General features: G+C 56.0%; 91 protein-coding genes and 1 riboswitch. Of the genes, 48 read left to right on the plus strand and 43 right to left on the minus strand.

Annotated features, from left to right (window positions below; translation table 11 throughout):
* Window positions 1-82: 82 nt before the first annotated feature.
* Genes APU11_RS12585 through yihU form a run of 6 tightly spaced genes read right to left on the minus strand, consistent with a single transcriptional unit; the run spans window position 83 to window position 8,032 of the window.
* Entirely contained in the window at window positions 83-1,480 is a 1,398-nt protein-coding gene (locus APU11_RS12585; RefSeq protein WP_057072643.1) for an MFS transporter, read from the minus strand.
* 42 nt (window positions 1,481-1,522) lie between these two features.
* A complete protein-coding gene (locus APU11_RS12590) occupies window positions 1,523-2,905 on the minus strand; it encodes an MFS transporter (protein WP_040020357.1) in 1,383 nt (460 codons plus the stop codon).
* Between the two features lie 45 nt (window positions 2,906-2,950).
* Window positions 2,951-4,975 carry an alpha-glucosidase gene (locus APU11_RS12595; protein ID WP_058651824.1) on the minus strand — a complete coding sequence of 675 codons (2,025 nt, stop codon included), beginning with the start codon at window positions 4,973-4,975 and terminating at the stop codon, window positions 2,951-2,953.
* 17 nt (window positions 4,976-4,992) lie between these two features.
* A complete protein-coding gene (yihS, locus tag APU11_RS12600) occupies window positions 4,993-6,234 on the minus strand; it encodes a sulfoquinovose isomerase (RefSeq protein ID WP_058651826.1) in 1,242 nt (413 codons plus the stop codon).
* Between the two features lie 14 nt (window positions 6,235-6,248).
* Window positions 6,249-7,124, minus strand: coding sequence for a sulfofructosephosphate aldolase (gene yihT / locus APU11_RS12605; protein WP_058651828.1), 876 nt, complete (start codon window positions 7,122-7,124; stop codon window positions 6,249-6,251).
* A gap of 17 nt (window positions 7,125-7,141) precedes the next feature.
* A complete protein-coding gene (yihU, locus tag APU11_RS12610; protein ID WP_058651830.1) occupies window positions 7,142-8,032 on the minus strand; it encodes a sulfolactaldehyde 3-reductase in 891 nt (296 codons plus the stop codon).
* Between the two features lie 155 nt (window positions 8,033-8,187).
* Between yihU and APU11_RS12615 the strand changes: the two genes are divergently transcribed.
* The 6 genes from APU11_RS12615 (at window position 8,188) to fabY (ending at window position 12,933) form a co-directional block, all read left to right on the plus strand.
* Window positions 8,188-9,084 (plus strand): sugar kinase, encoded by an 897-nt coding sequence (locus tag APU11_RS12615; protein ID WP_058651831.1) that lies wholly within the window; start codon window positions 8,188-8,190, stop codon window positions 9,082-9,084.
* Window positions 9,085-9,118: 34 nt separating this feature from the next.
* Entirely contained in the window at window positions 9,119-9,919 is an 801-nt protein-coding gene (locus tag APU11_RS12620) for a DeoR/GlpR family DNA-binding transcription regulator (protein WP_020686879.1), read from the plus strand.
* A 119-nt stretch (window positions 9,920-10,038) separates the two neighbouring features.
* Window positions 10,039-10,638, plus strand: a complete 600-nt coding sequence (yihX, locus tag APU11_RS12625) for a glucose-1-phosphatase (RefSeq protein WP_013099365.1) — start codon at window positions 10,039-10,041, stop codon at window positions 10,636-10,638.
* A complete protein-coding gene (locus APU11_RS12630; RefSeq protein WP_013099364.1) occupies window positions 10,632-11,513 on the plus strand; it encodes a virulence factor BrkB family protein in 882 nt (293 codons plus the stop codon). Before yihX ends, APU11_RS12630 begins: the two co-directional genes overlap by 7 nt.
* Window positions 11,510-11,947 (plus strand): D-aminoacyl-tRNA deacylase, encoded by a 438-nt coding sequence (gene dtd / locus APU11_RS12635; protein WP_058651833.1) that lies wholly within the window; start codon window positions 11,510-11,512, stop codon window positions 11,945-11,947. Before APU11_RS12630 ends, dtd begins: the two co-directional genes overlap by 4 nt.
* A gap of 44 nt (window positions 11,948-11,991) precedes the next feature.
* Entirely contained in the window at window positions 11,992-12,933 is a 942-nt protein-coding gene (gene fabY, locus APU11_RS12640) for a fatty acid biosynthesis protein FabY (protein WP_013099362.1), read from the plus strand.
* A 12-nt stretch (window positions 12,934-12,945) separates the two neighbouring features.
* Here fabY and APU11_RS12645 read toward each other — a convergent pair whose 3' ends face one another.
* A complete protein-coding gene (locus APU11_RS12645; RefSeq protein ID WP_058651835.1) occupies window positions 12,946-13,863 on the minus strand; it encodes an alpha/beta hydrolase in 918 nt (305 codons plus the stop codon).
* A 229-nt stretch (window positions 13,864-14,092) separates the two neighbouring features.
* Here APU11_RS12645 and APU11_RS12650 point away from each other — a divergent pair, with 229 nt between their 5' ends.
* Together APU11_RS12650 and APU11_RS12655 are read left to right on the plus strand one after the other, a co-directional pair.
* Window positions 14,093-14,404: a hypothetical protein gene (locus APU11_RS12650; RefSeq protein WP_058651837.1), complete on the plus strand. Its 312-nt coding sequence runs from the start codon at window positions 14,093-14,095 to the stop codon at window positions 14,402-14,404.
* Window positions 14,405-14,695 carry a helix-turn-helix domain-containing protein gene (locus APU11_RS12655; protein ID WP_013099359.1) on the plus strand — a complete coding sequence of 97 codons (291 nt, stop codon included), beginning with the start codon at window positions 14,405-14,407 and terminating at the stop codon, window positions 14,693-14,695.
* A gap of 42 nt (window positions 14,696-14,737) precedes the next feature.
* On the opposite strand, the gene fdhE is transcribed toward APU11_RS12655, so the two are convergent.
* The 4 genes from fdhE to fdnG are packed head-to-tail and all read right to left on the minus strand — an operon-like array spanning window position 14,738 to window position 20,261.
* Window positions 14,738-15,667 carry a formate dehydrogenase accessory protein FdhE gene (gene fdhE, locus APU11_RS12660; protein ID WP_029882351.1) on the minus strand — a complete coding sequence of 310 codons (930 nt, stop codon included), beginning with the start codon at window positions 15,665-15,667 and terminating at the stop codon, window positions 14,738-14,740.
* On the minus strand, window positions 15,664-16,299 hold the full coding sequence (gene fdoI, locus APU11_RS12665; protein WP_023622447.1) for a formate dehydrogenase cytochrome b556 subunit: 636 nt from the start codon (window positions 16,297-16,299) through the stop codon (window positions 15,664-15,666). Before fdoI ends, fdhE begins: the two co-directional genes overlap by 4 nt.
* Complete coding sequence (gene fdxH / locus APU11_RS12670; protein ID WP_014833793.1) at window positions 16,296-17,198, minus strand: formate dehydrogenase subunit beta; 903 nt, start codon at window positions 17,196-17,198, stop codon at window positions 16,296-16,298. The genes fdoI and fdxH overlap by 4 nt, the downstream gene beginning before the upstream one ends.
* Window positions 17,199-17,210: 12 nt before the next feature.
* Window positions 17,211-20,261, minus strand: a complete 3,051-nt coding sequence (fdnG, locus tag APU11_RS12675; protein WP_096897100.1) for a formate dehydrogenase-N subunit alpha — start codon at window positions 20,259-20,261, stop codon at window positions 17,211-17,213.
* 383 nt (window positions 20,262-20,644) lie between these two features.
* Here fdnG and fdhD point away from each other — a divergent pair, with 383 nt between their 5' ends.
* From fdhD to APU11_RS12710, 6 genes are all read left to right on the plus strand, one after another.
* On the plus strand, window positions 20,645-21,481 hold the full coding sequence (gene fdhD, locus APU11_RS12685) for a formate dehydrogenase accessory sulfurtransferase FdhD (RefSeq protein ID WP_058651841.1): 837 nt from the start codon (window positions 20,645-20,647) through the stop codon (window positions 21,479-21,481).
* 114 nt (window positions 21,482-21,595) lie between these two features.
* Window positions 21,596-21,808 (plus strand): DUF1471 domain-containing protein, encoded by a 213-nt coding sequence (locus APU11_RS12690; protein WP_013099352.1) that lies wholly within the window; start codon window positions 21,596-21,598, stop codon window positions 21,806-21,808.
* 403 nt (window positions 21,809-22,211) lie between these two features.
* Window positions 22,212-22,910 (plus strand): DUF1120 domain-containing protein, encoded by a 699-nt coding sequence (locus APU11_RS12695; RefSeq protein WP_047351647.1) that lies wholly within the window; start codon window positions 22,212-22,214, stop codon window positions 22,908-22,910.
* A gap of 74 nt (window positions 22,911-22,984) precedes the next feature.
* The gene (locus APU11_RS12700) at window positions 22,985-23,668 is read left to right on the plus strand and encodes a fimbria/pilus chaperone family protein (RefSeq protein WP_058651843.1); all 684 of its coding nucleotides are present in this window, start codon (window positions 22,985-22,987) and stop codon (window positions 23,666-23,668) included.
* A 20-nt stretch (window positions 23,669-23,688) separates the two neighbouring features.
* Entirely contained in the window at window positions 23,689-26,118 is a 2,430-nt protein-coding gene (locus tag APU11_RS12705; protein ID WP_058651844.1) for a fimbrial biogenesis outer membrane usher protein, read from the plus strand.
* The gene (locus tag APU11_RS12710; RefSeq protein WP_045901596.1) at window positions 26,109-26,699 is read left to right on the plus strand and encodes a hypothetical protein; all 591 of its coding nucleotides are present in this window, start codon (window positions 26,109-26,111) and stop codon (window positions 26,697-26,699) included. The genes APU11_RS12705 and APU11_RS12710 overlap by 10 nt, the downstream gene beginning before the upstream one ends.
* Before the next feature lie 39 nt (window positions 26,700-26,738).
* On the opposite strand, the gene APU11_RS12715 is transcribed toward APU11_RS12710, so the two are convergent.
* Both APU11_RS12715 and APU11_RS12720 read right to left on the minus strand, forming a co-directional pair.
* Window positions 26,739-27,062, minus strand: coding sequence for an AzlD domain-containing protein (locus APU11_RS12715; RefSeq protein ID WP_020686891.1), 324 nt, complete (start codon window positions 27,060-27,062; stop codon window positions 26,739-26,741).
* Window positions 27,062-27,721, minus strand: a complete 660-nt coding sequence (locus APU11_RS12720; RefSeq protein ID WP_038985297.1) for an AzlC family ABC transporter permease — start codon at window positions 27,719-27,721, stop codon at window positions 27,062-27,064. Before APU11_RS12720 ends, APU11_RS12715 begins: the two co-directional genes overlap by 1 nt.
* Before the next feature lie 101 nt (window positions 27,722-27,822).
* Between APU11_RS12720 and APU11_RS12725 the strand changes: the two genes are divergently transcribed.
* The 4 genes from APU11_RS12725 (at window position 27,823) to APU11_RS12740 (ending at window position 32,934) form a co-directional block, all read left to right on the plus strand.
* Complete coding sequence (locus APU11_RS12725; protein WP_013099345.1) at window positions 27,823-28,371, plus strand: XRE family transcriptional regulator; 549 nt, start codon at window positions 27,823-27,825, stop codon at window positions 28,369-28,371.
* The gene (locus APU11_RS12730) at window positions 28,290-29,384 is read left to right on the plus strand and encodes a LacI family DNA-binding transcriptional regulator (protein ID WP_255250413.1); all 1,095 of its coding nucleotides are present in this window, start codon (window positions 28,290-28,292) and stop codon (window positions 29,382-29,384) included. The genes APU11_RS12725 and APU11_RS12730 overlap by 82 nt, the downstream gene beginning before the upstream one ends.
* Window positions 29,385-29,488: 104 nt before the next feature.
* Entirely contained in the window at window positions 29,489-31,612 is a 2,124-nt protein-coding gene (locus APU11_RS12735) for an alpha-galactosidase (RefSeq protein WP_058651846.1), read from the plus strand.
* A gap of 44 nt (window positions 31,613-31,656) precedes the next feature.
* Window positions 31,657-32,934 carry an MFS transporter gene (locus APU11_RS12740; protein WP_058651847.1) on the plus strand — a complete coding sequence of 426 codons (1,278 nt, stop codon included), beginning with the start codon at window positions 31,657-31,659 and terminating at the stop codon, window positions 32,932-32,934.
* Here APU11_RS12740 and rhaM read toward each other — a convergent pair.
* The 5 genes from rhaM to rhaB all read right to left on the minus strand — a co-directional run bounded on the left by rhaM (window position 32,922) and on the right by rhaB (window position 38,100).
* Window positions 32,922-33,236 carry an L-rhamnose mutarotase gene (gene rhaM / locus APU11_RS12745; RefSeq protein WP_013099341.1) on the minus strand — a complete coding sequence of 105 codons (315 nt, stop codon included), beginning with the start codon at window positions 33,234-33,236 and terminating at the stop codon, window positions 32,922-32,924. The two genes, APU11_RS12740 and rhaM, sit on opposite strands and share 13 nt — an antisense overlap.
* Window positions 33,233-34,381, minus strand: a complete 1,149-nt coding sequence (gene fucO, locus APU11_RS12750; RefSeq protein WP_058651850.1) for a lactaldehyde reductase — start codon at window positions 34,379-34,381, stop codon at window positions 33,233-33,235. Before fucO ends, rhaM begins: the two co-directional genes overlap by 4 nt.
* Before the next feature lie 46 nt (window positions 34,382-34,427).
* Window positions 34,428-35,258 carry a rhamnulose-1-phosphate aldolase gene (rhaD, locus tag APU11_RS12755; RefSeq protein WP_048972174.1) on the minus strand — a complete coding sequence of 277 codons (831 nt, stop codon included), beginning with the start codon at window positions 35,256-35,258 and terminating at the stop codon, window positions 34,428-34,430.
* A 116-nt stretch (window positions 35,259-35,374) separates the two neighbouring features.
* Window positions 35,375-36,634: an L-rhamnose isomerase gene (rhaA, locus tag APU11_RS12760; protein WP_058651852.1), complete on the minus strand. Its 1,260-nt coding sequence runs from the start codon at window positions 36,632-36,634 to the stop codon at window positions 35,375-35,377.
* Complete coding sequence (rhaB, locus tag APU11_RS12765; RefSeq protein ID WP_058651854.1) at window positions 36,631-38,100, minus strand: rhamnulokinase; 1,470 nt, start codon at window positions 38,098-38,100, stop codon at window positions 36,631-36,633. Before rhaB ends, rhaA begins: the two co-directional genes overlap by 4 nt.
* 301 nt (window positions 38,101-38,401) lie before the next feature.
* On the opposite strand from rhaB, the gene rhaS reads away from it, so the two are divergent.
* Together rhaS and rhaR are read left to right on the plus strand one after the other, a co-directional pair.
* Window positions 38,402-39,238: an HTH-type transcriptional activator RhaS gene (rhaS, locus tag APU11_RS12775; RefSeq protein WP_023621836.1), complete on the plus strand. Its 837-nt coding sequence runs from the start codon at window positions 38,402-38,404 to the stop codon at window positions 39,236-39,238.
* A gap of 73 nt (window positions 39,239-39,311) precedes the next feature.
* Window positions 39,312-40,160, plus strand: coding sequence for an HTH-type transcriptional activator RhaR (rhaR, locus tag APU11_RS12780; protein WP_013099334.1), 849 nt, complete (start codon window positions 39,312-39,314; stop codon window positions 40,158-40,160).
* Here the strand turns inward: rhaR and rhaT are convergent, their stop codons facing one another.
* Window positions 40,161-41,195, minus strand: a complete 1,035-nt coding sequence (rhaT, locus tag APU11_RS12785; RefSeq protein WP_013099333.1) for an L-rhamnose/proton symporter RhaT — start codon at window positions 41,193-41,195, stop codon at window positions 40,161-40,163.
* Between the two features lie 288 nt (window positions 41,196-41,483).
* On the opposite strand from rhaT, the gene sodA reads away from it, so the two are divergent.
* Window positions 41,484-42,104: a superoxide dismutase [Mn] gene (gene sodA / locus APU11_RS12790; RefSeq protein WP_003861999.1), complete on the plus strand. Its 621-nt coding sequence runs from the start codon at window positions 41,484-41,486 to the stop codon at window positions 42,102-42,104.
* Window positions 42,105-42,170: 66 nt separating this feature from the next.
* On the plus strand, window positions 42,171-42,845 hold the full coding sequence (gene yiiM, locus APU11_RS12795) for a 6-hydroxyaminopurine reductase (RefSeq protein ID WP_013099332.1): 675 nt from the start codon (window positions 42,171-42,173) through the stop codon (window positions 42,843-42,845).
* Between the two features lie 98 nt (window positions 42,846-42,943).
* Here the strand turns inward: yiiM and cpxA are convergent, their stop codons facing one another.
* A complete protein-coding gene (cpxA, locus tag APU11_RS12800; protein ID WP_013099331.1) occupies window positions 42,944-44,317 on the minus strand; it encodes an envelope stress sensor histidine kinase CpxA in 1,374 nt (457 codons plus the stop codon).
* On the minus strand, window positions 44,314-45,012 hold the full coding sequence (gene cpxR / locus APU11_RS12805; RefSeq protein ID WP_003862004.1) for an envelope stress response regulator transcription factor CpxR: 699 nt from the start codon (window positions 45,010-45,012) through the stop codon (window positions 44,314-44,316). The genes cpxA and cpxR overlap by 4 nt, the downstream gene beginning before the upstream one ends.
* Before the next feature lie 150 nt (window positions 45,013-45,162).
* Here cpxR and cpxP point away from each other — a divergent pair, with 150 nt between their 5' ends.
* The 6 genes from cpxP to APU11_RS12835 all read left to right on the plus strand — a co-directional run bounded on the left by cpxP (window position 45,163) and on the right by APU11_RS12835 (window position 51,310).
* Window positions 45,163-45,669: a cell-envelope stress modulator CpxP gene (gene cpxP, locus APU11_RS12810; RefSeq protein ID WP_013099329.1), complete on the plus strand. Its 507-nt coding sequence runs from the start codon at window positions 45,163-45,165 to the stop codon at window positions 45,667-45,669.
* A 153-nt stretch (window positions 45,670-45,822) separates the two neighbouring features.
* Complete coding sequence (fieF, locus tag APU11_RS12815) at window positions 45,823-46,716, plus strand: CDF family cation-efflux transporter FieF (RefSeq protein ID WP_013099328.1); 894 nt, start codon at window positions 45,823-45,825, stop codon at window positions 46,714-46,716.
* 174 nt (window positions 46,717-46,890) lie between these two features.
* Complete coding sequence (gene pfkA / locus APU11_RS12820; protein WP_013099327.1) at window positions 46,891-47,853, plus strand: 6-phosphofructokinase; 963 nt, start codon at window positions 46,891-46,893, stop codon at window positions 47,851-47,853.
* Between the two features lie 235 nt (window positions 47,854-48,088).
* The gene (locus tag APU11_RS12825) at window positions 48,089-49,078 is read left to right on the plus strand and encodes a sulfate ABC transporter substrate-binding protein (RefSeq protein ID WP_058651856.1); all 990 of its coding nucleotides are present in this window, start codon (window positions 48,089-48,091) and stop codon (window positions 49,076-49,078) included.
* Window positions 49,079-49,188: 110 nt separating this feature from the next.
* Entirely contained in the window at window positions 49,189-49,932 is a 744-nt protein-coding gene (locus APU11_RS12830) for a CDP-diacylglycerol diphosphatase (protein ID WP_020686902.1), read from the plus strand.
* A 73-nt stretch (window positions 49,933-50,005) separates the two neighbouring features.
* On the plus strand, window positions 50,006-51,310 hold the full coding sequence (locus tag APU11_RS12835) for an SLC13 family permease (protein ID WP_047023905.1): 1,305 nt from the start codon (window positions 50,006-50,008) through the stop codon (window positions 51,308-51,310).
* A gap of 47 nt (window positions 51,311-51,357) precedes the next feature.
* Here APU11_RS12835 and tpiA read toward each other — a convergent pair whose 3' ends face one another.
* Window positions 51,358-52,125: a triose-phosphate isomerase gene (gene tpiA, locus APU11_RS12840; RefSeq protein WP_003862019.1), complete on the minus strand. Its 768-nt coding sequence runs from the start codon at window positions 52,123-52,125 to the stop codon at window positions 51,358-51,360.
* 111 nt (window positions 52,126-52,236) lie between these two features.
* Window positions 52,237-52,833 carry a DUF1454 family protein gene (locus APU11_RS12845; RefSeq protein ID WP_060578509.1) on the minus strand — a complete coding sequence of 199 codons (597 nt, stop codon included), beginning with the start codon at window positions 52,831-52,833 and terminating at the stop codon, window positions 52,237-52,239.
* 112 nt (window positions 52,834-52,945) lie between these two features.
* Between APU11_RS12845 and APU11_RS12850 the strand changes: the two genes are divergently transcribed.
* Window positions 52,946-53,365, plus strand: a complete 420-nt coding sequence (locus APU11_RS12850; RefSeq protein WP_020686904.1) for a DUF805 domain-containing protein — start codon at window positions 52,946-52,948, stop codon at window positions 53,363-53,365.
* Here the strand turns inward: APU11_RS12850 and fpr are convergent, their stop codons facing one another.
* The 4 genes from fpr to APU11_RS12870 form a co-directional block, all read right to left on the minus strand.
* Window positions 53,366-54,112 carry a ferredoxin--NADP(+) reductase gene (gene fpr / locus APU11_RS12855; protein ID WP_013099320.1) on the minus strand — a complete coding sequence of 249 codons (747 nt, stop codon included), beginning with the start codon at window positions 54,110-54,112 and terminating at the stop codon, window positions 53,366-53,368.
* A 96-nt stretch (window positions 54,113-54,208) separates the two neighbouring features.
* Complete coding sequence (glpX, locus tag APU11_RS12860) at window positions 54,209-55,219, minus strand: class II fructose-bisphosphatase (RefSeq protein WP_013099319.1); 1,011 nt, start codon at window positions 55,217-55,219, stop codon at window positions 54,209-54,211.
* Window positions 55,220-55,342: 123 nt separating this feature from the next.
* The gene (gene glpK / locus APU11_RS12865) at window positions 55,343-56,851 is read right to left on the minus strand and encodes a glycerol kinase GlpK (protein WP_013099318.1); all 1,509 of its coding nucleotides are present in this window, start codon (window positions 56,849-56,851) and stop codon (window positions 55,343-55,345) included.
* A 21-nt stretch (window positions 56,852-56,872) separates the two neighbouring features.
* Window positions 56,873-57,718, minus strand: coding sequence for an MIP/aquaporin family protein (locus tag APU11_RS12870; RefSeq protein ID WP_013099317.1), 846 nt, complete (start codon window positions 57,716-57,718; stop codon window positions 56,873-56,875).
* Window positions 57,719-58,116: 398 nt separating this feature from the next.
* On the opposite strand from APU11_RS12870, the gene zapB reads away from it, so the two are divergent.
* On the plus strand, window positions 58,117-58,356 hold the full coding sequence (gene zapB / locus APU11_RS12875) for a septal ring assembly protein ZapB (RefSeq protein WP_013099316.1): 240 nt from the start codon (window positions 58,117-58,119) through the stop codon (window positions 58,354-58,356).
* Window positions 58,357-58,435: 79 nt separating this feature from the next.
* On the opposite strand, the gene rraA is transcribed toward zapB, so the two are convergent.
* From rraA to priA, 7 genes are all read right to left on the minus strand, one after another.
* Window positions 58,436-58,921: a ribonuclease E activity regulator RraA gene (gene rraA / locus APU11_RS12880; RefSeq protein ID WP_013099315.1), complete on the minus strand. Its 486-nt coding sequence runs from the start codon at window positions 58,919-58,921 to the stop codon at window positions 58,436-58,438.
* Window positions 58,922-59,013: 92 nt separating this feature from the next.
* Window positions 59,014-59,934, minus strand: a complete 921-nt coding sequence (gene menA / locus APU11_RS12885; RefSeq protein ID WP_045901632.1) for a 1,4-dihydroxy-2-naphthoate polyprenyltransferase — start codon at window positions 59,932-59,934, stop codon at window positions 59,014-59,016.
* A 67-nt stretch (window positions 59,935-60,001) separates the two neighbouring features.
* On the minus strand, window positions 60,002-61,333 hold the full coding sequence (gene hslU, locus APU11_RS12890; RefSeq protein ID WP_013099313.1) for an HslU--HslV peptidase ATPase subunit: 1,332 nt from the start codon (window positions 61,331-61,333) through the stop codon (window positions 60,002-60,004).
* A gap of 9 nt (window positions 61,334-61,342) precedes the next feature.
* Entirely contained in the window at window positions 61,343-61,873 is a 531-nt protein-coding gene (gene hslV / locus APU11_RS12895; protein WP_008501802.1) for an ATP-dependent protease subunit HslV, read from the minus strand.
* A 94-nt stretch (window positions 61,874-61,967) separates the two neighbouring features.
* Window positions 61,968-62,969 carry a cell division protein FtsN gene (gene ftsN / locus APU11_RS12900; RefSeq protein ID WP_028028089.1) on the minus strand — a complete coding sequence of 334 codons (1,002 nt, stop codon included), beginning with the start codon at window positions 62,967-62,969 and terminating at the stop codon, window positions 61,968-61,970.
* A 93-nt stretch (window positions 62,970-63,062) separates the two neighbouring features.
* Window positions 63,063-64,088 carry a DNA-binding transcriptional regulator CytR gene (gene cytR / locus APU11_RS12905; RefSeq protein ID WP_013099311.1) on the minus strand — a complete coding sequence of 342 codons (1,026 nt, stop codon included), beginning with the start codon at window positions 64,086-64,088 and terminating at the stop codon, window positions 63,063-63,065.
* Between the two features lie 119 nt (window positions 64,089-64,207).
* Window positions 64,208-66,403, minus strand: a complete 2,196-nt coding sequence (gene priA, locus APU11_RS12910; protein WP_058651857.1) for a primosomal protein N' — start codon at window positions 66,401-66,403, stop codon at window positions 64,208-64,210.
* A gap of 200 nt (window positions 66,404-66,603) precedes the next feature.
* Here priA and rpmE point away from each other — a divergent pair, with 200 nt between their 5' ends.
* Window positions 66,604-66,816, plus strand: coding sequence for a 50S ribosomal protein L31 (gene rpmE / locus APU11_RS12915; protein WP_003862040.1), 213 nt, complete (start codon window positions 66,604-66,606; stop codon window positions 66,814-66,816).
* Between the two features lie 48 nt (window positions 66,817-66,864).
* On the opposite strand, the gene metJ is transcribed toward rpmE, so the two are convergent.
* The gene (gene metJ / locus APU11_RS12920; protein WP_003862042.1) at window positions 66,865-67,182 is read right to left on the minus strand and encodes a met regulon transcriptional regulator MetJ; all 318 of its coding nucleotides are present in this window, start codon (window positions 67,180-67,182) and stop codon (window positions 66,865-66,867) included.
* 276 nt (window positions 67,183-67,458) lie between these two features.
* Between metJ and metB the strand changes: the two genes are divergently transcribed.
* The 4 genes from metB to katG all read left to right on the plus strand — a co-directional run bounded on the left by metB (window position 67,459) and on the right by katG (window position 74,495).
* On the plus strand, window positions 67,459-68,619 hold the full coding sequence (gene metB, locus APU11_RS12925; RefSeq protein ID WP_058651859.1) for a cystathionine gamma-synthase: 1,161 nt from the start codon (window positions 67,459-67,461) through the stop codon (window positions 68,617-68,619).
* Window positions 68,620-68,621: 2 nt separating this feature from the next.
* Window positions 68,622-71,054 carry a bifunctional aspartate kinase/homoserine dehydrogenase II gene (locus APU11_RS12930; RefSeq protein ID WP_029882892.1) on the plus strand — a complete coding sequence of 811 codons (2,433 nt, stop codon included), beginning with the start codon at window positions 68,622-68,624 and terminating at the stop codon, window positions 71,052-71,054.
* A 225-nt stretch (window positions 71,055-71,279) separates the two neighbouring features.
* Window positions 71,280-72,167 carry a methylenetetrahydrofolate reductase gene (metF, locus tag APU11_RS12935; protein WP_013099307.1) on the plus strand — a complete coding sequence of 296 codons (888 nt, stop codon included), beginning with the start codon at window positions 71,280-71,282 and terminating at the stop codon, window positions 72,165-72,167.
* 147 nt (window positions 72,168-72,314) lie between these two features.
* Window positions 72,315-74,495 (plus strand): catalase/peroxidase HPI, encoded by a 2,181-nt coding sequence (gene katG, locus APU11_RS12940; protein ID WP_058651861.1) that lies wholly within the window; start codon window positions 72,315-72,317, stop codon window positions 74,493-74,495.
* 39 nt (window positions 74,496-74,534) lie between these two features.
* Here the strand turns inward: katG and APU11_RS12945 are convergent, their stop codons facing one another.
* From APU11_RS12945 to ptsP, 3 genes are read right to left on the minus strand one after another with little or no spacing between them, the layout of a single operon-like run.
* Entirely contained in the window at window positions 74,535-75,638 is a 1,104-nt protein-coding gene (locus APU11_RS12945) for a glycerol dehydrogenase (protein ID WP_013099305.1), read from the minus strand.
* Between the two features lie 12 nt (window positions 75,639-75,650).
* Entirely contained in the window at window positions 75,651-76,313 is a 663-nt protein-coding gene (fsa, locus tag APU11_RS12950; RefSeq protein ID WP_058651863.1) for a fructose-6-phosphate aldolase, read from the minus strand.
* A gap of 14 nt (window positions 76,314-76,327) precedes the next feature.
* Window positions 76,328-78,829 carry a phosphoenolpyruvate--protein phosphotransferase gene (gene ptsP, locus APU11_RS12955; protein WP_058651865.1) on the minus strand — a complete coding sequence of 834 codons (2,502 nt, stop codon included), beginning with the start codon at window positions 78,827-78,829 and terminating at the stop codon, window positions 76,328-76,330.
* A 302-nt stretch (window positions 78,830-79,131) separates the two neighbouring features.
* Here ptsP and APU11_RS12960 point away from each other — a divergent pair, with 302 nt between their 5' ends.
* Genes APU11_RS12960 through APU11_RS12980 form a run of 5 tightly spaced genes read left to right on the plus strand, consistent with a single transcriptional unit; the run spans window position 79,132 to window position 84,094 of the window.
* Complete coding sequence (locus APU11_RS12960; protein WP_020686915.1) at window positions 79,132-80,211, plus strand: PTS fructose transporter subunit EIIC; 1,080 nt, start codon at window positions 79,132-79,134, stop codon at window positions 80,209-80,211.
* Between the two features lie 14 nt (window positions 80,212-80,225).
* Window positions 80,226-80,546 carry a PTS fructose-like transporter subunit IIB gene (locus tag APU11_RS12965; protein WP_029882888.1) on the plus strand — a complete coding sequence of 107 codons (321 nt, stop codon included), beginning with the start codon at window positions 80,226-80,228 and terminating at the stop codon, window positions 80,544-80,546.
* 53 nt (window positions 80,547-80,599) lie between these two features.
* Entirely contained in the window at window positions 80,600-82,894 is a 2,295-nt protein-coding gene (locus APU11_RS12970; protein ID WP_058651867.1) for a formate C-acetyltransferase, read from the plus strand.
* Entirely contained in the window at window positions 82,860-83,735 is an 876-nt protein-coding gene (locus APU11_RS12975) for a [formate-C-acetyltransferase]-activating enzyme (RefSeq protein WP_058651869.1), read from the plus strand. The genes APU11_RS12970 and APU11_RS12975 overlap by 35 nt, the downstream gene beginning before the upstream one ends.
* Window positions 83,736-83,737: 2 nt before the next feature.
* Window positions 83,738-84,094 (plus strand): PTS fructose-like transporter subunit IIB, encoded by a 357-nt coding sequence (locus APU11_RS12980; RefSeq protein ID WP_058651871.1) that lies wholly within the window; start codon window positions 83,738-83,740, stop codon window positions 84,092-84,094.
* On the opposite strand, the gene APU11_RS12985 is transcribed toward APU11_RS12980, so the two are convergent.
* From APU11_RS12985 to argE, 3 genes are all read right to left on the minus strand, one after another.
* Window positions 84,081-84,929, minus strand: coding sequence for an AraC family transcriptional regulator (locus APU11_RS12985; protein WP_029882884.1), 849 nt, complete (start codon window positions 84,927-84,929; stop codon window positions 84,081-84,083). The genes APU11_RS12980 and APU11_RS12985 overlap by 14 nt on opposite strands.
* Before the next feature lie 94 nt (window positions 84,930-85,023).
* Entirely contained in the window at window positions 85,024-87,675 is a 2,652-nt protein-coding gene (ppc, locus tag APU11_RS12990) for a phosphoenolpyruvate carboxylase (RefSeq protein ID WP_013099302.1), read from the minus strand.
* Between the two features lie 271 nt (window positions 87,676-87,946).
* Window positions 87,947-89,098 (minus strand): acetylornithine deacetylase, encoded by a 1,152-nt coding sequence (gene argE, locus APU11_RS12995; protein WP_013099301.1) that lies wholly within the window; start codon window positions 89,096-89,098, stop codon window positions 87,947-87,949.
* An 88-nt stretch (window positions 89,099-89,186) separates the two neighbouring features.
* Between argE and argC the strand changes: the two genes are divergently transcribed.
* From argC to oxyR, 4 genes are all read left to right on the plus strand, one after another.
* Window positions 89,187-90,191, plus strand: a complete 1,005-nt coding sequence (gene argC / locus APU11_RS13000) for an N-acetyl-gamma-glutamyl-phosphate reductase (RefSeq protein ID WP_020686922.1) — start codon at window positions 89,187-89,189, stop codon at window positions 90,189-90,191.
* Window positions 90,192-90,197: 6 nt separating this feature from the next.
* Complete coding sequence (gene argB / locus APU11_RS13005) at window positions 90,198-90,974, plus strand: acetylglutamate kinase (RefSeq protein ID WP_020686923.1); 777 nt, start codon at window positions 90,198-90,200, stop codon at window positions 90,972-90,974.
* Window positions 90,975-91,048: 74 nt separating this feature from the next.
* Window positions 91,049-92,422: an argininosuccinate lyase gene (gene argH, locus APU11_RS13010; protein ID WP_058651873.1), complete on the plus strand. Its 1,374-nt coding sequence runs from the start codon at window positions 91,049-91,051 to the stop codon at window positions 92,420-92,422.
* Window positions 92,423-92,748: 326 nt separating this feature from the next.
* Complete coding sequence (gene oxyR, locus APU11_RS13015) at window positions 92,749-93,666, plus strand: DNA-binding transcriptional regulator OxyR (protein WP_014833742.1); 918 nt, start codon at window positions 92,749-92,751, stop codon at window positions 93,664-93,666.
* Here oxyR and sthA read toward each other — a convergent pair.
* Window positions 93,649-95,049 carry a Si-specific NAD(P)(+) transhydrogenase gene (gene sthA, locus APU11_RS13020; protein ID WP_014833741.1) on the minus strand — a complete coding sequence of 467 codons (1,401 nt, stop codon included), beginning with the start codon at window positions 95,047-95,049 and terminating at the stop codon, window positions 93,649-93,651. The two genes, oxyR and sthA, sit on opposite strands and share 18 nt — an antisense overlap.
* A 196-nt stretch (window positions 95,050-95,245) precedes the next feature.
* On the opposite strand from sthA, the gene fabR reads away from it, so the two are divergent.
* Both fabR and APU11_RS13030 read left to right on the plus strand, forming a co-directional pair.
* Window positions 95,246-95,884 (plus strand): HTH-type transcriptional repressor FabR, encoded by a 639-nt coding sequence (gene fabR, locus APU11_RS13025; protein ID WP_008501784.1) that lies wholly within the window; start codon window positions 95,246-95,248, stop codon window positions 95,882-95,884.
* 9 nt (window positions 95,885-95,893) lie between these two features.
* Window positions 95,894-96,253, plus strand: coding sequence for a YijD family membrane protein (locus tag APU11_RS13030; RefSeq protein WP_008501783.1), 360 nt, complete (start codon window positions 95,894-95,896; stop codon window positions 96,251-96,253).
* A 79-nt stretch (window positions 96,254-96,332) separates the two neighbouring features.
* On the opposite strand, the gene trmA is transcribed toward APU11_RS13030, so the two are convergent.
* Complete coding sequence (gene trmA / locus APU11_RS13035; RefSeq protein WP_058651876.1) at window positions 96,333-97,433, minus strand: tRNA (uridine(54)-C5)-methyltransferase TrmA; 1,101 nt, start codon at window positions 97,431-97,433, stop codon at window positions 96,333-96,335.
* Window positions 97,434-97,537: 104 nt separating this feature from the next.
* Window positions 97,538-97,714: riboswitch (cobalamin riboswitch) on the plus strand.
* Between the two features lie 65 nt (window positions 97,715-97,779).
* On the opposite strand from trmA, the gene btuB reads away from it, so the two are divergent.
* Window positions 97,780-99,633 carry a TonB-dependent vitamin B12 receptor BtuB gene (gene btuB / locus APU11_RS13040; RefSeq protein ID WP_060578511.1) on the plus strand — a complete coding sequence of 618 codons (1,854 nt, stop codon included), beginning with the start codon at window positions 97,780-97,782 and terminating at the stop codon, window positions 99,631-99,633.
* The gene (murI, locus tag APU11_RS13045) at window positions 99,578-100,429 is read left to right on the plus strand and encodes a glutamate racemase (protein ID WP_032618543.1); all 852 of its coding nucleotides are present in this window, start codon (window positions 99,578-99,580) and stop codon (window positions 100,427-100,429) included. Before btuB ends, murI begins: the two co-directional genes overlap by 56 nt.
* Window positions 100,430-100,791: the final 362 nt, after the last annotated feature.

The following is a 100,791-nucleotide window of genomic DNA, read 5'->3' on the forward strand; positions in this document are numbered from 1 at the left end:
TTCATCAGGCGCGGAACTCATCAAGGCGCGGGAATAAAATCCCATTCAGACGCCGGATAGATTCAAGCAAGCCAACTTGTCGTCAAAATCGGTGTTGCAAAAACGGGAGTGACCATAGATTCCGTTTTCCAATCTCCTCGATAATAAAGGCGAAGCGCGCTTCGTTGAGTTTATAAAACAGCCCCATGGTCACGGCGGCAACGACGGCCAGGCCGCACGGCCAGAGGAAAATAAGCTGACGCAGACCAAGTAGTGTGCCTGCGCTCTGCACCGCATGGGGAACGTAGCCAATCTGGGTCAGCATGATGCCAGGCAGAAAACCGGCGAGGGCGGCAGAGATTTTGCGTGAGAAGGTATAGCCGGTATAAACCGACCCTTCAGCACGAATGCCCGTTTTCCACTCGCCGTAATCAACGGTATCCGGTACCAGCGCCCAGTTCAGGCTGTTCACAAACGCCGTGCCGAAAAACGCCATGCAGGAAAACAGCACGAACAGCAGGGAACTGGTCCCCCAGAAGAAGTTCAGCACGTCGCCCACCGCCCATAGCGCCAGCCCACCCAGATAGACCGGTTTTTTGCCAAAGCGCTTCACCGCGCCGGGCACCAGAAACACGCCAATCAGAATGCAGCCCATGCTGAAAAAGCCCATCCACGACAGCAAATGCAGATCGTTTAGCACGTACTGGGTGTAATAGACCTGAATCGCCAGCTTGATGTTAAACGCGGCAAGGGTACACAGGTTGGCGATACACAACACCAGCAGCGGCGGATTGCGGAAAATCGCGCAGAATGATTTCAGAATGCCGGGCTTATGGTGATCGGGCGTAAGCTCCACGTAGCGCTCTTTCACGCCGCTGTAGCACCACCACATGCAGAACAGGCCACCGGTGACGAACACCAGCGCCGCCACCAGATAGCCGAGGGAGGGCTGGCTGACGAACAGCGCCTGAATGGGCATAAAGCCGACGGTGCAGAGCAACAGCCCCACGGTTGCGCCGCCCTGACGCCACGCCGCAAGCTGCGCGCGCTCGTTCGGGTTTTTGGTAATGGCCGGTACCATCGCACCGTAGGCGCAGTTCATCAGGCTATAGCAGAGGCCAAACATCATGAAGAGCACGGTGGCGAGCGCCGTTTTCACCGTCAGGCTAAAGTCGTTGGCCATAAACTGCGCCGTCGCGACCAGCGCCACCGGGACGGAGGCATAAAGAATGAATGGCCGGAATTTTCCCTTCGCGCCGATGTTACGCCGGGAGTCCAGCAGCACGCCGGTCAGCATGTCGGTGAACGCGGTAAAAAACTTCGCTACCAGGAAAATAATGCCGCCATAGAAGGCGGGCATGCCCAGTTCGTCGGTGTAAAACTTCAGCAGATACAGCGTGCCAATACACAGCATCAGATTCGAGCCAAAATCGCCCATCCCGTAGGCGCACTTCTCTCGCAGGCTCAATTTCAGGGTTAACGGATCAGTGTTATGTGTCATGGTCGATCCTCAGAGCGCCCGCAGGGCGCTCTATCTCGTCATTTATGCCGTACGTTTACGCAGTTCGATCTCTTCCACGATGCGCACATACATCTTCTCGTTGAGATTGTAGAAACAGCCCATCGCCACAATGGTGATGACCGCCAGCAGGCTCGGATAGATAAAAATCAGCTGCCGCAGTCCTTCAACCGTTCCGGCGGATTGCACCACGTTGGGCACATAGCCAATTTGCGTGAGCATGATCCCCGGGAAGAAACCCGCCAGTGCCTGGGATACCTTCCTGAAGAAGGTAAAGCCGGTGTAAACCGTTCCTTCAGATCGCACGCCGGTGCGCCACTCGCCGTATTCCACGGTATCGGATACCAGCGCCCAGTTCAGGCTGTTCACGAACGCGGAGCCGAAGAAGGCCAGGCAGGAGAACGCCACAAAGCTCACCGAGCCGCCGCCTAAGAAGTAGTTGAGCAGATCGCCCGCCACCCAAACCATCAGCCCGCCGATATAGACTTTTTTCTTGCCGAAGCGCCGCACCGCGCCGGGCATCATAAAGACGCCGATAAAAATACAGCCCATGCTGAAGAAACCCATGTAAGACAGCAGGATCGGGTCGTTCAGCACGTACTGCGTGTAGTAAACCTGGATGGCGAGTTTGACGTTAAAGGCACCCAGCGTGCAGAGGTTGGCGATGCACAGGATAAACAGCGGACGGTTTCCGGCAATGGCGCGAAACGACTGCAACAGCCCCGGTTTTTGCGCCGGATGAGCAGGCTGCGTCTCGACGTAACGCTCGGTCACGCCCTTGTAGCACCACCACATAAAGAACAGCCCGAACAGCGAGAAAAGCGTGGCGGCAAAGATATAGCCAAGCTGATCGTTGCCCTCAATCAGGTTCATTACCGGGACAAAACCGACGGTACAGAGCAGCAGGCCAAGCGTGGCGCCGCCCTGACGCCAGGCGGCCAGCGAGGCGCGCTCGTCCGGGTTTTTGGTGATGGCGGGCACCATCGCGCCGTAAGAGCAGTTCATCATGCTGAAGAACAGGCCGTACAGCATGAACAGCACCGTTGCCATCACCGTTTTACCGGTGATTTCAAACGGCGTACCGACGAAGTTGGCAATCGCCAGCAAGGTCACCGGGAAGGCGGCATACAGCACGAACGGGCGGAATTTCCCTTTCGGGCCGATGTTGCGCCGGGAGTCGAGCATGATCCCGGTGCCCATATCGGTGAAAGCGGTAAAGAATTTGGCAATCAGGAAGATAATCCCGCCGTAGGTACCCGGCAGGCCCAGCACGTCGGTATAAAACTTCAGCAGATACAGCGTGCCGATATCCAGCAGGATGTTAGAGCCGAGATCGCCCATCCCGTAGGCGAGTTTTTCTTTAAACGGCAGGCGTAGGGTTGCCGGATCAGAAGTATGTTGACTCATTATTGTTCTCCGTCTGCCCGCAGGTTTCCCCGCGGGCGAGCCTTATCAGATATGACGTAAGGTATTAAACAGATCTGCCCATTCGCTTTGCTGGCGATAGAAAACCGGCGGTTTGCCGAGCGGGGCAGCAACGGTCACCTCACCGCCCTGGCAGGTTTCACCCGTCCACACATTCACCCAGTTGTCCTGCGGCAGATAGAGCGTCCAGTCGTGGCGGCCCTCTTCATGAACCGGTGCCACCAGCAGATCGCGGCCAAACAGGTACTGGTATTTCAGCGTGTAGGCGCGCGCGTCGTCTTCATAATGCAGGAACAACGGGCGCATCACCGGCAGGCCACTTTTCGCGTTCTGCGCAACCGCAGCTTTGATGTACGGCTTCAGGGTGGTGAACACGGTGGTCATACGTGCAAAGTGCGCGATGGTTTCGACGTCGCCGTCGAACTGCCAGTTGTCACCCGGGCGGTTACCTTCGTGGGTACGCATCATCGGCGTAAAGGCGCTGAAGTCGCACCAGCGCAGCAACAGCTCTTTGGTGCGTTTCATCTCGAACAGGGTGGTATAGCCGCCGATGTCGCTGTGGTGCAGCCCGTGACCGGTCATCGCCAGAGACAGCGCAGCAGGTACGACGGACGCCAGACCGTCGTCCAGGCTCCAGTCGACGTTCTGATCTCCCGCCCACATCATCACCGAGTGCTTCTGGCTGCCGGTATAACCTGCGCGCATGAAGAACAGGATCTCGCCGAGCTTGCCGGTCTCTTCCAGCGCCTCGTAGTTACATTTGGCCCACAGGGCAGGCCAGGCGTTATGCATGATCTCCGCGCTGACGCCGTTGTGCAGGAAGGTATCGGTTGGCAGATATTCGCCAAAATCGGCCATCCAGCCGCCGCAACCCAGTTCGATCAGGTTCTTTTTGATCACCTCTTTGTACCAGCCGTAGGCTTCCGGGTTGGTCAGGTCGATAACGCCCGCGTAGAACTCGCCAAACTCGACGTGGTAGTCCTTGCCATCGGCATTTTTGGTCAGATAGCCGCGTTTTGCCGCCTCTTCACAGAGATCTTTGTCGCTGGCGACGTACGGGTTGATATAGGAGAGGAACTGCACGCCTTCCTGTTTCCACTGTGCAATATGCTCATTAAGCTGCGGATACAGCTCGCTGTTCCACTTCCAGTTCCACATCACGCGTTTGCCAAAGGAGGTCATGCGGATGCCGGACCAGTCCTGCGCCCAGATGCCGTTCACCTTCACCCCGCCCTGACGCATGACGTCGAGCTTGTGCTGACACACCCCGGTGCCGCCCTGAATGCCCAGCGTCACGCCGTCGTAAACCCAGTCCGGCAGCTCCGGCTGACGCCCCAGCAGGCCGGTGAGTTTTTCCAGCAGATCGACGTAGGTTTCTGCACATTCGAAGCGCAGCGTGGCGTTATCTTCCCAGAACGCCAGTTCGTGGAAATCCGGCGCGCTGAAGTCGAAGTTCATGTAGCAGCTGTTATCCACGTGACAGTAGTACTTCTGGGTGCTCACGAAGGTAGGCTGGGGGAAGAAGGTCCAGTAATAATCGCCGCCCGCGTTCTCTTTGCAGTCGGCCTGCCAGGTCACGTAGGTCTGCTTATTGCGGCCCACCCCCTGTTCGCTGGTCCACAGCGGGAACGGCTTTCCGCGCAGATCAAAGTACGAGAACTGTTCGCCGCAGCCGTAGATATGATCTTCAGGCTGGGCCGCCAGCCGCAGCCAGATGCGGTTGTGACAGGTGGCATCATTTTTAAGCTTCAGTTCCAGACGGCCTTCCGCATCCACACCCACCAGCAGCGTCGCGCTCACCGCATCGCCACGGGTAAAGCGGATCGCCCAGCCTGCGCTTTGCTGTGTAACGGTCGCGTCCGTCAGGGCGATTTTTTCGTTGAGCTTGTCTTTGATGCTGAAGTTGCCGCGAAACATTTCGATATCAGCAACGCCCGCGCCGATCCACAGGCAAGGTTCATCGGTGGAGTGGGATAAAATCAGACGGTCCTGCCAGCGCAGGGTGAAGCCATGTTCGTTATTTTTCAGATCAATATTGTGTAGGGTACGCATAGAAAACTCCGTCTTTATTATTTGGCCTGGCAATCCAGTAATCCGGCGGCTACGGCAGGGGCTAAGCCCGGAGCCAGCGGCAGGCGGGGGATCACCAGGCAGTGCAGCAGGTGGTAAATATCCTGCTTGCCGTCCCAGACTTTGGTGGTCACTTCGTTGTTGGTGTCCAGCTCCTGCCACCAGGATCCGTTCTCGTAATCCATCAGGTATTTGATGCAGTAATCCCACCATTTCTGATACCAGGCTTCGTACTGCGCCTCGCCGGTTACGGTGTAGAGCGCATACGCTGTGCCCATCGCCTCGACGATCGGCCAGCGCACGCGTTCGCGCACGATAGGCTTGCCGTCCCAGCCAACGGAGTAGACGAACCCATCGGCTCCGTCTGGCGCCCAGGCATCGCGGATGGTGGCGTGGAACAGTCCTTTTGCGTCTTCCAGCAGCCACGCCGGTGGGGTTTCGAAGCGGGCTTCCAGCGCGGCACGCAGGTGCAGCATCAGGCGGCCCCACTCAATCCAGTGCCCTGGTGTGCCGCCGTAGGCGCGAAAACGGTGGGCGGGATTATCGATGTTGTAGTCGCGGATCGGGTTCCAGTTGGTATCGAAATGCTCGTTAACGCGATACTCACCTTTGCGCGCCACGTCGTGAATAATCACCGAGGCGATGCGCAGGGCGCGGTCGAGCCATTTACGATCGTGGGTTACGTCATACACGATGAGGAAGGCTTCCACGGCGTGCATGTTGGCGTTACCGCCGCGGTAATCTTCCGTTTTGCTGAACGCTTCATCCCAGGACTCCAGGCACATCTGCTCCTGTTCGCTCCAGAAGTAGCGCTCAATCACCTCAATGGCGTCGTCCAGCAGCCTGCGCGCCTGAGGATGTCCGGTGGTGACGGCGCTCGCCGCACCCAGCAGCACGAAGAAGTGCTGATAGCCCTGCTTGGAGGTATCCACCACGCCTTCATCGTTAACACAGGCGTACCAGCCGCCGTACTGTTTGTCGCGCAGCGGGCCGTTCAGGGCATTGATGCCGTGCTCAACCAGGGCATACGCACCGGGACGACCCATGTTCGCCGCCACCGCGTAAACGTGCAGCATACGGGCGGTGATCCACAGATGCGTGCCCATATCGCTGCGAACCTGCCCGTTATTGCCCAGCCAGCCGAAGCCGGTCGGTACGGCTGCGTTTTTACCGAAATCAAGAATGCGGTCGGTCTCTTGTTCGAGCCAGCGGTTATGGCTCAGGGTGTTAAACCATTTCATGTTCGGGTCCTTTCTCAACGGCGAGCCATCATTTCGTCGACGATCTCACCCAGACGCTGCAGTTTAGGTACGGAAATATCGCGAAGCATCAGCCCGGTGTCCGGCAGGCCAATCACCGATGACCAGACGGCGCGACCGGCTAAAAAGCCTGATGCCCCCGCCTGCATGGCAACGCTCACGGCGCGCGGGAATAATTTTTCGTCCACGCCGGAGGAGAGGATCACCCACGGCATGGCGATGTGCTCGTTCAGCTTCTGCGAGGCCGCCAGCAGTTCCTGCTGCGTGCCTTTACCCAACAGCGGCATCTCCACTTTGTAGAGGTCCGCACCGCTGTCACCCAGCTCTTTGGCCGCATCGATAATCGCCTGTTCGCGGTTAAACCCGGCGCCGCGACGCGGTGGACGCACCACCGGCTCGATAATGCTCAGCAGGCCGTTGTCGTGGCACAGGGAGTTAAATGCCTTCACCATCTCAAGACGCTGCTGCGCGTCTTCATCGCTACGCCATAGCACCAGTAATTTCAGCGCCTTGCCGCCATCGCGTTTGACCGCCTGCGCATCGACGTTCTTGTCGATCGTCACGCTGTCGACGGGAATACCGTTCCCTGGAATAAACTCGTCGGCCGCCACAATCAGCGCGCAGCTTTTAGCTACGGCCTGCTGCTCCACAATCTGGCGATAACAGAACTGCTGGTCGACGAGAATGGCAGAGGCGTACGGCGACAGAATTTTCGCTGCGTTGACCTTAAAATCCGTCAGATGCTGGTCCGTGACCGGCACCGGCGCACCTGCTGCGGCAAACATCAGGCGCATCGCTTCGCGCTGATCGACGGCCAGCATCGCAAAACCGCCGGAAGGTCGGGTGATATCTTTCAGGGTGTACATCGTCATTCCTCAGTCCTTTCGTATCAGTGTGATTTTTTCAGCCCGGCAGATGCGCGAACCTGTTCAAGAATGGCTGTCCAGTCTTCGCGCCCGCGCCCGGCGGCGCGTGCCTGGTTGTAAACTTCGCGGGAAGCCGCGCCCAGCGGCATCGGAACGTGGAGCTGGTTGGCCACGTCCAGGGCGATCCCCAGATCTTTATGTGCAAGGTCGATCATGAAGGCGGGTGAAAGATCCCCTTTCAGCACCTTGTTCGGCCAGGAGGTGGTGAAATGGCCTTTACCTGCAGGCGTGCCGCTCATGACCTTGAGCGCCACCTCAAAGGAGAGACCGAGCGCTTCACACAGCACGGCCGCCTCGGCGGACAGGGCGTTTAGCGCAATGCTCATGTAGTTATTGATAAGCTTCACGCGGATGCCCATGCCCGGCCCGCCGGCGTTAATCAGCTCATTGCCCATCGCCATTAAAACGGGGGTGGCGCGCTCAACCTGCTCCGCCGTGCCGCCTGCCAGCAGGAGCAGCGTGCCGGCGATGGCATGGTCTGAGGTGCGCCCGACAGGTACGTCCATCAGGCTGAAGCCACGCCCGGCCATGTCGTGGATCAACGCGTCGGTTTGCAGGGGATGAATGGTCGACATATCGATCACCAGCGCGTTGCGAGATAAGCCTTCGCAAACGCCGTGTTCGCCAAACAACACGCTGCGCACCAGGTCGCCGTTGGGCAGCATGGTAATGACGAACTCGGCATCCGTTGCGGCCTGCGCGGGCGTTGCCGCCGCCTTCGCGCCGCTCTCCACCAGGATCTGAACCGCCTGCGGGTTCACATCAAAGACCTGAAGCTGGTGACCTTGCTTCAACAGATTCTTCGCCATTGGCGCGCCCATCTGCCCTAAACCGATAAATGCGATTGCTGACATGCCTCTCTCCTGTCATATCGTGTCAATTTTTGCGCGTTTATGTTGTCTGTTTTTGATCGTATTTGTAATTTATAGTCAAAAAATTGACAGGGGTCACTTTTTAAACATTTGATGAAATTAAAATGAAGGCATCAGAAATTGCAGAAGGAAGCACCATGACTCGCATCGTTTGTGTCGGCATAACCGTGCTGGATCGCATCTGGTATCTCGATGATTTACCAAAAGAAGGTGGGAAATATGTCGCAAAAGACTATACGGAAGTGGGCGGCGGCCCGGCGGCAACTGCGGCGGTGGCGGCGGCAAAACTGGGGGCATCCGTGGATTTTATTGGCCGGGTGGGTGACGACGATACCGGCAGAAGGCTGCTTGCGGAGCTGGAATCCCTGGGGGTGAACACCCGCTACACGCGTATAGTGAAAGATGCCCGCTCGTCACAATCGGCAGTGCTGGTGGACGGCAGCGGGGAACGCATTATCGCGAACTATCCCAGCCCCGATCTTCCCGCTGCGGCAGACTGGCTGCAGGGCATCGACTTCTCGCAATGGGACATTGTTTTAGCCGATGTGCGCTGGCATGAAGGGGCGAAGCAGGCGTTTACCCTTGCCCGCCAGCAAGGCGTCCCCACGTTGCTCGATGCGGACACAACCCCTCAGGACATCGCGGAACTTATCGCCCTCAGCGATCATGCTGCCTTTTCCGCGCCGGGGCTGCGTCGGGTAAGCCATCTTGAGGAAACGGAAGGTGCGCTTAAAAAAGCACAAACGCTCACAAATGGACATGTCTATGTCACGCAGGGCCGGGACGGCTGCTTTTGGCTGGAGAACGATGCCCTGTGCCATCAGCCGGGTTTTGAGGTCGAGGTGGTTGATACCACCGGGGCGGGGGATGTTTTCCACGGTGCCCTGGCGGTCAGCCTGGCGCAACGGTTATCTCCAGCGCAAGCCGTGCGTTTCGCCAGCGCCGTCGCCGCGCTGAAATGTACTCAGCCCGGCGGTCGCGCAGGTATACCCGACTGTGATCAAACCCGCTCTTTTTTGTCACTTTTTGTATAAAATGCGGGGCGTGATGGTTTTCAGAGGACAGCCCATGAGCCTTACCGAACTGACCGGCAACCCGCGTCACGATCAGCTGCTGACGCTGATAGCCGATCGCGGATATATGAACATTGATGAACTGGCGCAGTTGCTGGACGTCTCGACGCAAACCGTGCGCCGGGATATCCGCAAGCTGAGCGAACAGGGACTGATTACGCGACATCATGGCGGTGCGGGCAGGGCATCCAGCGTGGTGAACACGGCCTTTGAGCAGCGCGAAGTGTCGCTGACTGAAGAGAAGCGGGCAATTGCCGAAGCAATTGCCGACTATATTCCTGATGGTTCGACTATTTTCATCACCATTGGCACGACCGTGGAGCACGTGGCCCGTGCGCTGCTCAACCATAACCATCTGCGTATCATTACTAACAGTCTGCGGGTGGCACACATCCTCTATAAAAATCCGCGTTTTGAGGTGATGGTGCCCGGCGGTACGCTGCGTCCACATAACGGCGGCATTATCGGTCCGGCGGCGACGGCGTTCGTGTCTGGCTTTCGGGCGGATTATCTGGTGACCAGCGTGGGGGCGATTGAACACGACGGCGCGATGATGGAGTTTGACGTTAATGAAGCCAGCGTGGTGAAAACGATGATGGCTCATGCCAGACATATTTTACTGGCGGCCGATCATACGAAATACACCGCCTCTGCCGCCGTGGAAATTGGCAACGTGGCGCAGGCAACGGCGCTCTTTACCGATGAACTGCCCGGCTCAGCGCTACATAATCATCTCAAATTCAGCAAGGTAGAAGTTGTCGAAGTCAGCACAGGCGACGAGCAGCAGGCTGGATAACCTCTCTGACGGCCCGAAAATCCCTTCGGGCCGTTCCTTTCTTTAAGCTGAATCTGGCGCATAGCCAAACCTTATCTTTCCCGCTACAGTTACTTTTCCACGGCGAGCAGGAGATAAACATGCTTTATATCTTTGACTTAGGAAATGTAATCGTCGATATCGATTTCAATCGGGTGCTGGGCGCATGGAGCGATTTTAGCCGTGTCCCGCTGGCGACGTTAAAACAGAGTTTCGCCATGGGCGAGACATTCCATCAGCATGAACGGGGTGAGATCAGCGACGAAGTGTTTGCTGAACGTCTGTGCCATGAAATGGATCTGCCGTTAAGCTACGAACAGTTCTCCCACGGCTGGCAGGCTGTATTTGTCGCTATCCGCCCTGAGGTTATCGACATCATGCATAAACTTCGCGAGCAGGGTCACCGGGTCGTCGTGCTGTCGAACACCAACCGCCTGCACACCACGTTCTGGCCAGAGGAATACCCAGAAGTTAAGGCTGCAGCAGATAAAATCTACCTCTCGCAGGAGATGGGGATGCGTAAACCCGAAGCGCGGATTTATCAGGCGGTACTGCAAGCGGAAGGATTCTCCGCGTCCGATGCGGTCTTTTTCGATGACAATGCCGATAATATAGAGGGAGCTAACCAGTTGGGTATTACGTCAATTCTGGTGACCGGAAAAGAGACGATACCGAACTACTTTGCGAAGCAGTTATGCTAAAAACCGTTCATCAAAAAGCCACGCACCATACTCGCCCGCTCAGGGCCTGGCTAAAACTCCTCTGGCACCGTATTGATGAGGACAACATGACCACGCTGGCGGGTAACCTCGCCTACGTGTCGTTGCTCTCCCTGGTACCGCTGGTGGCGGTTATTTTTGCCCTTTTTTCCGCTTTTCCCATGTTTGCAGAGGTCAGCCTGCAGCTGCGCCACTTCGTCTTTGCGAATTTTATTCCTGCCACTGGTGATGTGATCCAGAACTACATTGAACAGTTTGTCGCAAACTCCAGCAAGATGACGGCAGTGGGGGCGTGCGGGCTTATCGTCACCGCGCTGCTGCTGATGTACTCCATCGACAGTGCGCTTAATACGATCTGGCGGAGTAAAAAAGTCCGCCCGAAGGTCTATTCCTTTGCTGTTTACTGGATGATTTTAACTCTCGGCCCGCTGCTGGCGGGGGCGAGCCTGGCGATTAGCTCCTATCTGCTCTCCCTGCGCTGGGCCAGCGATCTCAACGGTGCCATTGATAACGTGTTGCGTATCTTCCCGCTGATTTTATCGTGGCTCTCTTTCTGGCTGCTCTACAGTGTGGTGCCGACCACGCGCGTGCCGAACCGTGATGCGGTTGTTGGCGCACTGGTGGCAGCGGTACTCTTCGAACTGGGCAAAAAGGGGTTTGCCCTTTACATCACCATGTTCCCCTCCTATCAGCTCATTTACGGCGTACTGGCGGTGATCCCCATTTTGTTTGTCTGGGTTTACTGGACCTGGTGTATCGTCTTGCTTGGTGCGGAAATAACTGTCACTCTCGGCGTATACCGCGAACTTAAAAAAGCAGCAGAAGCTGAAAAACAACAAGAAGCAGACCAACCATGATTGCATTGATACAGCGCGTAACCCGTGCCAGCGTCACCGTGGAGGGAGAGGTGACGGGTGAAATTGGCCCAGGACTTTTAGTGTTGTTAGGTGTCGAAAAGGATGACGACGAACAAAAAGCCAACCGCTTATGTGAACGCGTGCTGGGCTACCGTATCTTCAGTGATGCGGAAGGCAAGATGAACCTTAACGTCCAGCAATCGGGCGGAAGCGTGCTGGTGGTTTCCCAGTTTACGCTGGTCGCCGATACCGAACGCGGCATGCGCCCGAGTTTCTCAAAAGGTGCGGCCCCGGATCGTGCAGAAGCGCTTTACGAGTACTTTGTTGAGCGTTGTCGCCAACAGGAAATGAATACGCAAACCGGACGATTTGCTGCAGATATGCAGGTATCGCTGGTGAACGATGGCCCCGTCACATTCTGGCTCCAGGTATGAGCCAACTGGCGGCGTGGCCGCGGGTAACAAGAGAGAGTACAGCTATGTATCACCTTCGAGTACCGCAAACGGAAGAAGAGTTAGAAGCCTATTACCAGTTCCGCTGGGAAATGCTGCGCAAGCCATTACATCAGCCTAAAGGGTCTGAACGCGACGCCTGGGACGCCATGGCACATCATCAGATGGTGATGGACGAAGAGGGTAACCTCGTTGCCGTCGGGCGTCTGTATATTAATGCCGATAACGAAGCCTCTATTCGTTTTATGGCGGTTCATCCCTCCGTGCAGGACAAAGGGTTAGGTACGCTGATGGCCATGACCCTGGAGTCAGTGGCCCGTCAGGAAGGCGTTAAACGCGTGACCTGTAGCGCCCGCGAAGATGCCGTTGAGTTCTTCGCCAAACTCGGTTTTGTTAATCAGGGGGAAATTACGACCCCGCAAACCACGCCGATTCGCCACTTTTTGATGATTAAACCCATCGCCACGCTGGATGATATTCTCCACCGCGCGGACTGGTGCGGACAGCTTCAGCAGGCCTGGTATCAGCACATCCCTCTGAGTGAAAAGATGGGGGTGCGTATTCAGCAGTACACCGGGCAAAAATTCATTACCACCATGCCGGAAACCGGCAATCAGAACCCACACCACACGCTATTTGCCGGCAGCCTGTTTTCGCTCGCCACGCTCACCGGCTGGGGGCTTATCTGGCTGATGCTGCGTGAACGCCACCTTGGCGGCACGATCATTCTGGCTGATGCCCATATTCGCTACAGCGCCCCCATAAGCGGCAAACCGAGCGCCGTGGCCGATCTCGGCTCTTTGGGGGGGGATCTCGACCGCCTGGCGCGCGGCCGCAAAGCCCGTGTTCAGATGCAGGTTGAACTCTTTGGCGATGAAACCCCAGGCGCGGTGTTTGAAGGTACCTATATCGTTCTGCCTGCGAAGCCGTTTGGCGCGTATGAAGAGGGCGGGAACGAGGAGGAGTAAGGTTCCCCGTTGTTATCGCCGGGCGGAGTTGATCCGCCAGGCGATGTCCCGAAGAACATCTCGCGCTGATGGACTGACGCCGGCAAGCTGGAAGAAGCCGTGGATGACACCCAGCCAATGCTGCGCTGTGCAAATAACCCCTTGTTCTGTCATATGTTGATAAAGTGCCTGACCCTCGTCGCATAGCGGATCGTACTCGGCGGTAATAATGTGTACCGGCGGCAGGCCGTTGAAATCATCCCGCCAGAGTGGGCTGGCTTCAGGGTCCCGGCGGTCTGTCTCTGCCAGGTACATGTCATAACCACTCAGCAGCGTATCGCGCGTGATAACGTAGTCCTGCCCATTATGGGTGTAGCTTGCAAAGCTGGCTGTGGCGTCGAGCATAGGGTAGATAAGGATAAGCTGGGCCGGATTCCACTGTGTTTTAGCCTTGAGCCGCAGCGCGGTGACCAGCGCCAGATGGCCGCCTGCACTGTCACCACAAAGCGTAATCCGGTTTTTATCCACACCGACTTTTTCTGCATGTTGCCAGACAAGCTCCGCCGCTCTCTCTGCATCATCATGCGCAGCGGGGAAGGTATGCTCCGGTGCCAGCCTGTACTGAACCGCAACCACCCGACACTGACCGTAATACGCCAGCTGGCGGAGCTGATTGTCATGGGTTGCAAACCCACCGCTGACAAAACAACCGCCATGGTAGTAGAGGGCACAAGGTAACGTTTCAGAGACATTGAGAGGTGAAAATACCCGAAAGGTAAGGCCATCAATGACAAGCGTTTCAACCTGCACGCGGGTTTCGGTTTCGCCGGCAAGTACAGTGCTGGCTACATATCCGGCTCTCCGGTCATCAATACTCTGCTTACGCGCGCCAGGTCGGCCTGCAGCGATAAAATCCTGCACAAGCCTATCAATACCCTTTTCCAGTGCCATGGTGATGTCCTTTTGCTGTATGTATGCACAGTCTTATAACCTGTATGAAGGCAGATGAAAACAATCAAATTAAGTAGAACCAGAGATTTGGAAAAAGGCTCGCAGAAACCAACTTCACTCAATGAAATAAATGGATATGTTACTGAAAACTCAATAACGTACCTCACATAGGGGTACGTCATTGACGTACATTGGAGATGTGTTACTCTAAGCCAATGGCGTATAATTTATGCTATTCATTGAAACGGATATCTTCACAGAAGATGTCAAAACGTTACTGGATGACGACGAATACCATAAGCTTCAGGTGTTCCTGGCAACACAACCTGATTATGGCGATCTGATCCAGAATACCGGGGGGCTGCGAAAGATTCGTTGGCTTTCAGGAGGCAGGGGAAAGCGCGGTGGAGTAAGGGTTATTTATTTTCATCATACCCACGAGTTTGAAATCAGATTGCTGCTCATCTATCGCAAAGGGATCAAAGATGACCTGTCCGCGAGAGAAAAAGCCATTCTGAAAAAGATGATTGAGAGGTGGTAAATGGATAAGGCACTGTTTGAGCGATTAACACAAAGCATAGCTCAGATGGATGACATTGTCGGGGGGAAACGCGAGCCGTCGCGCACCTTTCAAATCGATGCGATGAAAATCAAAGAAATTCGTCAGGCGTCTGGGTTGTCCCAAAGTAAATTCGCGAACTTAATCTCAGTCAGCGTTGATACGTTGCGTAACTGGGAACAAGGACGACGTTCGCCTACCGGTCCCGCAAAGGCATTGTTGCGTGCAATTGCGAATGATCCACAGCACGTTATTTCGGCTTTATCAGATTAATTAGCCCGACAGCAAAGTAGCTTGTCGGGCTAATGAGGGAGATTACTCCCCTTCACCCGGGAACAGGAACGGGTTGATAGAGCTACGGGCAAAGCCCTCCTGCTCCATTTTGGCGTCCAGAATCAGCGAGGCGAGATCGTCGGCCACCGCTTCAACTTTCGGGTCTTTTTCCTGATACAGAATCTTCAGATACGTTCCGCAATCGCCGCAACTTTCGGCTTTTACCGCCGCGTCTTCATTTTCCAGTGACCAGTAGTTCAGATCGCGGGTCTGCTCGCAGTTGCTGCACTTCACGCGCACCACATGCCACTCGGTTTCACACAGGTTGCAATGCAGGTAGCGCAGCCCCTGGGTGGTGCCGATCTGTACCATGCTGGAGACTGGCATTGAGCCACACACCGGACAGAACTGGCGCGCTTCGCCGTATTCGGCGCGCGCTTTACCGGGGATCAGACTGGCCATTTGGGCCCAGTAGAGCGACAGCGCAGCCCAGATAAACGGAGCTTTATCGCTGCTGACCAGCGAGAAGTCAGAGGCAAACAGCGCGCTCGCCATCTCTTCCAGCTCCTGATCGGAGGCTTTTTCCAGGTTCTCAATGACCGCCAGCGCGGTGCCGCTCATCTCGGGCTTCAGCTCGGCAATCAGAGAATGCAGCAGCTTATGCCAGTGCTTGTCACGCGGCAGGACGTGAATATCCAGCGGCGGCTTGCCCTGCTCACTGGCTTCTTTGATGCGCGCAGTCAGATCCATTTGCAGCGGGTGGTCGTACAGCACCACTTCCTGCGCATGGGCAACCAGCGCGGCAAAACGCAGAAAATCGCCCAGCGGGTTGTTCTCTGCCAGCTCGCGCAGGCGCTCTGCACGGCGGTTGTAGAGGTTCTTGAGTCTGGGGAATAACAACGGCGGAATATATTCCGCCGTGCGTTTCTCGCTCGACCCCAGCTCATCTTGCGGGATTATGCGAATACTCATTCAGTTTTCTTTTCCGTTGTCTTTCGGACTTCACGGTACCAGCGCGGGTGATGTTTCTTTGCCCACGTTTTGGTTACCCATCCTTCCACCATCGCGGTAATGGTGCCTTTCACCCAGAGGGCGGCGTAAATATGCACCATGATAACCACAATTAACGCCACTGCGGCAAATGAATGCAGCATCAGCGCGAATCGGATCACCGGGATTGAGAAAGCAGGCGCAAAGTACGGACGCCAGATGATCACGCCGCTCACCAGCAACAGGACCAGGAAGATAATCGCCGCCCAGAATACGCACTTCTGGCCGAAGTTATAACGCCCGGTGTCACCCACTTCCTCGTTGACGACGATCTTACGAATATTCTTCGCCCAAAAGATATCATCCCGATTGATTAGGTTATGATGCCAGTAACGGAAAAACATGATGATAAACGAGGCAAACATCACCACACCCACGAACGGGTGAAGGATGCGCGCCAGCTGTGGCGTACCCAGTATCTGCATCAGCCAGTTGAAGGACGGGAAGAAGAACCCCAGCCCGCTTATCGCCGCCAGCATGAAGCAGAAGGCGGTGACCCAGTGGTTGATGCGTTCCGGCGCGGTGTAGCGCACGATGGTGTCACGTTTTTTCATTTGCGCACCTCGTCTTTCTCTTCATGCAGGTTATCGTCTTCCTCTTCCGCGCGGTTCGGACCAACACCGACGTAGTGGAAGATGCTCGCTGCGAAGGTGGCAGCAAAACCGACCGCTGCCAGCGGTTTCCAGATGCCTTTCCAGAACTTCACGGTGGCGCTGATTTCCGGGTTCTCCGGCAGGCCGTGATACAGATTCGGCTTGTCGGCATGGTGCAACACGTACATGACGTGCGTACCGCCCACACCGGCCGGATCGTACAGGCCAGCGTTATCGTAACCACGGGTTTTCAGTTCACCCACGCGTTCGGCCGCCAGCGTTTTCATATCCTCTTTGGAGCCAAAGTGGATGGCGCCGGTTGGACAGGTTTTCACGCAGGCTGGCTCCTGGCCAACGTTCACGCGGTCAACGCACAGCGTACATTTGTAGACGCGGTTGTCTTCCGGGTTCAGTCGCGGCACGTCAAACGGGCAGCCCGCGATGCAGTAGCCGCAGCCGATGCACTGCTCGGACTGGAAGTCGACAATGCCGTTGGCATACTGAATGATAGCCCCTTCTGACGGACACGCCTTCAGGCAGCCCGGATCCGCACAGTGCATACAGCCATCTTTGCGGATAAGCCATTCCAGTTTGTCGTTCTGCTCCACTTCAGAGAAACGCATTACCGTCCAGGACTTGGCGGTCAGGTCGGCCGGGTTGTCGTACACCCCGACGTTGTGACCCACTTCGTCACGGAGGTCGTTCCACTCTGAACAGGCCACCTGACAGGCTTTACAGCCGATACAGGTGGTAACGTCGATAAGCTTCGCCACTTCCTGCTGGTGGTCCCGCGCCTGAGGCGCGGGCGTGAAACCGTTAGTCGCGGAACGACGAATAATGTCCTGAGATTGATAAGCCATAAGTCGTCTCCGTTACACCTTTTCCACGTTCACGAGGAAGGCCTTAAACTCCGGCGTCTGCGTGTTCGCATCACCGACGAATGGCGTCAGGGTGTTCGCAATGAACCCTTTCTTCGCCACGCCCTCATAACCCCAGTGAATCGGAATACCGATGGTATCCACCTGCTGACCGTGAACCTTCAGCGTGCGAATACGCTTGGTCACTACCGCCTTGGCCTTGATATAGCCACGGTTGGAGGAGACCTTCACGGTATCGCCATGGGCAATGCCGAGCTTGTTCGCCAGCTTCTCGCCGATCTCCACAAACTGTTCCGGCTGCGCGATGGCGTTAAGCAGCGCGTGCTTGGTCCAGTAGTGGAAGTGCTCGGTCAGACGGTAAGTGGTGCCCACATACGGGAACTTGTCTTTTTTACCCAGCGCTTCAAAGTCGCCCTTAAAGATACGGGCAGCCGGGTTAGAGACCACGTTCGGGTGCAGCGGGTTAGTACCCAGCGGCGTTTCAAACGGCTCGTAGTGTTCCGGGAACGGCCCTTCCGCCATTTTATCGATGGCAAACAGGCGTCCCATCCCTTCAGGCTGCATGATAAACGGCCCGACATCGCTGCCTGGTGCGGCAGTGCTGTAGTCCGGAATATCCACGCCGCCCCATTTCGCGCCGTCCCATTTCAGAAGCTGACGCTTCGGATCCCACGGGTTGCCCTGCGGGTCAGCGGAGGCACGGTTATAGAGAATGCGGCGGTTCAGCGGCCATGCCCAAGCCCAGCCCAGCGTATTGCCAAGGCCCGATGGGTCAGCGTTATCGCGGTTGGCCATCTGGTTGCCTTTCGGCGTCCAGCTACCGGTAAAGATCCAGCAACCGCTTGAGGTGGTGCCGTCATCACGCAGGTGCGCGAAGGTGCTGAGCTGATCGCCTTTTTTCGCCAGCACGGTACCGGTGGCCGGGTCGATAACGTCCGCCAGCGCCTTACCGTTGCTCTCCATCGCCACTTCTTCCGGGGATGGATTCTCCGGCGTCGAGTAGTTCCAGGTCATGTTCAGAACCGGTTCCGGGTTCGCGCCGCCTTCTGCCGCGTACATCTTACGCAGGCGTAAGAAGATACCGGCCAGGATCTCGCCGTCGTTCATGGCGATGCCCGGGGCGTCCGCACCTTTCCAGTGCCACTGCAACCAGCGGCCAGAGTTGACGATAGAACCGTTCTCTTCCGCGAAGCAGGTTGATGGCAGACGGAATACTTCGGTCTGAATTTTTGACGGATCGACGTCGTTCGATTCACCGTGGTTCTGCCAGAAGGTCGAGGTCTCGGTGTTGAGCGGGTCGATGGTAATCAGGAACTTCAGTTTCGACAGCGACTCGACAACCTTGTTCTTGTTCGGGAACGAGGCGACCGGGTTAAAGCCCTGGCAAATGTAGCCGTTGACCTGACCCTGGTGCATCATCTCGAAGTACTGCAGCACGTCGTAACCTTTGTCCCACTTCGGCAGCCAGTCAAAGCCCCAGCTATTTTCCGCCGTCGCTTTGTCGCCGTAGAAGGCTTTCATCAGCGAGACGAAGAACTTCGGATAGTTGCCCCAGTAGTTCACCTGGCCTTCAAGCAGCGGTTTTGGCGTGCTGGCTGTCAGGTAGGTTTGTAGGTCCGGTTGTTTCTCGCTTGGCAGGTTCATATAACCTGTCAGGCTTTGTGACAGCAGGCCGAGGTCGGTCAGACCCTGAATGTTGGAGTGACCGCGCAGGGCGTTCACGCCGCCGCCTGCCATCCCCATGTTGCCGAGCAGCAGCTGAACCATCGCCATGGTACGGATGTTCTGCGCACCAATGGAGTGTTGCGTCCAGCCGAGGGCATACAGGAACGACGCGGTTTTGTCTTTCGCACTGGTTTCGGCGATAAGCTCGCAGACCTTCAGGAAGTCAGCCTTTGGCGTACCACATATGTTCTCAACAACATCCGGCGTATAGCGGGAAACGTGCTCTTTCAGCAGGTTCCACACGCAGCGCGGGTGTTGCAGGGTGGTGTCGCGCTTCGCAAAGCCGTTCTCGTCCAGCTCGTAGTTCCAGCTGGTTTTGTCGTACTTGCGTTTTTCGGCATCGTAACCGCTGAACAGGCCATCTTCGAAGTGGTAATCCTCACGCACGATCAGGCTGGCGTTGGTATAGGCTTCGGTGTATTCGCGGTTGTATTTTTCGTTAGTCATCAGGTACAGCAATACGCCTGACAGGAAAGTGATGTCAGTACCTGAACGAATAGGGGTGTAGAAATCCGCCACTGACGCTGTACGCGTAAAGCGGGGATCGATCACAATCAGTTTCGCACCGTTGTGGATTTTGGCTTCCATCGCCCAGCGGAACCCGACAGGGTGCGCTTCAGCGGCGTTACCGCCCATCACCACAATGAGGTTGGCGTTCTTGATGTCGACCCAGTGGTTGGTCATCGCACCGCGACCAAATGTTGGAGCAAGACTTGCTACCGTTGGTCCGTGTCAGACACGCGCCTGGTTGTCGACCGCGAGCATACCGAGTGCGCGCGTGAATTTCTGGGTTAAATAACCGGTTTCGTTACTGGAAGCCGATGCACACAGCATCCCGGTGGAGAGCCAGCGGTTGACCGTCACGCCGTCGGCGTTCTTCGCAATAAAGTTGGCATCGCGGTCTTCTTTAATCAGTTTAGCGATGCGGTCAAATGCTTCTTCCCAGCTGATTTGCTGCCATTTATCAGAGCCAGGCGCGCGATATTCCGGGAATTTCAGACGGCTTTCGGAGTGGATAAAGTCCACCAGACCGGCCCCTTTCGGGCACAACGCGCCGCGGTTGACCGGGTGGTCCGGGTCGCCTTCGATGTGGAAGATAGACGCTTTGGCGTTTTTAGCACCGTCGCCGAGGCTATACATTAACAGCCCGCAACCGACAGAGCAGTACGTACAGGTATTACGGGTTTCACGGGTGCGCAGCAGTTTATACTGCCGCGTTTCCGCCAGCGCTACGCCAGGCGCAAAGCCCAGTGCCGCTGCCGTGGTGCCTGCCATACCGCCAGCGCAGATCTTAAAGAACTGCCTTCTGCTGACCTGCATGGGTCACTCCTTGTTTCGACATTGCTTACATATGTAGTTTTGACTTCGCGGTTGAATAATGACCGCAAAGGAGAAAAATTTGCGTTAATCCCTCATTTCTCCGGGGGATATCACCAGAATACCACAATGTCGGTACGCCTGTTCCAATGGCGTTAATACAAAGTGAACGTATTATCACCGTGTTGATTATAAAGTGTGATATCAATCACATTATTAACCCCGCATGTTACAGGGGTGTAGCATGGCGCCGGTTGCACCTCTCCAGAATGAGTAGGTAAACTTGAGGCGGTTGGGTGCTGAAAAGTTGATCCATACTATGCGTAAGGCCTGTGGTTTATGCTGCAATAGCAGGCTCACCTCCGTGGTTGTTCAGGAAAACCGTTGTGTCTAAACAAAACCGTGCTACCCACTCGTCACCGCTGCCAGCAGGCATTGTGGAGCTGTCGGTACATCGACCCCCTCACATTACCCACGCCACGCCCGATTTTCTGGCGGAAGAAGTTCCCGTCGCCCTGGTGTACAACGGCATCTCGCACGTTGTGATGATGGCGTCGCCAAAAGATCTTGAACTGTTCGCCATCGGGTTTTCGCTCTCGGAAGGCATCATTGCGCATCCGCAGGACATTTACGGCATGGATGTGGTTCAGGCCTGCAACGGTCTGGAAGTGCAGATCGAACTCTCCAGCCGTCGCTTTATGGGGCTGAAGGAGCGTCGTCGTGCGTTGGCCGGGCGAACAGGGTGCGGCGTCTGTGGCGTTGAGCAACTGAACGATATCGGCAAACCGGTCGCGCCGTTGCCCTTTACGCAGACCTTCAATCTGGCCAACCTCGACCACGCGCTTGCCCACCTCAACGACGTGCAGCCCATCGGCCAGTTGAGCGGCTGTACGCATGCGGCGGCATGGGTTCTGCCATCAGGCGACATCGCCGGGGGGCATGAAGACGTGGGACGTCATGTGGCACTGGATAAACTGATGGGGCGTCGGGCGCGGGAGAGCGATCTCTGGCAGCACGGCGCAGCGCTGGTTTCCAGCCGCGCCAGCTACGAGATGGTGCAAAAGTCTGCGATGTGCGGCGTCGAAATCCTGTTTGCGGTCTCGGCGGCGACGACGCTGGCGGTAGAGGTGGCAGAGCGTTGTAACCTGACGCTGGTCGGCTTCTGCAAACAGGGAAGGGCTACCGTTTACACGCATCCTCAGCGTTTAATTGTTGATCAGTAATTTTGAATGATATTAGCAAATCCTTCCGCTTTTAGTTGTCGGTCATGAGGTCTAGTATTTATCTCATCAAGGCACGGTGCCTTACCAAAACAACTTAACGAAAGGGTTTATATCATGAAAAGCATCAAAACTTTTGTCGCTGTAATCGCTCTGGCTGCTTCATTCGGTTCTTTCGCTGCACAGACTGTCACCGCTTCCGCCTCCACGCTGGATGGCGCAGAAGCGAAAATCGCCGCTCAGGCTCAGGAAGCGGGCGCGTCCTCTTACAAAATTACTCAGGCATTCTCTGGTAACCGCGTACATATGACCGCTGAACTGAATAAATAAGTTGTGTTGCCACTGTCCCTTGCTCTTCGGAGCGGGGACAGGTGTAAAAAAACTCATCCTGCTTCTCGCTTGCAAAGGCGATATTTCCTCTCCCTTCTCAATCGTTATTCCTGTTTAGCGCTTATCGTTAAATAACCCTCTTAAATAATTTGTCTGATAAGACTGTCGATAACATCATTCTCTTCAATGCTTTTAAGCCGCTGGCGCTATTTACATTCATATTCCAAATAATTGATCTTAATAGTTAAGGAATTCCTCAGGTCTAAATCCTAAAGATGGGTCAGACAATTGATAGCGGTTATTGATGCTGGTATTTTCCGGCAATTAATATTGCTTATCGATACCCTCGGCCAAATGTTGGCATTTGGCTTTCTTTTGTATTTCACCTTAATAAGGAAATTGAATGAACGCATTGATCAAAAAAGGAATGCTGGTTACAGCGTTAGCCATGTCGGTTAATACAGCTATGGCTGCACAAAGCATTGATATTAAAGTAACAGGTAAAATCCTTCCATCCTCATGCACTCCAGCCTTCCCAAGCGGTGGCGGTGTGGCTGACTTTGGTACCATGAAGGTTGCCTCACTCAACTCGACCAGCATGACCCCGCTGACGGAAATGAAAGAAATTCCTGTTGCCATTACCTGTGAAGAAGCCACGCGTGTTGCTGTGAAGTTTACCGATTCGCGTGATGACTCTTCACCCACTGAAAACGTCGTAATGGGTAATGGCTTTACCGGTTCGCCATCTACTGTGTTTGGTCTGGGAATGTATAACGATAAAAAAATTGGTGCCTATGCATTAGCGTTATTCCGTACTCAAGGTGCAAACACTAACAGTAATGGGGACCCGCTTTATCCATTGGCGAGTATAGATGGTGGAAAAGGCTGGGTTGTTAGAGGCGCCGACTATATGCAAATTTACAGTGACAATTCTGAAATTTATGCCTTTGCTTCAGATAAAACGAGTGGCGCGCCTTCTGCAGAAAGCAAGATCAACTTTAAGGTTGCTGTGAGCGCCACAATCAACCCAACCAACGATTTAAACGTCACGGATGAAGTGACGCTGGACGGTTTAACCAACGTTGAGCTGGTTTACCTCTGATTATCACAGTGCTGATAATTCACTGCTCCTCTGATTAGGGGAGCAGTTTCCATCAATATTAACGGACTAATATTATGATTCTCTCTAAAAAAACGTTGCTCTGCGTTTGCCTGCTTTCGTCGTTGCAGACATTTGCCGCCGGTATGGTGCCAGATACTTCCCTGCTGTTGATTAACGAAGACGAGCGGGGAGCGAGCATGGATGTGAAAAATAGCGACGATACCGCCCAGCTTCTTTATACCCGTGTTGTCGATTTACCGGACGATCCCACACCTGGTGTTATTGTCACTCAACCGGTGGTACGTGTAAATGCCGGTAAAACGCAGCGTGTCCGCTTTGTCTTAAAAGACAGCGCGGAAAAATTAAAAACAGAACACTTAAAGCGCGTCATTTTTTCCACTATTCCGCAACGAGAGCAGAATAAAGTGAAAATGGTGTTCAGCCAGAATCTCCCGGTCATTATTCACCCGGCGGGTCTCGACGTGAATATGGAACCGTGGAAAGATCTGCGCTGGCAGATTAAAAACGGCAACCTGACGGTGGTAAACGATACACCTTATGTGGTGCGTATGGAGCAAAACGCCACGTTATTACCGTCACGAGTTAAGGTCAAATTCGATAAAAGCTATATTCTTCCCGGCCAGACGATGATAGCGACGTCAGAAAACAAAATATCCGGGCAGAATAACAAAGTAGAAATGTACCCTGCTACCCGCTTTGGCTATAAAGCCAGTTCTTACGTTGCTGAATTAAAATAATAATACCCGACGGAGTGGCCATGAAAATTTCCCCCTGTAAAACAGGCGTGCTGGCATTTTGCCTGAGCGCGGTGGCATTCGGAATTCGTGCAGAAATTCTGCCAACGGCAGCGCCCAGTATGGAGCTGGCAAGAGCGTTTTTCGATACCCAGGCGTTAAAAGAGAATGGCCTCGATCCGGCTATTGCTGACTATTATGCCGTCGCCCCGCGATTTATGCCGGGTTACCATAATGTCACCGTGCTTATTAACGGCAAAAAGCGCGGCATTATGCCCGTGAAATTTAATGATGAAGGTCTTCCGTGTATTGATGGGGAATTTCTGGACGCCGCCGGGTTATATAAAAAGCTCAAGCGTGAAACGTGCCCTTCAATTCACCAGTACTGGAAAAACGCAACGGTCGTCACTTCTCCAGACGTAGACGAAATTTCACTGGTTGTTCCGCCGGAGGCCATTAACCCGGAAAGTGGCCGCCAGGTGGCTGACGTGCGTGGCGGACGCGCGGCTATGCTGAACTACTCCATGTTTGGCACCCATTACGACTTTGATGATGATAAGTCCGATCGCTTTCAGGCTTCGTTTGAATTTGGCTTTAACGCAGGCGACTGGATTGTGCGCAGTTCGCAGTTTATCAGCGACGGCAGCGGCATGTCGTTCGAGAGCGACTCGCTCTACACCTATGCACAGCGCACCTTTACCGACTACGGCGTGATGGTGCAGGGGGGGCAAATTAACATCGCCAACAGCCGCTTCAGTATCCCCGGCATCTATGGCGTACAGATGATGCCGGATAACGCTCTCCTGCCGGGCTACAGCAGCGGTATTGAGGTGAGTGGTATTGCCCGCAACGCCCAGGCGCGCGTGGACATTCGCCAGGGTGGACAGCTGATCTTCTCCACGCTGGTACCTGCCGGGCCGTTCACCTTAAGCGATGTGCCGGTTGCCAACCTGAACACGGATTTAAAGGTCACGGTGACGGAAACCGACGGCAGCGAAAGCCATTTTACGGTTTCCGCCAGCACCTTCCGTAGCAACCACGTGGGCCGCGCGCCGGGGTTTTCACTGGCCGTCGGGCGTGCAGAGGACATGGAGACAAACTTTACGCAGCCGTGGATTGTCGCCGCATCAAACGGCTGGTCCATTAACAACCGGATGAACTTTCTCGCCGGCATGGTGATGGCAGATAACCACTATTACGGTTTCTCCGCCAACATTGACACCGTGCCGATGCAGCATATGTATGCCTCGCTGGGTTTTCTCGGCTCCATTGATAACCTCTCGCAAACCGACGGTAACAAAACCACGCTGGATCTCGGCTACGCCTTACCGTGGGGGCTCGGCCTGTCCCTTGGCGGGAGCTACGGTACGCCGAAGTATCGTGAAATGCAGGAGTTATACAGCGATGACGATGACTACTCGACCACAAAATACGACACCAACGTTGGCGTGAGCTGGTCGAACCCGACGCTGGGCCGTTTCTCTCTGAGCTATTACAACAACCAGACATGGAACAGCGAATACGACAGCCGCCGCATCATTTCGTCATGGTCGCGGTCGTTCCGCTATTTTAACGTCAGCGTAAACTGGGAATCAGACATCAGCCACGGTGATAAGTACACCAGCGACAGCGATATGTTTTATGTGAACGTCTCTGTGCCGCTGGGCCGCACCGGCGTGTCCACCAACAGCTGGTACCGTGAAAACGAGGGCAAAGCCTCTTACGGGACCCGCGCCATGGGGTCATTTAACGATGAAAACACCTACACGGTGGGCGTCTCTCAGGATCACGATGACAGCGTAACCAACTGGGATGGTTCGCTGAACAGTAACCTGCACTACACCACGCTCGCGTTGGGGATTGGCGGTGACAATGAAAGTAACCGTAACTCCTCGATCGCACTGAGCGGCGGCATTGTCGCGCACGGTGATGGCGTTACCTTCTCACCTTATCCGGTAACAGATACCTATGCGGTAGTGGCGCTGGACAAGCCCGTTGCCGGGGTGGCGATAGGTACCCCGCGCGGTAACGTCTGGACGGACAAATGGGGCAGAGCGGTTGTGCCCGCCCTGACACCGTTCAGCGAAAGTACGGTTGAAATAGATACCCAAAGCCTGCCGGGCAATGTTGACGTCAGCAACGGTCATGCGTCGCTGAAGGCCTCCCACGGAGCATTTGCTCACTGGAAGTTCACCACGCTGAGCCAGCGCCGCGTGCTGCTGAACATTACGCGCGCGGACGGCACGCCGTTACCGAAAGGCGTTTCTGTCGTGAACGGGAAAGGGGAGTACATCACCTCTGCACCGGAAGACGGCATCATTTTCCTGAATGATATTTCCGCCAGCCAGACGCTGTATGCGAAGCAGGATGCTGGCCGTTGCACGCTGAGTTTCACTTTGCCGGAAGCGGACCCCACTCAATTCTACGAGGAGATAAACGGAAAATGTCTCTGATTATTCATCGCACGTGTTTACTGCTGCTGGCCTGCGTCGCCCTCAGCCATGCTCCCTTCGTCCTGGCAGAAGAAGAGTGTCAGGTGGTTTCGTCTGTAAAGAGTATCAATAATGGTCTGCTACGTCGGGAGGCGATGCGCGAGGTCAGCACGGATATTGCCGGAAAAACGTACCGGGGTTATGCCTCGTCAGAACGTGAGATCCAGGTGTCGGTGATCTGCCCGGACGCGCGCAAGATCCGCCTGCAGGTGGACGGCCCGGCCCGTGGAAATAAAGCGTATCGCTTTAGCGACAACGGTGTGCTGAAAATCACGGCGAAAGAGGCCCGCATGGATAATGGTGCCGTGCAGCTGGCGGCCGTGCCGCGCGGCGCGGCGCAGGTCACCGCGGGTGCAGCGGAGGTTACGCTGCCACCGGATACGTCGCTTGTGGCGGTGAACGGCAGCGAGGTGGCGGGCAAACAGCTGGTTGTTACGCTCTCGGTGGTCACTTATCTCAACGATAACGCGTTCAGGACCGGCAACACGGCGGAACTCGAAGAAATGCTGACGGTGAATTACGTTACCCTCGCGGCGCAGTAAACGCCGCCTTGCCCGACGGACGCGTGCTGTCGGGCTTTTTTATGCCATGCCCGCCAGACGCAGCAGCGCCGTAACGACCGCCGCCGCCACGATCACCACAATTAACGGCATTTTTCGCCAGGCCAGAAACACCGCAAACGCCACGCCCAGCACCCGCGCCATTCCGGCGAAATGTTCCCCTTCATAGAAGGTGGTCGCCAGCGCCACGGAAAACAGCAACACCGTTGCCGCATCCGACAGCAGTGCCTGAGATCGCTCGGACAGCGCCAGTCGGCTACCCAGTTTCGCCCCGCCAAGACGCATCAGATAGGTCCCTGCTGACAGAATGGCGATACCGAGGATAAAGAGGGTCATGTTTTCCATTATTTTTTCCTCGCGGCGAGACCGAGTAAAGAGAGCAGTACCGGTAAGCCCACCGGAGCGAACGGTACGGCGGCCAGCGACAGGGCGGCGCCGCTGCAAGCGCGGATGAACGTGGTGCGGTTTTTAAACGCCGGAACCACTAAGGCCAGCAAAATGGCCGGAAATACCGCGTCCAGCCCGATGGTTTCCGGGGCCGGCAACAGTTTTCCGACCATGGCACCCAGCAGGGTACCCAGCGGCCAGAGAATGGCAACGCCCAGGCCGCACAGCCAGTAGGCCGTTTTGCGCTGCTCCGGGGTTTTTTGCGACAGCCCAAACACCACGCTTTCGTCGTTCATGATGTGGCAGCCCAAAAAACTTAAACCGCGTTTACCCACCAGCTCGCGCACCGTAACGCCAAACGGCACATGGCGGGCGTTCACCAGCAGCCCGGCCGCGGCCGCCGCCAGTGGGTTACCCCCGCTCGCCACGATACCGATAAACATAAACTCCGAGGCCCCCGCCAGCACGGTAATAGACAGTACAAACGGTACCCACAGCGGGAAACCGTAGGCCATCGCCAGCGAGCCGTATGACATCCCCACCACGCCAACGGCGAGGCAAACGAGGATAATTGCTTTGATGGTGTCGCCTTTCAGGCAAGAGAGAGAACGTTTCATACAATTTTAGCCATATCGAACGTGTATCCATTATAATGAACGGATCAGATTCGGTTTACAAGATGAACGAATCGTTCGATTTATAGAACAAGAGGCCGTTTATGACGCAGCCAATCAGCGTGATCGCCAAAAGTCTGGTGCGAGAACGCCTGCGAACCGGACTTTCACTGGCGGAAATTGCCCGCCGTGCCGGTATCGCCAAATCCACACTTTCGCAGCTGGAGTCCGGCAATGGCAATCCCAGCCTTGAGACGCTGTGGTCGCTATGTGTGGCGCTGGATATTCCCTTTGCACGGTTGCTGGAGCCGCAGCAGCCGACCACGCAGGTGATCCGCCGCGGTGAAGGCACAAAAGTGGTCGCCGGGCAGGCCAATTACGAAGCCATTCTGCTGGCGGCATGCCCCCCGGGCGCACGGCGCGATGTCTACCTGCTCATCACCCAGCCAGGTGCCGATCGTATTTCCCAGCCCCATTCACCGGGGTCGGTTGAACATATTATTGTGACCCAGGGCCGGGCACTGGTCGGTCTGCTTGATGCCGCGGAGGTGCTGGAGGCAGGGGATTACATTTGCTATCCCGCCGACGAACCGCATATCTTCAAGGCCCTGGAGCCAGACACCTACGCGCTACTGGTGGCGGAACAAAATTAACCAGGAAACGGAAACGCATGTCGCTTAAAGCTATCGCCAAAGAACTGGGGCTTTCGGTTACCACCGTCAGTCGTGCCCTCAACGGATATGACGACGTCTCCAGCGAGACGCGCGCCCGCGTGGAAGCGGAAGCCCAGCGACGCGGCTATCGGCCCAATACCTTTGCCCGTCGTCTGAAGATGGGCAAGATCGACGCGGTGGGGCTGGTTTTTCCGGTACATCCTGTTCCGCTCAATAACAGCGTATTTATGGACATGGTCGGCGAAATTAGCCACGAACTGGCGCGACATGAAATCGATCTCCTGCTGATTGCCGATGACGATCTGGCCGATAAACACAGCTATATGCGCATGGTGCAAAGCCGTCGCGTGGATGCGCTGATTGTGGCGCACACGCTGGATCACGATCCGCGCCTTGAGCAGCTTCAGGCTGCCGGATTCCCCTTTCTGGCTCTCGGACGCAGTCAGCTGCCGCAGCCCTACGCGTGGTTTGATTTTGACAACTACGCCGGTACGTATCAGGCCACCCGCTGGCTGATCGAAAAAGGCCATCAGCGCATTGCTTTGCTCGGCGAAAGTAACAACCAGGCGTTCATCACCCAGCGTCGCCAGGGGTATCTGGATGCGCTGCGTGAAGCCGGGCTGTCCAGCGAGTGGCTGCGCGCCATGCCGCCTTCCCGCCGGGTCGGCTACGCCACAACAAAAGAGCTGCTCTCTCTGCCGCAACCCCCCACGGCCATCATCACCGACTGCAACACCCACGGCGACGGCGCGGCAATGGCGCTGGCACAGCTTGGCCGTCTAACCGGCGAGAATGCCGTATCGCTGGTGGTCTACGACGGTTTGCCCCAGGACAGCATCGTCGATATCGACGTGGCGGCGGTGATCCAGTCTACCCGTCAGGGCGTCGGGAAGCAGATTGCCGATATGGTGCGCCAGCTGATTAACGGCGACGACATCGACACTCTTCAGGTGCTCTGGCAGCCGGAATTCTCCCCAGGCCAGACGGCGTAAACAACGCAAAATTCCAAACCCGATCACAGATCCGAAACGTTTTGGTTTGTATCCGAAACGTTTCGGATCAACACTCAGGACATCCCGATGACTGGAGATGTCTGATGCAAGATTCCGTTTTTCGACTCGTAAGCAACACGGTGGACGTGGTGATAAAAACGCACCCGTTTGCCGAAATTCTCTACTGGGGGCCGCACCTTCAGCACTTTTCGCCGCAGGATGCCGCTACGCTCGAACGCCCGGTGGCTAACGGCAGGCTCGACGTGGATTCCCCGGTTACGCTGATGGCTGAACCTGGACACGGCCTGTTTGGTTCACCCGGCATTGAGGGGCACCGGCAGGGGCTGGATGGTTCCCCGGTTTTCAGCACCACCGACGTGCAGCAGCAGGGACAAACCCTGACGATAACGGCAGAAGATGAACACGCGGGCCTGCGCCTGACCAGCGTGCTGGCGCTGGACGCCAGCGGCGTGCTGGTCGTGCGGCACGGCGTAACCAACCTGAAATCGCAGGCGTGGCAGGTGGACCGTTTTGCCGTCACGCTGCCCGTGGCGGAGCGCGCCCGGGAGGTGATGGCGTTTCATGGCCGCTGGATCCGTGAATTCCAGCCGCACCGCGTCATGCTGGAGCATGACAGCTTTTTGATTGAGAACCGCCGGGGTAGAACGTCTCACGAACACTTCCCGGCGCTCATTTCAGGCACGCCGTCGTTCAGCGAAATGCACGGCGACGTCTGGGGTGTGCATCTGGGCTGGAGCGGCAACCATCGCCTTCGCGCTCAAGCCAAAACCGATGGCCGTCGCTATCTGCAAGCGGAAGCGCTCTACCTGCCAGGAGAGATGGCGCTGGAAGAGGGACAAACGCTCTGGACGCCACGCCTTTATGCGAGCTACTCCGCGCACGGGCTGAACGGCATGAGCCAGCAGTTTCACCGCTACCTGCGCGACAACATCATCCGTTTCCCGGAAAACAAACCGCGTCCGGTCCATCTCAACACCTGGGAGGGGATCTACTTCAACCATGATCCGAACTACATCATGCGTATGGCTGACGAGGCGGCCGCGCTGGGTGTGGAACGCTTTATCATCGACGACGGCTGGTTTAAAGGGCGCAACGACGACCATGCTGCGCTGGGCGACTGGTATCTGGATGAAAAAAAATACCCGAACGGCCTGCGGCCAGTGATCGACCATGTCAAAAACCTCGGCATGGAGTTCGGCATCTGGATTGAACCGGAGATGATCAACCCGGATTCCGATCTCTACCGCGAGCATCCTGACTGGGTTCTGGCGCTGCCGGGATACGCGCAGGCGACCGGACGACACCAGCTGGTGCTCAACCTGAACATTCCGCAAGCGTTTGATTACCTGGTGGAGCGCATGAGCTGGCTGCTGGGTGAGCATGCGGTTGATTATGTGAAATGGGATATGAACCGCGAGCTGGTGCAGCCTGGCCATAACGGCAGAGCGGCCGCCGACGCGCAGACCCGCCAGTTTTATCGACTTTTAGATGTGTTGGGCGAGCGTTTCCCGCATATTGAATTTGAATCCTGCTCCTCCGGTGGCGGACGAATCGATTACGAGGTGCTGACTCGCAGCCATCGCTTCTGGGCGTCCGACAACAACGACGCGCTGGAGCGCAACGCTATTCAGCGCGGCATGAGCTACTTCTTCCCGCCGGAGGTGATGGGCGCGCATATCGGTCATCATAAATGCCACGCGACGTTCCGCCAGCACAGCATTGCCTTCCGCGGCCTGACGGCGCTGTTTGGCCATATGGGGCTGGAGCTGGATCCGCTCACCGTCGATGAGAAAGAGCGCGAAGGTTATCGCCATTACGCTGCGCTGCATAAGCAGTGGCGCGAGGTGATCCACCATGGCACCCAGTGGCGCGTAGATATGCCGGACGTCACCACGCTGGCACAGGGGATCGTGAGCGAAGACAAGTCGCAGGGACTGTTTATCGTCAGCCAGCTCGCGATGCCGGATTATACCCTGATGATGCCGCTGCGCATGCCGGGGCTGGAGGCCAGCGCGCAGTACCGTATCTCGCTGCTCGATCACCCGAATATTCAGATTACGGGAGAGGGCGGGCACACCATGCGCAAGCTGCCGGCATGGATGGAGACACCGCAAACGGTGAACGGTGAGTGGCTGATGCAGGCGGGTATTGCGCTGCCGATTCTCGATCCGGAAACCGCCATTCTGATTGGTGTGGAACGCGTGTAAGGGTGACGGGCCGGGAAACTGGCCCTCCGTTGAGGATAAAAATAATGAACACAACAACCTGTACCCACAAAGACAACCCTAACTTCTGGATCTTCGGGCTGTTCTTCTTTCTCTACTTCTTCATCATGGCCACCTGCTTTCCGTTCCTGCCTATCTGGCTGTCGGACATCATCGGCCTGAACAAAACCCATACCGGCATTGTTTTCTCCTGCATTTCGCTGTCGGCTATCGCCTTCCAGCCGGTGCTGGGGGTGATTTCGGACAAGCTGGGGCTGAAAAAGCATCTGCTGTGGATTATCTCTGTACTGCTCTTTCTGTTCGCGCCCTTCTTCCTGTACGTCTTCGCGCCGCTGCTGAAAACCAACATCTGGCTGGGTGCGCTGAGCGGTGGGCTGTATATCGGCTTTGTTTTCTCGGCCGGGTCCGGGGCGATTGAGGCCTATATCGAACGCGTGAGCCGCAAAAGCGCTTTTGAATACGGTAAGGCGCGCATGTTCGGCTGCCTCGGCTGGGGGCTGTGCGCCTCAACGGGGGGCATCCTGTTTGGTATCGATCCGTCGTACGTTTTCTGGATGGGTTCGGCGGCGGCGCTGTTGCTGATGCTGCTGCTGGTGGTCGCAAAGCCGAAGCCCAATCAGACAGCACAGGTGATGAATGCCCTGGGGGCCAACCAGCCGCAGATCACCGCGAAAACGGTCTTTAACCTGTTCCGCCAGCGCAGAATGTGGATGTTTATTCTGTACGTGATTGGCGTGGCCTGCGTCTATGACGTTTTTGATCAGCAGTTCGCCACCTTCTTCAAAACCTTCTTCGCCACGCCGCAGGAGGGCACTCGCGCCTTTGGTTTCGCGACGACGGCGGGGGAGATCTGTAACGCCATCATCATGTTCTGCTCGCCGTGGATCATTAACCGTATTGGGGCGAAAAATACGCTGCTGATCGCCGGGTTGATTATGGCGACGCGCATCATCGGCTCGTCGTTTGCCACCACCGCCGTGGAGGTCATCGCCCTGAAAATGCTGCACGCGCTGGAAGTCCCGTTCCTGCTGGTGGGAGCCTTCAAGTACATCACCGGCGTGTTTGATACGCGACTCTCGGCCACTATCTATCTGATTGGCTTCCAGTTTGCCAAACAGTCAGCGGCCATTTTCCTCTCCGCCTTTGCCGGAAATATGTATGACCGGATCGGCTTCCAGGAGACGTATCTGATGCTGGGCTGCTTCGTGCTGGCAATTACGGTGGTGTCGGCGTTTACGCTGAGCAGCAGGCAGGAGATAGCCGCTGCCGCGGGCGCGGCAGCGTTAACCAGTCAGTCCAGATAAAACACCTCTTCCAGCCCGGTACTCACCGGGCTGTTGTCCGGGTTCGACGGCATTACATCACGCATGTGTTTCCACCAGCGCTGGCAGACGTCGGTATTCGCGACCGCGTTCCAGCGCTCCTCCGATTCAATCTCTACGGTGGCAAACAGCAGGTTACGTTCCCGGTCGAGATAAATGGCGTAGTGGTGCGCGCCGTGGTCCTTCAGCACCGCTTCCAGCTCGGGCCAGATGGGGTTGTGGCGACGCGCGTACTCCTCGTGCGCGTCCGGGTTTACCTGCATCACAAAGGCTTTGCGGATCATAATGCCTCCAGATACAGCTCGCGCACCTCGTCGCGACTGGCGGTGCGCGGGTTGCATGGCGCGCACGGGTCGGCGAGGGCTTTATCCAGCCAGCCTTCGATATCGGCTTTGGTGACACCAAGCTGGCTGAAGCCGGACGGAATGCCGACGCGGGCGCTCAGGTCGCGAATCGCCTGAATCGCTGACAGACTGGCCGCCTCGTCGCTCATGCCGCGCGTGTCGACGCCCATCGCCTGCGCCACGCGAGCAAACCGTGCTACGGCGTTCGGGCGGTTAAAGTTTTCGATGATCGGCAGCAGGATGGCGTTACACACGCCGTGCGGCAGATTGTGCGTCGCGCCCGGCTGGTGCGCCAGGGCATGCACGAGGCCGAGGCCAGCACTGTTAAACGCCATGCCCGCCAGATACTGACCAAACGCCATCTGCTCGCGTGCTTCCAGGTTATGACCGTCGTCGACCGCTTTGGGCAGCCAGAAGTTTATCAGGCGAATCGCCTCCAGCGCGTTGGCATCGGTCAGCGGGTGCGCGCCAACGGACACATAGGCTTCAATGGCGTGCGTTAACGCATCCATTCCCGTTGCGGCAGTGACGGACGCAGGAATATCCAGCATCACGCTGGCATCATCCACGGCAATATCCGGAATGATGTTCGGGTCGATGATCACCTCTTTCACCTGACGCGCGGAGTCAATAATTACCGCGTTGCTGGTCATCTCCGCCGCCGTGCCTGCGGTGGTGTTGATCGCCACCAGCGGCACACCCGGGTTTTTCACCTTGCCGACGCCGGAATAATCGGTGGACGGACCCGGATTGGCGGTGAGGATTTTAATCGCTTTGGCGGTATCAATCGGGCTGCCGCCGCCGAAGGCGATAAGATAATCACATTCCGCGTCCCGGTATGCTGCATAGCCTTTTTGCACCAGCGCCTCCGTCGGGTTGGGAAAGACTCCGTCAAACAGCTGATATGACATCTGGTGCGCATCCAGCGCGGTAAACAGACTGTCCAGCAGGCCCAGCTTCACCAGCTGGCCGTCGGTGACAATCAGCGCTTTGCCCCACCGTTTGTTCGCCACCAGCTTGACCATGTCGCCAATAGCGCCCGCGCCGTGCAGGCTGATTTTTGGAAGTGCCAACATAAAGCTCATGATAATTCTCCTTAACTATCGCCCGGACTGTCCGGTCAGCGAGGGTTTATGCATATATTTCCAGCGCTGAACGGAGCGGGGTTACGCCGAAGCGCTTGCCGAGCGCAATAAGTTCTTCGCGGGTAATGGTTTGCTTCATACCGCCCATGGAATAAACCTTTACCAGCACTTCAGCGGATTTCTCGGCGGTGTCGATCAGGCCGAAGGTTTCATCAAGCGTAGGGCCGCTGCCGAAGACGCCGTGGAACGGCCACAGCACCAGCGAATGTTTTTGCATATCTCTGGCGGTCGCCTGGCCGATTTCGTCGGTGCCCGGTACCATCCACGGCAGAATGCCGACCCCGTCCGGGAAGACCACCAGACACTCGGTGCTGCCTTCCCACAGCTTGCGGGTGATGAAATCCGGGTTGTTTTCCAGCACATAGGTCAGGGCGATCAGGTTGGTGGCGTGGCAGTGCATGATCACGCGGTCTTTGCCGTCAGTCGCCCTGATGCGCTCGCAGTGGGAGAGGAAGTGTGCCGGCAGTTCAGACGTGGGTACCGCCTCATCGGTCAGGCCCCACAGGATGTGGTAGCCCGCGCCGTCGCTGTCCACTTTCACCACGCCAAGGTTGGCCTCTGGATCGAGCTGGACGTTACGGAAGAACTTGCCGGAACCGGTGACGATAAACGGCGTATTGGCGAGCAGCGGCATGGGCTGGCTCAGGGCAATATAGCGCGGCTTCTGGTGGAAATCGGCGGTGTAGGGTTCGATATCTGCGTCGTCCAGGCGCAGCGTCAGGTTGCCGCCGTTACGCTCGTCCCAGCCCTTCAGCCAGGCATCAGAGGTGGCTTTGATCATGCCCTGGACGAACCAGGAGGTGGTGATGGTCTGCATAGTTTTCTTTTCCAGTTATCGCGGTGAGGTGAAATCCCTCACCCCAGCCCTCTCCCACAGGGAGAGGGGGTAAAAGTTCCCTCTCCCTGTGGGAGAGGGTTAGGGCGAGGGCAAAATTACCCGCGCTGACTTAACACGTCTTTCTCATACGCCCGCACGTTTTCCAGCCACTGGCTGCCTGCTGGTGTGTCGTTACGCTGGCAGTACATCTCCCACACGGCCTGCCACGGCAGGGATTTCTGCTCTTCCAGTAGCGCCAGGCGCGCGGTGTAGTCACCGTTTGCTTCCAGCTGTTTCAGCGCTGCGGTTGGCTCCAGCAGCGCGCGCAGCAGGGCTTTTTTCATATTGCGGGTGCCGATCACCCATGCCGCGATGCGGTTGATAGAGGCATCGAAGAAGTCGAGGCCAATGTGCACGCGGTCAAACAGGTCATGACGGATGATTTCGCTGGCAATCGCCTGGGTTTCGTCATCCAGCAGCACCACGTGGTCGCTGTCCCAGCGCACCGGACGGCTGACGTGCAGCAGCAGGCGCGGCACGAAGAGCATGGCGGCGGAGATTTTGTCGGAGATCACTTCTGTGGGGTGGAAGTGACCGGCGTCCAGGCACAACGCGGTCTGGCGGCTGGTGGCGTAACCCATGTAGAACTCGTTCGAGCCGACGGTATAGCTCTCCGCGCCAATGCCGAACAGCTTGCTCTCCACCGCGTCGATGTGGTGCGCCGGGTTGAGTTTTTCGCTGATGGCCTCATCCAGCGCGGCCAGCAGGCGCTGACGCGGGGCGAGACGGTCGACGGTGATGTCTTTCATACCGTCCGGGATCCAGATGTTCATCACCGACGGCGTGCCAAGCTGCTCGCCAAACCAGGCCGAGACGCGGCGGCAGGCTTTAACATGGTCGATCCAGAACTGACGGATGTCGTCGTTGGCATGTGCAAGGGTAAACCCGTCTGCGCTCAGCGGGTGCGAGAAGCAGGACGGGTTAAAGTCCAGACCCAGTTTGTTGGCTTTGGCCCATTCCACCCAGTTTTTAAAGTGCTCCGGTTTGATCTCGTTACGCGCCACCGGCTCGTCGGACTCCAGATAGATCGCGTGCAGGTTCAGGCGTTTTGGCCCCGGGATCAGGCTCAGCGCCAGTTCCAGATCCGCACGCAGTTCGGTGGCGTTGCGCGCTTTGCCCGGGTAGTTACCCGTCGCCTGAATGCCACCCGTCAGAGAACCGCCCGGGTTCTCGAAGCCGGCGACGTCATCGCCCTGCCAGCAGTGCATGGAGACAGGCAGACGGTCGAGCTGGCGCAGCGCCGCGTCGACATCCACGCCGACGGCGGCGAAACGCTGTTTAGCCAGGTCCCAGGCTTGTTCAAGTTGAGTGATCATGCGCAAAGCTCCTTAGTCAGTCGTTTTTGCTGAAACTGCGCCCGGTAGCGGGCAATTTCATGGCAGGGATTAGGGGTGAAGGTGGTCAGGCGGGTATTCGCGGTGACCACCGAACGGAATTCGTCGACGTCTGAAAGTTCGTCCAGAGTCATCAGTTGAATACCGATGTTGCCGAGCGTTGAGGCCTCCACCGGACCCGCCACCACGGTGATGCCGCAGGCATCGGCGCAGAGCTGGTTCAGCAGCTGGTTCTGGCAGCCGCCGCCCACGATATGCAGCTGGCTGAACGGTTTGCCGCGAAGGCTCGCCAGCTCGCTCAGAACATCCGCGTAGAGCAGGGCCAGGCTGTCAAAAATGCAGCGCGCCAGCTCGGCAGGACGGGAAGGCACCGGCTGACCGGCTTCGAAACAGGCGGCCTGGATTTCGGCGCTCATATGCACCGGGTTAATAAAGCGGTCGTCGTTCGGGTTGATCAGGAACGTACAGGCCTTCAGCTTTTCGGTCTCTGCGATAAGCGCAGGCAGGTCGGCAATGTGTTGCTCTTTCAGCATCCTCTGGAGCAGCCAGAGCCCCATGATGTTCTTCAGCACGCGGTAGCGGCCTTCGGCACCGCCTTCGTTAGTGATGTTTGCTGCCATCGCGGCGTCGCTGGTGTACGGCGTTTTGCTCTCAAAGCCCATCAGCGACCAGGTGCCGGAAGAGAGATAGGCCGCGTCTTTACCGGCCAACGGAGATGCAATCACCGCGCTGGCGGTGTCGTGACTGGCGACGGCGACCACCGGGATTTCATTCCCCTGCGGGCAAATCCAGTAACCGATTACGTTACCCGGATGGGTCGGCGTGCCGAACCAGGAAGGCGAAGCGCCGGTCCAGGCCAGCAGGGTTTCATCCCAGCTGTCGGTGTTGATATTGACCAGCTGCGTGGTGGTGGCGTTGGTGTATTCCCAGTTCATGTTGCCGGTCAGCCGGTAGCTTAAGTAGTCCGGGATCAGCAGCGCGTGCGCCACCTTTTTGACCAGCTCCGGCTGCTGCTCAACCAGCGCGCGCAGCTGATACAGCGTGTTAAAGGGCAGAAACTGAATGCCGCTGCGGCCATAGATGTTGTCCTTGCCAAGCTGCGCGATGGCCTGTGCCATCAGCCCGTCGGTGCGGCTGTCGCGATACGAGACGGGCAGGCCGACGCGGTCGCCGTGGCTGTCGAGCAGAACGTAGTCCACCCCCCAGGTATCAATGCCAATGCTGTCGATGCGAATGCCGTCGTTGCAGACGTTGTTCAGCCCGGTGCGGATCTCCGCTTCCAGGGCATCAATATCCCAGGTATCAAAACCGTCCAGTTTTTGCAGGCAGTTGGCGAAACGGTGCATTTCGCGAAGCGTAAGTGTGCGCTTGCCGCAGTCCCAGGTGGCGAGCATTACGCGGCCGCTGGATGCGCCTAAATCGACAGCCACACAATGGCGAAAAGTCATGGTCAGGTCCCTTCTTAAGTCATTGGTGCTGAGTGTAAAAAAGGGAAGAAAAGACCACCTTCTCGTCACTGACAGCCGGAATCTCGCGCTGGCAAGAAAGCAAAGATGAACGTGAGGGAGTTCACAATTTCCAGTCAGGGCGGGGTTTACGGTCAATGTGACGCTGACCGCATTTCCCGATTTTTCCGTCTGTTTCTTGAAAAATGGACAGCTTTTGCGACGTTTGCTGTCAAAAATTTAAGGTGAGTGCGGAAGGCCTTAATTACTATTTTGAGAACTTTTCTCATTGGTGGGGGCCGTTATGACCGTACTGCACAGCGTCGATTTTTTCCCGTCGGGAACGTCTCCGGTCGCGATTGAGCCACGGCTCCCGCAGGCTGCGTTTCCTGAACATCATCATGATTTTCATGAAATTGTGATTGTCGAGCATGGGACAGGCATTCACGTCTTTAACGGCCAGCCGTACACCATCAGCGGCGGTATGGTGTGCTTCGTGCGCGATCACGACAGGCATTTGTATGAACACACCGACAACCTGTGTCTGACCAACGTGCTCTATCGTTCGCCGGACGCGTTCCAGTTTCTGTCGGGGTTGAATAAGCTCCTGCCTCAGGAGCAGGATGGGCACTACCCGTCTCACTGGCGGGTGAATCAGTCCACGTTGCAGCAGGTGCGCCAGCTGGTGAATCAACTGGAGCAGAGCGAGGACGGGCAGGAGACCCATGCCATTGCCACCCGCGAGCTGCTGTTTATGCAGCTGCTGGTGCTGCTGCGTCGCAGCTCTCTGGTGGAAGGGCTGGCAAATAACGACGCGCGGCTGAACCAACTGATGGCCTGGCTGGAGGACCATTTCGCCGAGGATGTGTGCTGGGAAACGCTGGCGGATGAGTTTTCGCTGTCGTTACGCACGCTTCATCGTCAGCTCAAGCAACACACCGGGCTGACGCCCCAGCGCTACCTCAATCGCCTGCGCCTGATTAAGGCGCGTCATCTTTTACGTCATACCGATGAAAGCGTCACGGATATCGCCTATCGCTGCGGTTTCGGCGACAGTAATCACTTTTCAACCCTTTTTCGCCGCGAGTTTAGCTGGTCGCCGCGCGATATCCGTCAGGGGAAGGATGCTTCACTCCAGTAACGCGAAGGCAATCACCGTTTTATTGCCGCAAAAAGGCTAATAATGTCCGGTTATTCACCGTAGAGGTTGTGGTGTGGCCGCTCAGTTAATTCTTCGCAAAGATGATTTTTTTGCCTCCGCGAGTCAGGCCGTCGCGGTGGCCGACCGCTACCCGCAAAATGTCTTTGCCGAGCATACCCATGAATTTTGCGAGTTGGTGCTGGTGTGGCGCGGCAACGGCTTACACATCCTCAATGACAGGCCCTACCGCATTACGCGTGGCGATCTGTTTTATATCCGCGCCGAAGACAAACACGCCTACGCCTCGGTTAACGATCTGGTGTTGCAGAACGTGATCTACTGCCCGGACAGGCTCAAACTGAACGTCGACTGGGCGGCCCATATCCCCGGTTTTCTCAATGCCAGAGGCGAACCCCACTGGCGCTTGAGCAGCAGCGGCATGGCACAGGTGCGCCAGACGATCTCCCAGCTGGAGCAGGAGAGCCAGAAGCACGATCCGGTGGCAAACCCGATGGCGGAACTGCTGTTCGCCCAGCTGGTCATGACTCTCAAACGCCATCGTTACGCTACCGATAACCCCTCCGCGACCGTTCAGGAAGCGCTGCTGGACAAGCTGATCGCCCGGCTTGCGGGCAGCCTGAACAAAAGTTTCGTGCTGGAAAAGTTCTGCGAGCAGGAGCAGTGCAGCGAGCGCGCGCTGCGCCAGCAGTTCCGCACCCAGACGGGGATGACGGTGAATCACTACCTGCGCCAGCTGCGCATCTGCCACGCCCAGTATCTGTTGCAGCATACGGAGCTGATGGTCAGTGAGGTGGCGATGCGCTGCGGGTTTGAGGACAGTAATTACTTTTCGGTGGTGTTTAACCGCGAGGTGGGGATGACGCCGGTTCAGTGGCGTCATCGCAGTCGAAAGGCAGCGTAATCAGTTCGCCATGCCGAGGCCGACAATGTTAGCGGCAATGATGATCACCACGCAGCCCAGGCTCAGGACGCCCACCGGACGACGCCCGGCGTTATTCCACTCCTTCAGTACCAGCCCAACCAGTCCGCCACACAGTACGTAGAAGCTCATGTGCAGCATCCAGCTTATGTAGTCGTACTGCGGTGGAATGCTGGCGTGACCCCAGGCGTAGAAAAAGAACTGCAGATACCACATGAGACCGCCCAGCATCGACAACAGCACATTGGTGATGATTAAGGATTTTGCCAGTGAGAAATCGGCTTTTACCGACAGATCCTTCACTTTTGCCAGACGAATGAAGCAGAAGCCGAGGTTTACCAGCGCGCCGCCGCCCATGATCACCACGTAGCTTGGTAGCGCCACGTACAGCGGGTCGACGCCCAGCGCGGCGGCCGCTTCGTGCATAGGTTTTGCGGCGTTCATGGCGAACGACATGCCCGCCGAGAAGATGCCGCACATCACTGCCAGCAGCAGCCCTTTCTTCAGGTTAAAGTCCTCGGCTTTGATGCCCATCTTGCGCTCTTTCAGCTGACCCGCACGGGTGACGATACCCACGCCGATCACCGCGACAAGCACGCCCAGCAGCGTCATCTGCCCGCCTTTGGTGTTGAGCAACACATCGACATTGCCGTTAAGAATGGGCGTCATCAGCGTGCCGACGATCAGGGTAATGCCAATTGCGATGCCGATACCCATCGACATCCCGAGGTAGCGCATGGTCAGGCCATAGTTGATGTTGCCGATGCCCCACATCGCACCGAACAGAAACACCGGCAGCAGGGTGGAGGCACTGAAGGAGGTGAAGTAGCCCCAGAAATCCGGGAGCAGCATGGCGCTAATGGTCCACGGCAAAATCAGCCAGGAGACGGTACCGCCAACCGACCACATGGTTTCCCACGACCACCCTTTCACCTTTTTGAACGGGGCATAGAAACAGGCTGCACTGGCTGCGCCTATCAAATGCCAGAAGATACCCATCGTAATCGCATGATTCATTTTTACGTCCTCATCGTTTTTATAGCCGGTGGCTTCCCCCCGACTTGATGAGTGTAAAAATTAGGCGGTTCAGGAACCTTCAGAAGGTTGCCGCACTTTGGTTCTGGATGGCAATCAGCACGTTAACCGGGTGAGCAGACTCACAATTTTGTCATTTGGCAAAACCCAAATAACCTTATAAAAACTACGGCATTGATAATCATTTTCAATATCATTTAATTAACTATAATGAACCAACTGCTTACGCGGCATTAACAGCTGTGCCGCCCGACACTAATGGAGAGGATTATGAGTTATACACTGCCATCCCTGCCGTATGCCTATGACGCACTGGAACCGCATTTCGACAAGCAGACGATGGAAATCCATCACACTAAACACCACCAGACCTATGTGAACAACGCGAATGCTGCGCTGGAAAGCCTGCCAGAGTTCGCTAACCTGCCTGTTGAAGAGCTGATCACCAAACTGGACCAGCTGCCAGCGGACAAGAAAACCGTACTGCGTAACAACGCGGGCGGCCACGCTAACCACAGCCTGTTCTGGAAAGGCCTCAAAACCGGTACCACCCTGCAGGGCGACCTGAAAGCGGCTATCGAGCGCGACTTCGGTTCTGTTGATAACTTCAAAGCGGAATTCGAAAAAGCGGCTGCAACCCGTTTCGGCTCCGGCTGGGCGTGGCTGGTTCTGAAAGGTGACAAACTGGCGGTCGTTTCTACCGCAAACCAGGACTCCCCGCTGATGGGTGAAGCGATCTCTGGCGCATCTGGTTTCCCAATTCTGGGTCTGGACGTGTGGGAACACGCTTACTACCTGAAGTTCCAGAACCGTCGCCCGGACTACATCAAAGCCTTCTGGGATGTGGTGAACTGGGACGAAGCTGCAGCGCGTTTCGCCGCGAAAAAATAAGGTTGCATTGATGCCTGTGAGAAGCGAGTCTGTTGACTCGCTTTTTTTGTATCTGAAGGAGTAGAGATGCATTACCCGGTGAATGTGTTTACAGGCAAGGTAAGGGAATACGACGGCAGCCGCCCGAGCGCCATCGCCAAAGTGCAGGTCGACGGAGAGCTGACGTTAACCGAGCTCGGGCTTGCGGGCGACGAGCAGGCCGAGAAGAAAATTCACGGCGGGCCCGAACGCGCGCTGTGCCACTATCCGCGCGAGCATTATCAATACTGGATAACCGAATTCCCTGAACAGGCGGACCTGTTCGTCGCCCCCGCGTTCGGTGAGAATCTCTCCACCGAAGGGCTGACGGAGAAGAACGTCTTCATCGGTGATATTTTCCGCTGGGGTGATGCCCTGATTCAGGTAACGCAACCGCGCTCGCCATGCTTCAAGCTTAACTTCCATTTCGGCATTAACGACATGTCCGCACGGCTGCAGAGCGCGGGTAAAACCGGCTGGTTGTACCGGGTGGTGCTGGCGGGGCAGGTGTCTGCGGATGCGCCGCTGGAGCTGGTGTCGCGCCTGAGCGATGTGTCGGTGTATGACGCTTGTGCCATTGCCTGGCATATGCCGTTTGATGACGAGCAGTATCATCGGCTGCTGTCGGCGGCAGGGTTATCCACCAGCTGGACAAGAACGATGCAGAAACGCCGCACTAGTCGGCAGATTGAGGATAATTCGCGGAGATTGTGGGGGAAATAGTGCCCCTCACCCCGGCCCTCTCCCCAAAGGGGCGAGGGTAAAAAAACCGCACCGAGCAGTCCCCTCTCCCCTTTGGGGAGAGGGTTAGGGTGAGGGGATTACGCGCGCTTATACAACGGTAGCCACAGCGTTAACCGCAGCCCACCCAACGGACTGTCGTCGGCTTTCACCCAGCCGCGATGCTGCTGCATAGCGGTTTCAACAATCGCCAGACCCAGCCCGGTACCGCCAGATTCACGGTCCCGCGCCTCGTCGGTGCGGTAGAACGGACGGAAAATCTGCTCGCGATCTTCCGGGCTTACGCCTGGACCATCGTCATCCACAATGATGGTGATACCGTCTTTATCCACCGAGAAGGCCACCTCAATCTTCGTATGCGAGTAACGCAGGGCGTTACGCACGATATTCTCCAGCGCGCTCTCCAGCGTGTTGGGGTTACCGTACAGCGGCCATGGCCCCGGCGGGAAGTTGACGGTGAACGATTTACCCATCTGTTCCGCTTCGAACGCCGCGTTGTCTAACACTTCATGCCACAGCTGATTGGCTTTCACCGTTTCGCTCACCAGCGCGTTTTTTTGCTGATTGCGCGACATCACCAGCAGATCGTTGATCATGCTGTCCAGACGCTGGGCTTCGGTTTCGATACGTTCCAGCTCTTTGCTCTCACCGCTGCGGCGACGCAGCAGCGCGGTGCCCAGCTGGAGTCGCGTGAGTGGCGTACGCAGTTCGTGCGAGATATCCGACAGCAGCCGCTGCTGCGTGGTCATCATGCGCTCAAGAGCGGTGATCATCTGGTTGAAACTGGCCCCGGCGGCAAGAAACTCCTGCGGTCCGGCTTCCAGCTCAGGGTGCTGTCGCAGGTTACCCTGCGCCACTTCGTCGGCGGCGTTTTTCAGCTTACGCGCCGGTTTCGCCAGACTCCACGCCAGCCAAAGCAACAGCGGTGAACTGACCAGCATCGTCACAATCAGCAGCAGAAGCGGACGGTCAAACAGCAGGTTGATAAAATCGGACTGGGAATTGCTCGCCGGGCGAATCAAATAAAGCTGGTAGTTATCTTCCCCATCCCTGACTGAGAAAGGGCCCACCATCTCAACCCGACCATATTTTTTCTTCTGCGGATGATCGGCGTTATCCGCCTGGCCAATAAAGTTGCGGATGATCTGCATTTCATTGCGATCCGCGCCAATCACGCGGCCTTCGCTGGTCACCAGCAGCAGGCGTTGTCCGGGAGGTGCCCATTTGTCGATAGCGCGAAACAGCCTGCGCCACCACATCAAATCGTTTGGCGGATCGTTTGCCAGCTCGGCTTCTACGTGCTGCTCGATCATCACGCCCTGACGTTGCTCGCTGTCGAGAAGCTCCGTCATCTGGCGTGAGTCGAGTTTTGGCAACATCAAAACCAGCATTAAAACCAGTGCCAGCGTCAGCCAGAAGATGGCGAAGATGCGGGCGGTTAAGCTTCCTATCATGAAGCGGAAACCATCAGATAGCCGCGACCACGCAGGGTTTTAAACCACGGATGACCGTCTTTACGCTCCGGCAGTTTGCGGCGCAGGTTCGAGATATGCATATCGATGGCGCGGTCAAACGGCGTGAGGCGTTTACCCAGCACTTCCTGGCTTAAGTGTTCACGCGATACCACCTGGCCGAGGTGCTGCGCCAGCAGATACAGCAGCGTGAACTCGGTACCGGTCAGCTCCAGCGTTTCACCGTCAAAGCTCGCTTCCTGACGACCCGGATTGAGGCTCAGGGAGTCCACTTCCAGCGTCGGTGAACTGTTGTCAGTATTCTGCTGCTGTTCGCTCCAGTGGGAACGACGCAGGATAGCGCGAATACGGGCGACCAGTTCGCGGTCGTTGAACGGCTTCGGTAGATAGTCATCCGCACCCAGCTCAAGGCCGAGTACACGGTCTAGTTCGCTGCCGCGTGCGGTCAGCATGATAACGGGGGTCTGGTGTGTCTGGCGAAGCTCTTTCAGCGTATCAATGCCGTTTTTCTTCGGCATCATGACGTCGAGCAAAAGTAGATCGATGCTGTCGTCAAGGAGACTCAGCGCCTGCTCGCCATCATGGGCGACCAGAACGTTGAAACCTTCCATGTCGAGCAACTCCTTTAAAAGAGATGTGAGCTCTCGGTCATCATCAACTAACAGGATTTTATTCATTGTTTAAATACCTCCGAGGCAGAAATTACGACATCAAGGCTATCTAATCCATGACTTTACGTTGTTTTACACCCCCTGACGCATGTTTGCAGCCTGAATCGTAGACTGTCTCTCGTTGAATCGCGACATGAAAGATTTTGGGAGCAAGTGATGCGCAAAGTTACCGCTGCCGTCATGGCCTCAACGCTGGCGTTCAGTGCGTTTAGCCAGGCCGCTGTAGCTATCATCGGCGATAACGCGTCCTCACAAGAGGGCATCGCGCAGCACAGCAGCCAAAGCCATATGTTTGACGGCATAAGTTTAACCGAACATCAGCGTCAACAGATGCGAGATCTGATGCAGAGGGCACGACACGATCAGCCCCCTGTTAATGTTAGCGAAATGGAGACAATGCATCGCCTTGTCACCGCAGAAAATTTTGACGAAAACGCTGTACGTGCTCAGGCAGAAAAAATGGCACAGGAGCAGGTTGCCCGCCAGGTAGAGATGGCGAAGGTTCGCAACCAGATGTTCCACCTGTTGTCGCCCGAGCAGCAAGCGGTTTTGAACCAGAAACATCAGCAACGTATGGACCAATTGCGTAAGGTTGCACGGATGCAGCGAAGCTCAGAAACGACGCTTTTCAGTAGCAATAGCAGTACCCGTAGTAACCAGTAAACCCTGTTTTCCTTGCCATAGACACCATCCCTGTCTTCCCCCACATGATGTGGGGGTTTTTTTTGCCCTTCATTCTGATGTGTTAACCGTTTATTCATCCTTTGACTCCGTAACCTTCCGTTATACTAGCGGCATGGCATGACAGGAGTATTTATGAATCAATCCTATGGAAGACTGGTCAGCCGGGCCGCCATTGCCGCGACGGTGGTGGCCTCAAGCTTACTGGTCATCAAAATATTCGCGTGGTGGTACACGGGCTCGGTCAGTATTCTGGCGGCGCTGGTGGACTCGCTGATGGATATTGCCGCCTCGCTGACCAACCTGCTGGTGGTGCGTTACTCGCTGCAACCGGCGGATGAAGAGCACACCTTCGGACACGGCAAAGCCGAATCGCTGGCGGCGCTGGCGCAAAGTATGTTTATTTCCGGCTCTGCGCTGTTTCTGTTTTTAACCGGCATTCAGCATCTTGTTTCGCCATCACCCATGAACGATCCCGGCGTGGGCGTGGTGGTGACGGTGGCTGCACTTATATGCACCCTTGTTCTTGTAACGTTCCAGCGCTGGGTGGTTCGAAAAACGCAAAGTCAGGCTGTACGGGCGGATATGCTTCATTATCAGTCTGATGTTATGATGAATGGCGCTATTCTTATTGCGCTCGGTCTGGCCTGGTATGGCTGGCATCGGGCCGATGCGTTATTTGCGTTAGGGATTGGCATCTATATTTTATACAGCGCTTTGCGGATGGGGTATGACGCGGTGCAATCGCTTCTTGACCGTGCGCTCCCCGACGCAGAACGCGATGAAATTTATACTATCGTGACCTCCTGGCCGGGTGTCAGTGGTGCTCACGATCTTCGTACGCGGCAGTCAGGGCCGACCCGCTTTATTCAGATTCACATAGAAATGGAAGACAACCTGCCATTGGTTCAGGCTCACGTTATTGCTGAGCAGGTGGAGCAGGCAATTTTGCAGCGTTTTCCTGGGTCAGACGTCATTATTCACCAGGATCCCTGCTCGGTTGTACCCGGTTATGTTGGGCTTTCGTAATTCGTTGTAAAAAAGTGAGCCAGGCCAGCATTTTGTGTATAAATTACCGCCATTTGGTCTGACCTGAATCAATTCAGCTGGAAGTGGTTGATATACTATTTGCAGTATTCGTTGGTCGACAAGTTTCTTCCGGCAACAGATTTCAATTTTGCATTCCTAAGTTCAGAGGTAGTCATGATTAAGAAAATCGGTGTGTTGACAAGCGGCGGTGATGCGCCGGGCATGAACGCGGCAATTCGTGGGGTTGTTCGTGCAGCGCTGACGGAAGGTCTGGAAGTTTTTGGTATCTATGATGGTTATCTGGGTCTGTATGAAGACCGTATGGTTCAGCTCGACCGTTACAGCGTATCTGACATGATCAACCGCGGTGGTACTTTCCTCGGTTCTGCGCGCTTCCCGGAATTCCGCGACGAACACGTGCGTGAAGTGGCTATCGAGAACATGAAAAAACGCGGCCTCGACGCACTGGTTGTTATCGGTGGTGATGGTTCGTACATGGGTGCAAAACGTCTGACTGAAATGGGCTTCCCGTGCATCGGTCTGCCTGGCACCATCGACAACGACATCAAAGGTACTGACTACACCATCGGTTACTTCACCGCCCTGGGTACCGTTGTGGAAGCGATTGACCGTCTGCGTGACACCTCTTCTTCTCACCAGCGTATCTCCATCGTTGAAGTGATGGGCCGTTACTGTGGTGACCTGACCCTGGCTGCGGCTATCGCGGGCGGTTGTGAGTTCGTCGTGGTTCCGGAAGTGGAATTCAGCCGTGAAGATCTGGTTGCAGAAATCAAAGCCGGTATCGCCAAAGGTAAGAAACACGCCATCGTCGCGATCACCGAGCATATCTGTGACGTTGATGAGCTGGCGAAGTACATCGAAGCAGAAACCAAACGCGAAACCCGTGCGACCGTTCTGGGTCACATCCAGCGTGGTGGTTCCCCGGGTCCATACGATCGTATCCTGGCTTCCCGCATGGGTGCGTACGCCATTGAACTGCTGCTGCAGGGCCACGGCGGTCGTTGCGTCGGTATTCAGAACGAAAAACTGGTTCACCATGACATCATCGACGCCATCGAAAACATGAAGCGTCCGTTCAAAGGTGACTGGCTGGACTGCGCGAAAAAACTGTACTGATCGGTGTTTGTATTGTGCCGGGTGGCGGCAAGGTAAATGCAAAACGGTAACCCCAGGGTTACCGTTTTTTATGGTAGCGCCCTCTCCCGTGGGAGAGGGTTGGGGTGAGGGCATCAGGCCACTCATCCACTTTTTTATTCCTCAAAGTTATAGCCAATCTTTTTTTATTCTTTAATCATCAATTCCGTTTCTGGCACGCTGCATTCATCAAAACACTACACATGAGAGCTGGGCGATGAATAAATGGGGCGTGGGTTTAACATTATTGCTGGCATCGACCAGCGTTCTGGCTAAGGACATCCAGTTACTGAACGTGTCATACGACCCGACGCGTGAGCTGTACGAGCAGTACAACAAAGTCTTTGCGGCACACTGGAAACAGGAAACGGGCGACAACGTGGTGGTTCGCCAGTCTCACGGCGGCTCTGGTAAGCAGGCGACCTCCGTCATCAACGGCATTGAAGCGGATGTGGTGACTCTGGCGCTGGCCTACGATGTGGACGCAATTGCCGAACGTGGCCGCATCGACAAAAACTGGATCAAACGCCTGCCGGATAACTCCGCGCCATATACTTCGACCATCGTTTTCCTGGTGCGTAAAGGCAACCCGAAACAGATCCATGACTGGAACGACCTGGTTAAACCTGGCGTATCGGTCATCACGCCGAACCCGAAAAGCTCCGGCGGCGCACGCTGGAACTATCTGGCAGCCTGGGGCTATGCCCTGCATCACAACAATGGCGATCAGGCCAAGGCTCAGGAGTTCGTCAAAGCGCTGTATAAAAACGTTGAAGTGCTCGACTCCGGCGCACGTGGCGCCACCAACACCTTCGTAGAGCGCGGCATTGGCGATGTGCTGATTGCCTGGGAAAACGAAGCCCTGCTGGCGACCAACGAGCTGGGTAAAGACAAATTCGAGATCGTGACCCCGAGCGAATCTATTCTCGCCGAGCCGACCGTTTCTGTGGTGGATAAAGTGGTCGATAAGAAAGGGACCAAAGCGGTGGCGGAAGCCTACCTGAAGTATCTCTATTCGCCGGAAGGCCAGGAAATTGCGGCGAAGAACTTCTATCGCCCACGCGATCCGGCGGTTGCGAAGAAATACGACAGCGTATTCCCGAAACTGAAGCTCTTCACCATTGATGATGAGTTTGGCGGCTGGACAAAAGCCCAGAAAGACCACTTCTCTAACGGCGGTACATTCGATCAGATCAGCAAACGCTAGGCTTTTGTAACGAACGACACGGTGACCCGGTGTGAGAAATCCGCCGGGTTTTTTATTTGGTCATCATTTTGCGTTACTCTTTGGCCTCTACTGAAAACAGGGAACGCATTGTGAAAAAAATTATCTTACTGATTCTGATTGTTATCGCCCTTGCCGCGGGTGGCGTGTACTGGATGAAAGCAGGTAATCCGAATGCGTTGCGTCACATCGTGCTGGACCAGTGTGTGCCGAATCAGATCCAGCACCGCAATCCGGCGCCGTGTGCACAGGTGAAACCTGACGCGGGCTATGTGGTGTTCAAGGATCGCAACGGTCCGCTGCAGTACTTATTGATGCCCACCTACCGCATCAACGGTACCGAAAGCCCGCTTCTGACAAAGCCTCAAACACCGAACTTCTTCTGGCTGGCATGGCAGGCCCGTAGCTTTATGAGCATGAAGCACGGATCCGAGGTGCCAGACAGCGCAATTTCATTGACCATCAACTCACCCACGGGCCGCACGCAGAATCATTTCCATATCCACATCTCCTGCCTGCGCCCGGACGTGCGCGAGAAGCTCAATGCCGCGCAGGGGCAAATCAGCACCCAATGGCTGCCACTTCCCGGTGGACTGGAAGGACATGAATATCTCGCTCGCCGGGTGACGGAGAACGAGCTGGTGCAGCGGAGTCCGTTTATGATGCTGGCGGAAGAGCTGCCGGAAGCGCGTGACCATATGGGGCGCTTCGCGCTGGCGATGGCCCAGCAGTCGGATGGCTCGTTTGTGTTGCTGGCAACCGAACGTAATCTGCTGATGCTTAACCGCGCGTCGGCTGAGGAATTGCAGGATCATCAATGCGATATCCTGAAGTGACCCCACCATAAATAGCGTTTACTCGTCCTGCCTGTCGCCGTAGACTTGCTGAAAAAAACGACAGGAGACAGGCATGTCGCTCTGGTTAACCCACCCTCTGTTTGTGCCCTCAGCGATCGTCGGCGTCACCATTGTGTTATGGGCGACGTCGCTATTGCCGGAATTCATTACCGCGCTGCTGTTCTTCACGGCAGCGATGACCGCCAGAATTGCCCCGCCGGAGGTCATTTTTGGCGGCTTTGCCTCGTCTGCCTTCTGGCTGGTGTTCAGCGGCTTTGTGCTTGGGGTGGCAATCCGGAAAACCGGTCTGGCTGACAGGGCTGCACGGGCGCTCTCCGCCCGGCTCACCGACTCCTGGATGCTAATGGTGGCCAGCGTGGTTCTGCTGAGTTATGCCCTGGCGTTTGTGATGCCGTCGAACATGGGGCGTATCGCGCTGCTGATGCCCATCGTGGCCGCGATGGCAAAACGTGCCGGTATTGCCGACGGGTCGCGCGCCTGGTTTGGCCTGGCGCTGGCCGTTGGTTTCGGCACCTTCCAGCTTTCGGCCACCATCCTGCCTGCCAACGTTCCCAATCTGGTGATGAGCGGCGCGGCAGAGGGCTCATACGGTATTCATCTGAACTACGTGCCTTATCTGCTGCTGCACACGCCCGTGCTCGGTATTCTCAAAGGGTTGATTCTGATTGGTTTAATCTGCTGGTTATTCCCCGGTAGCCCGAAGCCGCCCAGGGATCTGGCACCCGCTGAACCGATGGGGCGAGATGAAAAACGCCTTGCCTGGCTGCTGGCGGTGGTATTGGGAATGTGGGTGACGGAGAGCTGGCACGGTGTGGGGCCGGCATGGACCGGACTTGCGGCATCGGTCATTGTGATGCTGCCACGCGTAGGTTTTATCACCGGAGAAGAGTTCTCGGCGGGGGTGAATATGCGCACCTGTATTTATGTGGCAGGCATCCTCGGTTTGGCCATTGTGGTGACGCAAACCGGTATCGGTCCGGCGGTGGGGGAGGCGTTGCTGAAGATAATGCCGCTGGACGCCGACAGACCGTTCACCAGTTTCCTGGCGCTGACCGGGATCACTACGGCACTGAACTTTATTATGACGGCTAACGGTGTTCCGGCGCTTTACACCACGCTGGCGCAGAATTTTTCAGAGGCGACGGGCTTTCCGCTATTGTCTGTCATCATGATTCAGGTGCTGGGCTATTCCACGCCGCTGCTGCCGTATCAGGCGTCGCCGATAGTGGTGGCGATGGGCTTAGGAAAGGTGCCTGCAAGGGCGGGGATGGTGCTCTGTCTGGCGCTGGCAATTGCCACGTATCTGGTGCTGCTGCCGCTGGATTATCTGTGGTTTAGCGTTTTAGGTCGTTTGTAGCGATTTTGTAGGGCGGGTAAGCGCAAGCGCCACCCGCCACAACAGCATTACGCCTGTTTAGCCGCTTCTGCCGCTTTAACGATCACCGCGAAAGCGTCAGCTTTCAGGGATGCACCGCCAACCAGCGCGCCATCGATGTCTGGCTGGGTGAACAGTTCTGCCGCGTTAGAGGCATTTACGGAACCGCCGTACTGGATGATGACCTGCTCTGCCACTTTCGCGTCGGCTTTCGCAATGTGGTCACGGATGAATTTGTGAACCGCCTGAGCCTGCGCTGGGGTTGCAGATTTGCCGGTACCGATCGCCCAGACTGGCTCGTAAGCGATAACCGCGCCTTCGAATGCTGCCGCGCCCTGCGTCTTCAGCACAGCGTCGATCTGACGTGCGCACACTTCTTCCGTTTTGCCTGCTTCGTTTTCTGCTTCGGTTTCACCGATGCACAGAACCGGGATCAGACCCTGCTCTTTCAGCACCGCAAATTTCTTCGCGATGAACTCGTCGGATTCTTTGTGGTAGGTGCGACGCTCAGAGTGGCCGATGATGATGTATTTGGCGCCGATATCTTTCAGCATTTCAGCGGAGGTTTCACCGGTGAATGCGCCAGACAGGTTAACGTCAACGTTCTGTGCGCCCAGAATGATGTGGCTGCCGTCAGCGGCACGTTTAGCCAGATCCAGGTACATATCCGGCGGAGCGATAGCAACCGCGCAGCCAGTCACGCCAGCCAGCTCTTTACGCAGGTTCGCAACCAGTTCGTTTACCATGTGGCGGCTGCCGTTCAGTTTCCAGTTACCCATCACTAAAGGATGTCGCATTTCAATTCTCCACGCTAAATAAGCGAATTAAGGAATATGGCCACCCTGACGGGCAGCATGGTCTGTGAATCAGTATAGAGATTTTCCCTCGAAAGGCTTTGCTTTTTGTCATTAATTCGCCCCTCCGAGTGTGTCAGATAGTGCCAGCTTAATCGGTTCAACAGCGAAGGTCAGGCCTTTTTCGCCGTTATCCGCCACCACATAGCGCACCGCGCCTTCGGTTTCGGTGTAATAGCGCTTGTTTTTACCCGTAACCAGCAGTTTTTGCAGCTTTTGTTGGCTCTGTTTTTTTGTCAGTGCGGGCGTAAATGCCTGCAGCACCGCGCTCATGTACTCCAGCGCCTTCGCCTTGGCGGCTTTCTGCTCTGGCCCCTGAATCGGCAGCCAGGTGATCTGCATACTTTTGATTTTTAGCGTACCGCGCTCCAGCGCAGTGGACGCGTACAGGTTCTCGTTAATCTTGCTGGCGGCACGGGTCAGGTTTGGAGTATCGCGTGCGCCATCAATGGCGCGAAATTCATCCATCGGCAGCGTTGGATTGGTTTTGTTAAACGTTTCACGAAACTGACTGATGGACTGATCGAACGATGGCGCACCCGCCAGGAGGTAGGGCGCGGTTGTCGGAGCAGGGGGTTCGGCGGCGTGCAGGGGGAGACCGGCGCTCAGCATCGCGAAACACAGGAAAAGAAGGTGTGCCGAATTTTTCATCAACATTGTCCCTAGCCGTAAGTGCTCATGATTAAATCGATATCTGGTCGGCTTGTCAAAAGGTCACAACTCCAGGGTAAAATGCGCACGATATGATAATAAGGAACCTTACATGACCATACAGCAGTGGTTGTTTTCATTCAAAGGGCGTATTGGACGCCGTGATTTCTGGATCTGGATGGCGACGTGGATTATCGCCATGCTGCTTCTGTTTTTTGTGGCCTATAACGCATGGCTGAGCACGCAAACCGCGGCGTTTGCGCTGGTTTGTTTACTGTGGCCAACCGCGGCCGTGGTGGTGAAACGCCTGCACGATCGCGGTCGTTCCGGTGCATGGGCTTTTCTGATTATTCTGGCGTGGATGCTGGTCGCCGGGAACTGGTCAATACTTCCGTCCATCCTCCCCTGGGTGGTGGGCAGACTGCTACCGACCATTATCTTTGTGATGATGGTTATCGATCTGGGTGCGTTCATCGGCACCCAGAGCGAAAACAAATACGGTAAAGACACTCTTGAGGTGAAATACCGCTGATCACCAGTAGTGTTCGGCGGTCATATGACCCGGTCGGCGGCGAAGGTGTTTCGTCATCTGCCGGGTATCTTTCAGAAGCTGCTGAGTGTCCCGTACCATCTGCGGGTTACCACACAGCATCACGTGGCTGGTTTCGGCACGCATCGGCAAGCCAACGGCTTCTTCCAGGGCTCCACTCTCAATTAATGCCGGCACGCGGCCGGTCAGCGAACCTGCTGCCGTTTCGCGGCTTACCACGGTCTGGATTTTCAGCTTTCCGGCATACTGCCGCTCCAGCTCCTGCATCTGCGGCAGATAGCTTAAGTCTGCGGCGTAACGCGCGGCATGCACCAGCACGATGTTTTTAAACCGCTCCAGGTCTTTGCCGTACTGCAGAATGGAGAGATAGGGGCCGATGGCCGTGCCGGTTGCCAGCATCCACAGGGTTTCGCAGTCCGGAATTTCGTCCAGCACGAAGAAACCTGCTGCGTCACTCACAATCTGGACATCATCACCGGGTTTAAGCGCCGCCAGGCGCGGGCTAAGTTTGCCGTCCGGGACGGTAACCAGATAGAACTCGAGATCCGGATTATCGGGCGCGTTGACGTACGAGTAAGCGCGCTGCACGCGTTCGCCGTCGATATCCAGCCCCAGTTTGGCAAACTGTCCGGCCGTAAACGGATGGATGGGGGCGTGCACGGTGAGACTAAATAGCGCATCGGTCCAGAATTTTATCTTAGTGACTTTACCTGTTACCCAGTCCGCCATGATCTTCTCCTGTGCTGTTTCTCGGATCTATCTTCCGTATTTGTGATGAAGATATCCAGCCCATTCGGGCTGGAAAGCTCTATCGATCAAACGGTTTTACAGAATGTGCGTCTGTACGTCCGGGTCTTTACGATCGAGATAGTGAATTGACTGAATGCGACGAATGGTGCGCGATTTACCGCGGATCAGCAGCGTTTCCGTGGTCGCCATGTTGCCTTTGCGGGTGATGCCATCCAGCAGATCGCCTTTGGTGATGCCGGTCGCGGAGAAAACAACGTTGTCGCTGCGGGCCATTTCGTGAAGTGCGAGGACTTTATTGGCTTCGATACCCATTGCCTCACAGCGCGCCAGCTCATCTTCGCCAATGCGGCGATTCTCTTCGTTGTCGCCTTTGACCTCATGACGGGGCAGCAGGCGGGCCTGCATGTCGCCATCCAGCGCGCGAATCACCGCAGCAGAGACCACGCCTTCCGGCGCGCCGCCAATACCGTACAGGACATCCACTTCACTGTCTGGCATGCAGGTCAGAATGGAGGCCGCCACGTCGCCATCCGGGATGGCAAACACGCGTACGCCCAGCTTTTGCATCTGCGCGATGGTAGCGTCGTGACGTGGTTTCGCCAGAATGGTGACGGTGAGTTCGCTCAGCGGCTTGTTCAGCGCGCTGGCGACATTACGCAGGTTCTCTTCCAGCGGCAGGCTGAGGTCGATGGCGCCTTTCGCGCCTGGACCGACAATCAGCTTTTCCATGTACATATCCGGTGCGTTGAGAAAGCAGCCTTTATCACCCACGGCCAGCACGGCCAGCGCGTTGGCCTGACCCATCGCCGTCATGCGTGTGCCTTCGATCGGGTCGACGGCGATATCCACGGCATCGCCTTTGCCGGTACCCACTTTTTCACCGATGTAGAGCATTGGCGCTTCGTCGATCTCGCCTTCGCCGATCACAATAGTGCCGTCAATATTGACCTGATTGAGGACAATGCGCATGGCATGGACAGCCGCACCGTCGGCGGTATTTTTGTCGCCACGGCCAAGCCATTTATAGCCTGCCAAAGCAGCGGCTTCGGTAACGCGGGAAAACTCGATAGCAAGTTCACGTTTCATGAGGTACTCGTGCAATCAAAAGGAATTGCACGAAGTTTATCACAGAGTGGGGCGAGGCGAGGGGACCGGTACAGCCGGAGCCCCTCACCCTGACCCTCTCCCCGGGGGAGAGGGAATGTATGATTACTCTTCGTGCTCTTCCCACGCCAGGGCGCGTTTCACCGCTTTCTTCCAGCCGCTGTAGCGGTAGTTACGCTCGGTGGTTTCGATGCCAGGGCGGAATTCACGTTCGATAACCGCTTTTTCCTGCAGCTCGTCCAGATTTTGCCAGAAGCCGACCGCCAGACCCGCAAGGTACGCCGCACCCAGCGCGGTCACTTCGCGCACTTCCGGGCGTTCCACGCGGGTGCCCAGAATGTCGGACTGGAACTGCATCAGGAAGTTGTTCGCGACTGCACCGCCATCCACGCGCAGAGCGTGCAGACGGATGCCGGAGTCAGCCTGCATCGCTTCCAGTACGTCGCGCGTCTGGTAAGCGATAGATTCCAGGGTGGCGCGAATAATGTGGTTAGAATTCACGCCACGCGTCAGGCCGAAAATCGCGCCGCGTGCATACGGATCCCAGTACGGTGCGCCCAGACCGGTAAACGCAGGTACCACGTACACGCCGTTGGTATCCTTCACTTTGGTGGCGAAGTACTCGGAGTCGAACGCATCACTGATAAGCTTCATTTCGTCGCGCAGCCACTGGATGGATGCACCCGCCATGAACACCGCACCTTCCAGCGCATAGTTCACTTCACCGCGTGGGCCGCAGGCGATGGTGGTCAGCAGACCGTTTTCTGATTTCACCGCTTTCTCGCCGGTATTCATCAGCATAAAGCAGCCGGTACCGTAGGTGTTTTTCGCCATCCCTTCTTTAACGCACAGCTGGCCGAACAGCGCCGCCTGCTGGTCACCGGCGATACCGGCGATAGGAATACGCGTGCCGCCTTTACCACCGATGTTGGTCTGACCGTAAACTTCAGAAGATTTACGTACTTCTGGCAGCATAGCGCGTGGAATATCCAGCGCGTCCAGCATCTTGTCATCCCATTCCAGCGTGTTGATGTTGAACAGCATGGTACGCGAGGCGTTGGTGTAGTCCGTGACGTGAACGCGACCTTGGGTCATCTTCCAGATAAGCCAGGTATCGACGGTACCGAACAGCAGTTCGCCGCGTTTTGCACGCTCACGTGAACCTTCCACGTGGTCAAGGATCCACTTCACTTTGGTACCCGAGAAATACGGGTCAACCACCAGGCCCGTGGCGCTGCGGACGTACTCTTCCATACCGTCGCGCTTCAGCTGTTCGCAAATCTCTGACGTACGACGACACTGCCAGACGATGGCGTTATAAATTGGCTTCCCGGTTTCACGTTCCCAGACGATTGTCGTTTCACGCTGGTTGGTAATACCAATTGCGGCTATTTCGTCAGAACTGATATCGGCTTTCGCCAGCACTTCGACCAGCGTGGAGCTTTGCGATGCCCAGATCTCCATCGGGTCGTGCTCTACCCAGCCTGGACGAGGATAGATTTGCTCAAATTCACGCTGTGACACGCTGACAATGTTCGCGTCATGATCCATTACGACAGCGCGGGAGCTGGTGGTGCCCTGGTCGAGCGCAACGATATATTTTTTTTCGGTCATGGTGTAAGTCCCGTAGTCAGATTACAGCGAAGCTTTTTGTTGTGCGGTAGAAGTCGTCTCTTTCTCCTCGTCCACACAGGTGTCGCACGGTAAGTGGCGACCAATTAATTTGCGATAGCTAAACGCACCCAGCGCAGCCCCGACAACCGGCGCAAACAGCGGAACCAGGAAGTAAGGAATGTCTTTGCCACCGGTGAAGGCCACGTCGCCCCAGCCTGCGATAAAGGCGAACGCTTTTGGTCCGATATCACGCGCCGGGTTCATTGCGAAGCCGGTCAGCGGGCCCATGGATGCGCCGATCACCGCAATCAGCAGGCCAATCAGCAGAGGTGCCAGCGGGCCGCGCGGAATGCCGTTTCCGTCGTCGGTCAGCGCCAGGATAACGCCCATCAGAATAGCGGTAATCACCATTTCAACTGCGAACGCCTGCACAAAATTGATATGCGGGTTTGGATATGTAGAGAAGATACCTGCCAGATCCAGACTTTCGACGCTGCCGCGCACCATATGATGCGTCTGTTCGAAGTCGATGAAAAGATTGTAATAAAGCCCGTAAACTAACGCCGCTGCGCAAAACGCGCCGGCAAATTGAGAAATAATGAAAGGAACAACTTTGCGTCCGTCGAAGCACGCGAACAGCCACAGTGCGATGGTCACCGCCGGGTTAAGATGTGCGCCAGAAACACCTGCAGTCAGGTAGATGGCCATCGCCACACCCAGACCCCAGATAATACTGATTTCCCACTGACCAAAACTGGCACCCGCCACTTTCAGTGCAGCAACACAGCCCACTCCGAAGAATATCAACAACCCGGTACCAAGGAACTCGGCAATGCACTGGCCTTTTAAGGTTGATGTCTGACTCATAATCGGAATCCTGAAGAGATTGATGTTTATTGTTAGCATGGCCGCCCGTGACAGCCATGATGTCCTGTAGACATAGTGTTAATTTATCGTTAACGAGCAAAAACGAGAAATATCGAAATCAAAATGTGTGGTCTGTGTCAATAAAATGAGCGTTTACGCGCCATAAAGCGCATTTTTGCATCAGCGCGAGAGTATGAGCTGAATCATTTCATTAACTAATGAGTTAACAACTTAGGGGTAATTGCCGCGAACGCACCAGGACGAGGCCGAAAAGTGTTGCAAACCGCGATCTGCGCGGTGTGTCGCTGGACAGGGGCGACGGGGCTTCATACAATCGGCATAGATGTTGTGCGCGTTTACGTTAAAGCGTCGCCTTGCAATTCAGGAGAGGTAGGATCATGTCTTTAGAAGTGTTTGAGAAACTGGAATCGAAAGTACAGCAGGCGATTGACACCATCACGCTGCTGCAGATGGAAATTGAAGAGCTGAAAGAAAAGAACAACAGCCTGGCGCAAGAAGTGCAGACAGCTCAGCACGGCCGTGAAGAACTGGAGCGCGAAAACAACCAGCTGCGTGAACAGCAGAACGGCTGGCAGGAACGTCTGCAGGCGCTGCTGGGACGTATGGAAGAGGTTTAATTCCCCTGGGATTGAACTGAGCAGGCCGGGTAAGGCGAAGCCGCCACCCGGCTTTTTTATGGCGCTCGCTTACTGTTTACTACTCAATATCCAGCGGATCTTCGGAGAGGATAATGCCGGTGTTATCGGCATAGAGATGGTCGCCGGAGAAGAAGGTCACGCCGCCGAAATTGACGCGGATATCGCTTTCGCCAATGCCTTCACCTGCGGCGCCTACCGGAATGGCGGCAATCGCCTGAATGCCGATATCGAGGTCTTCGAGATCGTCCACCTGGCGTACTGAACCGTAGACCACAATGCCTTCCCATTCATTTTGCACGGCAATTCCGGCCAGTTCCGCGTCAATCAATGCACGACGTACGGAGCCGCCGCCATCAACCAGCAGCACGCGACCACGACCGTTCTGTTCGAGCAGATCGTACAGCAACCCGTTATCCTCGAAACATTTCACCGTGATGATTTGTCCGCCAAACGAAGACCGTCCACCAAAGTTGGAGAACAGCGGTTCAACGACGTTGACATCTTCCTGGTAGATGTCACAAAGCTCGGAGGTATCGTATTTCATAGGTTTAACGCTCTGTTGCTGCGAATGTGTTCAGTATATCGTGCGAAATGCGTTGTTGGCAAAATCATCAATTGTTAATTGATATTTGTCAGTTAACTCAGCGTCTGGCTCAGGACAATCCCTATCACGAACAACAGGTTAGTGAGCAGTGCGCCTTTTACCGTGCGCTCAAGCATCGGTGGCATGGCTGCCGGGCTGAGCTCACGCATCACAAAGCGGGCCTGTTTAATCAGCAGCGGCGCGGCGAGCACAAACAGCCAGCCCCAGAGGCTATGCAGCGAGATCAGGTTGAACAGTGCGAAGCAGAGCAGGGCGCCCATCAGCAGGCAGGCATGATAGCGACGCGCGTTAACCGGCCCCAGACGCACGGCCAGCGTGTTTTTGCCGTTCTCACGGTCGCTGTCGATATCGCGCAGGTTGTTGATATTAAGTACCGCCGTTGCCAGCAGACCGCAGGCGGTGGCGGGCAGGAACAGGGCAGGGATAAGCGTATGCGCCTGTAAGTACCAGCTGCCCATCACGCTCAGCCAGCCAAAAAATACCAGCACGGAAATATCACCCAGGCCGATATAACCGTAAGGGCGCGTGCCGACGGTATAGGTAATGGCGGCGATAATAGCGAGCAGGCCCAGCACCAGAAAACCAATGAAATCACTGGTGGTTTTCGAGGCGACCGTCACCAGCGCCAGGCCGGATAAACAAATCAGTACCACGGTGATAATCAACGCGCGCTTCATCTGTGCCTGCGTAATCACCCCTTTCTGCATCCCGCGCAGAGGGCCGATACGGTCAGGCTTATCGCTACCTTTAACCGCATCGCCGTAGTCGTTGGCGAGATTAGAGAGGATCTGCAACAAACCGGCGGTGACCAGCGCCAGCACGGCAACCAGCGGATTGAAATACCCCTGCCACCAGGCAAGGACGGTACCGACGATAATCGCGGCAAAGGCCAGAGGAAGGGTTTTAGGGCGCAGACTTTCGAGCCACGCCTGAGTACGGCTGATATCAGTCATAGTTATTAAGCCAAAAAAATGGGGGCATTAGCCCCCATTAAATGTGATGAGAATGCAGTAACCGCGATTATAGGATAAAACGGCTCAGATCTTCATCTGCCACTAACGCATCCAGGTGTTTACCCACATATTCTGCGTCAATGGTAATGGTTTGACCGTTCAGGTCGCTCGCATCATAAGAGATATCTTCCATCAGGCGTTCCAGCACCGTGTGCAGACGACGCGCACCGATGTTCTCGGTGGTTTCGTTGACCTGCCAGGCCGCCTGGGCGATGCGTTTGATACCGTCTTCGGTGAACTCAATGTTCACGCCTTCGGTCGCCATCAGCGCTTTGTACTGTACGGTCACAGACGCGTTTGGCTCGGTCAGGATACGTTCGAAATCTTCAGTGGTCAGCGCCTGCAGCTCAACGCGGATAGGCAGACGACCCTGCAGTTCCGGGATCAGGTCAGACGGGCTGGCAATCTGGAACGCACCGGACGCGATAAACAGGATGTGGTCCGTTTTAACCATGCCGTGCTTGGTGGAGACGGTGCAGCCTTCAACCAGCGGCAGCAGGTCGCGTTGCACGCCTTCACGGGAGACATCCGGGCCGGACGCGTTTCCGCGTTTACAGATCTTATCGATTTCGTCGATAAACACGATACCGTGCTGCTCAACCGCGTCGATCGCATCCTGCTTCAGCTCTTCCGGGTTCACCAGCTTTGCTGCTTCTTCTTCAATCAGCAGCTTCATCGCATCTTTGATTTTCAGCTTACGCGCTTTCTGTTTCTGACCGCCCAGGTTCTGGAACATGGACTGCAGCTGGCTGGTCATCTCCTCCATGCCAGGAGGTGCCATGATTTCCACACCCATTGGCGCGGCGGCGAGATCGATCTCAATCTCTTTGTCATCCAGCTGGCCTTCGCGCAGCTTTTTGCGGAATGCCTGACGTGCCGCAGACGGTTCAGCCTGCTGTTCAGCCTGGCCCCAGTTGTTTTTCGCCGGCGGGATCAGCACGTCAAGAATACGCTCTTCAGCCATCTCTTCCGCGCGATAGCGGTTTTTCTCGATCGCCTGAACGCGAACCATCTTGATTGCCGAGTCGGTCAGATCGCGGATGATAGAGTCAACTTCTTTACCTACATAGCCCACTTCGGTGAACTTAGTGGCTTCAACTTTGATGAACGGCGCGTTAGCCAGTTTCGCCAGACGGCGAGCGATTTCGGTTTTACCGACACCGGTTGGGCCGATCATCAGAATGTTTTTTGGCGTCACTTCATGGCGCAGCTCTTCGTCGAGCTGCATGCGGCGCCAGCGGTTACGCAGAGCAATAGCCACGGAACGCTTGGCGTTATCCTGGCCGATAATATGTTTGTCCAGTTCGCTGACAATTTCGCGTGGGGTCATTTCAGACATGGGAGATCCTTACGCTTTAGAGGTCAATTCTTCGATGGTGTGGTTGTGGTTGGTATAGATGCAGATATCACCCGCAATATCCAACGCCTTCACAGCGATATCACGCGCATTCATGTCGGTATTCTCCAACAGTGCGCGAGCCGCAGCCTGGGCATAAGGGCCGCCAGAGCCGATGGCAATCAGGTCGTTTTCCGGCTGAATGACGTCACCGTTACCGGTGATGATCAGCGATGCGGTTTCATCGGCCACGGCCAGCAGCGCTTCGAGTTTGCGCAGCATGCGGTCGGTTCGCCAGTCTTTCGCCAGCTCCACGGCGGCTTTCACCAGATGACCCTGGTGCATTTCCAGTTTACGTTCAAACAATTCAAACAGCGTGAAAGCATCAGCCGTGCCGCCTGCAAAACCGGCGATCACTTTGTCGTTGTATAAACGACGGACTTTTTTCACGTTGCCTTTCATTACGGTATTACCCAGCGTGGCCTGGCCATCACCGGCGATTACCACGTGGCCGTTACGGCGTACACTTACTATTGTTGTCACGAGCAGACCCCCTGGTTACAGAATCGGGAAACAGAAGCCCTGAGCCTGTGCTCAGGGCTGAATAGAAAGATAGATGGGGGGGAATTTGGGGGTTTCAACCCCCGGAAGCAAGTCGGATGCAGTTTGTGTGACCGGCGACTTTCAAACGAGAAATGGTGCCATCGGCATTTTCTTTGCCTTTGACCGGGCCAATCACCACGCGATTCCAGCCGTTATTGGTGGTAATGCGCGAGTCAAATCCTTCAAATGCCAGCTGAGCACGGACCGTTTCGGCCTGCTCGGCACCTTTGAACGAACCGCACTGCACCATCCAGCGGCGTTCGTCTTTCTTCTCAGCCGTTTGCTTCGGTGCCTCGGTCTCTTTGGTGACCGGTGCGGCCTGCTGTGTTTTCGGCTGCTGCGCGGTGGTATGCGCAGGCGTCTGCAGCAGATCCTGATACGGTTGAGCCGTTTGCTTCTGCGTCTGGGCCTTTGGCTGCTGAGCAGGCTGAGACTGCGCCGTTCGCGTTTGCGGCTGCTGGTACGGCTGTTCCGTCACGCGCGGCTGCGCTTTAGGCTGCTGTACCGGCTGGTTTTGCGTCCACTGCTGCTGTTGTTGTTGCTGCTGAATCTGTGCCTGACGCTGGCGCTGCAGTTGCAGTGTTTGCTGACGCTGCGCCGGCGTTTGTTCATTCCACGGCACTTCATTCAGCTGCGTAGGCTGCTGGCGCATATCTGCCTGCATCTGTGCCAGCAACTGACGCTGTTCGTCCGTTAGCTGATCGGCATTTTTCACCTCGCCACCGGCGGATGGCTCGGTCGGCGCACGCACGCCAGGCTGACGGCTTTCCAGCTCTTTAATATAGCGCCAGCGCTCTTCAGGCTTCGGTGGCAGACCATTTCCAACCACTTTGTTGCCCTGAAGGGCCTCAGCCTCTTCTTTTTTATGGTGCGTGATAAAGTACAGGCCGCCGATGAAGGCCACCAGTACCGCCGCAGCAATAGCGACCATTGCTGGCGAGACAGCAGGCAGGTTACGTTGCTTTTTCTTTGCGCTACTCTTTTTGCGTCGCGAAGGTGCCGGCTGGCCGCGACGTACATAATCTCGTTGTGCCACTATCGTTTCGCTGTATTTATTCGTTCGTCAGTCCGCCATGTTACTTAAGCGGCGGGGCTTTGACCAGATAAGGGTGTCCTAAAGACATTTACTTTAAGTCAATGCCTGGGTAGAACCACGAATAATCAGTTCGCAGTCCAGCAATCTCGATCCGCTGCTAACTGTTTGACCCTGCAACTGATCGAGCAAAAGAAGCATCGCTTCACGGCCAATGTCGTAGCGTGGTTGCGAAACGGTTGAGAGCGGGGGATCGCAAAATTCTGAAAGCGAAATATTATCGAAACCGATAATCGACAAATCTTTCGGTATGCGCAGGCCGCGGCGTTTCGCATACGATAATGCCCCCAGCGCCATCACGTCGCTGTGGCAGAACACTGCGGTAGGCGGCTCAGGCAACGCCAGTAGTTTTTCCAGCGCCTGACCACCGGCTTCGAAGGAAAAATTACCGCGCGCAATGTAGTGCGGATCAACCGTCACGCCGGTTCGGCGAAGCGCCTGAACATAGCCCTGCAGGCGATAGTGACACAGCGGCATCTCTTCTGGCCCGGCAATGCAGCCAATCCGTTTATGCCCCAGCTCCTGCAGGTAGTTAACGGCGTTGAACGCGGCGGTCAGGTTATCAATATGCACCGTTGGCAGTTCCAGCTCCGGCGCAAACTCGTTGGCCATCACCATCGGCGGTAAATTGCGCTGCTCTTCAATGCTGGCATCAAACGGCAGGCGCGAACCAAGCAGCAGCATGCCGTCGATCTGCTTGGTGATAATGAGGTCGATAAAGGTTTTTTCCTGCTGATTCTGGTGCGCGCAGTCGCCAATGAGCACCAGATACCCTTGCTCCGCAGCGGTCACTTCGATGCCGCGAATAATTTCGCTGAAGAAGGGATCGCAGATGTCCGGCACAATCACCAGGATGGTCCGCGACTCATTACGTTTAACGTTACGCCCCATCGCCTGCGGGAAATACCCCACTTCCAGCGCGGCCTGTTCTACCCGGTTGCGGGTCGCCTGAGAGACTTTATCCGGGTTCATTAATGCGCGGGACACGGTTGCCGTAGAGACTTGTGCTTTCTGGGCAACGTCTTTCATGGTCGCCGTGGCAACCTCTTTCCTGGACTTCAACGTCTTCTCCTCGCCTGAACACCGAACTTCTGACGCCACCATTTTTACAGATAGTTAATGGAATCGGTTACAGAATTTTCATAAAAAGTGTGAGGGACGTTAAATTTTTCGATCCGGCTTCAGCCTTCGATGGGATCAACGTCAAGCACCCACTTCACTTTGCGCGCTTCTGGCAGGGTGTTGATCAAGGCCAGCGTGCCGCTGACGATGTGCTGTAAACGGATGCGCGAAGGGTGTTGCAGCAAAATCTGCCAGCGAAAACGTCCGCCGCGCTTGGGGGCCAGCGCCGGAACCGGCCCTAAAATCCACAGTTGATTATCAACCAGCGGGCTGGCCTGCAGAAGGTTTCTCAACTGCTGCAGGAAAAGCGGCGCCTGCTGGTTGTTATGATCTTCCGCGCGGATGATCACGTGGCTGGTCCACGGGGGAAGCTGCATGGTCTGGCGTTCAGCCAGCGCCTGCTCGGCAAAGGCGTCATAGCCTTTGTGCAGCAGGGTTTGCAGCAACGGATGCTCAGGATGGTGCGTTTGCAGTACCACTTCGCCCTGTTTCCCGGCGCGTCCCGCGCGTCCGGCCACCTGGGTATAAAGCTGGGCAAAACGCTCGGCTGAGCGGAAATCGGCAGAGAACAGTGCGCCATCGACATCCAGCAGGGCAACCAGCGTCACGTCCGGGAAGTGATGACCTTTGGCCAGCATCTGGGTGCCAATCAGGATGCGCGCGCCACCGCGATGCACTTCTGCCAGCTGCTGCTCCAGCGCCCCTTTACGGCTGGTGGTGTCCCTGTCGATTCGGGAAATGGGCACATCCGGGAAGAACGGCTCCAGGGCCTGTTCCAGCTGTTCAGTGCCCAGACCGACCGGCACGATGTGCGTTGACCCGCACGACGGGCACTGACGCGGCACCGGGCGCTGGCTGTCGCAGTGGTGGCAGCGCAAATGGCGCTGGGCCTGATGGAAGGTGTAGTAGTGGTCGCAGCGCGGGCATTCTGCGATCCAGCCGCAGTCGTGACACAGCAGTGCCGGGGCAAAGCCGCGTCTGTTGAGGAACAAAATAACCTGATTGCCCGCCTGCAAATGCTGACGCATCCGGGTGATAAGGACAGGTGCTAACCCCGCCTGCACCTGCTGACCTTTCAGGTCCAGCACGTGTTGAATGGCCGGACGCGCATTCCCCGCGCGACGCGTCAGGCGCAGCATATGGTATTTACGCTGACGAACATTATGCAGCGTTTCGAGCGCCGGGGTAGCAGAGCCCAGAATAATGGGGATTTGCTCGCTGTGCGCGCGATAGACGGCCAGATCGCGGGCGTGATACCGCCAGCCTTCCTGCTGCTTATAAGAGCTGTCGTGTTCTTCATCAATGACGATGACGCCAAGATTTTTGAACGGTGTAAACAGTGATGAACGGGTGCCAATCACGATCGCCGCTTCGCCGTTTTTCGCTTTCAGCCAGGCGCTGAGGCGTTCGCTGTCATTCAGGCCAGAGTGCAGCACCTCAACCGGCGCATTAAACCGCTCGCGAAAGCGCGCGATGGTTTGCGGCGTCAGGCCAATTTCCGGCACCATCACCAGCGCCTGTTTGCCCTGCGCGAGCACGTTTTCCAGCACACTGAGATAGACTTCTGTCTTGCCGGAACCGGTGACCCCGGCCAGTAGCCAGGCGGAGAAATGGCCGGAGGCACTGTGGATCGCCCCCACGGCGGTGGCCTGCTCGGTGTTCAGGCGCAGGCGATCGCCCGAGACGGAAAATCGCTCCCGCCAGTCATACAGGGCCGGAGCCTCGCTTGCCAGTTCGCTCAGCCCTTTTTTTCGTAGTGCCTGGAGCGCGGTTTCGCTGACTTCCATCTCATCGACCTGATGGCGCCAGATTTTCCCCTGACGCAGGGCGGCCAGCGCCTGCTGTTGTTTCTGGGAGCGCTTCAGGCTGTTAATGTCCACCGCCTGGCCCTGTTCGGTCGCAAACCAGTACCACATTGGCGCGTGGCTGGCGCTTTTGCCCTGGCGCAGCATAATCGGTAAAGCGTGGAACAGAACATCGCCAATCGGATGATGATAATAATCCGCCGCCCATAGTAGCAGTCGCCAGGTGCTGGTGGAGTAAACGGGCTCGCTGTCGAGCACCTCAACGACCGATTTCAGTTCGTTAAGCGGCAATTCGCTCTTGTCGCTGACGGAGACGACGATCCCTACGCGCTGCTGTTTGCCAAAGGGCACGGTCACGCGACAGCCCGCTTTAACGCTCATGCTGTCGGGCAGCAGATAATCAAACGTGCGGGGAAGCGGAACGGGCAGGGCAACGTGAGCGACGGGCATCGAATCTTCCTGACTTGAAAAGTGGCGCGTTAGTATACACATTAGTGAAAGCGGCGTGCGGATCAGTTTGCATACGTTGGTCAAATTCTGTATGATTCGCCGCCTTTGGTGTACTTTACGCCAAAGAACTTACATTCAACATCGCGTGGTGTCTGGCGTTAGGGCTGGAAGAGCGACGCGGCCTTAACTGAGGTTCTCCCATGAAAAAAGATATTCACCCGAAATACGAAATGATTACTGCAAACTGCTCTTGCGGTAACTCTATCCAGATCCGCTCTACCGTGGGTCACGATCTGAACCTGGACGTGTGCGGCAAATGCCACCCGTTCTACACTGGTAAGCAGCGTGACGTTGCAACCGGTGGCCGTGTTGACCGCTTCAACAAGCGTTTCAGCATCCCGGGCGCTAAATAAGTTTCCCGAAAAAAAGGCACCGCAAGGTGCCTTTTTTGTATCCGCTTATCAGTATTCCCACGTCTCCGGGTCGATACCCAGTTCACGCATGATCACCTTCGCCTCTTCCGGGATTTCGTCGCTACGCTCTTTGCGCAGGTCGTCATCGTTCGGCAACGGTTGGCCGGTAAACGCATGCAGAAACGCTTCGCACAGCAGTTCGCTGTTGGTTGCGTGGCGCAGGTTGTTCACCTGACGACGCGTACGTTCATCGGTGAGGATCTTCAACACCTTCAGAGGAATGGAAACCGTAATTTTCTTTACTTGCTCACTCTTCTTACCGTGCTCAGCGTATGGGCTGATATATTCGCCGCTCCATTCAGCCATGAGATACCTTTAATCCTCTCAGTCATTAATCTAAAGGTGCAAAACCTGTAACCGTCGGTTTTGAACCGTAAACCTGCGTAGTTTACCGTAGAGACGATACCGTGGCACGGATATTGCCGCTGCAGCGTGCACTAAAGCATATAATTTTAACGGCTATTTGCGCATTGCTCAATCTATACGCAAAGAAGTTTAGATGTCCAGATGTATTGACGTCCATACTTTCAATGTTTACTCTGGTGCCTGACTTTTCACCTAATTAGCCAGGAAGCCTTCACCATGACGCGTAAACAGGCCACCATCGCAGTGCGTAGCGGATTGAATGATGACGAGCAGTACGGCTGTGTTGTCCCGCCGATTCATCTTTCCAGTACCTATAATTTCACCGGATTTAATGAACCCCGTGCGCATGACTACTCGCGTCGTGGCAACCCTACGCGTGATGTTACCCAGCGCGCGCTGGCGGAACTGGAAGGTGGCGCAGGGGCAGTATTAACCAATACCGGCATGTCTGCCATTCATCTGGTGACTACCGTGTTCCTGAAGCCGGGCGATCTGCTGGTTGCGCCGCACGACTGTTACGGCGGCAGCTATCGTCTGTTTGATAGCCTGGCAAAACGCGGCTGTTACCGGGTACTGTTTGTCGATCAAAATGACGAACAGGCGCTGAAACAGGCGCTGGCAGAGAAGCCGAAGCTGGTGCTGGTGGAAAGTCCAAGCAATCCATTGTTGCGCGTTGTCGATATTGCGAAAATTTGTCAGCTCACAAGGGATGCGGGAGCGATAAGTGTAGTGGATAATACGTTCCTCAGTCCGGCCCTTCAGAACCCACTGGCGCTGGGTGCAGATCTGGTATTGCATTCATGCACTAAATATCTGAACGGTCATTCTGATGTCGTCGCGGGCGTGGTGATTGCAAAAGATCCCGACGTTGTCACCGAACTGGCATGGTGGGCCAATAACATTGGCGTCACCGCCGGAGCCTTCGACAGCTATCTGCTGTTACGCGGGATTCGTACGCTGTCGCCGCGTATGGAGGTGGCACAGCGCAATGCCCAGGCGATTGTCGATTTCCTGAAAACGCAGCCGCTGGTGAAGAAGCTTTATCACCCGTCGCTGCCTGAAAACCAGGGGCACGAGATTGCCGCGCGTCAGCAGAAAGGGTTTGGCGCGATGTTAAGTTTTGAACTGGACGGTGACCAGCAAACGCTGCGTCGCTTCCTGAGCGGGCTGTCATTGTTTACGCTGGCGGAATCGTTAGGTGGGGTTGAAAGTTTGATCTCCCACGCCGCGACCATGACGCACGCAGGTATGGCACCAGAGGCACGTGCCGCCGCCGGGATTTCTGAGACGTTGCTGCGGATCTCAACCGGTATTGAAGATTCTGAAGATTTAATTGCCGATCTGGAAAATGGCTTCCGGGTCGCAGCCAAGGGGTAATCATGAGTGTGATAGCGCAGGCAGGGGCGAAGGGTCGTCAACTGCACAAGTTTGGTGGTAGTAGTCTTGCTGATGTGAAGTGTTACCTGCGCGTTGCAGGGATCATGACAGAGTATTCACAGCCGGGTGACATGATGGTTGTCTCCGCGGCGGGCAGCACCACCAACCAGCTGATTAGCTGGCTGAAATTGAGCCAGACCGATCGCCTCTCTGCGCATCAGGTGCAACAGTCCTTACGCCGTTACCAGAGCGAGCTGATTGCCGGTTTGCTGCCTGCAGACGTGGCGGATGGGCTAATTAGCGCTTTTACGCATGACCTTGAGCGTCTGGCCGCCCTGCTGGACAGCGGTATTACCGATGCGGTGTACGCCGAGGTGGTGGGTCACGGTGAAGTGTGGTCTGCGCGCCTGATGGCCGCCGTGCTGCAACATCTGGGCGTTGAGGCTGCCTGGCTCGACGCGCGTGATTTCCTGCGTGCCGAACGCGCCGCACAGCCACAGGTGGACGAAGGTCTATCCTACCCGCTGTTGCAACAGTTGCTGGTACAGCATCCGGGTAAACGCATTGTGGTGACCGGCTTTATCAGCCGCAGCAATGCCGGGGAAACCGTGCTGTTGGGGCGTAACGGCTCTGACTACTCGGCGACGCAAATCGGTGCCCTGGCGGGCGTGTCCCGCGTCACCATCTGGAGTGACGTCGCCGGTGTTTACAGTGCTGATCCACGTAAGGTGAAAGACGCCTGCCTGCTGCCGCTGCTGCGCCTGGATGAAGCCAGCGAGCTGGCACGTCTGGCCGCGCCGGTTCTGCACGCGCGTACGCTGCAGCCGGTTTCCGGCAGCGATATCGATTTGCAGTTGCGCTGCAGTTACACCCCGGATCAGGGCTCCACGCGCATCGAACGCGTGCTGGCATCCGGTACGGGGGCGCGTATTGTCACCAGCCACGACGACATCTGCCTGATTGAGTTCCAGGTCCCGGCGGGCCAGGACTTCAAACTGGCGCATAAAGATATCGACACGATCCTCAAACGTGCTCAGGTGCGTCCGCTGGCGGTTGGCGTACATAACGACCGTCAACTGCTGCAGTTCTGCTACACCGCCGAAGTGGCGGACAGCGCGCTAAAAATTCTGGATGAAGCGGGCCTGCCGGGCGAGCTTCGTCTGCGTCAGGGGCTAGCGCTGGTGGCGATGGTGGGCGCGGGCGTCACCCGTAACCCACTGCACTGCCACCGCTTCTGGCAACAGCTGAAAGGGCAACCGGTTGAATTTACCTGGCAGTCGGAAGAGGGCATCAGCCTCGTTGCCGTCCTGCGTAAAGGACCAACTGAGAGCCTGATTCAGGGTCTGCATACCTCTCTGTTCCGTGCGGAAAAACGCATCGGCCTGGTGTTGTTCGGTAAAGGCAACATCGGTTCTCGCTGGCTGGAGCTGTTCGCGCGCGAGCAGGTCACGCTCTCAGCACGTACCGGCTTTGAATTTATCCTCGCCGGGGTGGTGGACAGCCGCCGCAGTCTGTTGAACTACGAGGGGCTGGATGCCAGCCGCGCGCTTGCCTTCTTTAATGATGAAGCGGTTGAACAAGACGAAGAGGCGCTGTTCCTGTGGATGCGCGCGCACCCGTATGACGATCTGGTGGTGCTGGACGTTACTGCCAGCGAACAGCTTGCCGATCAGTATCTTGATTTCGCCAGCCACGGTTTCCACGTCATCAGTGCGAACAAACTGGCGGGGGCAAGCAGCACCGATAAGTACCGTCAGATCCACGACGCGTTCGAAAAAACCGGTCGTCACTGGCTCTATAACGCCACCGTAGGCGCGGGTCTGCCGGTTAACCATACCGTGCGCGATCTGATTGAAAGCGGCGACAGCATTCTGGCGCTGAGCGGTATTTTCTCCGGTACGCTCTCCTGGCTGTTCCTGCAGTTTGATGGCACCGTACCGTTCACTGACCTGGTGGATCAGGCGTGGCAGCAGGGGCTAACCGAACCCGATCCCCGCGTCGATCTTTCCGGTAAAGATGTGATGCGTAAGCTGGTGATCCTGGCGCGTGAAGCCGGTTATGACATTGAACCCGGCGCTGTTCGCGTCGAGTCGCTGGTGCCGGCAGGCTGCGAGGAAGGATCCATTGATCACTTCTTTGAAAACGGTGATGAACTGAACGAGCAGATGCTGCAACGTCTGGAAGCCGCAAACGAGATGGGGCTGGTGCTGCGCTATGTGGCGCGTTTCGAGGCCAACGGTAAAGCGCGTGTGGGGGTTGAGGCGGTGCGTCCTGAACATCCGCTGGCGGCGCTGCTGCCGTGCGATAACGTCTTTGCAATCGAAAGCCGCTGGTACCGCGATAACCCACTGGTGATCCGTGGCCCGGGTGCAGGGCGTGATGTCACCGCCGGGGCGATCCAGTCGGACATCAATCGTCTCGCTAAGTTGCTGTAATCCCGCGTGTTCCCTCTCCCGGTGGGAGAGGGCCAGGGTGAGGGCAAGCAACCGCACTCACCCCATCATGAATTTCCTTCATCTTCCCTGAGCATTCCTCACCGTTATTGTTGATTATTTCTGTTGACGTCACTCCGCTTTTCCGTCATTTTTACATCTGGACGTCTAAACGTATAGAAGTTCACAACACAACAAACAACGACACGCGAAAGATAGAGGTAAGGTATGAGCTTTTTTCACGCCAACCAGCGGGAAGCCCTGAATCAGAGCCTGGCCGAAGTAAATGGCCAGATTAACGTCTCTTTTGAATTTTTCCCGCCGCGCACCAGTGAAATGGAGCAAACCCTCTGGAGCTCTATCGATCGCCTGAGCAGCCTGAAACCGAAATTTGTCTCCGTGACCTACGGCGCGAACTCCGGCGAGCGTGACCGTACGCACAGCATTATTAAAGGCATTAAAGACAGAACCGGTCTGGAAGCGGCGCCGCATCTGACCTGTATCGACGCCACCGGTGACGAGCTGCGTGCTATCGCCCAGGATTACTGGAATAACGGGATTCGTCATATCGTCGCCCTGCGCGGCGACCTGCCGCCGGGTAGCGGTAAGCCCGAAATGTATGCGGCGGATCTGGTCGCGCTGCTGAAAGACGTTGCCGATTTTGATATCTCCGTGGCGGCGTACCCGGAAGTGCATCCGGAAGCGAAAAGCGCTCAGGCCGACCTCCTTAACCTGAAGCGTAAAGTGGATGCCGGTGCGAACCGGGCCATTACTCAGTTCTTCTTTGATGTGGAAAGCTACCTGCGCTTCCGCGACCGCTGCGTTTCTGCGGGTATCGACGTGGAAATCATCCCGGGTATTCTGCCGGTCTCTAACTTCAAACAGGCGAAGAAATTTGCCGATATGACCAACGTACGCATTCCGCTGTGGATGTCCAAAATGTACGAAGGGCTGGACGATGATCCGGAAACACGCAAGCTGGTGGGTGCCAATATCGCAATGGACATGGTGAAAATTTTAAGTCGGGAAGGGGTAAAAGATTTCCACTTCTACACGCTGAACCGCGCGGAAATGAGCTACGCCATTTGTCATACGCTCGGTGTTCGCCCGGCGTAATAAACATCAAGCCCTCCTGAATGGAGGGCTTTTTAGTCTGGCTAAAAGTTAAAAGGTATTAGCTATCGAATCTGTGGATTAATTCAACTATATCTTATTGCTAGTGGTGTATATCGTAACGGTAACACTGTAAAAGGGAGCATAGCGATGAGCACGTCAGACGAGAGCAATAAAGCGGCATCAGTCGGCAAATGCCCGTTCCACCAGGGCGGCGTCGATCACAGCGCGGGGGCAGGTACAGGCAGCCGCGACTGGTGGCCAAAACAACTCCGCATCGATCTTCTTAACCAACATTCCAATCGTTCGAACCCTCTGGGTGAAGACTTCGACTACCGCAAAGAATTTAGCAAGCTGGATTACTCCGCCCTCAAGGGCGATCTCAAAGCACTCTTAACCGACTCTCAACCGTGGTGGCCTGCCGACTGGGGCAGCTATGCGGGCCTGTTTATTCGCATGGCCTGGCACGGTGCAGGAACCTATCGTTCCGTCGACGGGCGCGGCGGTGCCGGACGCGGTCAACAGCGCTTTGCGCCGCTGAACTCCTGGCCAGATAACGTCAGTCTGGATAAAGCTCGCCGTCTGCTGTGGCCGATCAAGCAAAAATATGGTCAAAAAATCTCCTGGGCCGACCTGTTTATTCTTGCGGGTAACGTGGCGCTGGAAAACTCCGGCTTCCGCACCTTTGGTTTTGGTGCCGGGCGTGAAGATGTCTGGGAACCGGATCTCGACGTTAACTGGGGGGATGAAAAAGCCTGGCTGACACATCGTGACCCGGAAGCGCTGGCGAAACGTCCGCTGGCGGCCACTGAAATGGGGCTGATCTACGTTAACCCGGAAGGACCAAACGCCAGCGGTGAACCGCTGTCCGCGGCGGCAGCCATTCGCGCCACCTTCGGTAACATGGGAATGAACGACGAAGAGACCGTGGCGCTGATTGCCGGGGGGCATACGCTCGGTAAAACTCATGGTGCGGGTGAAGCAACGCACGTTGGCACAGACCCGGAAGCGTCTCCGATTGAAGCGCAGGGCCTGGGCTGGGCCAGCACGCACGGTACCGGTATTGGCGCTGACGCCATTACTTCCGGTCTGGAAGTCATCTGGTCACAAACCCCGACCCAGTGGAGCAACTACTTCTTCGAGAACCTGTTCAAATACGAATGGGTACAAACCCGTAGCCCGGCCGGTGCGATTCAGTTTGAAGCCGTGGACGCGCCTGAGATCATGCCAGACCCGTTCGACCCGTCGAAAAAACGCAAACCGACTATGCTGGTTACCGACCTGACGCTGCGTTTTGACCCGGAATTCGAAAAAATTTCCCGTCGCTTCCTGAACGATCCGCAGGCTTTCAACGAAGCCTTCGCCCGCGCGTGGTTCAAACTGACCCACCGCGATATGGGGCCAAAATCGCGTTATCTTGGCCCGGAAGTGCCGAAAGAAGATCTGATCTGGCAGGATCCGCTGCCGGAGGCAGTATTCAATCCGACCAAAGAGGACATTGAGAGCCTGAAGGCGGAAATTGCAGCAACCGGGCTCTCCGTCAGCGAACTGATTTCCGTGGCATGGGCGTCAGCCTCTACCTTCCGCGGCGGTGACAAGCGTGGCGGTGCCAACGGTGCACGTCTGGCGCTTGCGCCTCAGCGCAACTGGGATGTTAATGCCGCAGCCGTACGTGCATTGCCTGCTCTGGAAGCTATTCAGCGCACCACCAATAAAGCCTCACTGGCCGATATCATCGTGCTCGCGGGTGTGGTAGGCGTTGAGCAGGCGGCGAAAGCGGCAGGCGTTTACGTCACCGTACCGTTCACGCCGGGCCGTGTGGATGCACGTCAGGATCAAACGGATATCGATATGTTTAACCTGCTTGAACCGATTGCTGACGGTTTCCGTAACTATCGTGCGCAGGTTGATGTTTCCACCACCGAATCGCTGCTGATTGATAAAGCCCAGCAGTTGACGTTAACCGCACCAGAAATGACGGTGCTGATCGGCGGCCTGCGCGTACTGGGTGCAAACTTTGACGGCAGTAAAAATGGTGTGTTCACCAACCGCGAAGGCGTGCTGAGCAATGACTTCTTCGTGAACCTGCTGGATATGAACACCCAGTGGAAGGCGACCGATGAATCGAACGAGCTGTTTACCGGAAGCGATCGCACCAGCGGTGAAGTGAAATACACCGCCACTCGCGCTGACCTGGTCTTCGGCTCTAACGCTGTCCTTCGCGCGCTGGCAGAGGTGTACGCCAGCAGTGATGCTCACGAGAAGTTCGTTCGCGACTTCGTTGCAGCGTGGGCGAAGGTGATGGATCTGGACCGTTTTGACGTGAAATAAACATTGAGCCGGGTACGCGTAGCGCACCCGGCTTTTTTGTTACTCCCACTCCTGCAGGAAACGCTGTCCATACTGGTCGGCAACCAGCAGTGCCGCGTAAACCTGATCCGGCGACACGCCACCCGGCATGTTGTGGATGGTCTCTCCCTCAGCGCAAGACGCTTCGGCAATCAGGCGCATTTTGGCCGGAATGTCTTCTTTGATATTCAGCTGCGCCAGCGTGATCGGCAATCCAACGCTGTGGCAAAGTGCCGCGACGGTTTCGATCTCCTCAACCGGCGCGTTTTCCAGCACCAGTTGCGTCAGCGTACCAAACGCCACTTTTTCACCGTGGTAGAAGTGATGCGCATCCGGCACTGCCGTCATCCCGTTGTGAATGGCATGCGCTGCCGCCAGCCCGCCGCTTTCAAACCCTACGCCGCTCAGATAGGTATTGGCTTCGATAATGCGTTCCAGCGCCGGGGTTACTACGTGCTGCTCGGCGGCCAGCATCGCTTTCTCGCCCTCTTCAATCAGCGTGTTGTAGCACAGCTCGGCAAGCGCTAACGCGGCCTGTGTGCACTTGCCGCCCGCCATGGTGGTCGCGCCACTGCGGGAACAGGCACGCGCTTCAAACCAGGTGGCAAGGGCATCACCAATTCCGGCGGCCAGCAGACGCGGCGGCGCACCAGCCACCACTTTGGTGTCGACAATCACCATATTGGGGTTATGCGGCAGCATCAGATAGCGTTCAAATTCGCCGCTGTCGGTGTAAATCACAGAAAGGGCGCTGCACGGGGCATCGGTGGAGGCGATAGTCGGGGCGATAGCGACCGGCACGTCCATAAAATGTGCCAGCGCTTTGGCGGTATCCAGCGTTTTACCGCCGCCAATGCCCAGCACCGCCATGCAGTCCGCACTGTCGGCCAGTTTTTTCAGACGATCGATCTCATTTTGCGAACATTCGCCGCCAAACGGCGCGATTTCGGCATGTAGCTCTGCATTTTTAAAACTCTGGCGCAGGGTCTCTTCGGCAAAACCCAGCACAAATTTATCGCCAACAACCAGCCAGCGTGTAGCCAGAGGTTTCAGATAGTCGCCGAGACGGGTGAGAACATCAGCGCCCTGGATATATTTCCCCGGCGATTGAATGATACGGTCCATAACATATCTCCCTTAGAGGTTGAGGTTACCAAACGCGTTTTTCCAGTCCTGCTCGAACTTCTCTATTGCTGACTCTACCGCCGGCGTGCCGAGCATTTGTTGCGCTACATCTAAGGGAAGCGTGATTGCTTCACATCCGGCGAGCAGGCAGTCCAGCGCCTGGCGTGGCGTTTTGAAGCTGGCTGCCAGCACCTTGCTCTCCGGTGCATGCTGTTCCAGCAGGGATTGCAGCTCCTGAACCATGCGAATGCCGTCCCCGCCCTGGGCATCCACGCGGTTTACGTATGGCGCGACATATATTGCCCCGGCCAGCGCGGCCAGCAGGCCTTGCGCGGCGCTGTACACGGCGGTACCCAGCGTAGTGATGCCCGCTGTTTTTAGCGCCTTAATGGCGATAAGCCCCTGGGCGGTGACCGGGATTTTCACCACGATATCCGGGATAGCATTGCTCAGGCGTTTGGCTTCGGCCACCATGCCTTCTGCGTCGCGGCTCATTGTCTGGGCGAACAGCCTGCCTTTCGGTCCAATGGCGTTTTGCAGGCGCGGCAGCACCTCCCAGATTGACTCACGGCTGGCGGCAATGATGCTCGGATTGGTGGTGACGCCTGCAAGGGGGAAAACGCGCGCAAGGCGTTCTACTTCTGCCACGTTGGCGGTATCCAGATACAGTTCCATTATTTTTCCTCGTTTTAGAGTTCTAATTCGTGTTGCAGCAGGGAAGCGATAGCCTCCTGGGAACTGGCATTAACCAGAGCACTGCGAAAATCGTTATGCATGATGCGACGGGCCAGGCGGGAGAAAATACGCATATGCTGGTCGCCAGCAGCGTGTTTATTCAGCGTCAGCATGATGATGAATTGCGCCTCCTCGTCACCCCACGTAACGGGCGCTTTCAGGCGTGCGACGCTGATAGTGGATTGCTCAATGTGTTCTGATTTGCTGTGTGGAATGGCGAATCCAAAACCCAACCCGGTGGAAAATACGGCTTCGCGTGCCCATAAATCGGCTTCCAGCTTGCGCGGATAGCGGCATCGCCCGGCGAGCAAAATGTTATCGGTCATGCCTTTCATGACCTCTTCTTTACTGTTCCAGTCGTTATCCAGAGAAATACAGCGTGGCGTCACCAGTGGCGTATCCTGCTGATTCATACGGAACTGGGCGAGCAGATGTTCTACTTCAAGCGAGGTGCGACACGCCATGGCCTGGTTCAACAGCTGGCGACAGGCGCGGCTATCAAGCTGCGCCAGGCGTGCTTTGGTGGCAGGAATGGCAGGGGAGCCCATGCTCAGTTCGTCCAGCCCCAGCCCCACCAGCAGCGGCAGTACCGACCCTTTCGCGCCTAACTCACCGCAGAGGCCAATCCACTTACCCTGACGGTGAACGGCCTGCACCGCGTAGTCCAGCGCCCGCAGGAAGGCGGGGTTCAGGCTGTTGTAATGGCGCGTGACTTTGGCGTTGTCGCGGTCGACGGCAAGCAGATACTGTGTCAGGTCATTGCTGCCGATGCTAAAGAAATCAATCTCTTCGCAGCACTGATCGATGATGAACATCACCGAGGGGACTTCCAGCATAATGCCGAGTGGGATTTTCTCATCAAACGGAATATGTTCAGCCCGGAGCTGCTGCTTCGCGTCGGCGAGCTTCTCTTTCACCCACAGGATCTCCTCCATGGAGGAGATCATCGGGATCATAATTTTAAGGTTTCCGTGGGCAGAGGCGCGAAGGATCGCCCGAAGCTGGGTCGTGAACAGCGAAGAATACTCTTCATATATGCGTACGGCGCGGTAGCCGAGGAAGGGATTGTTCTCAGCTGGAATATTCAGGTACTCCACCGGCTTGTCGCCGCCGATATCCATAGTACGCACAATAATGCTACGGCTATTTGCACTTTCCAGTGCCTGACAGAAAATGTTGTATAACTCGTTTTCGCCGGGTGCGCTGGCACGATCCATATAGAGCATTTCGGTGCGGAACAGGCCCACGCCTTCGGCACCATTTCCAAATGCTGCCTGGGCCTCCACCGCGTGGGCAATATTGGCGGCAATTTCTACCCGTAGGCCGTCGGCGGTTCTGGCTTCACGGTCAAGCCAGACGCGCTGTTGCTCGCGTATCGCCTGCTGGACGCGCGCTTCCTGCTGATAGTAACGCGCTACGGCGTCACTGCCATTGACGACCACCGCACCGGCATTGCCGTCCACAAATACAGGCTGATTGCGCCATTGCAGCAGGCTTTCACTGTTGACGCCAACCAGCGTCGGAATATTGAAGGAACGCGCGAGGATCACGGTATGCGAGGTGGTGCCGCCACTTTTCAGCAGCAGTCCTTTTAGCTGCGTTTTATCGAGTTCAAGAAACTGACCGGGAGTCAGATCGTCAGCAAGGCAGATGCTCGGCTGCGTCAGCTGGCCGTGAGCCGGGAAACGCGCTTCACCATAGATATGTTGTAAAAGCTGGTAGCAGATGTCGCGCACGTCGAGCACCCGCTCCTGCAAATAGGTGCTACTGGAACGGGAGAACGTGTCGCAGAAATGGTTCGCCGTGGCGATGATGGCCTGGGCGCAGCTTAGACCCTGGCTGACCCCTGACAGGAGGTGCTGACGCAGCGAGGTATCTGTAGCCAGCGAGCGGTGGGCTTCAAGAATAGCGCTGGCAGTACTGTCGCTGTCCAGGGCGCGCAGCTCAATGTGTTTGATCAGCTGCGTCAGGCCATTATCCAGCGCCGACTGCTCAGCTTCCACGCTTTGCGCGTCGGGCAAATCGGTCAGGGCGTTGAGATCCAGCGAGGACAATAACGTCAGGACGCCATGTGCACTCCCGCTGCATACCGGAGTAGCGCGAAACAGCGTCGGGTTCAGGCGTGTCAGGGATTCAGGTAAGGGATCCAGTTCCGTGCTGATTACCCCTTCAAGCGGCGCGTCGCAATGCGGAAACTCCTCTCTTAGCCACAGCTCCAGCCGCTGCCGGGCATGCTGCTCGTCTTCACCGTTTATCACCAGGCGACAGGCATCGCCTGCCAGCGTATCGGTACCAATCAGCGCCAGCGCGCTTTTGGCGTCGCCTTTACGATCCGTACGCAGGTTATGCCACTCAATTTGCGAGATAAACGTGTTGCACAGCGTTTCTACATGACTTGCAGGACGCGCGTGAACGCCGTTGGGCAATTCACAGGTAAATTCCACTACCAGAGCCATACACACTCCTGAAACTAATCGTCAATTATGCGGAACAGCATACGAGCGTGATGATGAGGCGCGCCATGTGACAAAACTGCCAAAAACTGGACAAATGTAATGTCACCTTAAAATTGAGATTTCACTCACAAGTTGTGACTTTTTGCGTAATGCGAAGTCGATGAGAAATGTCGAGGCGGATCGCATTTTCATTCCGATATTACAAAAATCCAGTAAATGGCCTTTTTGTCTCCTGTCCGCCGTCTTCCTGATTGCCTATTGTTTGCCACAACATCTTTGTGGATAAAGGCCTGGAGCGGCATATGAAAGCGTTGGTGCATATTCTCAAGAACACGCGACAGCATCTGATGACAGGGGTGTCGCACATGATCCCGTTTGTGGTCTCGGGCGGCATTCTGCTGGCGGTTTCGGTCATGCTATACGGCAAAGGTGCGGTGCCCGATGCCGCAACCGATCCCAATCTGAAAAAGCTCTTTGACATCGGTGTGGCGGGTTTAACACTGATGGTGCCATTCCTCGCCGCCTATATTGGTTATTCCATTGCAGAACGCGCCGCGCTTGCTCCCTGTGCTATTGCCGCCTGGGTGGGCAACAGCTTCGGTGCAGGGTTCTTTGGCGCAATTATCGCCGGGATTTTCGGTGGCATTGTCGTCTGGTATCTGAAAAAGCTGCCCGTGCCGAAAGTGCTGCGTTCCGTTATGCCTATCTTCATCATCCCGATTATCGGCACGTTTATTACCGCAGGCATCATGATGTGGGGACTGGGCGAGCCTGTAGGCGCGCTTACTACCGGTCTCACTCAGTGGCTGCAAGGCATGCAGCAGGGCAGCATTGTAGTACTCGCCATTATTATCGGTCTCATGCTGGCGTTCGACATGGGCGGCCCGGTCAACAAAGTGGCTTATGCCTTCATGCTGATTTGCGTTGCGCAAGGCGTCTATACCGTCGTTGCAATTGCCGCCGTGGCCATTTGCATACCGCCGCTGGGGTTAGGCCTGGCAACGCTTATCGGCCGTAAGAATTTTACCGGTGAAGAACGTGAAGCAGGTAAAGCGGCGCTGGTGATGGGCTGCGTGGGTGTCACCGAGGGAGCGATTCCGTTTGCCGCAGCGGACCCGCTACGCGTGATTCCTTCCATTATGTTGGGCTCCGCCTGCGGCGCGGTCACGGCTGCGGTTATGGGCGCGCAATGCTATGCCGGATGGGGCGGGTTAATTGTGCTTCCCGTGGTGGACGGCAAGCTCGGCTATATCGCGGCGGTTGCCGTGGGTGCAGTGGTGACGGCGGTCAGCGTCAACGTGCTAAAGCGTATTGCCCGAAAGAACACAAAGCAGGTCGAGGAAAAAGAGGATGACCTGGATCTGGATTTCGAAATTAACTGAGTGAGGAAGAGAACATGGCTCGAATTATCGCAGTAACCGCATGTCCGTCTGGCGTTGCCCATACCTATATGGCTGCCGAAGCGCTGGAAAGCGCCGCAAAAGCGAAAGGCTGGGAAGTGAAGGTAGAAACGCAGGGGTCGATTGGTCTTGAGAACGAACTGACGGCAGAGGATATCGCCGCAGCAGATATGGTGATCCTGACTAAAGATATCGGCATTAAATTCGAAGAGCGTTTTGCCGGGAAAACCATCGTGCGCGTCAATATCAGCGACGCGGTAAAACGTGCCGACGCCATCATGAACAAAATCGATGCCCACCTGGCGCAAACCGCCTGATGCTCTCCCGCCCTTCGGGGCGGGCTGGTTTTTTCCGTTACAGGAGTTCCCTCATGACGAATCGTATACCGCGTTTGAAAAATGCGCTCTTTGCCAACCCTCGCGAGATCTCGCTTGAACGTGCGCTGCTCTATACAGCCAGCCATCAACAGACGGAAGGCGAACCGGTTATTCTCCGTCGCGCGAAAGCAACGGCGCACATTCTCGACCATGTGGAAATCGCGATTCGTGATGAAGAACTGATTGCCGGAAACCGCACCGTTAAGCCGCGTGCAGGCATTATGTCTCCGGAGATGGATCCCTACTGGTTGCTTAAGGAGCTGGACCAGTTCGCCATCCGTCCGCAGGATCGCTTTGAAATCAGCGATGAGGATAAGCAGACCTACCGTGAGGTGCTGTATCCCTATTGGGAAAACCGGTCGATGAAGGATTTCATCAACAGCCAGATGACGGAGGAGGTGAAGGCCGCCGTAGGGACGCAGATTTTTAGCGTCAACCAAACGGATAAAGGGCAGGGGCATATCATTATTGATTATCCTCGCCTGCTTAATAACGGGCTGGGCGCGCTGGTGGCGGAAATGCGTGAACGCTGCGCTCGTGATACGCAAAACACGTTCTATGCAGCGGCGCTCATTCTGCTCGAAGCGTCCCAGCGCCATATTCTGCGTTATGCGGCGCTCGCTGAAGAACTGGCTCAGAGCAGCGATGCTACTCGCCGCGAAGAATTGCTGGCAATGGCCGACATCTCGCGACACAACGCACAGCATAAGCCGCAAACCTTCTGGCAGGCGTGTCAGCTGTTCTGGTACATGAACGTCATTTTGCAGTACGAATCTAACGCCAGTTCGCTCTCCATCGGGCGTTTTGATCAGTATATGCTGCCGTTTTATCAGGCCTCGTTAACGCAGGGAGACGATCCAGCGTTTCTGAAAGAGTTGCTGGAGTCGCTGTGGGTGAAGTGTAACGATGTGGTGCTCTTGCGCTCGACCAGCAGTGCCCGTTATTTTGCCGGGTTCCCGACCGGGTATACCGCGCTGCTGGGTGGCCTGACGGAAAACGGGCGTAGCGCGGTGAACGTGCTTTCGTTCCTGTGTCTGGATGCCTACCAGAGCGTTCAGCTTCCCCAGCCTAACCTCGGCGTACGGGTAAACGAACTGATCGACCGGCCTTTCCTGCTGAAAACAGCGGAGACTATTCGGCTGGGCACCGGCATTCCACAGATTTTTAACGATGAAGTGATAGTACCTGCCTTTTTGAATCGCGGCGTGTCGCTGGAAGATGCGCGTGACTATGCGGTTGTCGGCTGCGTTGAACTGTCGATTCCAGGGAAAACTTACGGCCTGCATGATATCGCCATGTTTAACCTGCTGAAGGTAATGGAAATCGCCATGCAGGAGAACGAAGGTAATAGCGGGCTGACGTACGAGGGGTTAATTGAACATATACGCGCCAGGATTAATCACTACATTGCACTGATGGTGGAAGGAAGCAACATTTGCGATATCGGCCATCGCGACTGGGCGCCTGTGCCGTTGCTCTCCTCCTTTATCAGCGATTGTCTGGAAACGGGGAAAGACATTACTGACGGTGGCGCGCGCTATAACTTCTCCGGCGTGCAGGGGATTGGTATTGCTAATTTGAGCGACTCGCTTCACGCCCTGAAAGGGCTGGTGTTTGAACAGCAGCGCTTAAGTTTTGACGAGCTGCTGGCGGTGTTAAAAGCGAATTTTGCCACCCCGGAGGGCGAAAAGGTACGCGCGCGGCTGATCAATCGCTTTGAGAAATACGGTAATGATATCGACGATGTCGACAATATCAGTGCGGAACTGCTGCGCCATTACTGTAAAGAGGTCGAAAAATACCGCAACCCGCGTGGTGGAATCTTCACGCCTGGCTCGTATACCGTCTCCGCCCATGTGCCGCTTGGCGCGGTCGTGGGGGCTACGCCGGATGGCCGCCTGGCGGGTGAACAGCTGGCAGATGGAGGGCTTTCTCCGATGCTCGGCCAGGATATGCAAGGGCCGACGGCTGTGCTGAAGTCGGTGAGCAAGCTGGATAACTATCTGTTATCTAACGGTACGCTGCTAAACGTTAAATTCACCCCCGCCACGCTGGAAGGCGATGCCGGGTTGCAGAAGCTGGCGGACTTCCTCCGTGCGTTTACGCAGCTTAAGTTACAGCATATCCAGTTCAACGTGGTCAACGCGGAAACCCTGCGTGAGGCGCAGCGGCGTCCTCAGGATTTTGCCGGGCTGGTGGTACGCGTTGCCGGCTACAGCGCCTTCTTTGTTGAGCTGTCGAAGGAGATCCAGGATGACATTATCCGTCGGACCGCGCATCAGCTGTGACGTCGTTGAAACACGCGCCGACGTAGCGCGTATTTTCAATATTCAGCGTTATTCGTTGAACGACGGAGCAGGTATTCGCACGGTAGTCTTCTTCAAAGGCTGTCCTCACCGTTGCCCGTGGTGCGCCAATCCTGAGTCGATCTCGCCGAAAATAGAGACGGTTCGCCGGGAGAGCAAATGTTTGCACTGCGCTCCCTGCCTGCGTGATGCGGACGAGTGCCCGTCCGGCGCGTTTGAACGCATCGGACGCGACGTGACGCTGGATGAGCTGGAACGCGAAGTGATGAAGGATGACGTCTTCTTTCGCTCATCGGGAGGCGGGGTGACGCTGTCAGGCGGGGAAGTATTAATGCAGGCACCCTTTGCGACGCAGCTGCTTAAGCGTTTGCGCCGCTACGGTATTCATACCGCTATTGAGACGGCGGGAGATGCGCCCCTGTCCCGATTGCTGCCGCTGGCTCGCCAGTGTGATGAAGTACTGTTTGACCTGAAGATTATGGATCCTGAGCAGGCACGTTCGGTGACGGCAGTAAATCTTCCCAGAGTGCTGGAAAACCTTACGCAACTGGTGGCCGAAGGCATAAACGTCATCCCCCGTGTGCCGCTTATTCCGGGCTATACGCTAACTGACGCCAACATGGCGAGCGTGCTGGCATTTTTATTGCCTTCAGGGATACGGCAGCTGCATTTATTACCGTTTCACTCTTATGGTGAACCAAAATACCGTCTGCTTGGGCAACAATGGTCGATGCGGGAGTTGAGTCCTCCGACAGCTGACGAGGTCGCGGCAATGCGCCGTATGGCCGAAGATAAAGGGTTTCATGTCACCATTGGAGGTTAAAAATGACAGTAATAGCAGGGCGTCATCTGGTGGCGGTAACCGCGTGCGTGAGCGGCGTGGCGCATACGTACATGGCCGCAGAACGGCTGGAGCGGATTTGCCAGCAGGAGAAATGGTCAGTGCGCATTGAGACGCAAGGAGCGTTAGGCATTGAAAGTGAGTTGACGGAGGACGATATCCGCCGCGCCGATGTCGTATTACTTATCACGGATATTGAGCTGGCGGGCAACGAACGCTTCGAATTCGCCCGCTATGTGAAATGCGGCATTAATGCTTTCCTGCGGGACCCGCAAAAGGTCATGGCAGCGGTACGAAAAATGGTATCCGCACCGCAGCATACGCAGGTCATTCTGGATTAGCCGCTTTTCCGATTAGCTGGCTGTGATACTGACGACGGTATTCCGACGGCGAGCGCTCCGTGTTTTTACGGAATAAACGGCAGAAATAGTTACTGTCGACAAAACCGCAGGCATGCGCCACTTCTTTTACCTTTAAGTCATACCCTTTCAGCAACTGACGCGCGTGCTCCAGCCGCGTGTGGGTCAGGTACTCATTAAAACCTACCGCGCCGGTTTTCTGAAAAAGATGCGATAAATAGTTCGGAGAGATGTAAAACGCCTGCGCTACGGATTCCCGGGTAAGCGGGGTCGCATAATGTTCATCGATATAAACGCGAATAGCTTCAAACAGCGCCTGACTTCGGGAGGCGGTCTGGATCTGGCTACCCAACAAATCGACGCAGTGGCTAAGCAGGCTGGCAACAATCAGTCGCGCTGTTTGCTGCTCGTGCGGCTGCATCTGCATTTCATGAAGCGTCTGTAACAGGAAGGATCCGATGCGTGGCCCCCGACGGGCGACGTGCTGTTTTGCAAGATTACGAGCATCCACGCCGTTCCAGTGTAAAAGACTAAATCCAAGCTGCTGTTTACCAAACAGGATGCTCAGCGTTGTCGCGGGCGTTTGCCATTGCGGATCGTTCCAGCCTCCCGCCGGAACGTATAAAACATCACCCTGCTGTAATACGCAAGCCGCCTGGTCTTTCACCGAGCCTTCGAGCACGATCTCCAGACGGGGGAAATCAACCTGCAGGGCGAGTTCGGGTGCGCAGAGGGCGGGGTTGGCGAAATGAACCTGACGTAGCGGCATCGTACCGCTAATCAGGTCAGTCAGGATGTGGGTAATATCATGCTGCATGGTGTAAATACCGAGGTATTGCCGGGTGGCGCTGACGCTTACCCGGCCTACCTGTCGTAGGCCCGGCAAGCGAAGCGCCGCCGGGCAGTGAGCATTAGCCGGTGTTACGCATACCCGCTGCAACGCCCGCAATTGTCACCATCAGCGCTTGTTCTACGCGTGGATCCGGATCTTTACCTTCCTCTTCCGCCAGACGTGAACGGTGCAGCAGCTCCGCCTGCAGGACGTTCAGTGGGTCGGTATAGATGTTACGCAGCTGGATAGACTCGGCAATCCACGGCAGATCGGCCATTAGATGGGAGTCGTTGGCGATATCCAGCACCACTTTGATGTCGCCTTCCAGCAGTTCGCGCAGCTCTTTACCCAGCGCCCACAGCTCTGGTTTCACCAGGCGCTGATCGTAGTATTCCGCCAGCCACAGGTCAGCTTTCGAGAAGACCATCTCCAGCATACCCAGACGGGTAGAGAAGAATGGCCAGTCGCGGCACATGGTTTCCAGTTCGTTCTGTTTGCCATCTTCCACCACCTTCTGCAGCGCCGCACCGGCACCCAGCCAGGCTGGCAGCATCAGACGGTTCTGCGTCCAGGCGAAGATCCACGGGATTGCACGCAGAGACTCCACGCCGCCGGTCGGACGACGCTTGGCCGGACGTGAACCCAGCGGCAGTTTGCCCAGCTCCTGCTCTGGCGTAGCAGAGCGGAAGTAAGGTACGAAGTCTTTGTTTTCACGCACGTAGCCGCGGTACAGGTCGCATGAGATGTCAGACAGCTCATCCATAATGCGGCACCAGGACTCTTTCGGCTCCGGTGGTGGCAGCAGGTTTGCTTCAAGAATCGCACTGGTATAGAGCGACAGGCTGCTGATGGTCACTTCCGGCAGGCCGTATTTGAAGCGGATCATCTCGCCCTGTTCGGTCACGCGCAGGCCGCCTTTCAGGCTTCCCGGCGGCTGAGAGAGCAGCGCCGCGTGCGCAGGCGCACCGCCACGGCCAATGGAGCCACCGCGACCGTGGAACAGCGTCAGCTCAATACCGGCTTTCTCGCAGGTTTTGATCAGCGCGTCCTGCGCCTGATACTGCGCCCAGGATGCCGCCATCACGCCCGCATCTTTTGCGGAGTCGGAATAGCCGATCATCACCATCTGTTTGCCCTGAATAAAGCCGCGATACCAGTCGATGTTCAGTAACTGGGTCATTACATCATTGGCGTTGTTCAGGTCGTCGAGGGTTTCAAACAGCGGGGCGACCGGCAGGGCATAGTCGATACCGGCTTCTTTCAGCAGCAGGTGAACGGCCAACACGTCGGACGGGGTTTTCGCCATCGAGATCACATACGCGGCGACCGATCCTTTTGGCGCATCCACGATCGCTTTACAGGTGTTGAGCACTTCGCGGGTTTCGTTGCTTGGCTCCCAGTTGCGCGGCAGCAGAGGACGCTTGGAGTTCAGCTCGCGGATCAGGAAGGCCTGTTTGTCGGCTTCAGACCAGCTTTCGTAGTCGCCAATGCCAAGATAACGTGTCAGTTCGCCCAGCGCTTCGGTATGGCGGGTGCTCTCCTGACGCACGTCGATACGCACCAGCGGCACGCCAAAACACTTCACGCGGCGCAGGGTGTCGAGTAGTTCGCCATTGGCGATGATGCCCATCCCGCAGGCCTGTAGTGATTTATAGCAAGCGTATAGCGGTTCCCAGAGCTGTTCGTTCTGGCTCAGCAGACCTTCCGGCTTCGGCAGGCGCTGGCCTTTCAGGCGTGCTTCCAGCCAGGCCTGGGTCGCCATCAGCTGGCTACGCAGTTTTTTCATCAGGAAACGATACGGCTCGCTGGCACCTTCTTCACCGGCCAGCGCGCGCAGTTCTGGCGTTGCTTCCACCATCGACAGCTCGGAGATCAGCACCTGAATGTCTTTCAGGAACAGATCGGTGGCTTTCCAGCGGCTCAGCAGCAGCACGTGGCGGGTGATTTCTGCCGTCACGTTCGGGTTACCGTCGCGGTCACCGCCCATCCAGGAGGTAAAGCGTACCGGGACAAAATCTACTGGCAGGCGATAGCCCAGGTTTGCTTCCAGCTGTTCGTTCAGCTCACGCAGGTAGTTCGGAACCCCTTCCCACAGGCTGTTTTCCACCACCGCAAAGCCCCATTTGGCCTCGTCTACCGGGCTTGGGCGATGCTTACGAATTTCATCGGTGTGCCAGGACTGCGCAATCAGCTGGCGCAGACGGCGCATCAGTTGGTTACGTTCGTAGTCGGCAATGTCTTTGTTATCCAACTGCTTCAGACAGTTGTTCACTTCAACCATTTTGTGGATCAGGGTGCGACGGGTGATTTCGGTTGGGTGGGCGGTCAGCACCAGCTCCAGCGAAAGGGACTCCACCGCTTTTTTAATGGTGGCTTCGTTGAGGTTTGGCTGGTCTTTGAGTTTACGAAGCGTACGGGCAATGACTTCCGGGTTGCTGGCAGCTTCGCCGTTTGGCGAAATGCTATGGTATTGCTCAGCCGTGTTTGCCAGGTTCAGGAACTGGCTGAATGCGCGTGCAACGGGCAGCAGCTCATCGTTAGAGAGGTTCTGCAAGGTGGTGAGCAGCTCCTGACGACTCGCTTCGTTACCGGCACGGGAAGATTTAGACAGCTTGCGGATGGTTTCAACGCGGTCGAGGATGTTTTCCCCCAACGCATCTTTGATGGTATCTCCAAGCACTTTGCCGAGCATACTGACATTACTACGCAACGCGGAATATTGTTCGTTCATAAAAACCCAGTCACCCCATCATTTTTGTTTATGCCCATGCGAAAATCTTCTGGACATTATTTTGTCATCTCCCTTTATAAAGCCACGTAAAACCCCCGTCGTCAATTGCTGCGAAAACGGTTCAGCAAACGAATAAATGCGGGCAATTTACGAAATTTAATTCGCATTGCGTCAGATAAGAGATGCTTATGGGAATGTGACGGAGATCGCGGGATTTGTTGCCCTCACCCTAACCCTCTCCCACCGGGAGAGGGGACTGATCGGTGCGGTTTTAATGCCAGCAGAAGTGATGCACGACCTGGGTAATCAGTTCGCGGGTGGGCTTGATGAAGCGGGTTTCCAGGTATTCATCCGGCTGGTGCGCCTGGTTGATGGAGCCTGGGCCAAGTACCAGCGTAGGGCACAGCGTCTGAATAAACGGCGCTTCGGTGCAGTAGTTCACCACGTCGGTTTTCTCGCCGAGCAGTTTTTCCACCACCTCAACCAGCTGATGATCGGGCGGACATTCATAACCCGGGATCGGTGGATGCAGTTCAGACACTGTCAGGCGGCCAGGCCAGCGTTCACTCACCGGGGCCAGCGCTTCGGTCAGCAAGCCGTCGAGATCGCTCAGCGTCATGCCCGGCAGCGGACGGATATCCATGTGCAGCTCACAGCAGGCGCAGATACGGTTAGAGGCATCGCCACCGTGCAGGCTACCGAGGTTCAGCGTTGGATACGGCACGGTGAAGGCATCGTAGTGATACCGTTCTTTCAGTTCGTCGCGCAGAGTCATGATGCGGCCGATGGCGTCGTGCATCAGTTCAATGGCGTTCACGCCACGCGCCGGGTCGCTGGAGTGGCCGGACTGGCCCATCACGCGCACTGCCGTGGAGATATGGCCTTTATGCGCACGGATCGGTTGTAATGACGTTGGCTCACCGATGATGGCGCAATCCGGGCGAATCGATGTGTTTTCTGAGAAGTAACGCGCCCCCGCCATGCTGGTCTCTTCATCGGCGGTCGCCAGAATGTAGAGCGGCTTTTTCAGTTTTGTTACGTCCACGTCACGCAGCGCGTCAAGGATAAAAGCGAAGAAGCCTTTCATGTCGGCGGTGCCAAGGCCGTAAAGCTTGTTGTCATGCTCGGTCAGGGTAAACGGGTCGCGGGTCCAGCGGCCATCGTCAAAGGGCACCGTGTCGGTATGACCGGCCAGCAGCAGTCCGCCTGCGCCGTGTCCGGTACTGGCGAGCAGGTTAAATTTATGGCGTGTTCCAGGTACGGGCTGAACCTCAACGTTAAACCCAAGATCGCTAAACCAACCCGCCAGCAGATTGATTAAAGACTCATTGCTCTGATCCAGCGCTTCTTCGGTCGCGCTGATGGAGGGTGTGGCAATCAGGGCGCGGTAAATCTCGATAAATGGCGGTAAGTTCATTTTCATTGTTGACACACCTTAGGTCGTGATAGTATCAATATTCATGCAATAAATGTGAATAAAAATACATTAACGTTGAGCATAAAGGAACCCGATGTTGAATACGCTGATTGTAGGCGCTAGCGGTTATGCGGGCGCAGAGCTTGTAAGCTACGTGAATCGCCATCCACATATGACCATAACCGCTTTGACCGTGTCAGCGCAAAGCAATGATGCAGGAAAGTTAATTTCCGATTTGCATCCGTGGCTTAAGGGCATTGTCGACTTGCCACTGCAGCCAATGTCTGACATCAGCGAGTTCACTGACGGCGTCGACGTGGTGTTTTTGGCCACCGCGCACGAGGTCAGTCACGACCTGGCGCCGCAATTCCTGGCGGCCGGTTGCGTGGTGTTCGACCTCTCCGGCGCGTTCCGTGTTAACGACGGCGCGTTCTACGAAAAATACTATGGCTTTACCCATCAGCACCCGGACCTGCTTGCAAAAGCCGTGTATGGGCTGGCGGAGTGGAGCGCAGACAAGCTGAAAGAAGCGGATCTGATTGCTGTGCCGGGCTGCTACCCGACGGCTGCACAGCTTTCTCTGAAGCCGCTGATCGACGCAGACCTGCTGGATCTGAACCAGTGGCCGGTGATCAACGCCACCAGTGGTGTCAGCGGTGCCGGACGCAAGGCTGCTATTTCTAACAGCTTCTGTGAAGTCAGCCTGCAGCCGTATGGCGTGTTTAATCACCGCCATCATCCGGAAATCACTACCCATCTGGGGGCCAATGTCATCTTTACACCGCACCTGGGCAGCTTCCCGCGTGGGATCCTCGAAACCATTACCTGCCGCCTGAAACCGGGCGTGACCAAAGACCAGGTGAGCGAGGCCTTTACTCAGGCGTATGCGGATAAACCGCTGGTGCGTCTCTACGACAAAGGCGTGCCCGCGCTGAAAAACGTGGTTGGCCTGCCGTTCTGCGACATCGGCTATGCCGTGCAGGGCGAGCATCTGATCGTGGTGGCAGCAGAAGATAACTTACTCAAAGGCGCTGCCGCTCAGGCAATGCAGTGTGCAAATATTCGTTTCGGTTTCCCGGAAACGCAGGCTCTTATTTAAGGTGTGATGATGAACCCATTAATTATCAAACTCGGTGGTGTACTGCTGGACAGCGAAGAAGCGCTGGAGCGTCTGTTTACCGCGCTGGTTAACTATCGCGAATCGCACCAGCGTCCGCTGGTGATTGTGCACGGCGGCGGCTGCGTGGTGGATGAGCTGATGAAAGGGCTCAACCTGCCGGTGAAAAAGAAAAACGGCCTGCGCGTGACGCCTGCCGACCAGATTGACATCATCACCGGTGCGCTGGCAGGTACGGCAAATAAGACTCTGTTGTCCTGGGCGAAGAAACACCACATTGCCTCCGTTGGCCTCTATCTGGGCGATGGCGACAGCGTAAAAGTGACCCAGCTCGATGAAGAACTCGGCCACGTTGGACTGGCGCAGCCAGGTTCGCCTAAGCTGATTAACACGCTGCTGGAAGGCGGTTTCCTGCCGGTAGTGAGCTCTATCGGGGTGACCGAAGAGGGTGAGTTGATGAACGTGAATGCGGACCAGGCGGCAACGGCACTGGCGGCAACGTTGGGCGCGGACCTGATCCTGCTCTCCGATGTGAGCGGTATTCTGGACGGCAAAGGCCAGCGCATTGCGGAAATGACCGCGGCAAAAGCCGAACAGCTGATCGCCCAGGGCATTATTACCGACGGGATGATCGTCAAAGTGAATGCCGCGCTGGATGCCGCCCGTACGCTCGGGCGCCCGGTGGATATCGCCTCCTGGCGTCACGCGGAGCAGCTTCCGGCGCTGTTTAACGGCACGCCAATTGGCACGCGTATTTTAGCGTAAGTTATTAATGAATGACCGTAGGCCGGGTAAGCGCAGCGCCACCCGGCGGAACTAACGAATAAAGGAACGATGTTATGGCACTTTGGGGTGGGCGTTTTACACAGGCAGCGGATCAACGGTTCAAACAGTTCAACGACTCTTTGCGCTTCGACTACCGCCTGGCCGAACAGGATATCGTCGGCTCTGTGGCCTGGTCCAAAGCGCTGGTGACGGTGGGCGTGCTGACCGCAGAGGAGCAGCAGCAGCTGGAAGAGGCGCTCAATAATCTGCTGGAAGAAGTGCGTCTGGATCCGCAGCAAATTCTGCAAAGCGATGCCGAAGATATTCACAGCTGGGTAGAAGGCAAACTGATCGACAAAGTTGGCCAGCTGGGTAAAAAGCTGCACACCGGCCGTAGCCGTAACGACCAGGTCGCTACCGATCTGAAGCTGTGGTGTAAAGATACCGTCGCGGAGCTGCTGGCGGCTAACCGTCAGCTGCAGAGCGCGCTGGTAGACACGGCACAGAACAACCAGGACGCGGTGATGCCGGGTTATACCCATTTGCAGCGCGCGCAGCCGGTGACCTTTGCGCACTGGTGTCTGGCCTATGTCGAGATGCTGGCGCGTGACGAAAGCCGCCTGCAGGATACCCTGAAGCGCCTGGACGTCAGCCCGCTGGGCAGCGGTGCGCTGGCGGGTACGGCATATGAAATTGACCGCGAGCAGCTGGCAGGCTGGCTGGGCTTTGCGTCTGCCACCCGTAACAGTCTGGACAGCGTCTCTGACCGTGACCACGTGCTGGAACTGCTGTCGAATGCTTCTATCGGGATGGTCCACCTGTCACGCTTTGCCGAAGACCTGATCTTCTTTAACTCTGGCGAAGCCGGATTTGTGGAGTTGTCTGACCGTGTGACGTCCGGCTCTTCCCTGATGCCGCAGAAGAAAAACCCGGATGCGCTGGAGCTGATCCGCGGGAAGTGTGGCCGCGTACAGGGCGCACTGACCGGCATGATGATGACCCTGAAAGGGCTGCCGCTGGCGTACAACAAAGATATGCAGGAAGACAAAGAAGGGCTGTTCGACGCGCTCGACACCTGGCTGGACTGCCTGCATATGGGTGCGCTGGTGCTGGACGGCATTCAGGTGAAACGTTCTCGTTGTCAGGAAGCGGCGCAGCAGGGTTATGCAAACGCGACCGAACTGGCGGATTACCTGGTGGCGAAAGGCGTACCGTTCCGTGAAGCGCACCACATTGTGGGCGAAGCGGTAGTGGAAGCGATTCTTCAGGGGAAACCGCTGGAAGAGCTGGCGCTTGCCGACCTGCAGAAATTCAGTGCGGTTATTGGGGAGGATGTGTACCCGATTCTGTCGTTGCAGTCATGCCTGGATAAGCGTGCGGCGAAAGGCGGTGTGTCGCCGAAGCAGGTGGCGCAGGCGATTGCGGACGCGAAAAACCGGTTGGTTTGATTTGTGCGGGCTGGTGCCCTCACCCCGGCCCTCTCCCACAGGGAGAGGGAGCAAACCCTAAAAATGGCAACTTCGGTTGCCATTTTGCTTTTACCCCCGGGTTTTTTTACGCAAAAAAAAGCGGACCACGGGGTCCGCAAAAGTTCACGTTGGCTTTAGTTGTTCGAGTTTTGAGAGAAACTCGCTGACGGTGCGGGGACGTCAAGGGTCAAACACGTGCCGCCTCGTCTATGTGGTGTATTATTCAACAGAATGCTTGATAGGGATAATCGTTCGTTGCTATGCTATCTATCGCCATGAACTATCGTGGCGACGGAGGATGAATAATGAATATTCGTGATCTTGAATACCTGGTAGCGTTAGCCGAGCATCGCCACTTTCGCCGTGCGGCAGATTCCTGCCACGTCAGCCAGCCTACGCTGAGCGGTCAGATCCGCAAGCTGGAAGACGAGCTGGGCGTGATGCTGCTGGAGCGCACCAGTCGTAAAGTGCTGTTCACTCAGGCGGGTTTGCTGCTGGTGGATCAGGCGCGCACCGTGCTGCGCGAGGTCAAAGTGCTCAAGGAAATGGCAAGTCAGCAAGGGGAGACCATGTCCGGCCCGCTGCATATTGGCCTGATCCCAACCGTTGGTCCGTACCTTCTGCCGCACATCATTCCGATGCTGCACCAGACGTTCCCGAAACTCGAAATGTATCTGCATGAAGCGCAAACCCATCAGCTGCTGGCACAGTTAGATAGCGGCAAGCTCGACTGCGCCATTCTGGCGCTGGTAAAAGAGAGCGAAGCCTTTATCGAAGTGCCGCTGTTTGACGAGCCGATGATGCTGGCGATCTACGAAGATCATCCGTGGGCGAACCGCGATCGTGTGCCGATGGCCGATCTGGCCGGTGAAAAGCTGCTGATGCTGGAAGATGGCCACTGCCTGCGCGATCAGGCGATGGGCTTCTGTTTTGAAGCGGGAGCGGATGAAGATACCCATTTCCGCGCAACCAGCCTGGAAACGCTGCGTAATATGGTGGCGGCGGGAAGTGGTATTACGTTGCTGCCTGCGCTGGCCGTGCCGCGCGAGCGTAAACGTGACGGTGTGGTTTACCTGCCGTGCATTAAACCAGAGCCACGTCGTACTATAGGTCTGGTTTATCGTCCGGGGTCACCGCTGCGCAGCCGCTATGAGCAGCTGGCAGAGGCCATCCGTGGTGCGATGGATGGCCATTTTGACAACGCGTTAAAACAGGCGGTTTAAACCGTTCAGCGCGGCGACCCGATAGGCTTCCGCCATGGTCGGGTAGTTAAAGGTGGTGTTAACGAAGTACTCAATGGTGTTACCGCCACCTTTTTGCTCCATTATCGCCTGGCCGATATGAATGATTTCCGCCGCGCGTTCACCAAAGCAGTGAATACCGAGGATCTCTTTCGTCTCACGATGGAACAGGATCTTCAGCGTTCCCACGCTCATGCCAACAATTTGTGCCCGTGCCAGATGTTTAAACTGGGCGCGACCCACCTCGTAAGGCACCTTCATGGAGGTCAGCTGCTGCTCGGTTTTCCCTACGGAGCTGATTTCCGGAATGGTGTAAATCCCCGTTGGAATGTCTTCGATCAGATGCGCCGTCGCTTCGCCTTTTACCAGCGCCTGCGCCGCAATGCGCCCCTGGTCATAGGCCGCGGAAGCGAGGCTCGGGTAACCAATCACGTCACCGACCGCGTAAACGTGCGGCAGGGCAGTCTGGTACATGCTGTTAACCTTTAACTGACCACGGCTGTCCGTCTCCAGACCGATGTTTTCCAGCGCCAGTGAATCGGTGTTACCGGTACGGCCGTTGGCATACAGCAGGCAGTCGGCTTTCAGCTTTTTGCCAGACTTCAGATGCATGATCACGCCGTCGTCGCAGCCTTCGATCTTCTCGTACTCTTCGTTGTGGCGAATCACCACACCGCTGTTCCAGAAGTGGTAGGAGAGCGAGTCTGACATCTCCTGATCCAGGAAAGCCAGCAGGCGGTCGCGGGTGTTAATCAGATCAACTTTGACATCCATTCCGCGGAAGATAGACGCATATTCACACCCGATCACCCCCGCGCCATAGATAATCACATGGCGTGGTTCATGGTGCAGGCTGAGGATGGAATCGCTGTCGTAAATGCGTGGGTGTGAGAAATCCACGTCTGCCGGATGATACGGGCGGGAACCACAGGCGATAACAAATTTTTCAGCGGTGAGGGTTTCAACCGAACCGTCGTGACACTCCAGTGCCAGCGTATGTTCATCCACAAAATGCGCGTTACCCTGAAGAATTTCGCAATGGTTACGCTCGTAAAAACCCTGACGCATGCGTGTCTGCTGGTTAATAACGGTATCTGCGTGATTCAGGATATCGGCAAAAGAGGAACGAAGAAGTCGGGAGTGGTCGCTGTAAAGAGGGTTCTGGTTAAATTCAATAATGCGGCTAACGGCGTGGCGGAGGGCTTTGGAAGGGATGGTGCCCCAGTGGGTGCAACCGCCGCCAACATTATGGTAGCGCTCAATGACCGCTACTCTGGCTCCCTGTTTTACCAGACCCATAGCAGCGCCTTCGCCGCCGGGGCCGGAACCAATAACTATTGCGTCGTAATCGTAGGAATGTGGCATGGCAAGGCTTACCTGTTCTTATACATAAAAGCAACAGAATCATAACATCATTGCCAGGGTAACCCAATTATCGTTGTGCTTTTTTCCGGCAGTGGAGCACAAAGCGCGCGTAAACAATCATTCACAAAGCCAGGTAAACAGATTAATTTTATTCTCTGGTATAGTGCCATCAGACCTTTGGAAGGATTCAACTATCGTGATGGGCGTAAGAGCACAACAAAAAGAGAAAACCCGGCGTTCGCTGGTGGAAGCTGCATTCAGTCAACTGAGTGCTGAGCGGAGTTTTGCCAGTTTGAGCCTGCGTGAAGTCGCACGCGAGGCCGGGATTGCGCCAACGTCCTTCTATCGCCATTTCCGTGATGTGGATGAACTGGGTCTGACCATGGTCGACGAGAGTGGGCTCATGCTGCGCCAGCTGATGCGCCAGGCGCGGCAGCGTATCGCGAAAGGCGGTAGCGTTATCCGTACCTCCGTGTCGACCTTTATGGAATTTATTGGCAATAACCCCAACGCGTTTCGCCTGTTGCTGCGCGAGCGTTCAGGGACGTCAGCGGCATTTCGTGCCGCTGTCGCGCGTGAAATTCAGCATTTCATTGCGGAACTTGCCGACTATCTTGAACTCGAAAACCATATGCCGCGTGCGTTCACCGAAGCACAGGCTGAAGCAATGGTGACGATTGTTTTCAGTGCAGGTGCCGAAGCGCTGGATGTCAGCATTGAACAACGTAAGCAACTCGAAGAGCGACTGGTATTGCAGCTCAGGATGATTTCCAAAGGAGCGTACTACTGGTATCGCCGTGAACAAGAGAAACTGGCACATCAAACCGAAGAGTGAAGGTGAGTAATGAAACAGTCAGGTCAGGATAAAGGGACGCTGTTGCTGGCATTGATCGCTGGCTTATCCATTAATGGTACGTTTGCCGCTATTTTTAGCTCCATCGTACCCTTCTCGATTTTCCCGCTTATCGCCCTGGTGCTGACGGTTTACTGCCTGCACCAGCGTTATCTGAACCGCACCATGCCGGTGGGGTTACCGGGTCTGGCCGCTGCCTGCTTTATTCTGGGTGTGTTGCTGTACAGCACGGTGGTGCGCGCAGAGTACCCGGATATCGGCTCTAACTTCTTCCCTGCTGTTCTGTCTGTGGCGCTGGTGTTCTGGATTGGCTCTCGCATGCGCAGCCGCAAGAGCCAGTTGCCAGAGTAAGGAATTATTTGTAGGGCAGGTAAGCGAAGCGCCACCTGCCAAAAACGCCGGATGGCGCTACGCTTATCCGGCCTACAGATCACCGTGCGGTAAGTAAAACACCGCACTCCATATGGTGCGTATACGGGAACTGATCGAACAGCGCCAGACGTTCAACCTTGTGCGTCTGGCTTAATGTTTCCAGGTTTTTGCACAGCGTTTCCGGGTTACAGGAAATGTACAAAATACGCGGGTATGCCTGCACCATCTTCTCGGTTTCGCTGTCCAGGCCACTGCGCGGCGGATCGACAAAAATCGTCTCGCACTGATAGCCCTTCAGATCGATCCCCTCAAGACGGTTAAACTCGCGCACGCCGTTCATGGCCTGCGTAAATTCTTCTGCTGCCATACGAATAATCTGCACGTTGTCGATATGGTTGGCGGCAATGTTGTACTGCGCGGCCGCAACGGACGGTTTGGCAATTTCCGTCGCCAGTACGCGCTCGAAATTGCGCGCCAGTGCCAGCGAGAAGTTGCCATTCCCACAGTACAGCTCAAGCAGATCGCCCTTTGACCCTTCGGTCGCTTTCAGCGCCCACTCCAGCATTTGCACGTTCATCGCCGCGTTAGGTTGGGTGAAGCTGTTCTCTACCTGACGGTAAACCATCTCTTTTCCTGCCACCGACAGGCGCTCATCGATGTAATCCTGATCCAGCATGATTTTGGTTTTTGTCGCGCGGCCAATCAGGTGAACGTTGATGTTTTGCGCCCGCAGCGCATCGCGCAGCGCTTCTGCCTGCTCGCGCCACTCGTCGTTAAGCGCCTTGTGGTACAGCAGAGAGACAATGGCCTGATTGCTTTGGGTGGTCAGGTAGTCAATCTGGAACAGCTTATGGCGCAGCACCGGGTTGTTGCGCACACCGTCAATCATTAGAGTCATGAGCTGGTTAATCAGCTCACTCGCCGCCGGGAAGCTGTTAACCCGGATACGGGATTTAGTCTGCTGATCGAAAATGATGTGATACAGGTCGTCGCCATCGTGCCAGATGCGGAACTCGGCGCGCATACGGTAGTGGCTGACGGGGGAACGGAACACCTCAGGAACGGGCGCGTTGAAAGGCGTCATCATACTTTGCAGGCGGACAACTTTCTCTGCCAGCTGTGCGTCGTACTGTTCTATCGGGAGGTGTTCGGGGGTCATGATGCGTCCTGAGTGATAAAGAATTACGCGGGGATTGTAGGGATTGTGCAGTGGATGTCCAGATTTAATGGCTAATAGCTATCTGGACATCTATACGTGTCTAATTGTAGCATTCTGTTTCCGGTCTCCTGAGAGTGAAAAGGGAATCCAGTGTAAATCTGGAGCTGACGCGCAGCGGTAAAGACTGGCGGGATGAGAGTTGCAGACACTGTGAAAATGGGAAGTCTTCATCCACAAAACGCCACCCAGCCCGAAGACCTGCCGGGATCACGTCGCATTTGGTTTCATCATCGCGTGCTATAGATGAGGCCTGCGGCATCCTTCTTATATTGTGGATGCTTTAACAATGATTAAAAAAGTATCGCTGTTAACGGCGTTGTCCGTTACGGCATTTTCGGGCTGGGCGCAGGATAGCGCTGACTCGTTGGTGGTGACAGCAAATCGTTTTGAACAACCGGCAAAAACAGTTCTGGCACCGACGTCCGTGGTGACGCGTGAAGATATTGAGCGCTGGCAGGCAAAGAGCGTTGTGGAGATTATGTCACGTCTGCCGGGCGTAGATATCGCGCAAAGCGGTGGCCTGGGTGCCACCTCTTCTACCTTTATTCGCGGCACTGAATCCCGTCATGTTCTGGTCCTGATTGACGGCGTACCGTTGAACAGCGCCGGGATTAGCAACGTTCCCGATCTGAGCCAAATCCCAACCTCGCTGATTCAGCGAATCGAATACGTCCGTGGCCCGCGTTCTGCGCTGTATGGCTCCGACGCGATTGGCGGCGTGATTAACATCATCACCGGGCGTGATAAGCCGGGTGCGGAAATCTCAGCGGGCGTCGGCTCTAAGGGCTACCAGACCTATGATGGCGCTTTCCAGCAGGTGCTGAATAAAACCAAAATCACTATGGCGGGTAACTACACCTATACCCGCGGCTTTGATATTGCTGCCCAGGATGCGCCGCGCCAGCCTGACCGCGATGGTTTTATGAGTAAATCGCTGTACGGCTCCGTGGAACAGCAAATTACCGACAGCGTGAGCGGGTTCTTCCGTGGCTTTGGTTATGACAACCGCACCGCGTATGACGGTTACGATCATTACGACGCCAATTTTATGGTGGATGGACGACCTGATACTCGCCAGCTTTACAGCCAGAACTGGGATACCGGTTTGCGTTACAGCCAGGGGATTTTCCAGTCACAGCTGGTGGCGGGTTACGGCCGCAGTAAAGATCAGAACTATGATCCGAAGAAAGGGCGCTACGCTGATTCCGCAACCATGGATGACGTGAAGCAGTACACCACCCAATGGCTCAACACTATAGAAGTTGGCCATGGCAATATCGGTGCAGGCCTGGACTGGCAAAAGCAGAAGACGCAGGCCGGGACCGGTTACCTGGAAAAAGGTTACGAGCAACGTAATACCGGCGTGTTCGCGTCTGCGATGCAGCAGTTCAACAGCGTGACGCTGGAAGCGGCGGCGCGTAATGACGACAACTCCAACTTTGGCAACCATGGCACGTGGCAAACCAGCGCAGCGTGGGAGTTTGTGGATGGCTATCGCGTGATTGCCTCCTACGGCACCGCTTTTAAAGCACCGACGATGAGCCAGATCCACAGCGCTTCTTACGGCAATCCGGACCTTAAACCGGAGGAGAGTAAACAGTGGGAAGGGGGCTTTGAAGGCCTGACGGGACCAGTCAACTGGCGTATCACTGGTTATCGTAATGATATTAATAACCTGATTAGCAGCGATCCGCATACGTATCGGTACTACAACGTTGACGAAGCGCGTATTAAAGGTGTGGAAGCGACGGCACAGTTCGAAACTGGACCGGTTGGACACCAGATCTCCTATGATTATGTTGACCCGCGTAACGCCAAAACTCATGAAGTGCTGGCCCGCCGTTCTAAGCAGCAGGTTAAGTATCAGCTTGACTGGCAGGTATGGGATCTCGACTGGAACCTCGCTTACCGTTACCTCGGCACCCGCTATGATGTCGCAATCGATCCAGACACGTATGCGTCAGAACGCGTGAAAATGGGCGGGGTAAGCCTGTGGGATGTCGCAGTTTCATATCCTGTCACCTCTCACCTTACAGTTCGTGGTAAAATAGCCAACCTGTTCGATAAAGATTACGAGACAGTTTATGGCTACCAAACTGCAGGACGGGAATACACCTTGTCTGGCAGCTACACCTTCTAATCCGCGTCCCACCGTGCTGGTATTTGATTCCGGCGTCGGTGGGCTTTCGGTCTATGATGAGATTCGGCATCTCCTGCCGGATCTCCATTATATCTACGCCTTCGATAACGTCGCTTTCCCTTATGGGGAGAAGAGCGAGGACTTTATTGTTGAGCGTGTCGTTGAAATCGTCACCGCGGTACAGCAGCGTTATCCTCTGGCGCTGGCGGTCATCGCCTGTAATACGGCAAGCACGGTATCGCTACCAGCCTTGCGCGCAAAATTTCAGTTCCCGGTTGTGGGCGTGGTTCCCGCAATAAAGCCTGCTGCGCGCCTGACTGCGAATGGTATTGTGGGTCTGCTGGCTACGCGCGGCACGGTGAAGCGTCCTTATACGCGTGAATTGATCGATCGTTTTGCCAATGAATGTCAGATCGCGATGCTCGGTTCGGCAGAGCTGGTGGAGATGGCTGAAGCGAAGCTGCATGGCAAGACGGTGCCACTTGAGGAGCTGCGTCGTATTCTTCGCCCGTGGCTGCGTATGCCGGAACCGCCGGATACCGTCGTACTGGGCTGCACTCATTTCCCGCTCTTACAGGAAGAATTGTTAGAAGTACTGCCGGAGGGGACGCGTCTGGTGGATTCCGGTGCGGCTATTGCCCGTCGTACTGCCTGGCTGCTGGAACATGAAGCGCCGGATGCCAAATCTGCCGATGCGAATATCGCGTTTTGTATGGCACTAACAAACGAGACTGAACAACTTTTACCCGTTTTGCGCCGTTATGGGTTTGAAACGCTCGAAAAACTCGCGCTGTAGCACGGTTTTGAGCAAAAAAGAGACGGTTGAACGTTTTTTTTTAAAGAGGGGTTGTCAACGTCTGAGAACTCCCTATAATGCGCCTCCACTGACACGGAACAACGGCTTGCAAGCCGCCGGGTTGGCGGGGTTCAGAGATGAATGCCGACAGAGAAAAGTGAAAATAATCACTTGACTCTGAATGAGGAAAACGTATTATACGGGACCTCGCAACGGTGAGCGAAAGCCGCGTTGCACTGCTCTTTAACAATTTATCAGACAATCTGTGTGGGCACTCAAAGTGACATGGATTCTTAACGTCCTCGGACGATAAATGAATACCAAGTCTCAACGAGTGAACACGTAATTCATTCAGAAGTTTA

Origin of the sequence: Enterobacter sp. 50793107, from assembly GCF_001463365.1 — a bacterium.
Taxonomy (GTDB): domain Bacteria; phylum Pseudomonadota; class Gammaproteobacteria; order Enterobacterales; family Enterobacteriaceae; genus Enterobacter; species Enterobacter cloacae.

Bases quoted from the DNA above. Each gene is read 5' to 3' on its own strand.
- rhaT (WP_013099333.1), bottom strand. From the start codon at position 41,195: ATGAATCATGCGATTACGATGGGTATCTTCTGGCATTTGATAGGCGCA.
- APU11_RS12615 (WP_058651831.1), top strand. From the start codon at position 8,188: ATGACTCGCATCGTTTGTGTCGGCATAACCGTGCTGGATCGCATCTGG.
- cpxR (WP_003862004.1), bottom strand. From the start codon at position 45,012: ATGAATAAAATCCTGTTAGTTGATGATGACCGAGAGCTCACATCTCTT.
- APU11_RS12740 (WP_058651847.1), top strand. From the start codon at position 31,657: ATGAACACAACAACCTGTACCCACAAAGACAACCCTAACTTCTGGATC.
- katG (WP_058651861.1), top strand. From the start codon at position 72,315: ATGAGCACGTCAGACGAGAGCAATAAAGCGGCATCAGTCGGCAAATGC.
- rhaD (WP_048972174.1), bottom strand. From the start codon at position 35,258: ATGCAGACCATCACCACCTCCTGGTTCGTCCAGGGCATGATCAAAGCC.
- dtd (WP_058651833.1), top strand. From the start codon at position 11,510: ATGATTGCATTGATACAGCGCGTAACCCGTGCCAGCGTCACCGTGGAG.
- argE (WP_013099301.1), bottom strand. From the start codon at position 89,098: ATGAAAATGAACTTACCGCCATTTATCGAGATTTACCGCGCCCTGATT.
- fdhE (WP_029882351.1), bottom strand. From the start codon at position 15,667: ATGAGTATTCGCATAATCCCGCAAGATGAGCTGGGGTCGAGCGAGAAA.
- fsa (WP_058651863.1), bottom strand. From the start codon at position 76,313: ATGGAACTGTATCTGGATACCGCCAACGTGGCAGAAGTAGAACGCCTT.
- APU11_RS12960 (WP_020686915.1), top strand. From the start codon at position 79,132: ATGAAAGCGTTGGTGCATATTCTCAAGAACACGCGACAGCATCTGATG.
- metB (WP_058651859.1), top strand. From the start codon at position 67,459: ATGACGCGTAAACAGGCCACCATCGCAGTGCGTAGCGGATTGAATGAT.
- rpmE (WP_003862040.1), top strand. From the start codon at position 66,604: ATGAAAAAAGATATTCACCCGAAATACGAAATGATTACTGCAAACTGC.
- APU11_RS12700 (WP_058651843.1), top strand. From the start codon at position 22,985: ATGATTCTCTCTAAAAAAACGTTGCTCTGCGTTTGCCTGCTTTCGTCG.
- fdxH (WP_014833793.1), bottom strand. From the start codon at position 17,198: ATGGCTTATCAATCTCAGGACATTATTCGTCGTTCCGCGACTAACGGT.
- ppc (WP_013099302.1), bottom strand. From the start codon at position 87,675: ATGAACGAACAATATTCCGCGTTGCGTAGTAATGTCAGTATGCTCGGC.
- APU11_RS12985 (WP_029882884.1), bottom strand. From the start codon at position 84,929: ATGCAGCATGATATTACCCACATCCTGACTGACCTGATTAGCGGTACG.
- APU11_RS12645 (WP_058651835.1), bottom strand. From the start codon at position 13,863: ATGGCACTGGAAAAGGGTATTGATAGGCTTGTGCAGGATTTTATCGCT.
- sodA (WP_003861999.1), top strand. From the start codon at position 41,484: ATGAGTTATACACTGCCATCCCTGCCGTATGCCTATGACGCACTGGAA.
- btuB (WP_060578511.1), top strand. From the start codon at position 97,780: ATGATTAAAAAAGTATCGCTGTTAACGGCGTTGTCCGTTACGGCATTT.
- hslU (WP_013099313.1), bottom strand. From the start codon at position 61,333: ATGTCTGAAATGACCCCACGCGAAATTGTCAGCGAACTGGACAAACAT.
- APU11_RS12590 (WP_040020357.1), bottom strand. From the start codon at position 2,905: ATGAGTCAACATACTTCTGATCCGGCAACCCTACGCCTGCCGTTTAAA.
- APU11_RS12695 (WP_047351647.1), top strand. From the start codon at position 22,212: ATGAACGCATTGATCAAAAAAGGAATGCTGGTTACAGCGTTAGCCATG.
- menA (WP_045901632.1), bottom strand. From the start codon at position 59,934: ATGACTGATATCAGCCGTACTCAGGCGTGGCTCGAAAGTCTGCGCCCT.
- cpxP (WP_013099329.1), top strand. From the start codon at position 45,163: ATGCGCAAAGTTACCGCTGCCGTCATGGCCTCAACGCTGGCGTTCAGT.
- APU11_RS12845 (WP_060578509.1), bottom strand. From the start codon at position 52,833: ATGAAAAATTCGGCACACCTTCTTTTCCTGTGTTTCGCGATGCTGAGC.
- glpX (WP_013099319.1), bottom strand. From the start codon at position 55,219: ATGAAACGTGAACTTGCTATCGAGTTTTCCCGCGTTACCGAAGCCGCT.
- ptsP (WP_058651865.1), bottom strand. From the start codon at position 78,829: ATGGCTCTGGTAGTGGAATTTACCTGTGAATTGCCCAACGGCGTTCAC.
- oxyR (WP_014833742.1), top strand. From the start codon at position 92,749: ATGAATATTCGTGATCTTGAATACCTGGTAGCGTTAGCCGAGCATCGC.
- APU11_RS12945 (WP_013099305.1), bottom strand. From the start codon at position 75,638: ATGGACCGTATCATTCAATCGCCGGGGAAATATATCCAGGGCGCTGAT.
- rhaA (WP_058651852.1), bottom strand. From the start codon at position 36,634: ATGATCACTCAACTTGAACAAGCCTGGGACCTGGCTAAACAGCGTTTC.
- glpK (WP_013099318.1), bottom strand. From the start codon at position 56,851: ATGACCGAAAAAAAATATATCGTTGCGCTCGACCAGGGCACCACCAGC.
- APU11_RS12620 (WP_020686879.1), top strand. From the start codon at position 9,119: ATGAGCCTTACCGAACTGACCGGCAACCCGCGTCACGATCAGCTGCTG.
- APU11_RS12930 (WP_029882892.1), top strand. From the start codon at position 68,622: ATGAGTGTGATAGCGCAGGCAGGGGCGAAGGGTCGTCAACTGCACAAG.
- yihU (WP_058651830.1), bottom strand. From the start codon at position 8,032: ATGTCAGCAATCGCATTTATCGGTTTAGGGCAGATGGGCGCGCCAATG.
- yihX (WP_013099365.1), top strand. From the start codon at position 10,039: ATGCTTTATATCTTTGACTTAGGAAATGTAATCGTCGATATCGATTTC.
- APU11_RS12835 (WP_047023905.1), top strand. From the start codon at position 50,006: ATGTCGCTCTGGTTAACCCACCCTCTGTTTGTGCCCTCAGCGATCGTC.
- APU11_RS12965 (WP_029882888.1), top strand. From the start codon at position 80,226: ATGGCTCGAATTATCGCAGTAACCGCATGTCCGTCTGGCGTTGCCCAT.
- fpr (WP_013099320.1), bottom strand. From the start codon at position 54,112: ATGGCGGACTGGGTAACAGGTAAAGTCACTAAGATAAAATTCTGGACC.
- fieF (WP_013099328.1), top strand. From the start codon at position 45,823: ATGAATCAATCCTATGGAAGACTGGTCAGCCGGGCCGCCATTGCCGCG.
- APU11_RS12975 (WP_058651869.1), top strand. From the start codon at position 82,860: ATGACATTATCCGTCGGACCGCGCATCAGCTGTGACGTCGTTGAAACA.
- APU11_RS12585 (WP_057072643.1), bottom strand. From the start codon at position 1,480: ATGACACATAACACTGATCCGTTAACCCTGAAATTGAGCCTGCGAGAG.
- APU11_RS12650 (WP_058651837.1), top strand. From the start codon at position 14,093: ATGCTATTCATTGAAACGGATATCTTCACAGAAGATGTCAAAACGTTA.
- APU11_RS13030 (WP_008501783.1), top strand. From the start codon at position 95,894: ATGAAACAGTCAGGTCAGGATAAAGGGACGCTGTTGCTGGCATTGATC.
- APU11_RS12655 (WP_013099359.1), top strand. From the start codon at position 14,405: ATGGATAAGGCACTGTTTGAGCGATTAACACAAAGCATAGCTCAGATG.
- yihT (WP_058651828.1), bottom strand. From the start codon at position 7,124: ATGACGATGTACACCCTGAAAGATATCACCCGACCTTCCGGCGGTTTT.
- APU11_RS12980 (WP_058651871.1), top strand. From the start codon at position 83,738: ATGACAGTAATAGCAGGGCGTCATCTGGTGGCGGTAACCGCGTGCGTG.
- APU11_RS12710 (WP_045901596.1), top strand. From the start codon at position 26,109: ATGTCTCTGATTATTCATCGCACGTGTTTACTGCTGCTGGCCTGCGTC.
- APU11_RS12595 (WP_058651824.1), bottom strand. From the start codon at position 4,975: ATGCGTACCCTACACAATATTGATCTGAAAAATAACGAACATGGCTTC.
- APU11_RS12850 (WP_020686904.1), top strand. From the start codon at position 52,946: ATGACCATACAGCAGTGGTTGTTTTCATTCAAAGGGCGTATTGGACGC.
- pfkA (WP_013099327.1), top strand. From the start codon at position 46,891: ATGATTAAGAAAATCGGTGTGTTGACAAGCGGCGGTGATGCGCCGGGC.
- zapB (WP_013099316.1), top strand. From the start codon at position 58,117: ATGTCTTTAGAAGTGTTTGAGAAACTGGAATCGAAAGTACAGCAGGCG.
- sthA (WP_014833741.1), bottom strand. From the start codon at position 95,049: ATGCCACATTCCTACGATTACGACGCAATAGTTATTGGTTCCGGCCCC.
- APU11_RS12970 (WP_058651867.1), top strand. From the start codon at position 80,600: ATGACGAATCGTATACCGCGTTTGAAAAATGCGCTCTTTGCCAACCCT.
- rhaB (WP_058651854.1), bottom strand. From the start codon at position 38,100: ATGACTTTTCGCCATTGTGTGGCTGTCGATTTAGGCGCATCCAGCGGC.
- metJ (WP_003862042.1), bottom strand. From the start codon at position 67,182: ATGGCTGAATGGAGCGGCGAATATATCAGCCCATACGCTGAGCACGGT.
- APU11_RS12725 (WP_013099345.1), top strand. From the start codon at position 27,823: ATGACGCAGCCAATCAGCGTGATCGCCAAAAGTCTGGTGCGAGAACGC.
- fabY (WP_013099362.1), top strand. From the start codon at position 11,992: ATGTATCACCTTCGAGTACCGCAAACGGAAGAAGAGTTAGAAGCCTAT.
- APU11_RS12825 (WP_058651856.1), top strand. From the start codon at position 48,089: ATGAATAAATGGGGCGTGGGTTTAACATTATTGCTGGCATCGACCAGC.
- priA (WP_058651857.1), bottom strand. From the start codon at position 66,403: ATGCCCGTCGCTCACGTTGCCCTGCCCGTTCCGCTTCCCCGCACGTTT.
- fdoI (WP_023622447.1), bottom strand. From the start codon at position 16,299: ATGAAAAAACGTGACACCATCGTGCGCTACACCGCGCCGGAACGCATC.
- APU11_RS12705 (WP_058651844.1), top strand. From the start codon at position 23,689: ATGAAAATTTCCCCCTGTAAAACAGGCGTGCTGGCATTTTGCCTGAGC.
- tpiA (WP_003862019.1), bottom strand. From the start codon at position 52,125: ATGCGACATCCTTTAGTGATGGGTAACTGGAAACTGAACGGCAGCCGC.
- rraA (WP_013099315.1), bottom strand. From the start codon at position 58,921: ATGAAATACGATACCTCCGAGCTTTGTGACATCTACCAGGAAGATGTC.
- cpxA (WP_013099331.1), bottom strand. From the start codon at position 44,317: ATGATAGGAAGCTTAACCGCCCGCATCTTCGCCATCTTCTGGCTGACG.
- APU11_RS12630 (WP_013099364.1), top strand. From the start codon at position 10,632: ATGCTAAAAACCGTTCATCAAAAAGCCACGCACCATACTCGCCCGCTC.
- yihS (WP_058651826.1), bottom strand. From the start codon at position 6,234: ATGAAATGGTTTAACACCCTGAGCCATAACCGCTGGCTCGAACAAGAG.
- yiiM (WP_013099332.1), top strand. From the start codon at position 42,171: ATGCATTACCCGGTGAATGTGTTTACAGGCAAGGTAAGGGAATACGAC.
- fucO (WP_058651850.1), bottom strand. From the start codon at position 34,381: ATGAGCTTTATGTTGGCACTTCCAAAAATCAGCCTGCACGGCGCGGGC.
- APU11_RS12735 (WP_058651846.1), top strand. From the start codon at position 29,489: ATGCAAGATTCCGTTTTTCGACTCGTAAGCAACACGGTGGACGTGGTG.
- rhaM (WP_013099341.1), bottom strand. From the start codon at position 33,236: ATGATCCGCAAAGCCTTTGTGATGCAGGTAAACCCGGACGCGCACGAG.
- trmA (WP_058651876.1), bottom strand. From the start codon at position 97,433: ATGACCCCCGAACACCTCCCGATAGAACAGTACGACGCACAGCTGGCA.
- argC (WP_020686922.1), top strand. From the start codon at position 89,187: ATGTTGAATACGCTGATTGTAGGCGCTAGCGGTTATGCGGGCGCAGAG.
- APU11_RS12870 (WP_013099317.1), bottom strand. From the start codon at position 57,718: ATGAGTCAGACATCAACCTTAAAAGGCCAGTGCATTGCCGAGTTCCTT.
- APU11_RS12715 (WP_020686891.1), bottom strand. From the start codon at position 27,062: ATGGAAAACATGACCCTCTTTATCCTCGGTATCGCCATTCTGTCAGCA.
- rhaS (WP_023621836.1), top strand. From the start codon at position 38,402: ATGACCGTACTGCACAGCGTCGATTTTTTCCCGTCGGGAACGTCTCCG.
- APU11_RS12720 (WP_038985297.1), bottom strand. From the start codon at position 27,721: ATGAAACGTTCTCTCTCTTGCCTGAAAGGCGACACCATCAAAGCAATT.
- argH (WP_058651873.1), top strand. From the start codon at position 91,049: ATGGCACTTTGGGGTGGGCGTTTTACACAGGCAGCGGATCAACGGTTC.
- metF (WP_013099307.1), top strand. From the start codon at position 71,280: ATGAGCTTTTTTCACGCCAACCAGCGGGAAGCCCTGAATCAGAGCCTG.
- murI (WP_032618543.1), top strand. From the start codon at position 99,578: ATGGCTACCAAACTGCAGGACGGGAATACACCTTGTCTGGCAGCTACA.
- argB (WP_020686923.1), top strand. From the start codon at position 90,198: ATGATGAACCCATTAATTATCAAACTCGGTGGTGTACTGCTGGACAGC.
- APU11_RS12690 (WP_013099352.1), top strand. From the start codon at position 21,596: ATGAAAAGCATCAAAACTTTTGTCGCTGTAATCGCTCTGGCTGCTTCA.